Consider the following 103,350-nt stretch of genomic DNA (forward strand, 5'->3'; position numbering starts at 1 on the left):
CAAAACGGTAGCGGATATCCCCATTTCTGAGCTTTTTTGCCCGGCCATAGTCATCGACATAGCCGATCGCGCAGCGGCCGACCCGGACACCGCGGTCAGCCTCGAGGACATACTGTCATGGGAAAGGAAGTTCGGGGAGATACCCCGAAAGGGTTTTGTCCTGATGCACAGTGGATGGGGAAAGTGGGTGCAAACCCCCCTTTTTTATAACAAAAAAGAAGACGGCCTTCTCCATTTCCCGGGGTTTTCTGCCGAAGCGGTCCAGTTCTTGGTCAACTCGAGGAATGTGGCCGGAGTGGGGGTAGATACCCTTTCGATCGATTGCGGCAAAAGCCTCGATTATCCCGTGCACAAGATCCTTTTTGCGGCGGGCAAATGGGCATTAGAATGCCTGTGCAACCTGCATAGCCTTCCCCCTCAAGGAGCTTGGTTGCTCGTTGGGGCTATTCCCCTCAGGAAAGCCACGGGTTTCCCGGCCAGGGTCTTTGCCCTGGTTCCTTAAAAGGCGGTCTCTAAAAAAAATAGCCCTTTTGCGTGAGCCCTGCGCCAGTGTCTTTAGCCGTTTAGCTTACCGACGATCCATGCCAAAAGGGCTTTTTGGACGTGCAAGCGGTTCTCGGCTTGCGTATAGATCTCCTCTTTTCTTTCATTGAATATTTCCAGGGCGATCTCTTTATCCCGGTAAGCAGGCAGGCAATGAAAGACAAGGGCATCTTTTGAAGCGACACTGAGAGCGCGTCGATCGATCCGATATTGAGAAAACTCCATCTGCCTCTTGTCCGCCTCCTGTTCCTTGCCCATGGAAATCCAGACGTCGGTGTAAAGGAGGGCGGCATCCTGGGCGGCTTCCTCAACAGAACTGGTATTCTGGACAAAGTCGCTCTTTACGGCTGAAAAATACCCCCTGGGAGAGCCAATCCACAGATAAAAGCCAAATTTTTCAGCGGCCAAGGCCCAGGACTTCGCCACGTTACAACAGCCATCCCCTATAAAAGCGACTTTTTTTCCTTTAATAGACCCCCTCTTTTCTTCAAAGGAAAAAATATCCGAAAGGACCTGGCAAGGATGTTCCTCATCGGTAAGGGCATTAATGACAGGAATATTGCCGTAGGCAGCAAAAAGCTCTACTTCTTTCTGTTCATAGGTCCTTATAATCAAACCATGGACCATCCTTCCCAAGACCTGGGCGGTATCTTCAATCGGCTCCCCCCTAGCCAACTGCAGATCCTGGCTACTGAGGAAAAGCGCTTCTCCCCCAAGCTCCCGTATGGCCACTTCAAACGAAAGCCGGGTTCGAGTCGAGGGTTTTTTGAAAATTAAGGCCCAGGTTTGGTATTGAAGGGCGGTTGGGAATTCTTTTCCCCTGTTTTTCTTCCACTCCAAGGCTTTTTTAAAAATCATTCGCGCCTCTTCTTCCTCGATATCGTTCATAGACAGAAAGTGGCGTAAGGGCTTCATAACGGTCCTTTCCAAGCGCTTGTTGTTCACAGCCAACTCATCCTTATTTTTCTCCTACCACAACTCGGGAGGGATTTTACAATCAAGAAATCAAAAATTTCTCCAAAATAGCCCTGGCTTCTTCGGCCTGTTCAAAACTCACGTTCAGGGGAGGCAATAGCCTTATGGTGTTGGTATTGGCCGGAGCCACAAGAAGCCCTTTCTCCATCAAAACTTCAACCGCCTCATAAGAAGGCAGGGTAAGTTCCAGGCCTAGAATACCCCCTATGCCCCGTATCTCTTTGAGGAGACTCTGGGGCTTGTTTTCAAATTCCCTTAGAGAACGGACAAGATAGTTGCCTACCTCCAAGATGTGCTTGCCCCATTCCTTTTTTTCTATTTCTTCAAGAACGGACAAAGCCACATGGCAGGCCAGGGGAGAACCCCCGAAAGTCGAGCCGTGTGAGCCCTGATCGAGAACCTCGCTGTATCGTTCGGCGACCCAGCTGGCTCCGATAGGAAAGCCTCCTCCCAGTCCTTTAGCCAGCGATACGCCATCAGGCAAAAAGGATTGCCCTTGGCTATCCTCTTCAACCAAGCTCTGCCAAGCCAAAAACCGGCCCGTGCGCCACAGCCCCGATTGGATTTCATCGATGAAAAAAAGAATATCTTTATCCCTACAGATCCTCCTTATCTCCTTTAGATATCCCGGGGAGAAAACATGAATGCCGCTTTCCCCCTGGATCGGTTCGACGATCAGGGCGACCGTTTTATCTGAAAGAGAATCGATAAAATCTTTCGGTTCTCCTTTAGGTATGGTCCGAAAGCCCGGGCAGAGAGGGCCAAAGTCTTTTTTGACTTTAGGCTGGCCCGTAGCGGCCATACCCGCCAGGGTGCGACCATGAAAAGAATGCTCGAAGGAAAGAATTTCAAACCTGCCCGTTTTCTGACCATATCTCCGGGCAACTTTAAAAAGGCATTCGTTGGCTTCCGCCCCGCTGTTGGAAAAGAAAACCTTGCCCGGGCCTACATGCGAAACAATTTTCCGGGCAAGCTGCAAGGCTTGGGGATGATAAAACAAATTCGAGCAATGGATCATTTTTTCTGACTGCTGAGCCAAAGCCTCCCTCACCGAGGGATGGGCATGACCCAGAAGATTGACGGCGATCCCCCCGGTAAAATCTAAATAGCGTTTTCCCTTGATATCCCAGAGGTAAGCCCCCTCCCCCCGGTCCACAACCAACCTGATCTTGCGGTATGAAGGCACAATATAGGTTTTGTATCCCTCGACAATGAGTTGTTCGCTTTCGAGTTCTTCCATTCTTTCTAGCTCTATCAACAACGGTTGGCCCCTGGAGTTCTCCCCAAGAGGCTGAAAAGTTCACCCTAGGCACCATTTAATACGGGCAGGGCCGTTACATTCAAAGAACAATTTCCGTCCCTATCCCTTTATCGGTAAAGATTTCAAGAAGAAGGGCATGGGGCATGCGTCCATCAAGAAAATGGACCTTTTCGACCCCGGCTTCTAAAGCCTCAAGAGCCGAGTCAACCTTGGGAATCATTCCCCCATGAATGATCCCTTTTTCCTTTAAGAGGCTTATTTGCTGCCTGTTAATCACCGAAATCCGGGAAAGAGGATCTTTTTCATCCGCCAGTATGCCATTGGTATTCGTCAGGTAGATCAACTTCTTGGCCTTTATGAACTTTGCCATTTTGCTGGCGGCCACGTCAGCGTTGACATTATAAATATCTCCATTGGCGGCCCTTGCCAGGGGAGAGACCACGGCAATGAACTGGCCGTGAAGAAGTTTTAACAGCGGCTGCAGATCCGCCCCCACGATGGTTCCCACATAGCCGTAATCCATTGGAATGCCCTCTTCTGAAACAGCTTTCCATCTCTCCGCCCAAAAAATTTCCTGCCCGGGAATAAATACCGCCTTAGCCCCATATTCATTAATTTTTTGAGCGATACGCGGGCCCACTTCCTTGGAGAGCACTTCCTCGATCAAGGAGATGAGCTCTTTATCGGTAACCCTGATACCGTTGACAAACCGGGGACTGAGCCCCTTTTTTTTCATCGCCCTGTTAATGAACTCACCCCCTCCATGGATAATCAACGGATTGATTCCCACCGCTTCAAGCAAGACGATGTCACGCAGGGTCTTTTCGACCAAAAGGGGATCTTCCATCGCAGCACCCCCATACTTGATGACGAATATCCCCTCGCGGAATTTCTGGACGTAGGGAAGAGCCTCTAGAAAAATGCTTACTTTTTGTTCTGGGGTTAATTCTTCAGCAAAATTCCCTTCTTTCATTAATCTCTTTTATTCTCCTTTATTAATCCGTACGTAGCGTTCCGACAGATCGGTAGAAAGGAACCGGTACTGGCCCTCTCCCTTATGCAGATCGATAAGAATGGAAAACATGGGCATCTTGACGATCTTTTTCAGCCGATTGATCTTGACTTCCGTTTTCACCCCCGAAGAAACAACCTGGGTACCGCTATAAAAAAGATCGATCTTGCTTTGGTCCACATCCGCCCCGGAATAGCCGATGGCACACAAAATCCTTCCCCAGTTAGGATCCTCTCCATTCCAGGAACACTTGACCAGGAGGGAATTGCCCACGGCCCTCGCCACGACTTCAGCTTCCTTGTCCGAAACTGCACCCTGGACTAATATCTCGACTACTTTTGTCACCCCTTCACCGTCTTCCAATACCGCCCGAGCCAGTCGATCCATGACAAGGCGCAAGGCATTCTTAAATATTCCCTTATGGGGGTTTTCGCTCGAAATAATCGTGTTCTTGGCCATCCCGTTGGAAAACAAAAGAATGGTATCGTTTGTAGAGGTTTCCCCATCGACGGAGATCCTGTTGAATGTCTCCTGGACACAACACCGCAAGACCCAATTTAAGTATTCGGGGCTAAGGAGGGCATCGGTGGTAATGACTCCCAGGGTAGTGGCCAAATTGGGGGATATCATGCCCGCTCCCTTGGCCATCCCTCCTATAAAAATCTCCTTATCTTCTATTTTGACCTTTAAGGCCGCCTGCTTGGGGACCGTATCGGTAGTCATTATCGCTTCGGCAGCATCCCTGTATCCTTCAACATCGAGCGCTTTGCAGGCTTTCTCAATGCCTTTAACGATCTTTTTCATCGGCAAAAATACGCCGATTCTTCCTGTCGAACACACGTAGACTTCATCGGGAGAACAGCCCAACAAGGAAGCGGTCACCGCAGCCATCTGCTCGGCATCTTCTATACCCTTTTGCCCGGTACAGGCATTGGCGTTACCCGAATTAATCACCACGGCCCGAGCTTTCCCTTTTGCTGCCCGCTTCATCGATACGAGGACCGGGGCGGCCTTGACCCGGTTTTGGGTAAAGACAGCGGCGACATCGGCCAGTTGTTGGGAAACGACCAAGGCCAGGTCATTTTGTTTTCTCGGTTTTATACCGCAACTGACTCCCGCAGCAAGAAAACCGCGGGGAGCGGTTACTCCTCCCGATTTTATAAATTCTATGGATTCCTCTTTCATGGGATTAATCCCAAAGTTTGAGCCCATCCAAGTCTTATATTCATGACCTGGATGGCTTGGCCGGCGGCCCCTTTTCCTAGATTATCTATTGCGGCAAGAATAAGAAGCTTTTTCTTTTCCTCGAGCACATGGATAGAAAAATAGAGGTTGTTAGAATAAAGGACGTAGCGGAGCTCGGGCATGATTCCTCCCGGTAAAATTTTCACAAAAGGAGCTTCCTTGTAAAACTCCTGGGCTTGTTCTTCAGCTTCCGCCTGCGAGATAGGCTGGGAAAGGGAACCGATAACGGTCAAAAGAATGCCCCTGCGCAAGGGAGCAAGAATGGGCAGAAAGATCACTTTGACGGAGTCGGTTTTGACCAGCTTGGCTATCTGCTGTTCCATTTCGGGAATATGGCGGTGGGAGGGAAAGCTATAAGGCCTGAGGTTGTCGGCAAGTTCACTAAAAAGGAGCTTGGTATCGAGAGTCTTGCCGGCCCCGGTACTGCCGCTGAGGGCGACAATTTCAATCGAATGGGGATCGATCCATCCCTTTTTTAAGAAAGGCGCTAAAGAGAGCAGAACAGCGGTGGGATAACAGCCAGGCATGGCCAACAAGTTAGAATGGGCAATCTGATCGGGGTAAATTTCGGGAAGGGCATAGACGGCCTTCTTTAAAAGATCGGCATGGGGATGGGAAAGCTTGTAATAAAGCTCGTAATCCAAGGGGTTTTCGAGTCGAAAATCCGCACTCAAATCGATGACTACCTTGCCCCGATTATAGAAAAAATGCGCATAGTCCATTCCCGCCCCGTGAGGGAGAGCAAGGAAAACCAGCTCGAGTTGGTTTTCTTTTTTCTCTAGACTCTCTAGGTCGTCAAACTCAAGCTCCCCAAAGCGTCCTATCCCGGGGTAGACGGATTGCAACGTCCTATCCTTGTATTGCCTTGAAGTAATCCAGCGGAGATCGACACCGGGATGACGAACCAAGAGTCTAATCAATTCTTCCCCTGAATACCCTGAAGCCCCAACAATACCGACTCGGATAGAGGACATGCTAAAAAACCAAGAAATGAATTTTTATCCTCCTTCGAAAAATAGCCATCCCCTCCCCAAAACTGCATCCTCTTTAGGCTGGAACTACCGCTTGGAAAACTGGAACCTTTTCCTTGCACCCGGCTGGCCCGTTTTCTTGCGTTCCTTCATGCGGGGATCGCGCGTCAGGAGTCCTTCTTTTTTCAACAAGCTGCGGTAAGAGGGATCGTACTTGATCAAGGCCCGGGAGACGGCTAATTTCAAAGCCTGGGCTTGTCCCATGAGGCCTCCACCCCTGGCTTTGGCTATAATATCAAATTTCTTCGTCCCTTCAATCACTTCCAAGGGCTTAAAAACCTCGTAACGATGGACAAAAGTGGGAAAATAAAATTCCAAGTCTTTCCCGTTGATACTGACCTCACCCTTCCCCGGCTTAAGAATAACGGTCGCCGTAGCCGTCTTTCTCCTTCCGGTGGCTTGTATCGGCGAATTTTGAGGAATAACTGTCATTGTCATTTCAATCTAGAGTAACAGGAATGGGTTTTTGCGCAGCGTGGGGATGGTCGCTGCCTTCATAAACGTGAAGCTTGGTGTATATTTTCCGTCCAAGCCGGTTATGCGGGATCATTCCCCTCACCGCATGTTCGATGATGAAATTGGGTCGTTTTTGACGAATCTGCACTGGACTGAAAGTTTTTTGTCCCCCAATATACCCCGAATAGGCAGAATACAGCTTTTGGGTTTCTTTCTTGCCGCTAAAGATAGCTTTAGAGGCGTTGATAACGATCACATGATCTCCGGTATCCACATGCGGACTAAATACTTCCTTGTGCTTGCCCCGAAGCAGGCAAGCCACTTTTTCAGCGACCTTACCTACGATCTTATCCCTAGCGTCAATGATATACCACTTCCTTTGGACTTCTTGTGGTTTTTGAAAATAGGTTTTCACCGAGAAAAAAACAATTGGTCTTTTGAGTTTAGATGTCAAGGAATTAAAAAAAGTTTTTTTGAAAAACAGCTCGATCTTTTCAAGGAAAAGCCCTTAACCGAAGGTTGTCCGATTATAACCCCACAACTTGGCCGAAACGTCGGAAAAATTAATGAATACCCTCTCGGCCTTTATTCCACAATGCTTTTCCAGCAAAGAACAGATCTCTCTAGAGAACTCTCCGCAACGCTCTAAAGGGAGATTGATGGCCCTTAGTTCCACGAAAGCAGCCGGTTCTTCATTCCCCGCAAAAAGAATTCTTTTGACTCCCGCCCAGCTTACCATCGTGTAAGCTTGGGGTTTGTTCATTTTTTCCACGATAAAACGGCTGGCCGCCTCAACCAGTTCCTTCTGCTCGCGTTCCGTCAAACTTACATTCGTTTCAATGGATAAATAAGGCATAGTCTGATTTTATTGCGTTGAAAAATGAGCGCAACATTCATTTTAACTAAATTTATGCTCCAGCTCCCCTTCCGTAAGGGAGGACATACAGGGCCTAGACGCAGAGAGTCGGTTCTGCCTAGGATTATCGTCATGGAATATCAGCTAGACAAAGGTTGTCATTCCGTCTATATTGCAGGGAGGGTTTACCCATATTTGAGGGGGGGTCGGAGTGAACACCTGTGGAGAGGGTGCATGAGCAGGGCATCCTCCAAAGAGGATGTTGGCCACCCCTCGTAGAAGCAGGAAACCCTTGTGTGGTTCTTCCGGGTGGGACTGATCCCTGCCGGAAGCTCCGTCCATGGGGAGGGAGAGTTTTTCTTACTGATATATAGTGATATAGATAAGCGACAAAAAAAATAAGACCTTTATGACACTGTTCTCGATGTAACCGAACAGAGGAATACTAGCCGGTAGTTTTATGCCCATCACTTCCCATTCGATTCAACTTCCCACTGCAAAAGAAGGGACAGTAGGCCCAGAAATGTCTGGAGCTGATTGCGTGATTGCAGCCCTTGAAAAAGAAGGCGTTGGGATCCTATTCGCCTATCCAGGAGGGGCAAGCATGCCCATGCACCAATCCCTTACTCGGGCTAAAATCCTAAGAACGGTGTTGCCTCGCCACGAGCAAGGTGGAGTATTCATGGCTGAAGGTTATGCCAGGTCTACAGGGAAAGTCGGGGTATGCATGTCTACTTCCGGGCCCGGAGCCACCAACCTCATCACGGGGATCGCCGATGCTTACATGGATTCGGTTCCCCTTGTCGCGATCACCGGGCAGGTTAAAAAAGAGATGATCGGCAAAGGAGCCTTCCAGGAAACAGACGTTTTTGGGATTACGCTGCCCATTGTCAAACATAGTTACCTGGTCATCGATCCCCGGGAAATCCCGCAAATTATCAAAGAAGCCCTCTTGATCGCCCGATCGGGTCGGCCGGGACCCGTGGTCATTGATATTCCCAAGGATGTACAGCAAGCCGTCTTTAAACCTTTCTTTCCCCACTCCACGGGGCTGGAGTCGAAACTTGCACCCCCTCCAATAGACATTTCAGCCCTGGAAACCGTACTGGATTGGATCGAGAAAGCCAAAAGGCCTGTGATGTACGTGGGAGGAGGCATTATTTCCAGTGGAGCTTATCATGAACTTTTAGAGTTTGCCCAAAAGACGGCTATTCCCGTAGCCACAACGCTGATGGGGATCGGCTCTTTCCCCGAGAATCACCCCCTTTCCTTGAAATGGCTTGGCATGCACGGTTCGGTGTATTCCAATTTTGCCGTGGATCAATCCGACCTTCTTCTTGCTTTCGGGGTAAGGTTTGACGACCGGGTGACGGGTAACGTCCAAGCTTTCGCCCAAAAAGCCCGTATTGTCCATATCGACATCGATAATTCGGAGTTGAATAAAAACAAAAGAGTCGATCTGCCTATTCTCGGGGATATCAAGGAGGCCTTAAGGTTGTTGAACCGGCTCATCGAAGAAAGAAAGTTTCAGTCCCCCGGCTATTCCCTCTGGCAGGAGGAGATCCAAGCTTGGAAAATAAAATATCCTTTCCGTTACAAGAAATTCGAAGGGGTCATCATGCCCCAAATGGTTATCGAAGAACTCTACAAGTTAACCCGGGGTGAAGCCATCATTACGACAGGAGTAGGCCAACACCAGATGTGGACAGCCCAATTTTACAATTTTCACCGTCCCCGAACCTTCCTCACTTCGGGAGGACTCGGGGCAATGGGCTTTGGTTACCCGGCCGCCCTCGGGGCTAAAATTGCCCATCCTGAGGCAACGGTGATTGACGTGGACGGCGATGGAAGCTTTTTAATGAATATCCAGGAATTGGCTACAGCGGTAACAGAAAAAATACCGGTTAAGGCCGTGATATTAAACAACCAGCACCTGGGGATGGTTGTCCAATGGGAAGATCGATTTTATGATAGCAACAGGGCCCATACCTTTCTTGGACTACCCGATAATAAAAACATGGTTTATCCCGATTTTCCCCAAATCTGCAAAGGCTTCGGCGTAAAATCAGAAAGAATTTCCAAGCCCCACGAGCTGGTGCCCGCCTTGAAAAGAATGCTCGACAGCGAGGAGCCTTATGTCCTGGATGTCATCGTTCCCTACACCGAACATGTTTTACCCATGATTCCCGCCGGAATGACCGTCAAGGATATCATCATCGACAACGACTGAGTGCCTTTTGCCCATCTTCAACAATCGGCATGGCTTTTGCGGCCGAAGTCAAAAAAGAAACAGGATATGCCCTGTTCGCTTTTTTTTGAAAAAAAATTTGAATGTACGATAACCATTATTAATAATGGAAGCTCCTGAACATCAATAATTGTAAAAAGGAGTTTATCATGAGTCAAAATTATGAAGAAATTTTAAAAGCAAACGTTCAATATGCAGCCACTTTTGGTGAAAAGGCAAACCTGCCGATGCCCCCTGGAAGGCGGATGGCCATTCTTACCTGCATGGATGCCCGGCTGCACCCGGGCAAGTTTGCGGGACTAAAAGAAGGAGATGCCCATATCATCCGCAATGCGGGTGGAAGAGCCAGTGACGATGCGATCCGTTCTCTTATCATATCCTACAAGCTTCTTGGAACCAAGGAATGGTTCGTTATTCACCACACGGACTGCGGGATGGAAACCTTTAGCGACGCGGTCATGGAAGAATTGTTGGAAAAGAGCCTGGAGACGGCGGTATTGGAAGGAGGAAAATGGAAAGACGTGGGCAAAGGTCCGGGTTCCTCAGAAGGAAAGTATCTTAAGTGGCTGACGATTAAAGACCAGAAGGAAAGTCTCGTCGAGGATGTTTTACGGATTAGGCATCATCCTTTAGTTCCTCCGAGCATCCCCATCTATGGGTTCATTTACGATGTAAAAACCGGCAAGCTCATAGAAGTCTCTGAAGCTAGCCAAGTCGGGAAAGCCAAATAGGAGGCCCCTTTCGGCTCAAATCAATCCGCCGGAAGCTTGAACTTGGAGAAAAGTTGCATGGTTTTTAAAACACCCCGAACCTTGCTTATTTCATGGGTCCTGAGGAGGTCTGTTTTGCCGAGTATAGCCAGAACGGCAAAGAAAGGCTCGGCTATCCTGACTTCGTCCTGGAAGCATTCGAAGGCATGAGGTAAAGCATGGCAAATGGGCCAACCGAGCTTTCGAAGCCGAAAGGTATGGAGGAATATTTCCATCTGCCTCTGAATCCGGGTTGGGCCGTCAAGAAGATTGGGATAATAAAAGCCCAACCCGGGATCCAGCCATATCTTTTTAACCCCGCAGGCCAAGGCTTCTTCGATGCGCTTTTCAAAATAGGGAAAAAGAAGGGCCAGGGGATCCTCGGGTAAGGCAATGGGCTCGACGTCCCGAACGTTATCCCCACTGACAAAGTTGATGATGACCGCACCTTCATGATCGGCAACGACCCTAAAAAATTCCTTTCCCTGGTTGCCCTTGGTCAGGTTCAATACGGCCGCTCCCGCTTTAAAACATTCCTTGGCCACCTCAAGCCGATAAGTTTCCACCGATATAATCTTCCCCAAGCGGCTTAACTGCTTTACCAGGGGTAGAAGCAGTTGGAGTTGCTCTTTTTCATCGATCCTCCGCGCATAGGAAAGAGAAGATTCCGCACCGATATCCACCAGGTCGGCTCCAGAAGCATACAAAACCTGGGCCTTTCGGATTGCCGCCTCCAAATCCAAGGCCACGCTTTCCCTATACCAGGATTCGGCCGAGAGATTGATTACCCCCATCATATTGGGGCCATCGGTCGAAGGAAAGAGTTTAGTCCGAAGTTCAAAACGGCAAACTTCCCTCCCAAAATCATCGGCATACTTCAAATACAGATCCGAAAGATAAGAAAGGCTCAGCATAAAACAGTTCAAAAACAGCCCGCAACCTCCTACGAGCCGATCAGTCCTTTAGTAGTTGGAATGCGATCCAAGCTCCTCGTATCGTATCCAACCGCCATTTTTAACGTTCTTGCCAGGGCTTTAAAACTGCCTTCGATCAAATGGTGAACCTCTTTGCCCTCCACTATATGCATATGGAGACAAAGCTGTCCATGGACAACAAAAGCTCTCAAAAACTCCTCCAGCAGCTGTGCCGGAAAGCTGCCTGCGGAAAGCAAAAAAAGAGGCAGCTTTTCGGGAACCCGAAAGCAAAGAAACGGTCTTCCACTGATGTCAACAGCACAATGGACAAGCGTTTCATCCATGGGCAACAAATAAAAGCCATAGCGATTTATTCCCTTTTTGTCTCCCAGGGACCTGTTAAAAGCCTCCCCCAGGACAATGCCACAATCCTCCACGGTATGATGAAAATCCACGTGCAGGTCCCCTTCACACTTTAGAGTCAGATCAAAGGAGCCATGAAAGGAGAAAAGTTCAAGCATGTGATCCAAAAAACCGATCCCCGTTTTGATATCGCTCTTTCCTTGACCATCAAGAGTCATTTCAAGGGAGATTGCCGTCTCTTTTGTGTTCCTTTGCACCGAGGCTTTCCTTGGAGTGTTTATCTCCCTCATATTTCCTTCCTTGTGTTCAAATAGAGATCCTTTGTTTTAAAACTCGCCGGGAACATCCACAGCCCAAAGCTCCACAATCGGCGGCCATCTCTCAATGGAGCAAACCGATGGCCCTTTATCGTTCGTTACCATATTCAGTTAAAGGTAGTCAACAACGGCCGTTTTTTATAATCTTAAAAAAGATTATGTTTGTTTTTTCCTTAATTTTTAACCATAAAAACTTTTTTATTTCTTCACTTTTTAATTGGTTTTAATTGTTGGATATGAAAAGGAAAGGCCCAGAGATTTTTTTTTTCATCCTTTATTTCCTCTTTGCCCCTCTGCCTGTTTCTCCACCCCTTCACGGCCTGGTTCTTTGTTCCTCTTCCAAGGCTGGCCCTCCCCCTTATAGCTCGGCAAAAGGAAAAAACGAAACATTGAGCGCAAGAATCTACGTGATCACCTTAAATTCCGTGGGCATGGATACGGGAAGTCTTCCTGGAGGAGGGATATACTCGAGCTCTGCGGCCGTAAGCAAAATACTCGGTCAAGCCCTAGAACAGCCCTTAAAAATCGTCTATCTATCCGATCTCTACCAATGGCTGAAATCCAATGCCCTGCCCATAAAAAAACCCTCTGAACTGCTCCCCGGAGATATTGTCATTTCTCCATCCTCGCGAGACGTCCAAGGCCATGTGGGCATAGTAGGTGAAAAGATCTCTGAAAAACCGGATTTTAGCATCTACTCAAATTCACTTGACAGTTGCTTGTTCCTGAAAAATTGGACTCTTTCCAGGTGGAGGGAATACTTTGAAAAAGACCTTAAACTGGATGTTTTCTATTTCAGAGTCTTCAAACCCTTTTCTCAACAAACCCTTATGCAATATGAAAAAAAGCCTACCGCTTCTCTGCCTAGTGTGTCTTCTTTCTTCCGCTTACGGGATAGCTCCCCCCATTCTTCTTCCCAATCTAACACCGAGACTGGCCAAGTACCTTGAAAGCCTTCCCCAAAATGCCCAGAAAGAAATAACGGGTGTTTTTAAAGAAAACCTTTCTTACGATCTCATTGGAGAAAAGAAAGTCGAGGATGATCCTTCCAAGCGCATAGTGGAAATCGACGAAGTCACGGAAGCCGGCCACGGGGTTCTTGTTTTTGAAGTGACGGCAAATAACGGTCGGTTTTTATTCCTCAACGACCTTCCTTATAAAATTCCTCTGCCCAACCTTTCTCAATCGGAGAAGTTGGCCATCGCCCTCCTCTTTGCCGAACATGAAAAAGCTATATTTATAGACAGAAATTGGGGAAGAATGTGGTTTGATCCTCCCTCAGCAATGACCGACATCCAGAAAGAAGCCTACGTGAAGTTGGGGCTTGAACAGTAAATTTAATACTTGCTTATTCCTGCTCTTTTGTGAATATTGCAGACATAAAACGCAAATTGGTAAGTATCCACGAAGCTGCCGAGTTCCTTGGTGTCTGTGCCCAAACGCTGAGGCGTTGGGAACGGGAAGGCAAGCTCATTCCCGATGAGCGCACCCCTGGTGGGCGGCGACGCTATGACCTTGCCAGGTTGCGGCCTGGGCAATTCCATTCACCCGAATCGGAACGGCTGACCATCGCCTACGCTAGAGTGTCTAGTCATGACCAAAAGGATGATCTGGAAAGGCAGAAGCAGGTTCTGGAACTCTACTGCGCCCGGCAAGGATGGAAGTTCGAGGTCATCTCGGACCTGGGTTCGGGCATGAACTATTACAAGAAGGGACTGAAGAAGCTGCTCGATGCCGTCCTCGGCGGAAAAGTCGGCAGGTTGGTTATCACGCACAAGGACCGGCTGCTACGCTTCGGTGCGGAGCTTGTGTTTGCCATCTGCGAGGCCAAGGGCGTCGAGGTCGTGATCCTCAACCAAGGCGAAGACACGACCTTCGAGGAAGACTTGGCGAAAGACGTGTTGGAGATCATCACGGTCTTCAGCGCCCGGCTCTATGGCAGCCGCTCGCGCAAGAATCAGAAGCTGCTCGACGGTGTAAAGGCCGCCGTGGAGGCTGTGCAATGCTGATTTCCCACAAAATCGCCCTTGATCCGAATAACGTGCAGGCGACCTATTTCGCAAAAGCTGCGGGCACGGCACGCTTTGCTTACAACTGGGCTCTGGAGCGGTGGCAAAAGCAGTACGAGGCATGGAAGGCCAACAAGAGATTGCCCAAGCCATCGCAATATTCTTTGCGCCGCCAGCTCAACGCCATCAAGCGCGAGCAGTTCCCCTGGATGCTGGAAGTCACCAAGTGCGCGCCGCAGATGGCGATTATTCAGCTGGGGCAGGCGTTTGCGAACTTCTTCGCGGGTCGAGCGCGGTATCCACAATTTCGCAAGAAGGGCCGCGACGACCGTTTCACCCTTACCAACGACCAGTTCGATCTCGACGGCTCACGCATACGCATCCCGAATCTTGGCTGGGTGCGCATGCGCGAGCCGTTGCGCTTCACCGGCAAGATCATGTCGGCCACGGTCTCCCGGGTGGCCGACCGATGGTTCGTCAGCATTACAGTAGACGCTCCCGATCTGTGCCATCACAAGGCCGAGAACCAAGGCATTGTGGGTGTGGACTTGGGCGTGTCGGCGCTGGCGACGCTCTCGACTGGGGAAAAGGTGCCTGGCCCAAAGCCACACAAGGTGCGGCTAGGCCGCTTGCGCAGGCTCTCGCGGAGCCTCTCGCGCAAGGCTAAGGGATCGGCCAACCGGCGAAAGGCCAAGGTAAAGCTGGCTAGGCTGCACGCCCGAATCGCCAATAGCCGCATGGACGCCCTGCACAAGCTTATGACAAGGCTAACGCGTCGGTTTTCGCTCATCGGCGTCGAGGACCTGAACGTGCGTGGCATGATGGGCAACCGGCGTCTTGCCCGTTCCATCGCAGCCGGCGGTTTCTTCGAGTTCCGGCGGCAGCTGGAGTACAAGGCCGCGATGTGGGGAAGCGTGGTGGTGGTTGCGGACCGGTTCTACGCCAGTAGCAAGACGTGTTCGGCGTGCGGGTACGAGTTGGAAACCTTGCCGCTGTCGGTGCGGGAGTGGACTTGTCCGGCCTGCGGTGCGATCCACGACCGCGACTGGAACGCGGCAAAAAATCTTGAGCGCCTAGCGCTCGCTACGGCGAGTTCCGCCGGAAGTTACGCCTGTGGAGAGGAAGGCTCTGGCTTGGCGTTTTGCGCCAAGCGAAACCGCCTCGACGAAGCAGGAAGTCAGCCTTGTTCCTGTTTGAGCAGGAATGAGTAAGTCTGACGGAACGGTTGATTCACCAATAAAAATAGCCGAATATTTCAAGAAAAATGCGGTCTTTTTGCCTCTTATGCCCTTTAACAAAAATGATCCTCTTGTCCAGATCCTGAAGAAAAACTGGCTCAACGAAAAAAAAACGGCAAGGACCTATAGGGATCTAGCGGAAATCGAAAAAAATCCCCGCAAAAAAGAAATTCTCCTTAAACTTGCCCAAACCGAAGAGCAACATGCTCTCCGGTGGGAGAAAGAATTGGCGGCGCTTGGTCAAAGCTGTTCAGAAAAAATTCCCCGCTTCAAAAGAATCCTGGAAAAGTGGCTGAATCAAAACTTGGGATTCAAGAACGTGATTCAAAGAATGGAAAGGGCGGAAGAACAAGACAAGGCTAGGTATTTGCAACAAAAAGCCCAGTTTAAAGAGTCAGCCGAGATTGTCCAATTACTCGAAGAACTGGCCAAAGAAGAAAAAAGCCATGCTGGCATCCTCCACAACCTGCCTAGAGAAACTCCTTTTACAGAAAACATAACCGAAAACATCCTGGCCCGAGAAAAGTGGCATGGGCGAGGAGGAAACTGGATCACGGACTCCATTTATGGAATTAACGACGGGTTGGGAGCCGTTTTTGGGATCGTTTCGGGAGTTGCAGGCGCAACAGAAAACCAAACCCACTACATCCTTATTTCTGGATTGGCGGGCATGATCGCCTCCTCTTTATCGATGGGAGCCGGGGCTTACCTTGCTGCCAAGAGTCAAAAAGAAGTTTACGAAGCCGAGATCTCCAAGGAAAAAAGGGAGATAGAAGAAAACCCTCAAGAAGAAATCGAAGAAATGGCACTCTTTTACCAACTCCAGGGATTCAACGAAGAAGAAGCCAAGTGGATATCCGAAAAATTATATCAAAAACCAGAACATTTCCTTTCCGCGATGGTAAGTTCAGAACTCGGCCTTTCCCACGCCAGTTTTCCCAATCCTTGGAATGCCTGCTTGTCCGCCTCCCTTTCCACAGCCCTGGGCGCCTTTATCCCTTTAATCCCCTTTTTCTTCCTTTCCGGAATTTGGGCTATAAGCCTTTCTTTTTTCATCAGCCTTGTCGCCCATTTCCTTGTCGGTGCGGCAAAAACCCTGATCACTGCACGGAGCTGGCTATCCAGCGGGCTAGAAATGACCGTCGTCGGTATTATCGAGGCGGTGGTGACTTATACCCTTGGCCTGCTTTTCCGGCTTCCCGCTTAGCCAAGATGTACCGGCGGATCTTTTCCTTGTTGTAATAGGGGAAATTCCCGTAGTCGTAATCCCCAAACAAGACCATGAAGGAGTAATCCAACTGCGGGGGATAAGGAGGATGATGCTCTGTTAAATCATAATCATTACGCCATATTCCTGCTGCACCAAAAGGTAAGAGGCTTAATCGATCCATAAGATGTTCTTCATACTCAAGGTTATAGATATACCTATGCCAGCGGTAAAAGGCGTTTGCATCCCACCCGTAAAGCCTTGGAGCATCCGGCCGGTCGTTAAAAACATACTTTCGAAGCTCTTCAAGGAATGCTCCCAAACCTAAATCTTGGCTTTCCTTTAGGGATCCTTCGCTTGAAAACTGGAGATCCTTAAGATCTTCTAGATCCTTAATCCCCAAAAAATACAAAAACCCGTGGGTTTCAAATCCTTCATTGTAACCTTGAGGGAAGAAAAAGTCCGTTTTCCCTACCCCGTCTTCTTTCCAACCGCTAAAGGTGGTTTCTATGGCCGGACTGCCCTCCGGTCCCAGGTCCACTACCTTCAAGGGCCATCCCGTGGACTTATCCACGTAAAGGGTCTTTTCCAGTCTCGCCTGCTTTTCCTCAATCTCTACTTCGTTCATAGGTACAACTTTTCCAGGCCTGGGTGTGTACTTGACTGGTTTCATATATATTTCCTTAAAACTCACCAAGCGGCTTGCCCGGTAAAGCCGGACCGTTTTTTCTCCCCACCTCTCTTCCCCTAAAAACCTATACTCCCAAAGCCCGGGGGAAGAAAAAGGCAAGGGTTCAAAACCCTCGGCCGGAAATTCCATGAATGGAAAAGAAAAGATCACCCCCGGGGATGAATCGTGGTCTTCCTTGGAGTAATCGACAAAGTCTACTTCGCAAAGCCAGCTATTATAGGGATCAAAGGAATCCCTATCCTTAAGCTTTTGTTCATTCTCCTCTTTCTTGAGATCGACCGCCGTGTACTTGTCGTAACTGCGGCTCTTCTTCCCGTAGATGTAATACTCGATGACCCCGGCCTTGGGATAGGTAAACTTCATGTTCTTGCCCAGCCGGTCGATCCTCCTTTCAGCTTTGCCTTCTTCATCTTCTACCAAAGTCAGGTAGGTCATCCGCAAAGGATAGGGAAGGGAAAGGATTTGCTGATCGGTTTTCTTTACCGCTTCCATCCGCTCGGTCACCGTAAAGTTATAAGGCAAACTAAAAGGCAAGGTAGCAAACAAAAAGGAAAAGATCATCGGCCATACCCTCCTCGATCCCTTTGGCGGTAGCGGTCCAAGTCCAAGGAAAGATAGCGTTGCTTGTCTTGGTACAGGTTCAAGTTCAGGTAGCTTTCCTTGTTTTTGGCCTCCAGCCCTTCTTCCAGTAAAGAAGCCTGCTCCCTAATCTCCTTGGCTTTCTCTTCGTAAGTCTTGCCATTCCAGATCACCCTATATTCTTGGGGAGATCTGCCGGCCAGCTTAAATTTTATCCCGTAACCATCCAGTTCTTCAGCCAGGGTCGTTTCCCTGGGAAGGCCGCCTATATTTTTGCTGAAGTGCAAAGCCCCGTTGTATGAAAGGGTCAGGGAGCGGGGATTGTTTTTGGCGATCGTGTAGAGGTTCCAGCCCATTACCTTGTCTCTCTGGCTGATGAATGAAGGAGTATGGATATCTTCAAAATCACCAAAAAACTCTAAATCCATATTATCCCAATCCTTAAATGACCGATAATTTATACAATGGATACCTATAGGATGATGAATCTCTACCTCTTGCAGAGGGGTGTTTTTGCCAGGAATATGGCGATCCATGTCCGGAGGGGGGACATGATCAAAGAAGTCCAAAAATTGCTCTAATTTTTGGGAAATCTTTTTTTTCCCTTTCTCAAAAAGTTCCTTGTTTTCCTTTTCAAAATATTCCATTAAGTAACTTTTAAATTGGTCCCTAAGATCCTTTCTTTCTTTTCCAAGAGGATGGTTTTTCATCCGTTCCAAGTAGCGGTCCACTTCTGGCTGGAGCTCTTTCGGCAGGTTAATTTCTTTATACCATTGATCCTCATCTATCGCCTTGAAGTGGTCCGCCAAGGGTGCATCGATGCAAAAAACGCTTACCTTTTCTTTCCTTCCAGCATTCCACCGTCAGGCGGCTTTGAGAATTTCCTTGCATTCCTTGTTTAAGAAAATTCGGTAATCTGCCAGGCTTGCGATTTCTCTTTGGATTTTGCCGACTTCTTTCTCTATCCCATCTTGTTTTTCTTTGGGAAGTCGGGCGTCACTCTCGTAAAGGTTAAGTACCCGGTCCACGTAGGGCTGGAATTCGGGAGGAAGCTCGAGGGCTATTCCCCTCATTTTATTTGCGTAGAGCTGGGGAAGCTGCTTGAGAAGAAGTTCCTGGTAGTCGTGAGGCCCCTTTTCCTGGGGGTCACCGTAAGCATGCCTTTCCCCAACCAAGAGGACGGGGCCAAGCTTGGGTCTCTGCCAGGGGAAAAGGGGTTGCCCGTTTTCCCCGGTATCTCTCGAAGAGCGGTCCATAGGCGGCAAGGTCAAGGAAGATGGCCTTATTCTAGCCTCGAGATCCGGGCAAAGAATATGAAAACTTTGTTAATTTTTTGTGACGGCTTTGTGGCGACTGAGAAAGAAAGAAATAAGGCAAAGAAAAGAGCTTTTTAAGCCCAGTTTTTTTTTAAGGAGCTAAATTTCAGAAATGTTTAAAAGGGGACCTACGGTTTGATAAGAAAAAACCGGGCCATTCTTGCACAAGAATAGGGGCCCTAGTTGACAATGACCGCAAGAACCAAGGGCACAGCGCATGTTTCTTTCCAGGGATAAATAGATGTTTTCTTGGGCCAGTCCACGCTTCATCAAAGCATAAGCACAAAATCGCATCATGGGTTCTGGACCACACACAAAAGCCACTGCCTTTTGGGGATCAAAGGATAAAGAATCCATTAGACTTATAACGTTGCCGATTGTTCCATTCCAAGTTCTGCTCGTGGCCAACTCCACCGCTATTTTCGTCTCCACGGCCTGTCCCTTGGATAGGGCTTCGAGTTTTTCTTTATAAAGGATGTCTCGTGGAGATCGCACGCCATATAAAAGAAAGACATTCCGGTAGCAGGAGCGGTTCTGTAAAATAAAAGAAAGAGCAGACCAAAGGGGAGGAAGACCTATTCCCCCCGCGATAAGCAGGATGTCTTTTGACTGTGCTTCTTTGAGCGGCCAACCATTGCCAAATGGACCCCTTATACCTACAACATCTTTTTCCTTGCAATGCTCGAGCGCCCTGCTCACCGTCCCCACAGAACGAACGGTGATTAAATAGCCCCCCGGCTCCTCTCCCCTTTCGGCGATCGATATGGCCGCCTCCCCTACCCCAAAAACATACACCATCAAGAACTGCCCGGGCTTAAAAGAGTCGTCATGATTTTCCAACGGAGAAAGCCAAAGGCTGACTACACGGGGACATTCGAGATCTTTCTTTTTGACCAGGTAGGCGGATGGAACAAGACTTGGGGACGAAGAGTCGATAAGAAGCTCAGTTGTCGTTTGCATTCCAAGCTCCTCAAGGTTTCACCCTAAGGGCGGCTATTTCTTCGGTCACATCGATACCCACCGGGCACCAGGTTATGCAGCGGCCGCAACCCACGCATCCTGACGTTCCGAACTGATCGATCCAGCTCCCAAACTTATGGCTAAGCCATTGCCTATACCTGGACTTGATCGATGAACGCACGCTGCCCGAAGGCAAATGGCTAAACTCCATCGTATAGCAAAAATCCCACCTTCGCCATCTTTCTGCTCTTTTGCCTTCCATCGATATGGAATCTTCAACCGTCCAACAAAAACAGGTCGGACAAACCATCGTGCAGGTCGAACAGGCGATGCAACGACCGGCGACATCATCCCAGCGGGGATGTTCCCAGTTGTTATAAAAAAGCTCCTTGATCCCCTGCGTTTCTACATTTTTTTTGACCTGGTTTTGGGCATTTTCAATACTCTTTTGGGCCAACACCAGATCTTCTTCCTTTGCTTCCCTTAAGGGCAAAAGGTCGGCAATCTGCTCTCCCCGGCAACTGCCTATTTCAACAAGGAAAAAATGATGCTTCGTCTCGATGCATTCCGTTAAGGCCAAATCGAAGCCCTCTTGAGCTTTGGGACCGCAACCCATGGAAAGACAAAAACAACACCCGGAAGCTTGACCACACTGAACAACAATAAAGAGGGATTGCTCTCTTCTCTGGGCATAATCGGGGTCATAAGAACGGCCTTGGCAAAATACCTTGTCCTGAACGAAAACGGCATGAAGATCACACGATCTTACCCCTAAAAATGCATACTTTTGCCCGGGTTTTTCTTCCGGGATAAAAGAAAGTTTCCCTTCTTTTTTCTCAACGCTGAAAAGCCTCTGCCTAGGAGGGAAAAGGTATTTCTTCATGCTCTGGAAGCCCACGTTATATCCAAAAAGAGCTTCGTCTTGGCGCCGCCTAAGTTGAAATTTCCCGGGTTCTTGTACGTCTGTCCACCCGATGGGCAGATCGGTTTCTTTTTGGATCTCTCCAAGACTCAGTGCCGTCTCGGTTAAAACCGGCCCTATTAGGGTATAACCCTGGGCCTTGATACAATCGATGAGCCGACCAAAATCTTTCCTTTCCAGGACCTTCCTTTTTTCTAAGAACGGCTGGGGGTTCATTGGCGTTGCCTCCTCCTAGAACTCACATTTTTGGTTTTTTCTCCAAGCCCGAAAGAGAGGGGGTAGGATACACAGAAAGGGCATAAACATACTGGGCCCTCTCATAGCTTGAGGGATCCGGGCAATTTTTCTGGCTGAGCAGTCCCCTGATCTCGTTGATCGAACGGTAGCCTTTTTCTTCCAACCACTCGACAACCCCGTTTTTAACCGTTTTGAGATATTCCACTCCATGATAAAGAAGGGCGGAACAGAGTTGCACGGTCGTGGCTCCCGAAAGCAGGGCTTTTAGGACATCGGTCGAGCTCAATATTCCCCCTGTAGCCGATAAGTCGAGCTTGACCCTGTTATAGAGAATGCCTATCCAGGTAATTCGCAAAAGCAGTTCTCCTTCCGTACTCAAGGTAATTCTTGGTTCCACGGTCATATTTTCCAGATCGATATCGGGCTGAAAAAATCGATTGAAAAGCACAAGCCCCTGGACCGCTGTCTTTTCTACCCGGCTAGAAAAGGAAAAGAAGTTTGTAAAAAAGGGACTTAACTTAACGGCTATGGGCAGGCTGACCGATTGGCGACAAGCGCTAACAATCTCCAAGTATCTTTGTTCGAGTTCAGTTGAAGAAAGGCTTTCTTGGGTAGGGATAGAATAGAGGTTAAGCTCTAAGGCATCGGCCCCCGCCTCTTCGATGAGCTTGGCATACTTTACCCACTGACCTGGACTCTGGGCATTCAAACTCGCAATAATGGGAATGGAAACCGATTCTTTCAGCCTTCTTAAATGATCAAGATAATAATCTGGACCCATTTTCAACCCGGGGACCTCGGGCACATAGCTCAGGGCTTCCGCAAAAGACTCCGTTCCCATCGTCACCGATCTTTCCAGATGCAAGGCTTCCTTCTCGATGTCTTCTTCAAAGAGGGAATAAAGGACAACGGCCCCCGCTCCCATTTCTTCCAGGGCTTTTACCGTGTCGATCGATTTGCTTAGGGGAGAAGCCGAAGGAACCAGTGGAGAAGAGAGTTTCAACCCTAAATAAGTGGTTTCTAAGCTTGTGCTCATCTCTCTTTTAGCTTAATTGATTTTTTTATAATATTCGAGCCGATTTCGACAGTCGGCAAGAGCCAAAGCCAGGAGATCCTCGGCGCGTTCAGGATCGCTGAAAAAAAGCATCCTAAATCTATTCTCGCTTAGCTCTGCTTTTTCAAAGCCCTCAATCGGCCTTGTCCAATCAAGTTTGAGGTGTTTCCCATCCGCATAACCCTTGGGATTATACCGAAAGATCGGCCACCTTCCCGAAGCAACCAGCGATTTTTGGTGGTGCATAGACTTGGACATGTCAATGCCATGAGCAATACAATGGGAATAAGCAAGGATGAGAGAGGGCCCGTCGAAGGCTTCGGCTTCCAAGAAAGCATTGATGGTGTGTTCAGCATCCGCTCCAATCGAGACAGAAGCCACGTACACGTTGCCCAGGGAAATCGCCATCAGGGCAAGATCCATCTTCGGCGTTGTTTTCCCTGAAGCGGCAAATTTAGCCACCGCCCCCCGTGGCGTCGCTTTTGAAGCCTGTCCTCCCGTATTTGAATACACTTCGGTATCTAACACCAGGACACGAACATTAAAATTCAAAGCTAAAACGTGGATAAGCCCTCCCAGGCCGATGTCATAAGCCCAGCCATCTCCCCCCACGATCCAAACGGTTTTTTTCGAAAGGTAACCCGCAACCGCTTCCAGCTCACGGGCTTCGAAAAGGGCTAATCCTTTAAGCCTTTCTTTGAGGAGTTGAATCCTCTTCCTCTGCTCTAAAAATTCCCTTGGGCTTTTCTCTTCAGCTTCGATCAATTCCTCAAGCAAGCCCTCCTCAATCCATCCCTTTTTAGCCATATCCCCAAGCAACAACCGGGCACGATCCCTTAGCTGGTCGACCCCAAGGAAAAGCCCAAGACCAAACTCCGCATTGTCTTCAAATAGAGAATTGGCCCAAGCCGGTCCTCTACCCGAGCTGTCTTGAGCCCAGGGTGTAGTCGGCAAATTGCCTCCATAAATGGATGAACAGCCGGTAGCATTTGCAACGAGGAGTCTATCTCCAAAAAGCTGGCTTAATAACTTCAAATAAGGAGTTTCTCCGCAGCCGGCACAGGCCCCGGGAAACTCAAAAAGGGGACGCAGAAGGGAAACATCTCTTAAGGATTCAATGTCGATTTTCTCTTTTTCTACGTCGGGAAGTTGCAGGAAAAACGCAAAGTGCCCCTTCCTTAGCTCCTCGAAAAGGTCCCTGCGCATGGTCATGTTTATCGCTTTTTTGGCAGGCTGGTACTTGTCAAATGCCGGACAAACTTCAACGCAAAGGGCACAGCCCGTGCAATCCGCTTCAGAAACAGCGATGGAATAAAATAAACCTTCCCATTGAGGATACCTGGCTTGTGCTTTTAAAAAACCTTCCGGAGCTTTTTCCAAGCAACTTGGTTCATAGACCTTTGCTCGAATGACCCCATGCGGACAGGCCATGATACATTGACCGCATTGAATACAAAGAGAGGGCTCCCAAAGCGGGACTTCCAAGGATATGTTGCGCTTTTCCCACCGGGATGTCGCCGTGGGGAAAGCCCCATAGGGAGAAAAGGAGCTAACGGGCAGCTTGTCTCCCCGGAGAGCCATCATCTCTCCAATAACCGTTTTCACGTACTCGGGCGCCTCTTCAGGAATTAAAGAAGGCAAGGGAACCGTCCCTAAAAGGGCTTCTTGAGCAGGGAACGGGCAAAGAGCGGATTGAGCCTTTTCCAGGGCTTCATAATTCCTTCTAACGATCTCTTCTCCCCGGTAGCCGTAGCTGATCTGGATATGTTCTTTCATCAAGGCTAAGGCCTCTTCAAAGGGAATGAGGTTGGTCAGTTTAAAAAAGGCCAACTGCATGATGGTATTGATCCGGGTTCCTAACCCGCAACCTTTAGCGATTTTATAGGCATCGATGGTGTAAAAACGGATCTTTTTATCCTTTATTTTTCTTTGCACTTCTCGAGGAAGCTTATTCCAAGTTTCCAGGGCCTCATAAGGACTGTTCAGCAGCAGTATTCCTTCATTTTCTATCTCCTTGAGGAGATCGTACTTGAAAATGAATTCGAATTGATGACAACCTACGAAGTTCGCCCTTTGGACGAGATAGGGAGCGGTAATCGGTCTTGGGCTAAACCGTAAATGAGAAATGGTCATCGAGCCCGATTTTTTAGAGTCGTAGACAAAATAGCCTTGAGCATAGCCTTTCCCCTTTTCTCCCATGATCTTAACGGTATTTTTATTGGCACTCACCGTTCCATCGGAACCCAGCCCATAAAATAGCGCTTCATAACTCTCCTTTTTGCCTACCGTATAAGCCTCGTCAACCGGGATACTCCTGCCACTGACATCGTCCACTATCCCCACTGTAAAACCGCTCCAAGCATCGGCCTTGGATAAATGATCAAAAACCGCTTTGGCCATTGCCGGGTTGAACTCCTTGGAGGATAACCCGTATCGGCCGCCGATCAGCCGAGGCAAAACGGGGAAAGGAAAATGCCTTCCCGAAATGTTATTCAAAATGGCCGAGGAAACTTGAAGAAAAAGAGGCTCGCCGGCCGCCCCCGGTTCTTTACACCGGTCCAGCACAGCAATAGATCGGGTTGTTGGAGGAAAACAGCTTAAAAACCTTTCCTGATCAAAGGGACTAAACAACCTGACCTTGACGATTCCCGTCTTCCACCCCTTGTTATTGAGGTCATCTACAACCAAGGAAAGGGTTTCTGCAGCCGATCCCATGACGACAACAACCAAGGTGGCTTGGGGATCCCCATAATAATCGTAGATTTTATAATGGCGGCCGGTTCGGTTGCCCAGCTTGTCCATGACGTCCTGGACTATTCCCGGGCAATCCGTATAATAAGGATTAACTCTTTCCCTGGCTTGAAAATAAACATCCGGGTTTTGTGAACTCCCGTAGAGTAAAGGCTTATCCGGATTTAGAGCCCGCTGCCTAAATTTCAAGATCGCATTTCTCGGCAACAACTCTCTCATCAACTCTTCGCCAACCGGTTCAATGGTGTTGATTTCATGGCTCGTTCGAAATCCATCAAAAAAATGAATGAAAGGAATAGATGCTTCCAAGGCCGCAATATGGGCTACAACAGCCAGGTCAGCCGCTTCTTGGACGGACTGCGAGTTTAAAAGGGCAAATCCCGTTGACCTGGCAGCCATCACATCACTGTGATCTCCAAAAATGGACAAGGCATGGGTGGCAACCGTTCTAGAGGCAACATGAAAGACAGCGGGCAAAAGTTCGCCCGCTATCTTAAACATGTTGGGAAGCATCAGTAAAAGTCCCTGGGAAGCGGTAAAAGTGGTGGCCAAGCTCCCGGATAACAAGGCCCCATGGATCGTCCCTGCCACCCCTCCCTCACTCTGCATTTCAACAACCCGGGGAAGCAAACCCCAAAGGTTGGTCCTTTTTTCCATTCTCCATTTATCCGCCCATTCTCCCATAGGAGAGGCGGGAGTAATCGGATAGAGAGCGATGAGTTCACTGAAAAGATAAGCTACTCGAGCCACCGCTTCGTTGGCATCCACGGTTTTTAATGGAACAGAAGCCATGATGGTATTGTATCCCTTGGACTTAACCGCTTAAACTTTAAAAAATCCTCGGATTTTTCCCTAGAAAAGTTTTTTTCTGTTTTTATCGCCCTTTTTCTCCTATACTTTTTGGAGAATCATGAAGGATTCAAAGAAGTTCAAAATCTCTAGAAAAGCGCTTCAATCCCTCATCGACTTGCTCAAGGAGCAGGGCTATAAAACGATCGGACCAAAAGTTTCAAAAAACGCTATCCTTTACGATGAAATAGAAACTTTGGAAGACTTCCCTATAGGCATCGGGGATGAGCAGGAAGCGGGCCGTTACCGATTGAAAAAAAACCCTTATCCGACCCTTTTTGGTTTTGCCTCTTCTCCCCATAGCTGGAAAAGGTTCCTATTCTTAGCCCAAGAAAAAATTTTTACTTTTCGACTCCCTCCTGACAAAACGGGACGGCCATCCATCGATCCTCCCAAGGAAGAACCGACTCCCTTGGCTTTTATTGGAGTAAGATCTTGCGATCTCCATGCCCTGGCCATACAAGATCGCATTTTTCGGCAAGGACCATTCCCTCATTCCGGTTACAACTTAAGGGCCCAGGGACTTTTTATCCTTGCCGTCAATTGCACCCATCCTTCGGCTACCTGTTTTTGTTCTTCCATGGGCACCGGACCCAGGGCAAAAAACGGTTTTGACTTGCTGTTAACGGAAATCGCCGGGCCAGGCACCGATCCTTATTACGTGATCGAGCCGGGCAGCGAAAAGGGGAAAGAACTCTTGGCCAAGGTAGAAAAAGAGGACGCTTCCAAGGAAGATCTTAACAAAGAAGAAGAAAGCCTTCGGGAAGCGGAGCAGAACATTACCCGTCGGCTGGACACTCAAGGTATTAAGGAGCTGCTCTATAACAACCTCAATCATCCGCGGTGGGAACAAACCGCCCAACGCTGCCTTTCCTGTGCGAACTGCACCTTTGTTTGTCCCACCTGTTTTTGTTCCACCCTTATCGATGTTCCACAAGCCGCCAACGTCGTAGAAAGATGGATGGTATGGGATTCCTGTTTTACCCTAGAATTTACCCATACCCCCTCTGGAAGCGTAAGAAAAACGGTTCTTTCACGCTACAGGCAGTGGATGACTCACAAACTGGCTTCATGGATTGATCAATTCGGAACTTCGGGTTGCGTGGGCTGCGGTCGTTGTATCAGCTGGTGCCCCGTAGGCATCGATATTACGGAGGAAGCCGCCATCATTCGAAAGACAAGTCCCCTTGAAATTCCATCTTAAGAGTTACAAAGATGAACCTCCTGGAACTCCAACTGAGCGAGCATCCCTTCTTGAAAGGAATCAAAGAAGAATATATCAAAAAATTATCTACCATAGCCAGCCATGTTAGCTATAAAGCTCAAGGCTATCTCTTTTGGGAAGGACAAAAAGCGGATCAATTTTTTCTCATCCAAAAAGGTTTTATCGCCCTGGAATGCTATTTCCCTGACAGAGGGGTGCGTACCCTCCAGACGATAAGTGCAGGCCATGTCGTCGGTTGGTCATGGATATGTCCCCCTTTCCTTTGGCATTTTTCCGCCCGGGTCATCGAACCTGTAGATGCCTTGGTCTTTGATGCGCTCCAACTCAGGCAGATGATGGAAGAAGATCATTCCCTTGGCTACGAGCTGACCAAGAGGATCATTCCCTTGATCCTGGAAAGATTACAAGCTACCCGACTGCAGTTCTTGGACATTTATGGACAACCCCATGCCGATTGAACCTAACCCCCTGTTCCCCAGGATGTTTATCATCGAAGAAAAAAGGAAGGAATCTCCCACGGTGGTTAGCCTTTACTTGAGATCGGTAGACGATCAGCCTTTTGATTTTTCTCCCGGGCAATTTAACATGATTTCGGCCATTGGAGGGGGCGAAGCGGCCATTTCCATCGCGGGCGATCCAACCGATACCCATCTTCTTATCCACACCTTACGCATAGTGGGTAACGTCACCCGATCGTTAAACACGCTCCAAAAAAAAGATCCCGTATTTATCCGTGGTCCCTATGGCAAAGGTTGGCCTACAGAACAAGCCCAAGGGAAAACCCTTATTCTTGTCGCTGGCGGTATTGGATTGCCTCCCCTACTGCCCCTGATTTACAAGGCTAAACAGCAGAGAGGGTATTTTAAAAAATTGGTTCTCCTCTACGGAGCAAGAACAAAAGAGGAGCTCCTCTTTATGCCTTTTCTAGAGAAAATGGCCCAAGAGAAAGTCATCGACTTGCATCTGAGCTTGGATCGTCCTAGCCCCGGTTGGAACGGCCATGTCGGCACAGTCATTACGCTTGTTTCAACCGTCCAATTCGATCCTCAACAGACCGTTGTCTTTTGTTGCGGGCCGGAAATCATGATGCGGTTTGCAGCAAGGGAGTTTGAGCGCTGGAAAGTTCCCAAGAAAAACATTTTTTGTTCCTTAGAAAGGAACATGAAATGCGCCATCGGCATTTGCGGCCACTGCCAGCTCTCGGCTTATTTTTTATGCAAGGATGGGCCGGTTTTCCCGTATGAAAAAATACAAAAGCTTTTAACCATAGAAGAGCTCTAAAAGGTCATGACGAAAATAGCGGTATGGAAATTTACCTCCTGCGACGGCTGCCAACTTTCCTTGCTCGACCTGGAAGAAGAGCTGTTGGAAATCGCCCAACATTTCGAGATCTCTTACTTCCTAGAAGCGAGCAGTAAAGTCGCTTCTCCCCCTTACGACATTTCCCTGGTCGAAGGATCGATAACCACCGAAGAGGCAAAGCATAAAATTATGGATATCCGCTCCTCCTCGCGCTATCTTGTTACCATTGGAGCTTGCGCGACGGCGGGTGGCATTCAAGCTTTAAGAAATTTTGCCTCCCTGGAAAGTTTTAAGCAAAGCGTGTATCCCCGGCCCGAAGTCATAGACGTTCTTCCCTCCTCCCTTCCCATTTCCCACTTTGTAAAGGTCGATTATGAACTTCAGGGCTGTCCGATCAACAATCGACAGCTCCTCTCCCTTCTCTATGCTTTCAGCCGGCATCTCCGACCCGCCTTCTCCACGGGAAGCGTTTGCATGGAATGCAAAAGAAGGGCTATTCCCTGCGTGATGGTCGCTGGAGGAACCCTTTGCCTTGGCCCGGTTACCCATGCCGGCTGTGGTGCCCTCTGTCCCGGAGTTGGAAGGGGTTGTTACGGTTGTTACGGACCGAAAGAAACCCCCAACTGCCCTTCTCTTTCCCGGTGGGCAAAAGAACAACTTTCCGTCGATGCCCTGGCCTTGAAGCATGCTTATCAAAAGTTTTATTGTTCAACCGAGGAATTTAAACATTTCGAATGAACTTTGCCGATCGACCCCTAAGCTTGTCCATTTCAGCCCTATCCCGCGTTGAAGGCGAAGGGGGCATTTCAATCGAAGTCGAAAAGGGAAAAGTTAAAAGCTGCAAGCTTCACATTTTTGAAGCTCCTCGTTTTTTCGAATCCTTTTTAATCGGCAGGCATTTTTACGAACCGCCCGATATAACGGCAAGAATCTGCGGGATATGCCCCGTTGCCTACCAGGTGAGCTCGACGGCAGCGATCGAAAAGGGGTGTAATGTTTTGATCCCCGAAAACCTATGGCAATTGCGCCGACTGCTGTATTGCGGCGAATGGATAGAAAGCCATAGTCTGCATGTTTTCTTTCTCCATGCTCCCGGTTTTTTACGCTACCCGAGCCTGATGGAAATGGCCAAAGATTACCCGACAGAGGTGGGCTGGGGACTGCAGATGAAGAAGGCGGGTAATGCCCTCATTCGAACCCTTGGCGGCAGGGAGATCCATCCTGTTAATGTCCGGGTGGGGGGATTCTATAGCCTGCCGGAGAAAAAAGAACTGAAAAAGCTTTTGGATCCTCTAAAAAAAGGATTGGACAACACCCTTGCGGCACTCAAGTGGATGGGTTCAACCTTTTCTTTTCCCCCTTTCCAGGGAGCATACCGCTTTGTGGCCCTGAGAAATGACGCTTCCTATCCCATCGAAAGGGGCCAGCTTTATTGCGGCCAACAACCCGTTCCAATCGAGCAATTTGAAAACTTTTTCAAAGAAGAACAAACCGATTATTCCAATGCGCTCCGGTGGTTGGGGAACGATTCGGCTCCCTGCGTTGCCGGCCCTCTTGCACGCTTCAATCTCAATTACTATCTTTTACCCCCTTTTTTAAGGGATATCCTTAAGCAGACGACCTTGAACTATCCTTGCCTAAACCCCTTCCAATCCATTCTCGTCAGGTTGGTCGAGGTGGCCTATGCTTTTGATGAAGCCATCAGGCTTATTGAAACTTACGAGCCCGAAGGAGAACCTTGCTGCATCGATTTTAAGCCTTGTGCGAGCCTCGGCCAGGGTATTAGCGAAGCCCCGCGCGGGATCCTCTACCACCGTTACCATGTCGATGAGCAGGGCATTATCACGGGGGCAAAAATCGTTCCTCCCACCTGCTTCAACTTGGTTTCGGCAGAAGAAGACTTAAAAGCCTGGATCGAGTCGCACCCCCACGATTCGATCGAAAACCTGAGCGCGGACTGCGAACAGATCGTCAGGAACTATGACCCTTGTATTTCCTGCGCTACCCATTTAATCAAGTTAACCTTCCTCTAGAAAACCTCCCCAGGGTTGCCCAAAGAGATCTTGGGTCGAATCCATCAACAAAACCAAGAAATTTAATTTCCTTCGAGGGCTTTTTAGAATCCACGGACGCAGCCCAAGCAACGCAGAAGAAATTGTTCAACTCCTTAGGCTTTTCGGACCACAAAAAAGCCCCTTGGCCGTTACCCGGCTGACCCGGGATCTTTTTTTCCCCAATGGAACGGCCCCTTGAGAAGAACGGAACTCCATAGGGATCGATCCGAACCTTTAAGCTGGGGAGAAAAAAATGCGGCCTTCCAGCAAAGACTAATCCAGGGACAACTGAAGAGAGAGCCTCGAGATCTTTCTTTTTTTGGCCGGCTCTACAAGTGGTGTTTTAGGTTTCAGAAGAGAGCATTCAAACCCATGACCTGGACGTTTCGAGAAGATGGCTGAGATATACCCCGTAGGAGGAATTCCCCATCTTCTTGATTTGGGAGAGGAGCTCTTCTTTGCCTATCCATCCCTTGTGAAAGGCGATTTCTTCTAAACAGCCGATCTTGAGCCCCTGTCTCTGTTCTATGGTTTTGACAAAGAGAGAAGCATCGTAAAGCAGATCGTGAGTTCCCGTATCGAGCCAGGCGATGCCGCGGCCCAACAACTCCACCTCCAGGCTTCCTTCTTCCAAGTATTTCTTGTTGAGATCGGTGATCTCCAGCTCTCCTCGGGCCGAGGGCTTAAGTTGGTTGGCAAAAAAAGAGGCTCGGCCATCATAAAAATAGATTCCTGGGACGGCATAGGAAGATTTTGGTTTAAGGGGTTTTTCCTCGATCGACAGGACTTTCATGGACCTGTCAAACTCCACAACTCCATAAGCGGAAGGATTGGAAACATGATAGCCAAAAATGGTAGCCCCATGTTTTTTTTGGGCCGCCCTGCTTAAAGTAGCACTGAGGCTGTGTCCATAGAGCAAGTTATCTCCGAGTACAAGGCAAGAAGGCCTGCCGTTGACAAATTTTTCCCCGATTTTGTAGGCTTCAGCAAGCCCCCGAGGCTGGGGTTGCACCGCATAACTGATCGATAGGCCGAATTGCGATCCATCCCCCAACAGCCTTTCAAACAGAGCGATATCCTGCGGGGTGGAAATCAAAAGGATCTCCCTGATATTCGCCAACATCAAGATAGAAAGAGGATAGTAGATCATCGGCTTGTCATGGATAGGAAGCAGCTGTTTACTCAAAGCGAGAGTCACCGGATAAAGCCTGCTTCCCGTTCCTCCAGCAAGCACAATTCCACATCTTTCCATAGGGCTTTCCGACTTTAAGATCAAATGGATCTTGTCCTCCCCAACCCTTGCCTCTTCAAGGTATATCCCTTATTCATGACCGATTGCACCCAGTCTCGATTTTCTACGTACCAAAAAAGGGTTTTTTCTAGGCCCCTATCCAAGTCCACCTGTGCTTGCCAACCTATCTCTCTTTTCATTTTCGATACGTCCAAGGCATATCTTAAATCATGCCCGGGCCTATCCGCCACAAACCGGATCAATTCCGCATAACTTTTCCCTGAAGACCTAGGGAAAAAGGAATCGAGCAAAGCACAAATTTTTTTTACCAATTCTATGTTGGAAATGCCACCGCCTTTGCCAATATGGTAAACCTCCCCGGGCCGCCCCTTCAACAAAAGCTTCCATACCCCTTCGCAATGATCTTCAACATAGATCCAATCCCGCACATTCAGCCCTTGACCGTAGACAGGCAACTGTTTTTCTTCCAAGGCATTACAGATCATGTGGGGAATCATCTTTTCGGGGTGCTGCCTAGGACCATAATTGTTTGAACTATGGGTAATCAGAGCCGGAAGTCCATAAGTCTTATAATAGGCGGCTACGAAATGATCCGAAGCTGCTTTTGATGCTGAATAAGGACTGGAAGGCGCATACAGCCCTCCTTCTTTTGTGGGAGCTCCATCCATGGGGATTGATCCGTAGACTTCATCGGTAGAAATGTGTATAAATCGAAACCTCTCCTTTTTTTCTGGAGAAAGAGAAGAGAAATAAACAAAAGCGGATTCCAAAAGCTTGTAGGTCCCCACCACGTTCGATTGCACGAAGAGTCCCGGATCATCAATCGAGCGGTCAACATGGGATTCAGCCGCAAAATGGACGATCGCCTCGATCTTTTCTTCAAAGAGGATCTGCTCCATCCGTTTTTGATCGCTGATGTCGGCTTGAATAAATTCAAAATTCTTTTTTCCCATCAACCCGGCCATATTTTCTATCGACCCTGAATAGCCCAGCTTATCGATGACGACAATCTTTTCTATTTGGGATGAAGGTTCATTGGAAAAGCAGTAATGGCAAAAATTAGAACCGATAAAACCCGCTCCGCCCGTCACGAGTATCTTCATGGACAAATTGTTCTTTGCTTATTTTGTTTAAGGCCCCGGTTTAAAAAACACCCTTTTATAACCTCCTGGCATTATTTTGTAAAGTTTTCCCCGAGATTTTCACTCCGGCTCCAAGGCCCGGCGATCTTTTTTTCATTAACGAAAAGCAAGAAGGGGCATACCCGTTGCCCTTAATCATCCTCTTTTTTGCCTTGCAGGATTCTTGCGGTGTACTTGGCCAAAAGATCAAATTCGAGGTTGACCCTATCCCCTACCCTTTTGCTTTTTAAATTGGTATGGGCTAAAGTAAAAGGAGTAATCCACACGCAAAAACTTTCAGCCGTTATCTTGCCCACGGTTAAACTGATACCGTCAACCGCAATAGAGCCCTTCGGGACTAAAAAACCCCGGGCAAAAGCCGGGTAGCTGATCCAAAACTCCTTCTCTTGGCCCAAATCCTTTATGGATTCTATCGGCTGCTTGCAATCGACATGACCTGTTACAAAATGGCCACCCCACCTTGCCTCCATTCTTAGGGGAAGCTCAAGGTTCACCTCCTCTCCTTTCTTCAGTTCCCCTAGGGTCGTGGCCCGGAGCGTTTCTTCAAGGACAAAAAACTTTAGCTTCCCCTCGCCGATCTCACAAACGGTCAAACAACAGCCATTGACAGCCAGGCTCATTCCCCTGTGCAATTCCCGGCTAAGATCGCCTACAGCAATGGTCAGCATCTTGTCCGTGGCCTCGGGCAACGCCTCAACCACCCCCATCGATTCAATAATCCCTGTAAACATGGTCGACCTTAAGAATCGTTTCTCTTTTTTAGTTGTTGTTCTTGGAAACACTCAACGCAGGTTCCAGCCTCCACTGACGATAAGATGGCTGCCCGTAATATAGTCCTGTTTTTCATCCAGGAAAAACCTAACCCCATTCCATATGTCTTCGAAGGTGCCAAAGCGGCCGGCGGGAATTTTACTTACGGGGGGAAGTCCCTGGCTGTTTTCGAGGTATCCCGGAGAAACCACGTTTACGGTAATTCCAAATCGCGCATTTTCCCGGGCAAAAGACTTGGTTAAAAGATAGACCCCGATTTTACCCAAGTGATAACCCAAGGCCATTTCCCTGCTGCCGATACGGTCACAACTCGAATCGCCGATGTTCACAATCCTTCCCTTACCCGAAAGTCTTAAAAGAGGCAGGGAAGCAAGAGTGGTAAATAAGACGGCGCTGGCTGTAGAATTTATTCCCCTATACCAATCCTCCTCCTTGGTTTCTTCTAGAAGGACAGCTTCATAAACTCCGCAGTTATTGATGAGTGCATCGAGGCGTCCATAAACGGATCTAATTTTCTCCAGGACTCCCATGGCTTCTTTCTGCCGAGAAAGATCCCCCTGGACCCTTATGACTGTTCTTTTTTTATCCAACAGTTCCCGTTCTAGAACCTTCGCCTCTTGTTCGCTCTTAAAATAGTGGATAGCTACGGCCCAATTCTCATCGCTGAGTTTACGGCATAAAAAGGCTCCTAATCCCTTCGCTCCACCGGTAACCAAAACGACTTTCTGTTTTGCTTCCATTGTTTTTTCAAGTTTACTTCAAGGTTGCTCAAAAAAAATTTATCCATTGGCAATCCCTTTTAGTTTATTCATCTTATTCCCATGATGTCTACCCCTTATTTCCCCGTAAAAGTTTTTCTCTCCCACAGCCTATCGGTCTGGGAAGAAAGAAAGTACCAGTGTTTAGCCCGAGGAGAAATCGATCCTCTTTTTCATTATACTACCGCCGCGCAATCGTTTCTGTGGAAACAACTTTTTGAACGCTATTCTCCCTTTAAAAAAGAGCAGGGATTTGAGCTTTACAAAAGTTGTTTTAGAGAGATATCCCTTTGCGTTGCTTCATCTTACCCCTACGAGCTGATCAGCCTTGGGTGCGGCAGTGGAGAAAAAGATCATCTTTTTCTTAAGGAACTTTTGCCTTCGGTTTCAGATATCAACTGGACTTGCGTGGATACAAGCCTGCAGCTCCTGTTGGAAGCCTGCATCCACTGTCCTTTAAGCCCCGAGAAGATCTCCCCCATTTTATCTGACATCCTTTGGGAAGACACCTTAAAGAGCTTGCAAACCCCAGGCTCCAAAAGACGAATCTTTACCCTTTTTGGAGTGCTTCCCAACATCGATCCTTTCGATCTTTTTAAAAGTCTCGAATCGGTTCTTGCCCCGGGGGATTTCCTGGTTTTAAATGCCCACCTTGCCCCCGTTAAATCCGAGTCCGAAGAAGACTACCTAGAAGGTATTGAATCTGTTCTCTATCAATACGATAATGAAGAAACCCGGCTGTGGCTTACGGAGGTTCTCCGGGATTGGGGAATAGAAAACAAGACTGAACTCTTTCACATATCGATCGGGATGTATAACAAGTTTTTTCGGATCGAAGCAACGGTTTATTGGAAAGAAAAGGGGAGCATTCCTCTAGGCTATGGGAAAGTACTCAACGTTTCCAAGGGAAGCCCCCTGCGTTTATTTTTCAGTTACCGGTTTACCCCTGAAAGGCTAGAGGATTTTTTTTCTCGTTGGCCATTTCGGGTGGTGAACCGATGGATTTTCCCCAACCATGAAGAAGGCCTATGGTTTTTGCAGCGCCTATAGAATGCAAGGGAGGCTAACCTTGGCTTTCCAGCCGGATGTTTCCTTTTTCCAGAAAGATCCATATCCCTTCTTGAAAGGTTCTTGGATATTTTTCCAAATTGAGAGGACTTCTCATTGAAGCCTGCCCATGATCATAAATCCTAATAAGAGAAGAATGCAGCCGGTTGTTCTTTCTTCTCTCCAGCAAGTGTTCAACCAACAGATCGAAGGGGCAATTTTGGGCTAGGGATGAGAAAGGAAGGGGATAAGACAGGAAGAGGATTTTTCTCTTTTCTTTTTCGACAAGGCATCCGAATTCTCCCTCACGATTTGCCCTGAAAGTCAGCCTAAAGCCGTCATGGTCATCCCAGCACAGTTCTTTTTGGTCGCCAACTGTCAACTCTTTCAAATGCCAGCATCCATTTTGAAATGTCAAGGTTGGACAGTCGGGAGGAACCAACAGGGCTTTTTTTATCGCCCCCACCCGGTATTCTTCCTCTCTTCCCTGAACCGAGTTCAAAAGCCAATAATGATTTTTATTTTTTATCACGCAAAGATGACCCGAATCGACTTGGGCTACATATATCCATGGGCAAGCCGGATGACCCAGCATCTTCATCTCCGGTACGGCCAGGACAGCCGAGGGAATCTTGGCCCAAAAATCGACGACAAGCACCAAGGCCCACAGGAAATACCGATTAATACCGTTGAGAACGCATGCCAAGCCATCAGAAAAGAACCCTCCCAGGGCGGACAACGAACCGAGAAGAACGATCAATTCGGCCAGGGGCACAGCGATAAGATTATCGAAAATACCCACCCAGCTTAAAGTGTGAAAGCAAAAAACCTCCAAGGGCAATGCACCAAGCCATGCGGCGAGTGAAGCGGCTAAAAGAAGAGCCCCGATTTTGCCTACTTGATCGAGCATTCGTCTAGGGAATGGGGCCAGGGATCGGGGAATATAGGGATCGATTTTAAACGGGCTATAGAACAGCCCGAAGAGAGGCTTTGCCAATAGCAGTAGGGATAAGACAACCGCATAGGAAAGCTCCAAGCCGATATCCATGATCGCCAGGGGATCATAAAGCAAAAAAGCAAAAAGGCTGACCGCCCAACAGTGCAGGGCATCGACTTTCCTTTTTAAAGCCCATCCTAGAATGCAATATATGCAGGCAGCACAGGCGCGTACAACGCTTGGTCCATTGCCCGATACGAAGCTAAAAACGACGAGCAATGGAATAAAAACAAAAGAATATTTCCATTGGTTTTTCCCCACCGCTTTCAACAAGAAAATGCCCATGCCCAGGATGATCCCAACATTTTGACCGCTTACAGCAAAAAGGTGGTAAGCCCCTGCCCGTTTAAAGACTTCGGCCAGTTGGGAATCCATCCCTGAGACATCCCCATAGACCATCCCTTGGAGTAGCGACCGGAGCCCCTCCTCGGGAATACCCACCGAAAGATTTTTTTTTATCTTCCTTCTTAAAACTTCAATCCCAACGGCACAAAATTGATCCTTTTGGGGTATTGAAAAAAGAGGAAAATCCCCGGAGAGAAGTTCAAAAAGCCACCGCCTTTGCAACGATAGCTTATAATAATCTATTTCTCCCGGATTTCTTTTTCTTGGAGGTAAAAAGACTTTGCCTTCAATGGCTACCGCCTGTCCCAGGTAGGGTTCCCTGGGTAGATCGCCTACCCGGCAAAAGAGTTTGCCCTCCAGGGGAATCGATTTTTCTTCAACCCTGACAGCCTGGAGCTTGAGTTGGAAACAAAGACCATGATTTCTTTTTTGGGGAAAACTCTCCACGATACCTTCAAAAAAAGGCCTTTTAAGGCCCTTGAGCCTTTTATAAGCTTGGAGTCTTTCCTGTTCTATCCAAAACCATTGGACTTTTCCGTGGATGAACCCTAGACAAAAAAGGCTGATCAAAAACAGGGGATAATGCCACTTTGACTTCTCGAGCCTAAGCCAAATTCCCAGGGTTACAAAGAGTCCTCCCCATGCCGTTATTACCCCAAGCCATCCTTGAATCCCTCCATAACAGCCGGCGGCAAAAAACAGGGCCGGCAAAAATAAGGGGGCTTTTTCTCTCTCTCTTGGGAATGGGGCTGCTCTATCTTGGCAACAATCATCCACGGCTATCTTTAGATGTAAGTCGAAACTAGAAGATAGTGCGGCAATTATTTCTTCTGTTTTCTACTCCAAAGCCAAAACTGCGGCCTTTGCCCCCCTTGGATTTTTTTTAATTGGCACCGCTCGTTATACTCTTCGATAGTATGGCGGGCGGGCCAGGATGGACCGAGGATTTTTTTTAACTCGGCCAAAAATTCTTGTTCGGAACTTGAAAAGAGAATCAATTGTTCCAGAAGCGAGGAGTCGATACAAAGGAGTTCGAGAAGTGCTTTATCCCAATCATCTTGAAGATATTCCGTCGGAGGCAGTCTTTTTTGATGGAGGGCTTTTATCTTGTCATAGAGCCGGGGCAAATAGCAGATTCCTCCTAATTTTTCAAGGGGATCTCTAAGTTCTACGCTAGGGGAGTAGCTTACGGGGTATTTTTGCTCTTTCCAACCTTTCCACCCCTTTTCCATCCAGTAAACTTGGCTGTAGCCCATTTCCGAGAGGGTATAGGCAGCCAGCTGGGATCTTAAGCCATCTCCACAATAACAGATCACGGGAAAATCTTTATCGGCCAGGACCTTTTCTATCTCCCATTCGATATCGGCTCTTTCTATGGACAGTGCGCCTGGAATATGCCCCATAAACCAATCCTCTTTTTCCCTGACATCGATGACCAGGGCCCGGCGACTTTGCAACCCCTGGTAGGTGTCTTGGATGCTCATGCTTTTCACCTTTTTCTTTATTTTTTCCAAATAGGATTGAAGTTGGGGATGCCGATCGGGGATATTCATGGACTTTAGCTCATAGTAAGGAAATTGTTTTTATTTTCTCCATTAAGTTCAGGGATCTTCTTTTTAAAACGGCTAGGCATTAAAGAGAGTCCCTAAGCGTTCAAGATTACTTCAAAGCGCCGTTTTTTTTAGCCCATATCATGATAATAGCCACATCAGTAGGATTCACCCCGGGAATCCTTGATGCTTGGCCAAAAGTCAAGGGTTTCATTCGCGACAGTTTTTCTCTTGCCTCTTGTTTTAGGCCTGGAATTTTTTCATAGTCGATGTTTGCTGGAATGATCGATTCTTCGAGTTTTTGTCTTTTCAAGATCAATTCCCTTTCACGGGCAATATAACCCGCATACTTTATTTCACACTCGATATGCAAGGCCACGTCCTTGGGCACACCCTGAAATTCCAAGGGTAAATGACTCCAGGAATATTCAGGTCTTTTCAACATTTCCTCAAGCGAAAGTCCATTAAGCCGGTATTGGCGGATCTTCTGAAAGGTCTCCTCGATAAGCCTTTTCTTCTCTTGAACACGCATGAGCCTTGCCTTAGAGGCCAAGCCCAGGGAATAGCCGATTTCCGTAAGCCTCAAATCGGCATTATCTTGACGGAGCACAAGCCTATGTTCGGCCCGGGATGTAAATATTCTATAGGGTTCTCGAATCGGTTTTGTCGTGAGGTCATCGATCAGGACTCCAATGTAGGCCTGATCCCTACCGAGAATAAGAGGAGGGTTGTTTTGGATTTTTCTGGCCGCATTGATCCCCGCTATGAGACCCTGCGAAGCCGCTTCTTCATAACCGGTAGTTCCGTTGATCTGCCCGGCAAAAAACAACCCTTCAATAGTTTTTGTTTCCATCGTAGGATAGATTTGAGTTGCCGGACAGTAATCGTATTCGACGGCATACCCCGGTCTGATAATCTGGCAGTGTTCCAATCCTTCAATACTGTGAATAAATTGATCTTGGACTTCAAAAGGTAAACTGGTCGAACAACCATTAACGTAGTACTCTTCGGTATGCCGTCCTTCGGGTTCAAGAAAAATCTGATGGCGTTCTTTATCCGCGAAACGAACAATTTTATCCTCAATGGATGGGCAATACCTCGGTCCTACCCCCTGAATTTCTCCACAATAAAGAGGGGAAGTATGTAAATTTTCCCGGATTATGGCATGGGTCTTGGCATTCGTATAGGTAATGGCACAAGCCAATTGTTCCACGTGGAACATTCCCTCTTTCCACCGATTCAGGGTATACATCCCTTCTTTATCCGTATCCAGATCACTTAAAGCAAAAGAAAAGTGGGGAGGGGGAGTGTCGCCTGGCTGCATCATACATTTGGAAAAATCTATTGTTTTGCCGTTGACCCGGGGTGGAGTTCCCGTTTTCAATCGCCCCACCTCAAAACCATATTTCCTTAAAACATCGGAAAGGCTGCTTGAAGATTCTCCCATTCTTCCCCCCGTCTTCTTGTTCCTCCCGACATGGAGCAATCCCCTTAAAAAGGTTCCCGTGGTCACGATTACCGCCGAAGCATGGATAACGATCCCCAGTTCGGTGATAATTCCCTTGATCTTGTCTTCTTTAACGATAAGATCGGAGACGGAAGCCTGAAACAAATCCAGGTTAGAAGTCCTTTCGCATACCGCCTTAAGTCGAAACTGGTAGGCCTTTTTATCGCACTGGGCTCGGGGGGCCTGAACGCTGTAACCTTTCTTGAGATTCAGCATTCGAAATTGAATCCCCGTCAAATCCGTATTAATCCCCATCTCCCCCCCTAATGCGTCGATCTCCCTGACGAGATGTCCTTTGCCTATGCCTCCAATAGAAGGGTTACAGGACATCTGGCCGATGGTATCGAGGTTCATTGTCAATAGAAGAGTCTGACAGCCCATCCGGGCGCAAGCCAAAGCCGCTTCTACGCCCGCATGACCTCCACCAACAACAATGACATCGTACTTCTTAGGATATTCCATGGTTAAAAACAACCGCTGAAAAAATGTTCCACGTGGAACATTTTTTAAAGCTATTCCCTGGTTAAAACATATCCATTAACCTTTAATTCCCCTTATTCTTTATAACAAAAAGTTGGGCTGATCCTCTGCCTAGAAAACAAACATGAACTATATTCCCTACAGGGTCAAAAATCCATTTGTATCCTTATTTCATTTATAAACAATAACTTACTTTTCTTTCCCTGGGAAAATATTCTTGTCATAGGATTATGTTCACCTAGACTTATCTAGTTCAGCGTCTAATTAATATGGGCAAAAACATGAAAAGAAAAGGGGAGGATTTAAACAAGGATGCGATCCTTTCTCTTTTCAGTAATGAAGCTGAAAAGGCTATACTCGGACTGGCTCTTACAAACCCTGAACTCGTTTTCGATCGAATAAGGGAACGAATCGCCGCGGATGATTTTTATGTTCCTTCTCACCGCTTGCTTTTTGAGGTGTTATGCGATATGCATTCAAAAAGCATCCCTATTGATCTTACCACCGTTCACCAATACCTGATCGATCATCATCTTGAAGAAAAAATGGGAGGAGCCGTTCTTCTTGCCGACCTGGTTGCTTCGTTTGCCACCCACCTTAACCTTGAATCCTACATTAAGATCCTCAAAGATAAAAGCGTTTTACGCAAACTCCATCAAGTGGCGCTGAATATCGTGCAGAGTATTTATGAGAATTCTCACTCCGTCATCCAGGTCCTCGATCAGGCTGAAAAAGAAATTTTTGAAATCACCGATCTCACTATCACCCGATCAACAGTCAAAGCTTCCATAGAAATCGAAAAAGCGATCGAGCTGATCGATTGTTTCCATAAAAGAAAAGGCAGGTTATTTGGAATTCCCACCGGCTTTTACCACTTGGACCAGATCACCACCGGATGGCAGAATGGGGACATGATCGTTTTGGCGGCAAGGCCGGGAGTGGGGAAAACCGCCCTAGGACTGACATTCGCCTGCAGGGCATTGAAAGAAAGGTATGACCAGGAGAAAGATCTCTGGATCAAACCGGGATATGCCGTGGGATTTTTTAGCTTGGAAATGACCGCCGTACAGATCATGTTAAGGCTCTTAGCTTCCATAGGGAGTGAAAGCCTGCAGAAAATTCGTCGGGGTGAGCTTGAACCGGCAAGCTTGGAAAAACTCAAGATGCTTGCGGATGATGCCAAGGAATGGCCATTTTATATTGATGATTCGAGCGACTTAACGATTCACCAGCTGCGGGCAAAAGCCAGGAGAATGAAAAACCAGTTCGGGGTCGATTTGATCATTATCGATTATCTGCAACTTTTACATTCCGATTCCGAGCAAGCAAGAGAAAACAGACAGGTAGAAATTTCCGAAATTTCACGGGGGATCAAGGCATTGGCCAAAGAATTAAACATCCCAATAATCGTTTTAGCCCAATTAAATAGAAGAATGGAGGAGGGGAAAAGCGAGCCGGCCTTGCACCACTTGAGGGAATCGGGCGCCATAGAACAGGATGCCGATGTCGTCCTTCTTCTCCACAGGTTGGAAAATGATCCAGAGACAGATCACTCAAAGATTCCTTACATCATCCATGTCGCTAAACAAAGAAATGGTCCTACCGACAAAATCGAGATTTTCTTCAATGCTCCCTATACCCGTTTCGAAGATCCCTTAAAACACGAAACAGACTATTCCTCCTTCTAAGCAATGGTGGTATAGCTCAAAGAAGTAAAACTGGCTTTGAACAGTTGATTTTTGAGTTGATCTTTTTTTATCTTATCTCCTATTGGCCTCCCTAAACGGCCCTACGGCAAGTTCCTTCCGGAAGGCAGGCCTGCGGGAGAGGAAGGCTCCGGCCAGGGGTGCACGCGCCGGCTGCACCCGCCTCAATGAAGCAGGAACTGGGCTTTGTTCCTGTTTGAGCAGCAATGAGCCAGTCTGACGTAGCGACGCAACAAGGATGAAGCCTTTTTGACAGCCGTTTTTCTTAGCCCTTGAGGGGGAACCGCTCATGGCCTCTGATTGGAGGGAATTCTTAGAGCCGGCCAACTCCTTGCTTTGCACCCAGCACTTTTCCTTGAGCAACGAGGCGGCTGTATAATGGTGATGAGGGAAAGGGCGATGAGCACAGAACGGTTGGCAACCCCAACAGCCCAACCCGTGGCAAGCCCCTAGCAAGCCATTGTAGAGCTTCATCCTCAATAGTTCTCAGCCGTAGCCCAAAAAGACACACCGGGCCGATACGAATGGGCTCGGCAAGACCCTTCGGGGCGGGAAGAAAACGGAACACATACCAGCATATGCTGTTGATAAAAGAAAAAGAATCGATAGACCTTGGGGAAGGATAACCTTCCTTTCGTTTGGACCTTGCCGATTAAAGGGAAATTCCAGGGAGCTTTGAGTATCATCCCCCTACCTCGCAAAACGAATTAGGGGAGCATTTGAAGGGCTTTCACAGCCTCAAGTTTAGGGATCTTGTATCGCGTTCAGGGTTAAAGAAAATTCTACCCGAAAGAGGAGAGAAGGCTCTATCCTACTGAAACGATTGTTCGCGGTTAGAAAAAAGATTCCAGGGGGCTCGTCGCCACGGCAAACTTGGACACTTCATCCGTACCCGATTCGTAAGCCATGCGGCCCGCTTCCACGGCCATCTTAAAGGCTCTAGCCATCCGGCAGGGATCGCTTGCAATAGCGATGGCCGTATTGATAAGCACCCCATCAGCGCCCATCTCCATGGCCAAGGCGGCGTGGGAAGGTTTACCAATACCTGCGTCCACAATTACGGGCACGGTGGCCTGTTCAATGATAATCTCGATCTGGGCCTTGGTTTCCAAGCCTCTCATGGAGCCGATGGGCGAACCCAGGGGCATTACCGCTGCAGCACCTTCCTCTTCAAGCCGTTTGGCGAGCACCGGATCGGCATTGATATAGGGCAGGACGATAAAATCTTCTTTTACCAGCATCTGAGTGGCTTTAAGGGTCTCAATGGGGTCGGGAAGCAAATACCGAGGGTCAGGATGGATTTCTAGCTTGATCCACTTGGGCAATCCCCCATGAGCAGCTATTTTTGCGATCCGCACCGCCTCTTCGGCATTCATGGCCCCACTCGTATTGATAACCAAAAGGTATTTTTCGGTATCAATATAAGAAAGAATATCTTCTTGCCTTTTATTTTCCCCAATCTCCACCCTTCTCAAGGAGACGGTGACGATTTGACTTCCACTGGCCTCAAGAGCCTGAGCCATTTGCAGGTAAGAACCAAATTTGCCCGTCCCCACAAGCAGCCGAGACCGAAAGCTCTTGCCCGCTATGACAAAGCTCTTCGTTTTAATCGGGTTTTCTTCCATAGCTTAATATGACCTAAAAAGACCGGCCAAGAAAATGCAAAGCGGCCGGGATTTTTTCCTACTCCACAAATTCCACCGTTATTCCCTTATCCACCATTCCCAGGGCTTTTGCTTGAGCAATAAACTCCTCAATAGCTTGCTTGCCTTCCACTCCATAATCCAATGTCCTTGCATTGACATACATCCCCACGAATTCATCAATCAAGGGCCATTCGACTCCTCGACTGTATTTTCGTGCATAAGCCAGGGCTTCTACCCGGTTTTCCAAGGCCCACTCAATGCTTCGCTTCACAAGAGATTGAAGCTCTCTACACTTATCCCTGCCAAGGGACCGTCGCAAGGCATTTCCTCCCAAAGGCAAGGGGAGGCCCGTTTTTTCTCTCCACCACCTGCCTAAGTCTTCGCACAAAACAAGTCCGTGTTTTACGTAGGAAATTTGTCCTTCATGAATAATCAACCCAATATCGGCATATCCTTTTTCCACGGCCAAAAAAACCTGGTCAAAGGGACAAACAAAAAGGTCCAGCTCTTCGGCCCTTTTTCCAAAGTATAAGCATAAGCCAAGCAATGCGCTTGTATGGAGACCCGGGACGGCTATTTTCTTTTGAACCATCTCTTTTTTTTCAAATTTTTGCTTGGCCACCAGCCTTGGTCCATAACCTTCACCCATGCTTGCCCCACAATTCATAAGCAGGTAGCGGTCAGCCACCCTGCAATAGGCATGGATGGACAAAGCGGTTAAATCGAGTTTTTCCTGCAATGCAAGATTGTTCAATGTTTCAATATCGGTGATGGTTTCCTTAAAAACGTAGTTGGCAAGGGGTATTTTTTTTTGGGAAAGGGCATAAAACATAAAGGCATCATCGGCATCGGGAGAATGACCCAGCGTTATCACATCACAGTTCATAGTCGATTTTAGCACTATTCAAACTTGCTTCAACAGATAAAAAGGAGATAAAATGAGACATGGATTTAAAAACGGCCGTATTTTGTAGTGAAAAATTCGCCCAGCATCGTCCCCCCTCGGGTCATCCCGAATCCCCGGCGCGCATCACCCAACTGCTTCCCAAATTAAGAGAAGATTTTCTCCATTCAGTTCTCTGGATAGAACCTACGGCTGCTCCTGAACAGTGGATTCAAAGGGTTCACACCCCCCAGTACATAGAAAGGGTAAGAAAAACCCAGAAGGGTCCCATGGTCTTGCTCGATGGGGGAGATACCTTTGCTTACGGTCCTTCTTACGAAGTTGCCCTCCTTGCCGTGGGAGCAGCATTAAATGCGGTAGATAAAGTGATGTCCAAGGAAATAAAAAATGCTTTCTGTTTTGTCCGTCCTCCTGGACATCATGCTTTGGCTAACGCGGCAATGGGTTTTTGCCTGTTTAACACGGTGGCCATAGCCGCTAGGTACGCCTTGGAAAAACATGGATTGAAAAAGGTTTTTATCCTTGATTGGGATGTCCATCACGGCAATGGAACCCAGGATATTTTTTATGAAGACCCTCAAGTGTTTTATGCCAGTCTCCATCAATTTCCCCATTATCCCGGCACGGGGAAATCAACCGAAATAGGCAAAAACGAAGGCTTGGGGTACACCCTGAATTTGTGCATGCCCAGGGGAGCATCGGATAGCCACTACGAAAAGGCTTTTGATGAAAAGATTATTCCGGCAATAGAGAGTTTTAAACCTGATATGATCTTGATTTCCGCAGGTTTTGATGCCCACAAGGACGATCCTTTGGGAGAAATTTATCTTACTGAACAGGGTTTTGAAAAGATGACCCGGCTGATCAAGGAGGCGGCGGAACGCCATTGTCAAGGCAGAATGATTTCTGTTTTGGAAGGGGGTTATAACATAGAAAGTCTTTATAAGTCCATTAAAAGCCATCTCCAAGCTCTTCTAGCGGACTAGCTGTTTGAAAGGCTAAATTTTTTAATGAAGCGTTGGAGACAAAAGCGGTAGGGGGAAGACCTTGGCGATCGATTAGGTCCTGCAATTAAGACTTTATGATTTTTCTAGCCCATTTTAGCCTTGATCGAACCCAATCATGACCCATGGTTAGGGATTATCGGGAAACGGTGCGTTGTCTTCATTTTTAATGGTTGAAGAATCCCTTTTAGGATTTTCATCCTTCAGGCTTTCCAGGTAAAGAGCAATGGCCAAGGCATCCTTGTGACTCATCCGGTAAGGAGGCATGGGCAACTTGGAATATCCTCCACCGGGGAGCATCCCCGTCTCCAGGTATTGAACCATGTCGGCCTCTTTCCAACCTTCGGGTAATCCAACAAGGGGACCAGCATAACTTGCCCAGTTGTTGACAGAAAGTTTACTTACCCAGGGTAAAGAGGCTCCTTGAAGCCATTTATCCATGATCAACCCATTTTCATCCCTTGGAGTATGACATTCCGCACAGAGAGCCACGGCTTCGACCAGGTATTTGCCATGTTGAATCATTTCTCCCATCTTGGAATTAGCGTGCCGCCTGGGAGAAGGGGGAGCGGGGGGCAAAGCTTCCTCTTTGGCCAGGGGAAGAATGTCGAGCCCTTCTTCAACGCCCCACGATGAACCGAGCAGAAAAAAACAAAATAATAGAACCGTGTAAAAAAAGTCTTTCACCCGTCGTAGATCAACTCCTTTTTTTGCTTTTCTTGGGTGAAAAAAACAAGTTTTTTTCTTTAAAGATACAAGGAGAACGAAAGAAGACTTTAACGATAAGAAAGACGAAGCCCGATATTATCCGGTTTTAAAACGAGCAGTTCTCCTGAAAGGGATCTCCTTGAAGATTCACTTTTTAAAGCTTGGACAACCGCCGTTGGATCTTCATAGGCGATGGCCATCAGGGTAGAACCTGACCCGCTTAAATAAAACCCCAGGGCTCCAGCCTCCAAGGCAGCCCTCTTTAGCTCTGCCCAATAGGGAATGGAAGCCAGCCTATAGGGTTCATGAAAATAATCTACAAATAATCCAGCAAGATCCTTGTACCTTTTTTCGAAAAAGCATACCGCTATCATCGAGGCTCTTTGGAGATTTTGGACCGCTTCCTTTAACTTGATTTCAGGAGGTAAAATTTTCCGGGACAGCTCGGTAGATATTTCTACTTGGGGTACAAAAGCGACGAAAAAAAGCTTGGAGTCTATCCTGGTTCGCAAAACTTTTTTAGGTCCACAAAGAATAAAACCCCCGAGAAATGCGGGTGTGACGTTATCGGGATGGCCCTCAAGCTCAATAGCACACTCAAGCATCTCTTCTTTGCTGAGCGGAAAGCCAGCCAAGGCATTCAAACCGGCAAGAAATCCCAACCGAACCGTGGCACTGCTTCCTAGCCCACGGGCTTGAGGAATCTGGGAATGCAGGGACCATTTAAAAAAGGGAAGGGAAGCCCCCGTTTTTTTTTCAAACCCCTTAAGGGTTTCGACAACCATGGCGGGAGAATCAGACCAGGGAGGAGCTTGTTGTTGGGTTCTCTCAAGAACGATCACGTTGTAGAGGCTAAGGGCAGCCCCAAAAGTATCGAAGCCCGGACCAAAGTTCGTCGTGGTTGCGGGAATCTTAACCCAGCACCGGCTTATTTTTTTTTGAGGCGATATCGACATGAGCTGTTATCGAAGGCTTTGAGCCCGAGGGCAGGAGGATTGATAGGACCTCACGGGCCACAACTTCAAGTAGAGGTATCCAAAAATGGCTCCTGCTAAATGGGCGGTATGCGAAGAGCCCGTAGGTATATCAAAAACAACACAAAGGGCTTCAAAAATAACGAACACAAGGACAAGAACTTGAATGATGAGAAAAAAATTAGGATTAAAGATAAACCGGTTTGAATCAATGTCCTGATTAAAAATGATGCTTCTTATCCAAATCTCTTGAAGGCAAAAGGCAAAGGCAAGAAGAAAAGAAAACACAACCCCACTGGCTCCAATCAACCCATGCTCGTGCATAGGGCCTCCAAAAAAATACCATCCTAGTCCTCCGGAAATGGCTCCCCCCAAAAAAAGCAAGGCAAGTCTCAAATGTCCGAGAACTTTTTCCAACTGGTTCCCAAGAAAATAAATGACAATGGCATTGGTAAGCAGATGAGGAGGTTCCACCTCGTCGTGAAGAAAGGCATAAGTGAGGAACTCCCATAGTCGCCCATGGAGAACGCCATCCGTGGTGAGGGCAAAAAATGACCTAAACCACGTTGATCCAAAAACAAATAAAAAAGTAATCTGGATAAAATAAAAAATAAAAAGCAAAGTCGTCAGAGCTTGAGTTACCCAAGGCAATGTTTTTAAAAAATAGAGAGAAGAACTGTCCTTAACCAAAATCATCTTATCTTTTTTCATTTTCCTTTTGAAAACCTACTTTGGATCCTCCGTGAACCTTCTAAAATAAAGAGTTATTTTTTAAGTTGGCCCTTTTTAGGGTAAAAATCAACCCAATTCCTTCCCTGTTTCTGGGATAAAAGGCCTCTCAAACAATATCCATGGAAACATCGATAGCCCGAGCACTATGGGTGAGAAGTCCAAGAGAAATAAAATCGACTCCCAGCCGACTTACCGCTGTTAGTTTTTCTTTATCCACTCTTCCCGACACCTCGACCAAGGTCTTATTCCCTATAATCTCCAGTGCTCTTGCAATCTCCTCTACATCCATATTATCAAGCATGATGATGTCGGGAGACAGCTCGCAAAAAAGGCTGACTTCTTCGAGAGAGGAAGCTTCAATTTCTACCTTAATAAAAGGTTTTTGACATCTAACGCCGCCAAGCTGGCTTTTTATCCACTCAAGCCAACCTGCCCCATGTTTCTTCTTGAGAAGGGCTATGTGGTTATCCTTGATGAGAATATGATCTCCAAGGGAGAACCGGTGGTTTGCCCCTCCTCCGCAAATGACCGCGTATTTCTGGAGCATTCTCAATCCAGGCAGGGTTTTACGGGTATCGAGAATTCTCGTTTTTGTTCCCTTGACGGCTTGAACAAACTGGCTCGTCAAGGTAGACACACCGCAAAGATGGGATAAGAAATTGAGCGCCACCCTCTCCCCCAGGAGTAAGCTTTGGGCCTTTCCGGAGATTTCCATCACGGGAGTATTTTTTCCCACTTCCCGGCCATCCTCCGAAAAAAAGAGGCATTCTACAGAGGGATCAATAAAAGAGAATACCATTTTGACCAAGGGAAGCCCACAGAGGATTGCCTGTTCGCGGACAATAACTTGAGCTTTTGCTTCTGTATCTTGGGAAATCAATAAAGAAGAAGTCAGGTCGGCTAGTGCTATATCCTCTTCTAAACTTTGCTGAATAATTTTCTTAAGAATAAATTCAGGAATAGAATACAGGGGGGAGTTTTTTTTTATTTCCATTGAAACTTCTATCTTATAAAGTTTATTGCATTACCGAACTCATCAATGCACAATACTAGGAATCCCTTCGCTTTTTCTATTTATTAATGGTGGCAATGTTGAAAAAAGCTAGCTTTAAAAAAAGATAAGAATAGCGTGGAGGGAATGAAAAAAAGAATAAAATTTTTTCCTTTTTTGGATAAAATGTATTCAAAATCCCAATAGTATGCTCTTTGGAAAAATAAAATCGATTCCGCTTCCTCAAATCGCCAAAATGATAGAAGAAAAAAGCGGAGTGGTTGAAATAAAAACGCCAAAAAATGAACTTTACAAGCTTCATTTTTCAAATCGGCAGTTCTTGGGAGCTGAAACAGAAAACGGCTGGGTAGAAGATATTTTTACATTGAGAGCCCTCCTCTTAGAGCTTACGGATAAGCAGGAAAGTTCCTTTTTTTTTAAGGAAACAGCCGTCGACAGTCAAAATCGAGCCTTGATGCTGCCCATAGAGCAATTTATCATCGCCTCTCTTCATTCTCTTAGGACCAAGTACCAAAAAACCATTGCCGATTTTTACCCCGATCCTGATACCGTTTTTCTTTCCACCGGCGCCGATCCCAGTTTCCTGGGAAGCGATCTTTTCGCCTTTTGGATAGAAGCTCAACCTTTTTTTTCTCGAGGAACAACCGCAAAAGAACTATTAAAGTACCTCTTTTTTCCTTTAGAAGACATCCTGTTTTATATCTATACACTCCATTTACTCGAAATGATCAGGTTATCGGATAAAAAAAGAGTATTTCAACTCCCCCTGGTAGAACATCCCCTTCTCAATAGTATAGAGAGTAAAACCCCCAACGATAACCTGAGTCCTGCCAACCTCGTAGAAGAAAAGCCTTCTTCATCCCTTGCGGAAAGAACAGAGATCCAGGCGATCCAAGTTTATCAATCTGACCAACAGCAGAAAAAAGGCTTGCTTAAGCGATTGATTTATAGTTTTAAGAACTTCTTTAGGAAAATGTATGAATGAGAACATCATTAAAATTTTTGTGACGGGACCTTCCGGAGCGGGGAAAACGACTTTTATTCGTTCGATAAGCCAATCTGAAGTAATAACCACCGATGTGCCTTGTACGGATTTAAAGGGGAAAAAAGAAACCACGGTAGCCATGGACTACGGCTCTCTCAGCCTGGAGCGGTATTCGATCCATCTTTTTGGTTCGCCCGGGCAAGACCGTTTCGACTTTACCTGGGATATACTCAGGGAAGGGGCGATAGGCATCGTTATGCTCGTAGGAGGGCATGATCCCAGCCAGCTGCCTTCCTTAAAAAAAATCCATGATAAATTTGTGACCGAGTCCTCTATACCCTACATTTTAGGGGTTACTCACCAGGACTTGACAGAAGTATGGACACCGGAAGAAATAGCCCGCTATCTCGATATTGATCCCTTTCTTTGCGTGGGAATCAATGCCTTGGATGAAAACAGTGCAACAGATGTCCTTGTACGCCTTTTCGAACTCATCGAAAAGGGAATGAAAGAATAAAGGGGTTTTCACCTTAAAGGCCGTCACCAACCCAATGAAAAAGATTTGATTCCCGTTTTATCGAGCAAAAAAGGGCAGAAGGGATAAAAAAAGATTTTTTAATTTTTCTTGATCTATGCTTCGAAGAAAATTATGAACTTTAATTCTAAATAGATCTAAATAGAAAACAAGGAGTTAACGAAGATGTCTATTTCCGAGGAATTAAACATGGTTCTGGGAAGTTTAAGAAGTGCTGTTCCCGAGATTAATGCAGCCTTAATAGCAACAACAGATGGACTGCCTGTTGCCCATTCCCTGAGTTCAGGAGATCCTAATCGTCTCTCGGCCATGGCTGCAACAGCTTTGGGACTAGGCAAAAGAATATGTGAAACGTACGGAGGAGGAGAGTTCAGAGAAAATACCGTGTCGGGTTCTGAAGGCCAGATGTTTATCTATTCTGCTGGCGGCAAAGCGGTGCTTGGAGTCATAACAAAAACAGGGGGAAACGTGGGGCTCATCCATCTTGAAGCCAGAGAGGCGGCAAATAAAATTGCGGTGATTCTCAGCAGGGGGATGTAAAGAACATAAAGGTTGTTCATACTTTTTACTTGACTTTTGTATCGTCATCTATAAAAAAAGGGCACCGATGATTTTGGGCTTTATTGCTTCTATTTCCGAGGGGAAAGCCGAGCCGCTCGTTCAGCCGGCGGCGGAGACCCTTTTTTGGATCGGGTTCCTTCCCGTAACCAGTTCCATGATCCAGACTTGGATTGTCATGGGGATACTCTTTTTAATTATACGGCTCGGCACCCTTAGGCTATCCCTTATTCCCGGAGGGCTTCAGAATGCTATTGAAGCAGCCGTGGAGGGCTTAGAAAAACTGACCCGAGGCCTTCTTGAACCCAAGGTAGCCGATTGGGCATTTCCCCTGGTTGCCACCTATTTCATCTTTATCGTTTTTTCCAACATCACGGATCTTCTTCCCGGGGTAGGGAGCATTGGTTACGGAGAAAAAGACCCGAGCCGAGCCCTTCCTTTTGCCATAAAACATACTTCGGTTCCTCTTTTTAGACCTCCCACTTCGGACGCCAATATGACTACGGCCATGGCTTTAATTTTCTTCGTGATGAGTACCTTTTGGGCATTTCGATACCATCATGGGATCAAGGGGGTCTTAAGTCATATTTTTGGTGTTAAAGGGGGATTCAGAGGATGGATAGTTGTCCCTCTTACCGTTCTATTTGCTGCCGTAGGCTTAATGGAAATTATTTCCATATTGATACGCCCTGTCGCCCTGGCGATGCGGTTATATGGCAATATCTATGGGGGGGAAACCGTCTTACACATGATGACGGGGATTTTATGGGGATTGCCGGCAGTACCTTTCTATTTCTTTGAATTTATGGTAGCTATAATCCAGGCATTAATCTTTACGCTACTTTCCATTGTCTTTACCGGGACCCTTTGTTCCCATTTCGGTGAAGAAGTTTCAAAAGAAAGTTAACCAATTTGAAAAAAGATATATAATTTAGGCTTTATAGAGAACATTTTCCTGGAGTTTAAAAAAGATAGGCGAGGGAAAGATCGCAATTAGAACTTATGCATAGAAATGAATCACTTTCTATTTTAGCCGGTATTTTTTCATGAAAGGATGAAAAAATACTCCTTTTATAATTTTCTACTCTTATAATTTAAACACATGATAAACGGTTATCATGTGTAAGGAAAAAATAAACAAAACATAATATCATCTAAATACTAAATAAAAACAGGGAGATTAAAAATGTTGTTCTTAGCTCAAATGGTTTCGGGAAATGTAGCCATTGGTTTGGCTGCTTTAGGTGGTGCCGTTGGTGTAGGGCTTGCAGCTCTTGGAGCTGCAGGAGCAATTGGAAGAAATCCGGGGGCCTTTGGACTTGTATTTACAACAGCATTGCTGGGCATGGCCTTGTCCGAGGGACTAGCCATATTGGTCTTTTTCGTAGTCGGAAAATAACCCAAGGATTTTATGGAAGAGACCTTGCATCAACTGGGGATAGAATGGAACAAGCTCATAGCCCAAATCATCAATTTTGTCATCGTGCTTTGGGTGCTCAACCGTTTTGCTTTCAAGCCGGTTCTCAAAATTTTGGAAGAGAGGAGAAAAAAAATTGCTGAAAGTCTCCAAAATGCGGAAAAGATAAAACAAGAACTGGCTGAAGCCGAAGAAGCCAGAAAAGAAATACTGCGTAAGGCAAACGAGCAAGCCTCATTCATCGTTGCTGAAGCGCAAAAAGTGGCTTCATACCAGGGTGAAAAGAAAATTCAAGAAGCTGTTGAAGAAGCAAAGAGGGTTCTAAAAAAGGCCGAAGAGAGCGCTAAGCTCGAAAGAGAAAAAGCCAAGGAAGAAATGCGCAGGGAAATTTTGAACCTTGTCATCGAAATCACCTCGAAAGTCGTAGGTAAAACGTTGACCTTGGATGACCAGGAAAGGTTGAAAAACGAAGTCCTAAGCAAGCTGCCCCAAAAAGAGGGCCATGAAGCCTATTCCAGAAATTAACTCTATTTTGCTCTGGCCATAAAAACGAGATGAAAATTAGTCGAGAAGCGAAGCGCCAAGCTAAGGTTCTTTTTAAGTACTGTTTAAAAGACGGTTCAGTGGATACAGAAAAACTTAAGGAACTCATAAGCAGGTTATTGGCGGAAAAGCCGAGGCGTTACCTGGAAGTTCTGGAAAGACTTAAACAGCTTGTAGCCCACGAAGTAGCCAAAAAGACATACGTGGTCCAGAGTTCTACGGAGCTTCCCGACCAGGGCAAGTTGGTTTTTGATCAGCTTGAAAAAATCTTCGGTCCAGCCTTAGATAAGAAATACCAGATCTGCCCGGAACTTATTGGGGGCATAAGAATCCAGGTGGGTAGCGATGTCTGGGATGGTTCAATCGCCTACAGGCTCAAAAATATAGAGGCGATTTTAAATAAATAATTTCTTATTGTGGAAGACGGCCGCAAGACTATTGTTTTTGAAGAGGAGAATTAAATATGGACATTAGTTTGCTTCAAGAAATTGAAGAAAAATTATCCGAACTTAAACTCGAAATCGGCAAATCCAATGTAGGAGTCGTCCGGGAAATAGGCGATGGGGTAGTCAAGATCGAAGGTTTAAGCGACGTGGGGATGAACGAAGTGATTGAATTTCCCCAGCGGTTGGATGAATTTGGACAGCCTATACGGGCCCTATGCTTGAATCTCGAAGAAACCGAAGTAGGGGGCGTTGTCCTGGGAAACTATTTAGCCATTCGGGAAGGCGACGAGGTCAGGACAACAGGCAAGCTCCTTCGCGTTCCCGTGGGCAAAGAACTTCTGGGCAGAGTGATCAATCCCTTGGGACAGGCCCTGGATGGAAAAGGTCCCCTATTAACCCAAAAAACCTACCCGGTGGAAAAAATTGCCCCGGGAATCGTCAAACGCAGAAGTGTCAATCAACCCGTGCAAACAGGGATAGTGGCCATAGATGCCATGATTCCTATCGGCAGAGGGCAAAGAGAACTGATTATTGGAGACAGGTCCACGGGAAAAACGACAATCGCCATCGATACGATTATTAACCAGGCCCAGCTCAACAGGGCCCATGAAAAGGATAAAGCTTATAGACCTCTCTACTCGATTTACGTGGCCGTAGGACAGAAAAACGCCAACATTTCTCGAGTCATTGATACCCTTGAAAAATACGGAGCCTTGGCTTACACGGTCGTCGTTGTCGCTGCGGCTTCCGATCCCGTCACCTTGCAGTACTTAGCCCCCTTTGCAGGCACGGCCATAGGAGAGTGGTTCATGGACAACGGCATGGACGCCTTAATCGTTTACGATGATTTATCCAAGCATGCAGCTGCTTACAGGCAAATTTCCCTCGTGTTAAAAAGACCTTCGGGAAGAGAGGCTTACCCTGGAGACATTTTCTATCTCCATTCAAGACTCCTTGAAAGATCGGCTAGACTAAATGAAAAAAGCGGGGGAGGAAGCTTGACGGCTCTGCCGATTATAGAGACCCAGGCCGGAGACGTTTCTGCCTATATCCCCACCAACGTCATCTCTATCACCGATGGACAGATCTATCTAGAAACCGATCTTTTTTACCAAGGGATAAGACCGGCTATTAATGTCGGCTTATCGGTCTCCCGGGTTGGCTCCTCGGCACAGATCAAAGCGGTTAAACAGGTCGCCGGCAAAACCAAGCTGGAACTAGCCCAGTTCAGGGAACTTGCTGCATTTGCCCAGTTTGCCACAGATCTCGATCCTGCTACAAAAGCCAAGCTTGATCGCGGAAGTCGTATCGTTGAAATCTTTAAACAACCCCAGTATTCCCCGGTCCCCGTAGAAATTCAAGTAGCCGTGCTCTGGGCAGTACAAAATGGTTATTTTGATAAAATACCCTTGGAAAAGGTAAAAACCGTTCAAGCGAAACTCGTCGATCACCTGGAAAGCAGAGAGCCGCAAGTTCTTGAATCTATTCGGTCTAAGAAGGCTTTGGATGAGGATTTAATTAAATCCCTGCGTCAAGCTCTAGATAACTTTTTCCAAGGTCTCGTGGAATAAGGAGTTTTGCATCATGGCTACTACCAGGGAAATCCGCAGGCGCATAAGATCCATTAAAAACACCGCCCAAATTACCAAGGCGATGCAAATGGTAGCCGCATCCAAAATGCGCAAAGCCCAACAACGGGCCATAGAAGGCAGGCCTTATCATAGCCTTTTTCAAGAAATAGTCCATAGTCTTATCCCGCAAGCCGGTCAACTCATTCATCCCTTGCTTGAAGCAAGGGCGATCCAAAAAGAAATTGTCTTTGTCATAGGGACGGATAAAGGCTTATGTGGTCCATTGAATACGAATCTTCTCCGTGAAATCTACAAGCATCATAGCCCAAACCATCTTTATGTGAGTATGGGTAAAAAGGTAAGGAATTATCTCTCCGGCTTAAAAGGGAGCAGGGGGGAAAATTTACTTTTGGCCGACTTTGAACTCAAGGATAACCTTACTTTTCGTGAGGCAAAAAGGATCGGCCATTTTCTTATAGAAAAATACCTCCATAAAGAAATCGACGCGATCTCCATCGCCTATTCCCATTTCGTCAATCCTCTCATCCAGAAACCGATTTATCGACGCATTGCCCCTATCAGTAAAGTGGAGCTCGTCAAAAAAGAAAAAGCCGAATCCCCTCCCGCAGAAAGTGTTTTACCCTTTAATTTTGAGCCTTCTGCAGAAGAACTCTTGGAGAGCCTTTTGCCTTTTTACATCCATTGGGAAATTTATCAAGCCATTCTTGATAACCTGGCTTCAGAACATAGTGCAAGAATGGTCGCCATGAAAAGTGCCACAGAAAACGCCAAAAGCTTGCTTCAAGATTTATCCTTGGAATACAATAAAGCCAGGCAAGAATCGATAACCAAAGAAATATTGGAAATATCCACCGCCCAATATGCGATGGGATAAAACGTAACCCTAGAAGACTGATCGAATATGAAAAAAGGAAAGGTTGTACAAATCATCGGACCGGTCGTAGATGTTGAGTTTGCAGATACAGAAGTTCCTCCTATCTATAATGCCTTAAAAATAAAATATGAAAAGGAAGGAGAGCCTACCACCCTGTTTTTGGAAGTCCAGCAACATCTTGGAGAGGGTTGGGTAAGAGCAATTGCGATGTCAACCACCGATGGCCTAAAAAGGGGTATGGAAGTTGAAGATACTGGAGATTTTATCTCTGTACCCGTGGGACCATCTGTCTTAGGAAGAATTTTCAATGTCCTCGGAGAACCGATTGATGAAAAAGGGGATGTTCGTGCGGAAAAAAGGCTACCCATTCATAGACCGGCTCCAAGTTTACTGGATCAAGATATCAAGGCAACCATCCTGGAGACGGGCATAAAGGTTATCGATCTTATCTGCCCCTTTCTTAGAGGAGGAAAGGTGGGCGCTTTTGGAGGTGCTGGCGTAGGCAAGACCGTGGTTATAATGGAATTGATTAATAACATTGCTAAAGCCCATGGAGGATTCTCGGTTTTTTCTGGAGTCGGAGAACGGACAAGGGAAGGCAATGATCTTTATAACGAAATGGCGGAGGCCAAGGTTATTGATCTAGACGATCTTTCAAAGTCCAAGGTGGCCTTGGTTTACGGCCAGATGAATGAACCCCCAGGGGCGAGGTTGCGAGTGGGTTTATCCGGATTGACCATGGCTGAATATTTTAGGGATGAGATGAAACAAGATGTTCTTCTCTTCATCGATAATATCTTTCGATTTTCCCAAGCAGGATCTGAAGTTTCCGCCCTGTTGGGCAGAACCCCCAGTGCGGTGGGCTACCAACCGACATTAGCTTCCGAAATGGGTGCTCTCCAAGAAAGGATCACATCTACCCGGAACGGGTCCATTACCTCTTTCCAAGCTGTATACGTTCCCGCGGATGATTTAACCGATCCAGCCCCCGCCAATACCTTTGCCCATCTGGATTCTACAATAGTCCTTGAAAGATCGATAGCTGAACAGGGTATTTACCCCGCCGTGGATCCCTTGGCTTCCACCTCGAAAGCCCTGAGTCCGGAGATAGTAGGACAGGAACATTACGAAGTGGCAAGAGGCGTTCAACGAGTTCTTCAAAGATACAAAGATTTGCAGGATATTATCGCCATTTTGGGGATGGATGAGCTTTCTCCCGAAGACAAGCTTACCGTGTACAGGGCGAGAAAAATCCAGCGTTTTTTAAGCCAACCCTTTCACGTGGCGGAAGTCTTTACGGGGATCAAAGGGCAGTATGTGCCTATTAAAGAAACGATTCGAGGTTTTAAAGAAATCCTCGAAGGGAAGCATGACGACGTCCCCGAAGGGAACTTTTACATGAAAGGAACTATCGATCAGATTCGGTCTTAAGCGGCTATGAGTATGACTTTGCAATTGGTCACTCCCGATGGAGTAACTTTTTCTGAAGAGGTTGAACAGGTCACTTTGCCCGGTGTCGATGGAGAAATGGGGGTGTATCCCAACCACGAACCACTGATCACTCAAATCGTTCCCGGTGAATTGTCCTACACAAAAAACGGGGGCAAGAAATATTACCTGGCCATTGGAGAAGGATTCGTAAAGATAACGGCAAAAAACGTCTCTGTCCTTGTCGATATGGCTTTAAAAGAAGAAGAAATAGAAGAGAAAAAAGTAGAGGAAGCTATTGCCCGTGCACAGGCAGCCATTAAACAGAAGCTTCTTGGAGAAGAGGAACTGGCTGCTACTCAAGCCATGCTCCTTAAGTCCATGGCACAATTAAAAGTCAAAAGAAGAAGATCGGGAACAGGAGCTCCTCCGGTAAGTCCACCTTGAGATGCTTTCGAAATAAAACGGGGATTAAATCGGCAAAAGGCTTATTCCCTGTCTTTGCCTTTGCTAGTGCGTTTATATTTTATTCATGAATTTTCCACTCCATGTTGATATTGTCGGTCGTTATTTAGCCATCCAATGGAATGACCAGTCGGAATCTTTAATAGCGCTTGAAAAATTAAGGAAAAATTGTCCTTGTGCCCTTTGTCAAGGAGAAAGCACAATCCTGAGCAGGGCAAAATCTCCCTCCTTGTCATACGGTCCCAAGAGCATGGAGCTCAAAGAAACCCGGATCATCGGCAACTACGGTCTGCAATGTTTTTGGGCTGACGGGCATCAAACGGGCATTTATCCTTTTTCATTACTTTACGAACTGGGAAAAGAAAGCAGTTAAAGCCGAAAAGGCAACGGGCTGATGCAATGAGGACAAAAAAACTTCCTCTCAATCCCTTTAAAGAGGCCTTGGAATCCCTTCCCGATGCCGTTCTTTGCGGAATATCGGGAGGAGTGGATTCTATTGTTCTCCTCCACAGCTTGGTAGAAACGGGGAAACGGCCTATCGTGCTCCATTTTCAACATGGTTGGAGACAGGACGAAGAATCGGATGCGAAGCTCGTTGAAGAAACGGCAAAAGAACTAGGGGTGGAGTTCTTGAAAGGAAAATCTCCAAGGGCTCTCCCTAAAAACGAAGCCATGGCAAGAATGCAACGTTACAGGTTTTTCCAATCGGCTGCAGAAAATAAGAACTGCTTTAATCTTGTTTTGGCCCATCATGCCGATGACCAAGTAGAAACCTTCTTAATGCAACTGATCCGGGGAACAGGAAGCAGGGGTTGGGGAATGGACAGGATAACGACTCTTGGCAAACTCGTCGTTTATAGACCGCTTCTCGATTTCTGGAAATCCGATATTATCCGTTTTGCCCAACAAAGAAATTTCCGCTGGAGAGAAGACGAAACCAACGAAAACACCCATTTGCTGAGAAACAGGATTAGAAAAGAACTTATCCCCTTTTTAGAAAGTCGATTTTCTCGATCGATCAAAAGATCTTTATGGAAGTGTTGCGAGGTGTTAAGGGAAGAAAAGAAATGGCTGGCGACCCTTGTTCAAGAATTTTCTTGCTCTCCTTCATTGCGATTAGCGGATCTAGAAAATACACCCATCGGTAAGCAACGGCTCATTATCAGTCTTTGGCTTAAAAAAAGAGGGGTTGCCGATATCAGCTTCGAGGATATTGAATCGATCCGATCCCTGCTTGAAAAACCGGGGAAAAAAAAATGCAATTTAAGTAAAAAATCTGCAGTAATATTAAGAAATGGAGAAGTTCTTTTAACGGTACAATGAAAGCTCAACCGGGTGTTTTATGGCCGATCAGGATTAATCGATACCTTGCTTCTTGCGGTCTTGGTTCAAGGAGAAGCTGCGAAGATCTTGTTCGCGAAGGACGGATAAAGGTCAACGGCCAAATCGTAAGAACCTTGGGCCAAAAAATATCTGCTGAAGATAAAGTCGAAATAGACGGCTTTTTGCTGTTACGTCCCCAACAAAAGCAATACTTTTTGTTTTACAAGCCTAGGGGTATAGTATGCTCTAGAAAAGACCCTTTTGGAGGAAAAACGATCTACGATCTGCTGCCCTCTTCTCTTCACCATCTCTTTTCTGTCGGAAGGCTTGATAAAGACAGCGAAGGACTGCTCCTTTTGACCAATGATGGGCTTTTAGCCAACGCCGTTCTTCACCCCAGGTATCATTTTGCAAAAACCTATATCGTAACCCTTTGCCCATCCTTCGAGGAAAAGCATCAAAAAGATCTCCTCAAAGGAATGTACATCGAAGGGAAAAGAGCAAAAGCCGATAAGGTGATCATCGAAAATAAGAACACGTTAAAAATCGTTTTAAGCCAAGGAATGAAAAGGCAAATCCGAACGATGTTATCCCTTCTCGGCTACAAAGTGAACAGGCTGAGGCGGGTAGCTTTAGGTCCTCTTACCCTTAAAAGAATGAAGCCTGGAGAGCTGAGATCCTTAACGGAAAGAGAAATAAAATCTTTATACGGGGCTTTCGAACTTTTGACCCAGAAAGGGCCTGGTCAAAAAAACAATCCAATATGAACGCCAATAAAGCTCTTTGGGGAGGACGTTTCCATGAAAAACCTTCCTCCCTTTTCTTGCAATTCAGTCAGTCTGTAAGCTTTGATTGGAGGCTTTACAAGCAAGACATCAAGGGAAGCATCGCCCATGCACGAATGCTTGAAAAGATAGGCATTATCGACCCAAAAGAAAGCGAAGAAATTCAAAGAGGATTAACCGAGATTTTAGAAGAGATAGAAGAAGGACAATTTAAGTGGTCAACGCAGCTCGAAGACATCCATATGAATATCGAAAGTGCGCTCATTAACAAAACAAAAGCGGGCTTAAAACTCCATACGGGCCGGAGCCGAAATGACCAAATTGCTACAACAATGCGTTTATGGGTAAAAGAGGAAGTTCAAAAAATTCTCTCCCTTCTTAGCCGACTCCAGGCCGTATTAGTCCTGTGGGCTGAAGAAAATATAGAGGTCGTTATTCCCGGATACACCCACCTTCAAAAAGCCCAGGTTGTTTCACTAGCGCACCAAATCCTGGCCTACGTAGAAATGCTTGAAAGGGATAAAGAAAAATTCAAAGAATGTTATAACAACACCGATGTTTTAGTATTAGGCAGTGGAGCTTTAGCCGGAAGCAGTATAGAGTTGGACAGGGAGTATGTAGCCAACTTGTTAGGTTTTAGCCGGATATCCCAAAATTCAATGGACGGGGTGAGCGATCGGGATTTTGTGCTCGATTTCCTTTACGGAGCATCGACACTAGGTATTCACCTTTCGAGGTTTGCAGAAGACATGGTTCTGTGGTCTTCCAGCGAATGGGGGTTCTTGGAGCTGCCCGATGCGTTTTCTTCGGGTTCAAGCTTAATGCCTAACAAGAAAAATCCGGATTGTTTTGAACTCTTGCGCGGAAAATCAGCACGTTTAATTTCCAATTTAAACAGGCTATCCATTCTTTTAAAATCACTGCCCTTGACCTACAACCGGGACATGCAAGAAGATAAAGAACCATTGTTTGATTCAGCCGACACCGTGGAAAGCTGTCTTGAAATGCTTATAGCTATGATTCCCAAGCTGAAAATCAAAAAATCTCTTTGCCTGAAGCAATCAGAAGATCCCCTTCTTTTTGCCACGGACATCGCCGATTGGCTTGTTCAAAAACGGATCCCCTTTCGGGAAGCTCACCATAAAGTTGGGGAACTCATAGGATATTGTCAAAAAAACTCCCTTTCCCTGGCCGCCGTTCCCAGCGCTGTTCTGGATGCTATTCACCCCGAGCTTTCCAAGCAATGGAAAGTATTTTTTGATCCCCACAAATCTCTAGAGAGAAAAAAAACCATGGGATCTCCCAACCCGGATCTCGTCAGGAAAAGAATCCTCTTCTGGAAAGAAAGCCTAAAAGTAGCCTCGGCTCCTGAAGAAGCTTAAACTTGAATGGGAGAGGGAGGAGGATTGAGCTCTTCTTTTTTTCTCAACCTGTGCTTGACCAAGCAATAAAAGACAAAACCCAGTTCTGCCAATACATAAAGGATAACATAGCCCAATCCCCCGCTACCAAATCCATAGCTATGCAAGCCTTTGCCTAAAACAAAATTTACTCCATACCAAGCCATCAGTACGCTAATAAAACAGCATATAGAACCCACGGCAAGTCCAAACTCTCCCCACCAATGCGCAATGCGGCCATGAAGAACGGCTAAATAACACAAAAGGGTAATCAATGCCCAAGTTTCCTTAGGATCCCAATCCCAAAACCTTCCCCAGGAATAATTTGCCCAAACCCCTCCCAGGATCGTTCCCGAAGCGAGCAAAAATACCCCAATTTGCAGGGACCGGTAAATATACTTTGCCAAAACTCCTTTTTGAAATCCTTCAAGTCCAGGTCTTCTAACCGAATGCCACAAATAGATATGGCTCAATCCCAGGGCAAGGGCAAAAGCCGCATAGCTCAAGGTTATAGTCAATACATGGATGGTAAGCCAAAAATTGTTGCGGAGAACGGGGACAAGAGGTTGAATGGTGGGATCGAATATCAAAGGCTGAGATTCAACAAGAAGCATGCATACCGCTGCAAAAGGGGTGGCCGCCTTCAAGAAAAAACGAGAATGATAAATCGCCTCAAAAATAAGAGCAAATAAGAGAACCCCAAAGGAAACCCAAACAACCGACTCGTACATGTTACTTACAGGAGGTCGGCCGGCAATAAAGATCCTGCAAATAAATCCATAAACATGAAAAAGAAAGCCAAAAACGGTGAACCCCCATCCGATCCTGTACCCTAATTCTTTTTGCCATCCACTCGTTAAAAGGAAAACCACCGAAGCAATAATATAGCAGAGAAGGGACCATTTCCACGGATGCAAAAGGGTATAAGTATGCTCAAAAAGGAGAGCATCGGCTGAAGGATATATTCTTGGGGCATAATCCCTGACCTGTTTTGAAAAAAGAGAGGCTTCCTGCTGGGCTTGCTTGAGATCGCCTTGAAGGTAAAACCTTTTCATCGAATCAAAAAGGGTGATTAAAGCTTCAGAAAGACCTTGAGGATAATAAAGAGAGGCCTTTTCGACCGTGACCCATTTTTTAGTCGGATCTGAAGCATCGGGAATAACGGTAAAAATCTCTCCCGAATACAACTCTTCAAAGAGCTTCATTCGACTGGAAACAGCCATCGCTTCTTTTTCTTCCGGTTTCAAATCGGAGCCTTCGGCAGCATTCCTGTGCAGATGCCTCAAGGCAAAGTCCCTAAAAAGGCTGTTTTCTTTGAGTTGCTCAAAAGAATAAAGTTTTTTGTGGGGATCCAATCCAATAGCCTTTCTGAGCAAAGGGTTATCTACAAGGATCACCGGTTGCCTTTCCCATCCTTCGGGATGAAACCAAACTGACAAAACAAAATCCGTGCTCCCTATTTTTTCTCCTTCCACGGTCATGATCGCCTCTTTGCCGCTCAGGCTCAATAAAACTTCCCGGGCAAAAACCGTTAAGGGTTTCTTTCTGCCCGCATGTTGAATAGCAATTTGAGAAAATTGGTTCAGTTCTTTTGCTACCAAGGATGAGGGAATAACGCAGAGAATAATGAGAACAATCCTCAATACCATTTTGTACATCATGATAGTAAAAAGATAGTAATTGAGATTGATTAGTAAATAAACAAATTAAATCTATCCATGACAAAAAATGCAAGATTTCTCTTTGTTCTCTTTTTTAAACCACAATTTCTATTTGACATTTAGAAGACCTAAGAAAAATTGAAAAGCAATGACCGGTTGCTTTTAATACACGATTAGCTCGCCGCCAAAAAATGCCAAACCCTCAAAATGACCTTAATTCCATACCCGAAGCCTTGGAAAGCTTCAGGCAAGGCAGGCTTGTCATAGTCGTCGATGACGAAGATAGGGAAAATGAAGGCGATTTTATTGGAGCAGCCGAGCTTTGCAATGCCGAGATGGTCAATTTCATGACGAAGGTCGGCCGGGGACTCATCTGTGTGGCCCTAACTCAAGAACAAGCCGATAGGCTAGATCTTCCCTTGATGGTTCAACCCAAGGATAATACCGCCCTTTACGGCACTCCTTTTACGGTTTCCGTGGATTACATTGAAGGCACAACAACAGGGGTTTCCGCCGAAGATAGGGCGAAAACGATTCGAGCCTTATCCCATCCCCGGTCCCGTTCCACCGATTTTAGGAGACCCGGCCATATTTTTCCCCTGCGTTCATCTCCAGGAGGGGTTTTAATGCGTGCAGGACATACGGAGGCGGCAGTCGATTTGGCCCGGTTAAGCGGGTTAAATCCTGCCGGAGTTCTTGTTGAAATCATGAAAGATGACGGGACAATGGCAAGATTAGAAGATTTGAAAAAGATCGCCAAGACCTATAACCTGCCTCTCATTACGATTAAAGACCTCATTTCTTATCGGACCCAAAACGAATCGCTCGTTGAAAAACTGATTTCGGTAAACCTTCCCACCAAATTCGGCAATTTTCAGCTTTTGGCTTTTAAAAACATTCTGACTAACGAAGAGCACTTGGCCCTTGTCAAGGGAAAATGGGATCCGGATGAAGCGGTGTTGGTGAGGGTACATTCCCAATGTTTAACCGGAGAAATCTTTCATTCCTTGCGGTGCGATTGTCGCCAGCAATTAGAAATGGCAATGGAAGCCATCGAAAAAGAAGGTAAAGGAGCCATCGTTTATCTCAAACAAGAGGGCAGAGGAATCGGCCTTTTAAACAAGCTCAAGGCCTATAGGTTGCAAGATTCTGGGCTGGATACCGTAGAAGCTAATTTAGCCCTGGCTTTTGCGGCGGACAACAGGGATTATGGCATAGGATGCCAGATTTTACGCTCCTTAGGAATCCGCAGGCTGCGGCTGCTTACGAACAACCCTATAAAACGTATTGGACTAGAAGGCTATGGGCTGGAAATCGTCGAAAGAATTCCCTTACACGTCAAGGCTAACGAGTACAACAGAAATTATCTTCGGACAAAGGTTGACAAACTGGGTCATTTAATACCTAAAGAATTAATAGATTCTGCCGAAGAGAAATAAGGCTCGAGGGAAGATGGCGGGGAAAAAAATTTTTCAACAGCCGGCTGGATGTTTTCTTCAATATCGACTTTGCCTCTCGCCATTTCTTTTGCTCTTGAGCTTCCTCGGTATTCTTTTTGATGCAGCCGCTTACGGAAGTTCTTCTCAAGGTAAACTCGAGGAATGGATAGTCGTTAGTGGAGGTCCTGCCTTGCGTTTCTTTGAACATGGCAAAGCCGATTCTCATGATAAGTACTGGGGAAATTTTATCCGGGCCTCGGTAGCACGGATCGAACAACTGCAACTATCCAAGCCTCAAAATGTAGAAATAAGCTGGCTTGTTTTTCGTCCGGGATATCAAAGAAGAAGCAAGGAAGAAAAACTCGATATCCTTTCCCAGATTATCAGTCAAGCCGATGCCCTGGGGGTTCAGCTATACTGGTTTGATACAAAGGAAGAACTGGTTAATTACTTAAATTTCGGCAAAGATCGCAAATACGAGCCTATCGGCAACTTCGACTATTTTGGCCATTCGAACAAAGCCTGCTTTATGTTTGATTACAGCTCGCAATTTGACAATCTATCCCAGGAATTCCTCCACGAAAAAGAATTATCTTTAATTGACAAAAAAATATTTACCAAAAAGGCAACAATTAAAAGTTGGGGATGTCACTCCGGAGAATTTTTTTCCCAGAAATGGAAAAAAAGATTTGGCATACCCATGATCGGCGCCGTGGGTAAAACCGATTATACGAGTGCAAGCCTTCCCTACTTATCTAAAAACGGCAAATGGACGCAATAAGATCAATAGGTTTGCAACCGCTTCTTTTGTTTTTGTTTATAGCTGTCGGCCCCCTCTATGGTCAAGGGACTTCCTCCCCGGAAATTCCACCTTTTCCCATTCCCTCTCCGCCCGACTACCAAGAACAAAGACCCCGCTTTCCAATCCAGGATACGAGTAACGCTCCAGACAAACCTTTTTTACCCCCTGCTCAATACGCCAAGGAGCCTTTAAATCCTCCTCCCGGGATATCCGTAGAAGAATACATTGGACATAGAGCCGTGGATAAAAACGGAAGTGGATGGGGATGGGTAAAAAAACCCAATGAAGATTGGAAAGACGCTCATTGGGTAGCTTTAAAAGAAACTCCAGGGGGGGTCGTCGCTCCCTGGAGAAAGCTCAAAAAAAAGACCGCCGACGATAACTTTGAGTACCGGATGAAAGGATACATAACCGATTATAAAGTTTATGACCCCCACACTAACGAGTTGCTTGAAGTTTTTGTTCCCGAAATGATAGAGCCCATCGGACCGGCAAAACCTCTAGCGATGAAACCCGGGCCCCCTTCCCGCTTTTCTCACATACCGGAAGAATGGAATGTGCGAAGAACCCCTAGGTAGAAGTAGTTCATTGGATTCTGATCTTGGACTATTCCAACTGGTAAATTTGGATGTATCCTCCCCATGTAGACTGGTAAAGAAGTTTTACTCCGGCAAGAGGGTGCGTGAGGGAGGAGGTGAGGGGCAGGAGCCTGCCTAGCAGGGTTTCTTTAGCTTTTTTATCCGCTCTCCAGGCCAAAATACCCTGTGTTGGCAGTTGTTGAAGCAAAAAACCGGCGGCTTCTTTTTCGTTTACCCATTTCATAACCATGGGGATAGATCCATGAATATCCGATCCAGCCAGGGGAAAGATCTTCATCTCGAATCCCAGTTCATAAGGAGCTTTCCCCAAGGCCAAGGCAAGATTGGAAATATCATCGGTAGTTACACAGAGTAATAAAGGGCGATCCGCCGGTAAAGCTTTCCTTAAAATCGCCAATCCTTCCGAGGCGGGAGAACGAAAAGCTTGGGCCAAAACACCCAATCTGCCTGTTTCTAGTGGAGAACCGAATACTTCTTCAAGAAGACCATGGGCTTCCTTGGGAATAACCGCAGGATCGTAACTTTCAATCCACACCTCTTTGCCCGTTAAAAGTTTCAATCGCTGAGAAACATCCCACCAAGCAATAAAAAGAGAGCCGGCTGGAGCTCGAGTTCTGACAACTTGGGCCACATCCTCCCACAGCCTATACAATACGTCATCTATTTCCGAGCCTATAGGCTTAGGAGGGAATATCCTGGCCACCGATTCCAGCTTTTTTTGGTCAAGATAACGAGCAATCCAGAAATCCCCTTTTTTAGCAAACACGTAATGGCGATATTGCTGAACGGGGAAAAATGTCTGGAGGGATAAAAATCGACCTTCTTTAGTTTCAACCGTATAGCGTGGAGGAATATTTTTCTTTGGGGGAAAGAAGTTCTGAAGGAGCAATAAAATTCCACCAATAAACAAGGCCAAGCCAAGGAAAATTTTTGGCGTAAACCGACGAGCCTTATGTTTATTTTCTTCGATATTCAATCCACTACTCTCTGAGAGAGAACGGCTAACCCCTGACTCTCTATTTTTTTCTTTTTCCTATAATCCTCGAAATAAAACCTGAACTGAGCATAACGGCCCCAACACTTGAACTTACGACACCAATGAGCCACTTCATTTTGCTGAAAGTCTTGGGAGAAGAATCATTCTCCTCGGAATAATGAGAGGACCCGCTTCTGAGCCGGGTATTTTCATCCATTATTTCTGTATAGCGTTCAAGCAATACGCCCCATCCTGCCGAATAAGTAAATCCACCGGGATTGGCATGCATGACTCCCTTGTAATGCTGGATCATATCATGCTCCCACATGTTCGCATATACCCTTTCAACATGGCTGGGGTTATTTCCTTTAGCCCAGAAAAGCTGGAAAAAAGCTCCCGGGGCGTCTTTTTCGGGGGGAGGAGGAGCAGGCCTATTCGTTTTTTGTCCCACAAGCAAACCATCCTTGTAAAGGTCTTCGATGACTTTTTTAGCTTCCTGCTGGACTTGCAGGCCTTCAAAAATGGCTTGATCTGCCGTATCGAGCCAATCTCCGGCAAAACGAGGGGAATGGCAGGCTGAGCAGGTGGCTATCCAATCTTCTTTTCTCTTTTGATACCAGGGATGTTTTTCTTTGATCCCCTGGGCAATTTCAGGCGTAGGATTAAATGCCCACCGGACTTTTCTTACCAGATTATGGCTATACTCTCCATGGTACTCGAAATGGCAACTGGCACAGGTTGGAGCCGTATATCCTCCCTTGGCGATCGCATCCTTTAAAGGCACATCAAAATTCCAATTTTTGCCTTGGGTCTGAAACACCGTTCCATGTTTAGAAAGCATGTAATTTTCAAACTCGTTATGATCTACTCCATTATGACAAGTGGCGCAGGAAAGGGGATTGCGGGCTTCGGCAACTGAAAAAGCATGTCTTGTATGGCAGCCGTCACAACGGTTCTGCTGGTAATGGCACATGTCACAACCCTGGGCCACGGCACGCTGGGGCATGGCAGCCCAGGCAGCGAGGTTTACGTTGGCTTCCCAATCCACGGCGTGGGAGGGATGCCCCTGGGGCCATTCATTATTTGGCCATTTTTGCTCCCGTTCGGATTCCGATTCGGCAAATTGCCGTACATGGCAGCTTCCACAGGTCACCCTATCGGGCATATGCAGATCGACATCGTGACGTATTTTTTGCGCTCCAATTGCCCCATGACAATCGATACAGGAGACTTCCTGAAGCAGTTCAGTTTTCTTAAGAATCCCTGCAGAGTGCAGTTGTTGCTCAATTTCGGCAAGCTCTTTCTTTTTATACGCTTTGGGATCTTTCTCGGAAAGTTTCCTTAAAGAGTCTATGCGTCCATGACTACTATTTTCCCAAGCATGGACTACACCGGGAGTCACCGTCTTATGACAGCTAATGCAATCGGCCCGACCGAATTCTCCTTTTATAGCCTGGGGAGGGTGATAAAAAGTTTTTGGATTCCAATATCTTTCCATGGGAATGGGTTCCCAGTATTGAGCATACTTGCCCTTAGCGGGATGGGACTGATCATAGCCTTTTATTAAGGCCTTAAGGTCCATCCCTTCTTTTGCGGAACTTTTAACGGCAAGTTCTTGAGGCCTTGATGCCCAAACGTCATGGGCCGTCATGGGCTTTAGCCTCTTTTTTCTAACATCTTCTGGACTAATGTAAGCTCTATTTGAAGGAAACTTATCTTTATCGCCCCAACGGTTCACCACATAATTAAGAACATCAGCAATCTGCCGATCATCGAAAACTTTTCCCCACCCGGGCATCATACCATTGTATCTTTGATTACCCACCTGGATAGGCCCTTCAACACCGAAAAGAACGACCTCAATAAGATAGTCCTTAGCCTTTTTTGAACTCAAAATTTCGCCAATATGGCCGGCAAGAGGAGGAAAAGAACCGGCCAGGCCTTCACCAGACTGTTGGTGACAACCTGCACAACTCCGACTAAATACTTCCATGCCGGCAGCCCACTGCTGTTCTTCATCCCCTTTTGATAATGGAACAGTTCCCGTTAAAGCCAATCCTGCAGAGCCCTCTTTCAACCATTCCCCTAATAGGGCTTTCTCTTTGTTGTCTGTGTTTTGAGCCTGGTTAGTCTCTCCTCCAAAAAAATAAAACAAGATAAAGCCGGTAAAAATTAAACAATGAAGGCGTTGCGGAGTCATGCTTCCAGCAGAAGGTTGGTAAGACTCTTTATACAAAAATGAAAAATATGCAATTGGTATTTATTATCCACTGCTTCTTCTTAAAAAAGGTCTTCATTTTTGGTTTGCCATCCTTCTTCTCCCTCGATGAGCTCTCCTTTAAAAGCCCTAGATTGCCACTTTTGTCCATACTCCTTTTCAACTTGAGAAATCTCTTTGCCGCTTTTTTTGGCTTCCATGGCATAGAGAAGAAGCCTGTCTCGATTTTCTTCATCGACTACCTTGTGAATGTAATCCTTGTATTCTTCCTCTTCGGGGTTTTTCAATACGTGCAGGTAGCCATCTTTGCCTTCTCCAATCATCCTGCTGTTTTTAAGGGATTGAACTTGGCCCATTCTCATCCTCCTTCTTTCTTGGATAGAACCATAGGAATAATAATAGGGTTGTTGCACCGGCGGGCTCTTCAGGTCTACAGAAATGTTGACATCGTAGAGAAGGGGTTTTTTGGGGGACATATGCACAGAGCTGCAACCTAAAATTGAAAAGAGCTGAACCAAGGCCAATCCTCTGAAAAGGATTTTTGTTTTAATATCATTCCCGCCCATGATTACCCTTTATCAGGAAGCCTTGCAGAGAGGCAAGGGGATAATCTTCCCGCTTTTTTATAAAGGGGTTTGAACAGTTGATTAATTATTTAATCTTTTTCAATCTTTCTTGTACATTTTACCTCATATTGGCCGTCTTGAACAGCCCTACGGTGATTTCCACCGGCAGGCAGGCCTGTGGAGAGGAAGGCTCTGGCCTGACGCGCATGTGCCGGCCCCGTCCGCCTCGACGAGTAAGCCTGTCAGCTTTGCCCCTGTTTGGGCAGTAGTGAGTAAGTCTAAAGGAACGGAAAAACGGCCTCCTACGGTCCTTGCTTACGGCAGTAAAGGCAAAGAGGAAAGCATCCAAAAGCTTGGCCCTTTCCAAGAATATCCAAGGAATAGGCAAGGAGTAAATAAATGAAATAAAAAGAAATTCCTATTCCCCGGGGCTCAATCGGGGAACCTAAAAGAGACAGGAGCAAAATGAAAAAATTTCTCTTGGATTTCGTTCAAGGCAACCCGTACTTCTTTAAAGGCGGTCGAAAGAAAGGAAAAAATGCCTTGCAAACTGTTCTTTTTAGCTTCGGGATAAATGGCCGCTCGAGCATAGCTCCTTCTCCCGATATCTTCGTAAAAATCGATTCCCGGCGAACCGTTCCAACAACGTTCCACGTTTTCCTTGAAAATTCCACATACAAATAAAGAATAATCGGCAATAAAATGGTATAGGCGGAAAGCCTGCGAGGAAGAAGCTGTAGACTTCTCCAGCTGGACAACTAGGTCAAATATTCTCAGAAAATGCCTTCGGCTTTCGAATCGTCCAAAAGGATAGAAAGATTCCATCTTCAAAAATCGGAAAAGTAGCCTTGCTATGTATAGGCATAATTCCTGGCTACTCAATCCCCTCTTGCCTAAAACAAGTCTACCTAAAAATTGAAAGTACAACTGCGGGGAGAGGGAAACGAGATCGGGTTCATCAAGAACAAATCTTTTTAGGGGCTCCAAATCGAAAATCTGTTCAATGTTCTCGGGTTCATCTTTTAGAAGACGGTATAAAGCTATCTTTTCTTTTTGGGTTTTGCCCAACTTTTGTGCTAGAATTACCAAGTCTTTTTCGGTTATGCCTGGAACACCTTTTATCATGTCGATAACTTATTAAGCATATTTAATACCGGCTTCAAGGATATTTACGACCATGGAAGAAGAATATTTTGATATTGTTGATGACAACGACAGGGTTATAGGAAAAGACACCCGAAAAAATGTCCATTTTAAAAATCTCAAACACCGGGCTGTCCATATCCTCTTGCAAAATCAGAAGGAGGAGATCTTTCTCCAAAAAAGGTCCCCCCTGAAAGACATTAATCCCAACTGTTGGGATTCTTCTTGCAGTGGACACGTTCTTTCTGAAGAAGACTACGACAGGGCTGCTCACAGAGAGCTCGTTGAAGAGTTAGGGCTGGAGCACCTAGAGAGACCGTTAATCAAGCTCTTTAAATTACCTGCCGATACAAAAACAGGAAACGAATTTATATGGGTTTACCTGGGTTTTTCAAATGGACCCTTCAATCTTAATCCCTTGGAAATAGCTGAAGGCCGTTTTTATCCTCCCTCTTGGATCAACTGGAAATTAGCCGCCGAGCCACAATCCTTTTCCAATGCCTTTATCGTCATATGGAATTTTTTCAGAAGTAAAAAATTCGCCGGTTATTGACTTATGAATGGTTTAAATGATACACCATCAAATACATGAAAAAAGAGCCGATAAGAACCATGATATGCCAGAGGTTATGAAAATTAAAATGGACATAATTCGGCCATTTCAACATGTAGCCTAATGCTCCGGCAGTATAAACGATTCCTCCTCCCAGAGCGTAATCCAACGCTATCTTGGAAAGATGTATTTTGGGCAAGAAAAAAACCCCTACCCAGCCCATGCTAATATAAAGGCCGGTATATATAACCCGTGGGGGATAAGAAAAAAATATCTTGAGAAAGATACCTGCCGCTGCTAGCATCCAGATAAAAATCAACAGCCTATTTCTCCATTCTTTGTCCCCCGCTTCAACGATGACCGGGGTATAGGTAGCGGCAATCAAAATAAAAATTGAACAATGATCTAGTCTCCTTAAAAAAGACAAGGTTTTAGAGGAGCAGTTCAAAGAATGGTATAAGCTGCTGGCTATGAACATGAATAGAAGACCAAAGCCATAAACCATGATATCGAGGGGAATCTCTTGGCCCATTCCCTTTTTTAAAATCAGAAAGATAATCCCTATTACCGATAGAATAGATCCCAAAACATGGGTATAAACATTAAAAGGTTCCCTCATTATTGAGCTCAGGCGATTTGCCGGGTACTTTCTCTAAGCTTTCTCCTTTCTTCGCCCGGTTTTCTATTCCCCCTTTTCCCTTTATATCCAAAACCGTCAAAATAAGAAATGAGAATTTTAATCATCACCTCTCCTTGGGCCTGCCTGGTTCCGAAGGCTTTTGTCATTTAAGCAAAGAGGGTCCTGCGTGAGTAAAAGAATATCCTAAGTAATCTTGCAAAGGAGCCGCATAACCGGTGAGTTCAACGTAACCTTCACCATGAATGGGGTTGTTTTCTTTCTTACCCTTTACGCTCACCGCTCCTTCCCAATAAGCGAGAAAGCCAAGTTGGTTTAATACGAGCTCTTGATCGGCCATCTTAGGGGTTATTTCTATTTCCATTTCTGGATCGCCCAGTTGGACTTTCCAACCGGCAGGATACAGGGCTGCTGTATGGGGACTTTTCCAAAAAGATGTTGGAGTGATTTTAAAATCCCTGAGAGTGAGATGGCGAATCGCTTTTTTCCCTATCCATGTTCCTCCGGAGTTTAGATCAAAGCCTCCTTCCCTTGTTCGAAGGCAATAAAGCATGAGTTCTTCATCCGTATCGAGTTGGATGGCAAACCAATCCCATCCCACTTCATTTTTCCCCAAGGAATGGGTTGTAAACTCATGATCAAACCAACTCGTCCCCAGGACCTTCCAGGTTTTATTGGAAACCCGGATTAAACCTTGGGTTTTAAGCCGGCTAAAAGAATAATAATAAGAAGCGCATCCCTCTTGATCGGCTTTTCTACTCAAACCGTTTTCACCGTGTAACACAGGAGGTTTTTGGGCCTCCAACTCCAAGTCTATGGCCACAGCTTCCTCTTGGGCAGAAATATGAAATTTCTCCCTGGAGCCGCTCTCCGTGGATTTTTTAGATTTAAGCTCCCAACCCCGGATCCATCCCCCCATATCCCCAACGGTTGCTCCTGCAAGCCCAAGAGCTCCACGGTCGGCTTTCTCATAGGCATAAAACTTTTTTCTTTGAATATCGCTCAAGGCGAAATGGGCAAAATAAACATCCCTCAAAGCCCACCGTGATATTTTTAGAGGGGGAGAACCGAAAACACCCTGTCTAAATAATGTCCATTGAAAACCAAAGGGCTCTTCTTTGGGGCCATAAAGATTCCCGGTAAAATACCACCATTCTGTTTGAAATTCAGGATGAGATCCATGATCCCTAGGAAATAACCACGACCAAGGTCGGTCCACAATAGCCCAGTCTTGATCAGCATGGAGGAAGAAAAGCCCTCCACCATTCCAAAAGAGGAGTAAAAAAAAGAAAAAAGGCATCGAAAAAGAATGAGAACGGCGGTTTTTAAGCATCTTCAGCATTTTATTCAATTCTCAGGCTTTCAGATATGTTTTCCTTGCAGAGCTGGTGTGCGGGGATCAAAGAGGCACAGAGGGCAACCACGATGACCGTCAAAGGAAGCCAAAGGAGGGTTATCCAAGGGGTTGACCAGTCGATTGTCCAACCAAAAAAAGATCTGTTGATGACATAAGTGAGTACGACAGCTAGAATTAAACCCGCCATCAATCCCAGCAAAGAAGAAATCATGCCCACAAGACCGGATTCGCCCAATACAAGGGCATAAATGACCCTCCTTGATGCTCCCAGTGAACGTAACACGGCCATTTCATAATTTCTTTCAGAAGAAAGAATCAACAAGTTAAAAAATATTCCTGCGGCGGAAATCAATAGGCTGGTAATCTTCAACAGGTGGGTAATAGAAAAAGTTTGATCAAAAATCCGGAAAATCTCGTTCCTTAACTCTTCGTTAGAATAGACAATGTAGTCTCCCATAGAGCATAGCTTCTGATCCAATTCTTTTTTAACAACTGCCGACTTGCCCGGATCTTTTAAATAAAGGGCAAGACTGTGGCTGCCTTTTTGATTCCAAAACTTATTCAAAGTTTGCCTATCTACTAACACCAGTCCGAATTCCGTTGTAAAATCCTTAAAAACTCCCAGTATTTCAAAATCAACCATTCCTCTATCCGTTTTAAGCGAGAGCCTATCTTTTTCCTTGAGGTTAAATTTTCTCGAAAGGCTTTCATTGATAAAAATGCGGTTTGAGCCGGCAGCCTCTCTAAAGAGCTTTTCTGGGTTCCCTGTTCGAAACTCTAAATTATTTCTGCCTGCGGCGACAGCAAATGAAATTGAAGATATTTTTATAGGAGAATTCCTAAATTCCGATCTAAACTCATAATACCGATCGATCGCCTCAATTCGGTTATCCGCTGCAATTACTTCCTCGACGGAAGGGGATAAAACTTGATGGATTCCGCTTGCAAGATTCGCCGCGGTGGTTACAAAAAGGTCAGCCCTAACGCTTTGTTTCAACCACCCATTGACCGTATGACGGAAACTTGTGATCATCACCGAAACACTGATGACCATGGCAAGGGCTGTAAGTAGTGCCGATATAGTCAAGGCATTACGGTGCATAGACCGATTAAAATGGGAAAGGATTAACTTGAAGATCACGTTTCTAGGCCTGGCCATCTGAACGATGATTTTACAAACAAGGGGAGAGACAAAGCTAAAGGCAAGGAGGATAAACAGGGCCGCTCCGAAACTTAAAACCGATAAGCCTCTCCCAAAACTTAAATAGGAGAAGAGTAGGGCCAGAAGAACGAATAGAATGACACAAATCAACCAAAAGAGCCCAAACCGATGCACTTTTTCTTCAAGGGTAGCATGACTGAAAGCTTGCACGGGAGCGATTCTCGATGCTTCAATAGAGGGGAAAACAGAAGCAATACCCACGGCAACAATGCCCATCCCGAAGGCCAAAGCGAAATGATAAGGGGAAATAAAAATCCTCTCGATACTCGACAAGAGGTAAAGGGAGGTCAAACTCGATGAAACCCATCCAATGAGTTTACAAGCTAGCAGATAACCTGCGGGCATTCCCAAGGAGATGCCCAGTATTCCAATGATCAAGGATTCTCCAAGACAAGCAGCAATAATCCATTTGGGTCCTAAACCAAGACAACGCAGTAAAGCTATTTCCGATCTGCGTCTTACCACTCCCACAAGGACCGTGTTATAGATAATAAACATGCCCACAAAGAGCGATATTAAAGAAAGAGCGGTCAAGTTAAGCTGGAAGGATCCGAGCATTTTTTCTACCTTCATGTTCCTTTTTTCTGGGGTTTGGACAAGTACTGAAGGAGGCAACTTTTCTTGAAGCGATCGGATTGTTTCCATCCGGTCTTTTCCCCTGCTGACAAGACAGCTAATTCTCGACAATTGGCCGGCCATGTGAAAAACTTCTTGGGCATTACCGATATCCATGACCGCCAAGTGTTCATCAGAACCGATAGCTCCCGACTCCAGCTCCAAAAAAGAATGTACCCTTAATTCCACCCATCCTTCAGGAGTACGCAGTTTTAAAAAGTCTCCGGTTTTTATCCCAAGTCGCTCGGCCAATTTCTTGTTGATCCCCACGGCAAAAGGATCTTTCAAAAAATCGAGCACGTCTTCTTTTTTGTTGACAGTTGAAGAAAGCTCAAAGCTCCTTATCGGGCGATTGGTAAGAAAATCCACACCGACAACATCAAGGTATTCACCCGGATGATTTTCTAACATGCAGACTTGCTCTAGCACGGGCGTGGCCACCTGGATATAAGGTTCTTTAACGATCCTGGACAATATCTCCTCGTCAAAAGAGCCGTTCTCAGCGGTAATCTCCAAATTGGCTTTTCCCCCGACGAGATCTATAGAGGCCCGGAAGGATTCCAAAGCGGAATGATTGATCAACTGGATGGCGATAAAGTTGGCTATTCCCAAGGCGATGCAAAAAATATTCAAAAAGAAAAGGAATGGATGCCCGGAAAAATAACGAAGGCTATGATGGAAAAAAATTTTCAAAAGGCTAAAGCCCTTTATCTTATTCATAACTTCGGCATGCGGATCGTCTCTTAAGGGCTAAGAGAAAAGCCGCCCATCTTTCATATTTAATATCCTGTCTGCTGACTTCGCTACTTCAAGACTGTGGGTGACCATGAGAAGGGTCAAATGATATTCCAAAACCAGCTTGTTGATCAAAGAGAGGATTCTTTCGGTGGTTTCTGAATCCAAGTTGCCGGTAGGTTCGTCAGCTAATATGATCTTGGGCTTCATAATCAAGGCCCGGGCAAGGGCAACCCTTTGCATTTCTCCTCCGGAAAGCTGATGGGGATAATGAGAAAGCCTATGAGAAAGTCCTACCTCTGCGAGTAATTCTTTTGCTGCTTTAGAGGCTGCAAGATCGACAACTCCTTGTAAAAGCGCGGGAAGCATCACGTTTTCTATGACAGAAAGGGTAGGCAGAAGATTAAAAAATTGGAATACAATGCCGATGATTTGGCCTCTTAAACGGGCCAATTTTTCCTCCTTTAAAGCATGGAAAGGATGACCGTCTACATAAATTTCTCCTTGGCTAGGACTATCTATTCCTGCTATAAGATGGAGCAGGGTGCTTTTACCACACCCACTTGGCCCCACAAGGGCAACCGACTGCCCCGGGTATATATCTAAATTAGCTTCTCTCAAAGCGACAGTTTGAACCTCTCCGTTATTATAATACTTGGAAACATTACGAACAGTAATGATCGGGTTGTTCATGGATGGGGTCTGTGGGGTCCGTTATGCAAATATTTTTTTTCAATCCTTTCCAAGATGGCTTCCACCTTTTCCAGGTGAGGAGGCGTCAAGTTTATAACATGGAACTTCCAATACCGGGCAGATAGCCCACATAAAATAATACCCAGGGAAAGAAGAAAGAGGGAAGCTAAAGGAAAAGCAAGGTTAAAAAAGACAAAGCCGCTCACCGCTAAGCCTAAAACGATTGCCAATACCATGAAAAAAAGCCAGCAAGCTTTCATTAGATTGCAACGAACAAATAATCGTGGAGCTAAAATAGCGAGCAAAAAAAGAAGGGCAAACGATGCTCCCTTAGGTATCCTTCTTAAGAAATCTCCTTGCACGATCTGTCTTGTTGCTTCTATCTTGATCTCTACCGGACTCATCTTGCCTATATCTGTCTGTACCCAGTTCACCACCGCCGGATCGGTAAGCCCTAGCCAGACCTGTTTGCCGTGGATTAAATGGAGATCGAAAGCGGGTTTTATTCCCCGTGCCATCTGATCGGCATAAAGCAAAAAATCATCATACTTGATGTGGGTTATTCCAGATTGAGAATGCTTGAACCTAAGCTGCATCCTTCCCTCCGCATCTAGGGGTATTCTTCTCAAAATTTGACCGCTGGAATTGCGTAAAAGGAAGGCTTTATTTAACCGGGCTTCTGAATTTTTTATCGAAGCATCCATCCGGGAAGCCGAAGCAACCAAGGAGAGAGAAGGAACAAGGTTTTCATTAAGTTGAAAAAAAAGAGGAATAGATCTCAACTTCAGGCTTGTTCCCACCCCAAGATTATTGATCCCTACCGGATTACCTTCCGTAAGATCACCAGAAGGCCAAAAAACCGATCCATACTTGGGCAAAGAGCGAGGATCACCTCGAACAAGAAATTTTTCAAAAAAAATCTGCTGGGGAACTAAAGTCTCCGTCTTGAGTGCCGCCCCTGCAAAGCATACCCGGTTAAGCCTGTTTATAAGAGAACGGAACGTCTCATCGAAACTATCTAACCTTGGTCCCCTATCGGTAAAAAGTATGTCCATAACCACGCTTTGAGGGGTAAGAGGAATCAAACTCCTGAGAAAAAGAGAATATTCCAGTCTCGGCCACGGCCAAGGCCTGTCCACGGGAATCCTGTCAATTTCAATCAATATAAATTGACTGGCTTTGGGTGGTGTGGGCAACAACTCCTCAAGGCGGATGATTTTTTCTTCTACAGCATTCAACAAACCCACCCAAAAGAAAATACCAACGGCCGATCCCCATAAAAACCCAAGGATAGAGGCAAGGAGAAGCCTTTTTTCTATTTCTATTGGACCCTTATTTAAAACAGCCATTTAACCAGCAACCGATTTGAGAAAATATATACTTTGCATCAGCTAGAAAACTCATTGAACTTTTTTCAAAAAGAAAAAACCTTCTTTTTAATTTGGATAGCCCAAGGATAAATGTCCAGAAATATCGGTATCAGCCCTTAATTTTCCTTCAAGGTCCTCGCTTCTTAAGCTTCTTATCTCCTTTCTTTTTGGCCATAATCCATTTTGCTTCTTGTTTCCATCTTTTCATCTTTTTATTCAGCAAGAAAAGTTCCTTTTTCTTTTCTCTAATTTTTTCATTCATCCAGCCCTTTATTTTTTTGGTATATTGTTCATCAACCTGCAACTGGGAAAATCCCCAAGCCGGATGACCTAAACAACTTTCCAATTCCCTGGTTTTCTTGTGCAAGGTCTTATCCAAAATAGCTATTCTTTTTTGGATCAGGGCGATAGGAAGGCTGTCCAGTTGCTTTTCTTCAAGATAATAGAGCGACTCGAGCAGTTCTAAATCTTTAGCTTTATAAGCCATTTGGGCAGCATACCACCTTTCCATTTTTTCCGGTGAGATTTCATGATTGGCATCGGGATGGAGAAGCCGGGCAATGGCTCTAAAGGCCGTTTTGAGCTTGGTTTCATGGGAGGCTTTTCTATCCCTTTCCTTATGGGCGCTTAGTCCTTGATCAGCCGGGGAAAGATCCTCAACAGGAGCTTCCCTTTTCTCTTCCCTCCCATTGGCCCCCTTTTTCTTTTTTCTTTTCTGGAGCAGGAAGTGACAAGAAAGGGCTATCCCCCGGTTATGAAAAAGGCTGTCGATTTCTATTTCAAAAATCAGTTGTTTTATGTCGGCTATTGCCGATTCAATTTTTTTCAGCTCCGCCGTTTCCTTGGGGAAGGTGGACTCAACCCATTTCGTGTAGGTGGGTTTTTCGTAAACCATAAAATGGTGGAGCTTGCTTTGCACCTCCTCTAACCGGTCCTGGAGATTCAAATAATGGGTTTCCCAACTTCGCCGGATCGTTTTATTATCGACACAAACCAGAGGGAATGATGATCCAGTCTTTGAAGAATAAAAGGAAGGGGAGGACTTGTGGAATGAGCGAACTGTCAGCTTTTCCCTTTTCATCAAAGGAGATTTTTAAAGCAACCTCCGAGTCAAAGAGGTTAGGATTTTTTTCTTAAAAAATCAACCAATTATCAATGAGCACAATGGCCTCCTTGCTCCTTGAGAAAAGTTTACCTTTAGCTTTCTTCTTTCTAAAAAAAAGGTATTTTTTATCCAGGTTATCCTCTTTTCCTGGATCGCCTTCATGAGTACACTTTTTTTCCAATCCTCCGGTTTAGTTTTTTCTTTTGAAAAGGCTACCCTAGCCACCAAGCTTATTCTCTTTTTTCTTCTCGGAGTTTCTTCAATCAGTTGGACCGTTCTATTAATCAAACTCAAACAGATCCAATCAGCGAAAAAACAGAGTAGGAAGTTCTTACGCAAGCTTAAGGCTTCAACGAAATGGATGGGCGTATATTTCAGTAGAGAAAATTTTCCAGGCTCACCCCATCATGCGGTTTATATTGCCGGCTGCAAGGAACTGGTGAACATGTCTGCGGGAAGTTTCCCTCCGGCCGAAGGGTTTTCCGAAAAAAGCCTTCTCAAAATTAAAATTTCAGAAAAATCATTGAAATTAATCCAATCGGCAATCGAAAGAGAAATTGGCAATCAACTCCTTCTTCTTGAAGAGCAGATGATTTTGCTTGCTACCGCGGCAAGCGGAGCTCCTTTCATAGGATTGTTAGGGACTGTTTGGGGAGTAATGGATGCCTTTGGAGAGCTCGCTCTTTCCGGGAAGGCAACCCTGGCGACAATGGCTCCAGGAGTTTCTGGCTCCCTTCTTTCGACGGTCATGGGTCTTGTCGTTGCTATTCCCGCTCTTTTTGGGTATAACTTTATTGTAGCCAGCCTTAAGGCATTAACTATAGACTTGGAAAATTTCGGGACCGAAGTCCTGAGTGAAATAGAAAAGAGATTTGTAGTGGAGGAACCCCTTTAATACTTATAAGGTAATCAAAACAATCAAAACAATGAAAAAATTTTCGGATCGGTGGCGTTATTCCAGTTTTTCGGAATTAAACGTAACCCCTATGCTCGATTTTGCCTTCAGTTTGTTGATCATCTTTCTTATAACTACTCCTCTTTTTGAGCAGAACTTGGATATTGCTCTTCCCACGCTTGACTCCCAACAACAAAATGCCTCCCCGCATCCTTTAGTGATTCAAATCAACAAAATGGGCAAAATTTTCTTTAATGACAGGCCCATAGATAAAAAAGAACTCGAAGTCATTCTATTAGAAAGAATAAATAAGGATCCCCATTTAACCGTGTCCCTTAAAATGGATAAAGACACAAGGTATGAAGAATTTTTGCCGTTTATGGAATTTCTTGAGAAGTTGGGAATAAAAAGAATAGGACTTGTCCATATCCCCAATGAAAAATAGCAGCATCGAAGCCGTTGTAACGACCGTTTACCCCCTTGAGATAAACTTTCTTCCTTTTTTTATTCCCCCTGTCTGCTTAAGGGCTGTAAGCTTCTTTTGTTTTCTTTCATTCATAAAGTTTTTCTATGTCTTTGACCTCTCCTGCTCCAAAAAATAAAGAATTGAAGGGTAGAAATCTCTTCTGGACGGTATTCTTGCTCGTTTTAGCCGTTCATTTCAGCCTCATCTTAGCCTTTTTTGTTATCCATTCCTTGAAAAAAACAAACCAACCCAAGATCTCCTATTTTAATATCGAGTCTTCTTCTCTTACCCATTCCACTCACGGCCCCTCCAAGGATTTTCCTCTAACAGAAAAACCAAAAGGATCAAAGAATGAAGAACATCCTAAGCATTCTTCCCCATCCCGACCCAAGGATATCCATTCTCCTCCTCTTGCTGAAACTGCTGAAAAAAGTATTTCTAATAAACCAGTAACAAAAAAAACCGCTCTCCAAAAAGAATCAAGGAAAGACCCCTCAAAGCTGCAAAAGCAACATACCGTCATCCCCAACCTGAGGGAAGTGAGTCGAACTATCCCAGAAAATCCCCAGGCTCCTTCTGTTGAAGGAAAGGAAGCTCGAGAAGCTCAAAACCAGGGCCTCTCCCCTTCCTATTACTATGCACTTATACGTGAAAAACTCTATTCCCTTTGGGACCAGCCGGTTGACTTACTCGGTCTAGGGCTCTTGGCCGTTGTGGAAATAACTGTTGACGACGATGGCGGCATTGCTCAATACAAACTTCTTCAAAGCTCGGGCAACGAAAAATTTGATCAAAGCACGTTACTTGCCGTAGAAAGACTTGGAAACATTGGAGAAAGGCGGCCGTCTGATGTTCCCAAGGTCATTACGGTCAAATTTCAGATGGAAAAATGACCTGTTGGCATTCTATAACTTATGCTTTTGAAATCAAAATGACAATGGGTGCAAAAAAATGATCTCTCTTTTGCCCTGCCTTTGTTTTCTTATCTTTCTTTCGAGCGGCTTGCTTTATGCTCAAGTCGAAGTAACCGGCGGAAAAGTGAGAGTTTTTTTAGAACAATTCCAGGGAAAAGACGCTGAAAACTGTCGTAAAATCGTTTCTAGAGACTTACTTCAAACTCTCCTGGTCGAGGTCAGTCCCGAGGAAAACCAACGCTACGAAATAACCGCTCGGCTTTCCGATAAAGCCCTGGAAGGAATACTCGTAGATAAAGTCAAAAAACGGGAACTTCTTCATAAGAGTTTTGTCGGCGCAGAGATGCGCCAGTCCGCCCATCTTTTTTCTGATGCTCTGCTCGAGGCCCTAACCGGGATTAAAGGTTTTTCTAGTTGCAAAATCGCCTTTATATCTTCAGAAACAGGTTTTAAGGAACTCTACATGATGGACATGGATGGGGAAGGACTTCAGCGGTTAACGGCCGATAAAACCATTAGCGCCCATCCCAGGTGGAGCCATGATCATTCCATGATCGCCTATACCTCTTATAAAAGCGGATACCCGGATGTTTACATCATCAAACTGGCTAAACATTCAAGAATCCGATTCTCCTTTTTCCCCGGGGTTAATTCCGGGGCTTCCTTTTCACCCGATGATCAAAATATAGCACTTACCTTAAGCAAAGATGGAAATCCTGAAATTTACATCATGGGGATAGACGGGGGTCCTCCTCGGCAACTGACTCGAAATAGGGCCACCAACACTTCTCCCTGCTGGTCTCCAGATGGCAAACAGATCGTATACACCTCGGATGAAAGAGGGAGTATTCAGCTCTACATTATTTCCGCCGAAGGGGGACAACCCAAAAGGTTAATTACGGGCAATACTTATAGTTCAGAGCCGGACTGGTCGGCTGACGGGCAAAAAATTGCATTCAGCGCAAGGATAGGGGGCCAATTCCAAATTGGGATCTTCAATTTAAACACCAACCAAGCCTCTATTTTGACGACGCAAGGCGGAGAAGATCCTTCATGGACTCCAAATTCCCGCCATTTAGTCTATGCCTCGCAAGGCTCCCTTTATTTAATGGATACGGTAAGCAGGCAATCGATCAAGCTTAACTGCGAACTTAAGCATTGCAGCGAGCCTTCCGTTTCTCCTTAATCAAAAAACTTTCTTTTCCCTTTACATTTTGATCCGCTCAGAAATAAAAATCTTAAGGCTTCCTCCTCACGCCAGATGAATTGAACAGATCATTATGAAAAAAAACCTCTACTTAACAGTGATAAGCGCACCTCAACCCTTCCTTGTTTTTCTCTTTGTTTTGATCATAGCTGCTGCCGGTTGTGCCAAGCATCCCAAAGGCAAAGAAAGACCAACCCCAGAAGAAGAAACCCTGGAGAGCTCCCCCTTGCCAAGCCGAGGAGAATTTAACCCTGATTTTGACGTTGATTATTCTCCCCTCAAAGACCAGGTAATCTATTTCGCCTTTGATAGCGCAGCTATTCCCGGCAGCGAAAGAGGAAAAATTGAAAAAATAGCCGATTGGATGAACCAACATCCCCAGCTATCCATTCTCCTTGCCGGCCACTGCGATGAAAGGGGAACCGAAGAATATAACCGTGGCCTTGGAGAAAGGAGGGCGATAGCTGTAAGAGAATACCTAATCGGATTAGGCATTTCAGCCGAAAAAATCCACACGATTTCTTATGGGAAAGATCGACCCATAGCCATAGGACATACCGAGGCCGATTATGCAAAAAACAGGAGAGTGGAAGCTGGAGTCATCCGCAAGTAAGCAATCGGGAATTGCTGGGAAATTCTTTTTTACTTCTCTGCATTCCTGAATTCTATTTTGATTAATGCAAGAATTTTTCGATTGGTATCCTACCGACACAGAACAACCGACAAGCCCCACAGCACCCCTCTCGACAAAAATGCGGCCGAGAACCCTTGAAGAACTTGTCGGTCAAGAAGACATTCTTTTGCCCGGCAAACCCCTGCGAAGGCTTATCGATGCCGATCGAATACAGTCGCTCATTTTATACGGCCCTCCAGGGACGGGAAAAACGACGTTAGCCGAAATTATAGCTAAAAAAACCAAGAGCTTCTTTGCAAGGTTAAATGCCGTTGAGGCTGGAGTATCAGATATAAGGAAGGTTATCGGCCAAGCGGCCCTCCGTTGGAAAAAAGAAAAAAAACATACTCTTTTATTTATCGATGAAATCCATCGTTTCAACAAATCCCAACAGGACGTCCTCCTCCCCGACCTAGAAACTGGAATCATTAAACTTATAGGGGCAACAACTCACAACCCCTGTTTTTACTTGACCGCCCCGCTTCTCTCCCGTTCCCATCTTTTTGAATTCAAGCCTCTTTCAAAACAATCTTTGGAAACCCTACTGCTCCGTGCTCTTACTGACAAGGAAAGAGGACTGGGAAACTATGAAGTGAGTATTGAAAAAGAGGCAAAAGAATTTTTGCTTAATCTCTGTGAAGGAGATGCCAGGCGGCTGTTGAATTACCTGGAGATCGCCGTCCTTTCTTCTCTCCAAGAAAACCAACCTGCTCCAGTTATTCTCAATATCGAAACAATCCAAAACCTGGTCCAGAAAAAAATCCCCCGCTACGACCACGGTGAAGATGAACACTATGACACGATTTCGGCTTTTATTAAATCCATACGCGGCAGCGATCCCGATTCGGCCCTCTATTGGCTGGCTAAAATGATTTCAGCCGGTGAAGACCCCCGGTTTATTGCCCGCAGGCTGGTGATTCTTGCCACCGAGGACATCGGCTTGGCCAATCCTCAAGGATTACCTATCGCCACGGCCGCTTTCGAGGCGATCGAAAAAATTGGCATGCCTGAAGGCAGGATCCCCCTGGCTTTCGCTACCCTCTATCTTGCCCTATCTCCCAAAAGCAATTCCGCCTACAAAGCGATAGACAAAGCTATAGAATGGATAGAGAAGGAAGCGACGGTTGAAGTTCCACAAATGCTCAAAGACAGTCATTATTCGGGAGCTAAAAAACTAGGCAAAGGTGTAGGCTATCTCTACAGTCATAACTTCAGGGATGCTGTAAGCCCCCAAAGGTATGGGATCGAGCCGGGAACATTTTACGTCCCTACGGATAGGGGCAAGGAAAAGGAGTTTAAAGAAAGATTAGAATACATTGAAAAATTAAGAACAGAAGAAAAAAATAACTTCAAGGATTCATCCTCATGACACATTCCTTTTTATCCATCAAGCCCCCTTGTTTTTTTAGCATCTTCTACAAACCATGATCTTTAGAAACCCGGAGTATCTTTTAGGTCTTTTTTGCATCCCCCTATTCCTGTTTTTCTTTTATCGAAAGAATGCCCAAACAAAGGCTACTTTCATCCACCTTTTCAAAGTGTTGTTTTCCTCGAAAGGGATCGAGATCATCAAGCAAGAAAAAGATTCCAACCCTTTCCCCTGGTTATTTCTTGCCTCTACAACCCTTTTTTTTGTCGCTCTTTCGAGGCCGCAATGGGGCAAAGCGGAGGTTGAACTGCTCGAGTCAAACGCCGACTACCTTATTGCTCTTGATGTTTCCAAGAGCATGCTGGCGGAGGACACCGTCCCTTCTCGATTAGAAAGGGCCAAGCTATTGGCTACCAATTTCATCTCCAAGCTCCACGGCGAGAGGGTAGGGCTGGTTGCTTTTACCAAGAATGCCTTTATCGAGGCTCCCTTGTCCACGGATTATGAGCTCTTAGAAGAAATCCTTTCCGAACTTTCACCCGATGATTTTCCCAATGGAGGAACCAATTTCGCAGCCATGCTGGATGAAGCCTTACAATTTTTTTCTTCGAGTGGAAGATCCAAAAAAATGCTCATTCTTTTGAGCGATGGAGAAGACCATGGCGGAGGATGGCAACAAAGACTTGTCGATTTTAAAAAAGAGTCTATCCCGGTATTATCCATTGGCATCGGATCATCCAATGGGGCAGTTATAAGAAATTCAAACGGTTCCCTTTACAAAGATTACAACGGAGAGCCGATTGTCAGTATTTTTAATCCCGCTGCACTCGAGCTTATCGCCCACTCCACGGGTGGACTCTACATCCAGGCCGACAAATACTTTGATATTACAACCGTGGTGGAGAGTTTGGCCAAAAACCCCGGGTATGCAAAGAGAAAAGAAAAATTGAAAACTCTTGCCGAAAAATACGTTTACTTTCTTTTGCCTGCTTTATTGCTGGCTTTAGCCAGTTTTTTGTTTGAATTTCCTGGATATGAAAATCTCGAGATTAAAATGGGGTCAAAAGATAAGTCCTAGCGGCCTTCTCCTTGTTTTTGCTTTCTTTCTATTTCTTGCCCCGGCTCCCGGGAAAGGAGAAGAAATAGAGAACTTCGTCTCCAAGATCGATACTCTCAGCAGAAAGCCCCTTTTAACGAAAGAGGATTGTCTAATCATCGCTCAATCGACTATCGATTTAGGGAAAAAGACCAAGATTCCCCCTGGAGCGATTGAAGACGGGATAAAAGCTGTAGAACTGGGCAAAAGCCTTGATCCTCAGTTCGTTCCATGGGAAAAATATCTCCAAGAACTGTTAAAACTCCTTAAAGAGAGTTCTTCTTCTCCATCTTCAAACTCCTCGAAGCTCAACAAAAAAGAAGCTGAGGAGAGCGAAGGGGCCAAGGAAATGCATTCCTTCGACTCCAGTTTTCGAAAGGGAGCGTTAAATCCGCTAGAACATGCTCCCGATCGTAATAATACGGCACAGAATAAAAAAAATTCCTCTTTAAGCTCCTACTCCAAGGAAAAGAAAGAAGGGACGGCTTCCCATGCGGCTAAAGCCTCTTCTTTTTCTTCTCCGGAAAGCCTTTCTGAAACCGATCAGAATTCAAACAAGGAAGAGGCCGAGAGTGCTATAAAATTAAGACAGATCAAGCAGCTGGACAGCCCCTCAACATTCTTTAAAAGGATGCGTCAAATAGAAAGTGAGACCAATGAAGCTTTTTTGGAAGATCCAGATTGGTAACAACCGGCTGGATTTTCTTTCCCTTTTTTTTGTCCTTTTTTTCTTTTTTGCATGCGCCCCAAAGACATTAGCCTTTTCTGTTCATTGGTTACCTCCAAATGAAAAAATAGAAGCGGGCAAAACAAGCCACCTGCGTTTATTGTTTGAAGATTGCTCGCCCCAGGAAGAAGTCAAGCCCCCCAAGGTTGATTTTTTGGAACTAGGAGATCCCGTGGTAAGTCAAGAGAGTCGTTCCCAATTAATCTATGAGTTTCCCATCATTGCCCAAAAGCCTGGAAATTACGTCATTCCCCCTTTTTTAATAGCTACCGACCACGGTCTTATTGAAGCTCCTCCCATGGTCTTTAAAGTAAACGAAGAGCCTTTAGTCCCATTCCCAACGGAGGCTGTCGATGCGCGAGTCATTCTTCCTCAAGGTCCACTGTGGATAGGTGAGCCCTTTGCCATTGAATACAGGATTGTCGCCCATTCAGGCACTTTTTTAGATATCACAAGCCAGCCCGAGTGGAACCCGCAAGACTTCCTGGCAAACAGGTGGGGCAAGCCCCAGAGGATCATCTTAAATTCAAACGGCACTTATGCCAGCGGGCTGCGTTACACCACGACTCTTCTCCCACTCAAGTCGGGAAAGATCGTCTTGCCTTCCATTACGCAGCAACTGACTTTAGAAATAGAAAGGTTAGGGCATGGCCTTTTTTCCCAACCCCTCGTTAAGTCTATACGGTCTTCCACCGAGCCCAAGACAATTGATATTTCTCCGTTACCCGTTCCTGCTCCTAGAGATTTTTCGGAAGCCATCGGCAATTTCAAACTTTCCTGCAAGCTTAATCCCATCGAGGTCATGCAAGGGGAGCCGATCTCTTTAACGATTAAAATAGAAGGCATGGGAAATTGGGCCGTTCCCTGGAAACTCAAGGATTTTCCAGAATGTAAAGGATTAAGAATAATTAACTCAAAGCCTTTTCGCCAAATTGACCCCGAATCCCTGTTTAACGGGGTTTTAAAAATGGAATTGGTTCTTATCCCCGATATATATGGGGAGGTAGACATTCCTCCTTATTCTTTTACCTATTTTGACATTACCCAGGGTGAATACCAAACTTTAAAATCTGATCCTATTCACATTTCCATAAAAAAATCTCCCTTTGCAAAGGAACATGGAGAGAATAAACAAAATGAAACGGCGGACCATTCCCCTTATACTTATACAAATCCAGGATATCCCCAAGAGATGATGCCCATAGGACCGCTTCAAGGAACTAAAGCCGGATTGGCTCCCTTTTCCCCGTTTGCCCTGGGAAAGGAAGCTCTCCTTTTGACCAGCCTATTTCTTGTCCTATGGAGTTATCTTTCCTGGGAGCGAGCAACCGGCAATCCTTTAATAAACAAGAGGAAAAAAGCACGCCTTTCTTTAAAGGCTACAGCCGATTCCCTAGCCAAGGTAAAGACCAACCTCGAACTCTATAAATTCATGCTTCAATGGCAGCAAGCATTCAAAGAATTCTGGGAAATTCCACATGCCTTACCCGATGAGGATGTTGTCGAAAAACAATTGACTAAGCTCCTTCCTAGAAACCTGGCCATGGTAAAAAAGTGGACGACTCTTTGGCGCGAATCACAGCTTTGCCTGTATAGTCCTTCTTATTTGCCCTCCTCAAAATGGATCAACGATGCCCAGGAGCTGGCCAGAAAATTACCTAGGGTTAAAACCCCTATAAAAGAAATTTTCAGCCCTTCTAACCTTTTCCCTTTTTTATGTTTTGGTCTGCTGGCTGCCTTCTTTGTAATCCCCCTGGATATGAATCAATCTTTTTGTCCTGCAGATAAAAAAAATCCTAAGAATTTTTACGGCTTTTCCCCTTGCCTGCCGCTGAATCTGAATACGGCTCCAAGTCCTTTTCCTTTCCATTTTGCCCGATCCGGACTCTTCTTTTTTCCCCCTCTCCATTTTGGATCCTTGTCCAGCTTTAGCTCCAGCGATGAGGCTCATCTTTTTTATCAAAACGGAGATTTTTCCAAAGCAGCAGAAGCTTGGAAAAAAAAAGCTCTTCACCAACCTCTCGATTGGAAAACGAGAAACAATCTTGGACTTGTTTTTGCACAACAAGAACAATGGGCTAAAGCCATGGGAGAATGGACGGCGGCTTTCCTTCTTGCCCCCCGCGACCCCGTAGTATCATGGAACTTTAACTTGGGGTTAAGCAAAAATCCCCAAGCCGACATGCAGCTCCTCTCGCTAAGTAAAAAAGACTATTTGAATAAAATAAAGGTGTTTTTCTCACCCGGTGAATGGGAAAGGATGGCTTCTTTCAGCCTTCTGTTTGTCTTCTTTTCCCTAGGGTTGATGCTTCTGAGCGCTTATCACAAAATCCGTATTCCTTCTTTTATACTTATGGGGCTACTCTTGATTTCATCCCTGAGTTGCCTTTCTTTCTTGGGATTTTTTTCCTATGGCATTTTCACCGATTCCCGTTCGGGCATTATTGTTCAAGACAGTTTCCTAAGATCGGTTCCTACGGAAATACAACAGCAGAATCTTCCTGTTAAAGCGGGCTCGGTGGTTAAAATTAAAAAAACTTATCTTGGATGGTACATGATCGAATTTGTTAATGGCCAGCAGGGTTGGCTCAAGGCTCAAAATATTATCCTTTTTTATATCCCTCCTTACGAAATGGCCCATCCAAAAGAAAAGTCCTTTTATCTTTCCTCTTTGAATCCTTGATTAACCTACCGTCCTTCTTCTTTTATCCTGGGAAAGAAAAAACTGTCCTAAAAAAAATATTCCCTTCTCTCCACCGATCCGGCGTTCATGCACGGAAGCAGGCAAGTCCCTTCGGGATATGAGCTTGTTCTTTTTGATGCTCAAGCATGATGGAGCTAGACCCCGCACCTAAAGTATAATTGTGATCATGGAAAGGGCGTTGAGCACAGAACGGCAGGCTCCCGCAACTGCCCTACCCGTGAAAAACCCCTAGCAAGCACTCAAAGCGTTGCATCCGGAATGGTTTCAACTGTGGCCGGGAAAGTCACTCCTGACGGATACGAATGGGTCCGGCTAGACCCGACGGGGGGCAGGAAAAAACGGTGGGCATACTTGCCCGCGTTTTTGACAGCAGTACAAGCTCCAGGTCATTGAAAAGTTGCCCGAGGGGAGGATATGTCGATTAATTTTTTTTATATTTTTCGATTCGTTCAACCATGTTCCAAGCTACCTTAGTAGAGTCAAATAGCATTTCTGCCAGTTGACGGGCCTTGAAGGAATGGAAAGAATAATCTTGTTCAATTTTTTCTATAGCCTTAACCGCCTCATCGAGAGAATCAAAAGAAAACAGGCCTTCTCCTGGATAGATGATTTTCGACCATCCCGTATCCTGGATAACTGCAGGCTTGCCCATTGCCAGATAACATACGGTGCGGTCACTGAACCAACCGCTGTTGCTTCGCCGGTAACCGCTTTTGACGACAGAAAATTCACCCCTGGACTGCCCGATGAAATTTCTATATTGGTCAAAGTTGGCTGAAATGGGAAAACTACTCACCATCTGCCAATTTTTGGCAAGAAAACGGCGACGAATTTCATGATCATCCTGCAGATCGGAGGCAATTTGAAAACGGCCATCGCCTTTATACAACAGGGGAAGATCTATCACCTTTTCCCACTCCTCGGCCTTATTTCCGTAGGTATTCCCATTCCAGCTCACTTCTGGATAACCGCACCAATGCGTAATCGTGGACCAATTTAGGCCTCCTTCCCTTTTGGGCCACCACTCCAAACTTACGGGAGGAAAGGTTGGATGCCATTTTAAGCCGGTAGAAGGAACTTTTTTATCGTCCTCTTCCAAAGTCAGTCCAATCGAAAAATAGAGATCGTGGCCTTCTAAATTCATGTCGCAACCGTATCCCTTGGCCCATACCTGTGTAAAACCAGGGTCCAAGTCGAGATAAACCTTTTTTTTAAAGGTAGAAAGAACTGACCTGCTACGGACCAATCCAGAAATGTTCAAAAGAAAAAGACTTTCTTTTGCAAAAAGCAGAAATTTTTCCAAGTCCTTTGCCTTGCCATCGATCAATATCGTCGAATGGTCTTCAAAACCAAAAAGGGAGAGAATATTTTGCCAATGCTCTAAGCAAAGCTGCAGTTTTTGCCGCTTATCACCCTGGCCATCCTGGGGCAAGCTCTCCACGGACAATTCTTCTAAAAGGGCTACATCCCATCCCAAATTACGAAATCCACACGCCCAATGGAGAAAGGCTAGATTAATCCCAATAGAAGAAAAAGAATATCCACCAATACGACACCCAATGACAACTTTTTTGGCCATCAATGACTAGGAATGCATCTTCCGTTTAAATTTATCTCCCCTGTGTTTACAGGGGACTAAAGCAACAATCCCGTATTCCGCCCCCAGAGGGCATATAACCACCCTTTGCATTGAGTTAAGACATTCCTCGAAAATGAGCAGCGAAAAAGAACAGGCTTAAAAAGGATTGGTTTTGGCTGTATCCCTTTCTTCAAGTTTTCGGTAGCCCAAGACCAAGCCCTATTCAACATCCAGTTCTAGTTCTTCTCCTTTCTTTATGCAAGAATAGGCATTTACACCTTTCGTTGCCGGGCCGCAGAGAACTTCTCCCGTTTTAAGGCTGAACCGAGCCCCGTGCCACGGACACTCCACCTCGCCATTTTCTATAAATCCTTCGCTCAAAGGCCCTCCCTCGTGGGGACAAGTATCATCAAGGGCAAAATATTCCCCCTTGTAACAAAAAACGGCAATTTTTTTTCCCTCTGCATCAAAACATTTTCCCGCTCCTTCCGGTATTTCCGAAGCTTTAAAAGGACATTTTACTTTGGCCATAGCGCTTTTTTTAGATTTTTATAATTTTTTTGTCAACTCGATAGTCGTTGAAAAAGCCGAGTAATTTTGATTGCATACCCTGCTTTGTTCCATAAAATGAGAAAGAAAGTCCCTTGTTTTACCCATGCGTCCAAAATTTCTTTTTGCTATAGCCTTGCTCGCGGCATGCGTGAGTGGTTGCACTTTAAATAACCAGAGGACAAGCCCATCTTCTTCTGCTTTACCTTCCAACCTTATCCGGGTAAGCATCCATGATCAAAAGATGGAATTAATTCAAGATTTCGGCAAATCAACGGAATCCCGCCGTTTTTACCCCGTATCCACCTCAAAATACGGAATAGGGGATGAATGGAATAGTTACAAAACTCCCATTGGCCGTTTCGTGATCGCCAAAAAAATCGGTGATGGAATACCCCTAGGAGGGAAATTTTACCATAGGAAATTTACGGGAGATGTGATCAAATTGGCTGCCTACGATCCATCAAAATCGGATTTCAATCACGATAGCATATTAACCCGGATTCTATGGCTTAAGGGACTAGATTTGCAGAACAAAAATTCCTTTAATCGGGGAATTTTCATCCATGGAACAAATCAAGAAGGGCTCGTCGGACAACCTGTAAGCTATGGGTGTATACGGATGAAAAATAGAGATGTTCTTGAACTCTACGACCTGGTATCGGAATATACTCCTGTCTATATCCAAAAAGAACCCCTTAAAAAACCCATACCCAAAGAAGTATTAGCAAGTTTTCACTTGCATTCTCCCTTTTATTCATCCTCACCTCGTTTTTCTTCTTACAGCTTGAGCTCTGATCAGTCTTCTCTAAGAGCCCTGCCTGTATCCACTCCCGCTTTTCCTCCTTCTTTTAGGGAAAGCTCTAGCGAGAGCAATCCAGGGGATTCAAAAACCCAACTGCATCCTTACGCTTCTTCCCGTCCTCCGGGAAATTCTTTAAAAGAAGGGCCAGCGGCTAAGACCCCAAGTCATTCCCATCTGCTCGTTGCTCAAGGCTCTATTCGTTCTTCTTCCAAGACTCAGCACTCCTTGACAAAATCTCCTTCTCACAAAAAGGGAAAGATCTCAACCCATAAAACGATTCAGCATTCCCCTTCAGCCAAAAAAATTATCTTGAGTTCGTCCCAACCCAAAAAGAAAAAGGACCTTGAATAGCTTATTGTCCAAGGCCAAGTCCAGAACATTAGAACTATCAAAAGAATTTATAAATTTTTTATATTGTTAAAAATAATCAATCGGGGCGACAGGATTTGAACCTGCGACTCCCTGCTCCCAAAGCAGGTGCTCTAGCCAGGCTGAGCTACGCCCCGGCAGCGAACACAAAAAGGAAATAACAAAGAAGAGGTTCCTTAGCAATGAGCTTGAAATTTCCTTCGATTCCTTTTTCGCAAGGATGGATATAAGCATAAACAGGAGTCAAAAGGAGTGCAAAAATTTTTTTAATGAGCTAATCATGCCCTCTATCCCATCGTCAACTAAAAACCATTTGTGCTTATAAAAGGAGCTCCATTTGAATTTTTCAAAAAGAAAAATTGAAGAACCATAATTTTTTGCAATGTTATTTTCTATACATAATTGTAGAATTTCTCTCAATGATAATTAAGAAAATTCCCGATTATAGAGAGGAAAATGTTGGCATAGTTCTGGCTACAATATAAAAAAAAGATATGAGCTTAAAGATAGAAAATCTACACGGCGGAATTGGAGGAAAAGAGATTGTTCAGGGCGTATCGCTAGAAATAGCCCCTGGAGAGGTTCATGCCATTATGGGTCCCAATGGATCCGGGAAAAGTACCCTTTCAAAGTTGCTTACCGGACACCCTGATTATGAAATCTATTCAGGATCGATAGAGATGGATGGAGAGTCGTTGCTCGAGATGGAACCCGATGAAAGGGCAAGAAAGGGGCTTTTCATGGCTTTTCAATACCCCTGTGAAATTCCAGGAGTAACTGTGGCAAATTTCCTGAGAGCCGCTTTACAAGCTCGCCTTCCAGAAGGCAAAACGATCAACGTGACTGACTTTTATAAGGAGCTGTACGCAGCAATGGAAAAGCTTTCCATGGACAGAAAGTTCAGTTCTCGCTACGTCAACGAAGGTTTTTCCGGAGGTGAGAAAAAAAGGAATGAAATCCTTCAAATGGCCGTTTTAAAACCCAAGTACGCTATTCTTGACGAAACGGATAGCGGTTTAGACATCGATGCTCTAAAAATTGTCGCCAACGGAGTCAACGCCTTGAAGGGTCCCCAGTTAGGCATACTGCTCATTACTCATTATCAAAGGCTTCTTAATTACATCATTCCGGATTATGTTCACGTGATGGTTAAGGGAAAGATTGTGGCAAGCGGAACTAAAGAACTTGCCTTGCGTTTGGAGGAAAAAGGGTATAGCCAATTTGAAGAAGAACTTGCCGCCCAAACGCATTAAAGAGGATTTCTAGAGTCAATTCAACTTAACTTTTAACCCATTGAAAGGGGAAAAAATATGCAGAGTGTAAAAGAAACCAATAAAGAGGACATTGTAAAGATTAATTCTCTTGTTGAGGATTTTTTCTATGATGTGAACTACACCTATGATGCGGGTGTAGGACTCAATGAAAAAACGATCGATTATATCTGCGATATTAAAAATGACCCGGATTGGATCCGCGCATTTCGAAAAAGATCGCTGCAAATTTTTTTACAAAAACCCTTACCCGTTCACTGGGCAAGCAAGGAGCTGGAAAAAATCGATTTTAACAAAATCCGCTACTACTTAGCTTACGACAAAAAAGCCCAAAGAAGTTGGGATGAAGTCCCCGAGGAAGTCAAGAAAACCTTTGAAAGATTGGGAATTCCCGAACAGGAAAGAAAATTTCTGGCAGGGGTAGAAGCCCAATTCGATAGCGAGTCGGCTTATTCAAATATAAAAGAATCCTTAAGTAAACAAGGAGTGATCTTCGTTGGAAGTACTGAAGGTCTCCATCAATATCCCGATATTTTCAGGAAGTGGTTTGCCAAAGTCATACCCCCGGCCGATAATAAATTTGCCGCCTTGAATAGCGCGGTCTTTAGCGGGGGAAGCTTTATTTATGTTCCCCCTGGAGTTAAAGTTCAACAACCTCTTCAAGCCTACTTCAGGATAAATGCTGAAAGTTTCGGTCAATTTGAAAGGACGCTTATTATCGCCGATGAAGGTTCCGAGGTAACCTACATGGAAGGTTGCACCGCTCCCCGTTTTGAGACGTCCACTTTACACAGTGCCGTAGTTGAGCTTGTCGCCATGCCCGGGGCCAAAATTCAATACATTACCGTCCAAAATTGGAGTTCAAATGTTTTTAACCTGGTGACAAAAAGGGCTATTGCCATGGAAGAAGCGGAAGTGCGGTGGCTTGATTGCAACATAGGCTCAAAGCTGACTATGAAATATCCCGGGGTTATCCTCCAGGGAAGGAAATCTCGAGGAGAGGTTCTCAGTATCGCTCTTGCTAATACAGGACAACACCAGGATACAGGGGCAAAGATGTATCATGCTGCAGACGAAACGACAAGCAATATCATCTCTAAAAGCATTAGTATCGGTTCGGGAAGAGCGAGTTATCGCGGACTTGTCAGTATTCCCAACCATTTGAAAAACTGTAAAAACAATACCGAATGTGACGCCCTGCTTATCAATACCACCTCCAGAACGGACACTTACCCGGCTATTACCGTAATGGGCAACCGAAACGCCACCCAACATGAAGCAAGCGTGAGCAAAATCAGCGCTGAGCAACTATTTTATATGCAACAAAGAGGATTACCCGAAGACGAAGCCATGAGTCTTTCTGTGAATGGTTTTATCAATGACTTAGTCAGAGAATTTCCCATGGAATATAGCGTGGAATTAAAAAGGCTTATTGATCTAGAAATGGAAGGGTCCGTGGGATAAAAGTCTTGAAACTTTCGATTCCCTATAAACAGAAGAGGAGTTTCCCATGCCACTCATACAAAACAACTCTGTAGCAAAAACGACCGCAAATGGTCCTTACCCTGCTTGGTTTGAAAACAGCCGTAAGCAGTCCCAGTTGGAATATGAAAGACTTCCTCATCCCCAAAGAAAAAACGAAAAGTGGCGATTCTCAAGCATAGAGAAAATAAAATGGGAAGGATATTCTTCATCGGTGCCTGTTTCTCCCTTTGACGTTGAAAAAATAAGCTCTTCGTTTCCTTTTGAAAATTCCTTAGGTGCCCTCGTATACGGCAACGATGAACTGCTCTTTTATACTCCTATTCCTGAAAAACTTCAAAAAATGGGGATCATTTTCAGCCCTCTCAATGAAGCCCTAGCTCTTTATCCAGGGCTTTTAAAAGACTACCTATTTAGAGAGACACTCCGTATGGGGGCCGAAAAACTTGAAGCTCTTCATAGGTCAAAAACCCAATCGGGAGTATTTTTATATGTTCCTCGAAATGTAGAAATACAGGAATTTTTTGAAGTATGGTTCTGGATTACCGAACCCTTTGCTGCGGTCCATCCCCACATTTTGCTTGTTCTCGAAGAAGGAAGCAAAGCTAAAATTCAATTAAATTTTAGGTCCCTCAATGCAGGAGGCGGTTTTAGTTGTTCAGCCATTGAAAGTTTCTTGGAAAGATCGTCCTTGCTCGAAATTATCTCCGTTCAGCATTGGGCTGAGGAAGTCAACTCTTTTATGTTCAGTTTGACCGACGTAGGTCAAGACGCCCAGAGTTCTTCACTTTTTATCAATGTTGGAGGATCCTACAATCGGTTCGAAGGGAAAACACGTCTTAGTGGAGCGGGAGGAAGCGCCGAAATACTCTCGGCAACTCTGGCTAAAAACACCCAGGAATTTGATCAAAGAACTCTCCAAGTCCACACAGCTCCCTATACAACGAGTGATCTTCTTTTTAAAAATGTTTTATTCGATTCTGCAAAAACGATTTTTTCGGGCATGATCGATGTTTCTCCTGAAGCTCAAAAAACGGATGCTTACCAAAGTAATAAAAATTTAATCTTAGGAGAAAATGCCCAAGCCAATTCTTTACCTGGACTTGAGATTATGGCCGATGACGTCCGTTGCACCCATGGTGCAACCACGGGGGGAATAGCCAAAGAAGAGCTTTTTTATAGCCAACAACGGGGAATTCCCAAACCGGTTTTTGAAAAACTCTACACGATCGGTTTTCTTGCTGAATGCATACAACGGGCAAAAAGTCCTCAACTAGCCGATCATCTTCTTGACTTTCTTCGTCTTTCACTGCAAGTATAGTCAAAAAGAATGACTGTTATTTAAAAAATGAATACCCAAGGTCCTCAATCTACCCTAACAAGAGAAGTTCAGGCTGTTCTCATCCCCAGTGGAGACAAGATCCAATTGGAAAAAGATAAACCTTTCCAAATCACTCAATCGATGGGAGGCTCCTATACTCTTATCTATGACAACAGGATACTGGTCAGGGTTGATGCCAAAGATAGCGATGCCCTAGGGATCAACCAAGAACCTTCTCCTCTAAAAGAGATCTTAAGCGAAAACGAAGAACTCACCGAAGAAATCATCTATAATCGGCTCAAGGAAGTTTACGATCCAGAAATACCCGTTAACATTGTTGATCTTGGGTTGATTTATGATTGTCAAATCAACAAAAAAGAAGACGGAACTTATTCTGTTGCCGTAAAAATGACCCTGACCGCTCCGGGTTGCGGGATGGGGACGATTTTAGCGCAAGATGCCCAGTCAAGAATTCTTGAAATTCCCTCTGTGTCCGAAGCCCAGGTAGATCTAGTTTGGGACCCTCCCTGGAATCCAAGCATGATTAGCGAAGAAGGAAAAATGATCCTAGGCTTGGTATAAAAAGTCAGCCCTTTTCCCCTTTATTTCTCGACAACTATTCCTTCTTTTGAAGTAGCCCAAGATATTATTCCCTGGGTTATGATTTCGGCATATTCAACAAAGATACTTTTGAAGGACTTCCCATTAATGTTTTTGTTTCCATCGTAATCCCCGGCGATAATCCGATCATAGGCATCGACCGCATTCATGTAGGGTCCTTCGATAAAAACAACGGGGCAATGATAGATTCGATTAGCCAAGAGGTTCCTGGCAAAAACGTAAGGACTTTTACCCACTTTATAGGCTGCCGACCAATTGTTATAACTTTCCGGGGGATAGTTCCAAACCAACTCCATTTCTTTTGCCACGGCTTCTGAAACCTCCGCTTCTGGAACCGAGGTTCGGGATAAAAGCTTGTAAAGCAGATCCCATTTTTGATCGTCAAAAACAAGTTCTTCTTCAGAGTAATTCCCATTGACAAACACCACGAGCTTGCTTTTCTGGACAAGTTCCTCTCGGGTTGGATGATCAGACCACTTATCGGCATTAAAATGCACGCAGATAGTTAAGTCTGGATTGAACCGGTTGACAATCTCTGCCCTTGCCCTGATTTCCGCGTTCCTATAAAAAAGCCTTTCGGCCGTTAGGGATATTTTTTTTTCTATTTCATCAGAAAAGCGGTAGGGGAGATTTTCTTGGCTTTCAAATGGAAAAAGAAGGGATAGAGCATCAGCCCTTAGATCGGCCGGTCGAAGATCGGTCACAGGCTCGTAATTTTTTTTTGTCCATACTACCCTTGCCCCTGCTTCTTCAAGAAAATGAGCTGCTCTTCGACATACATTCATGTTGAGTTCGGCTTCTATAACAGGAGGATCAGAACCGATCTGAAAAAATCTTTCTTCCATCTTTGCCCATTTTCCCCCTATGTGACCGGGATCCAGGCATATGACTAATCCTTTAAGCGGTTTGGGATCTGAAGAACCATTCCCTTTTGTTTTTATACAGGATACCCAGTTGGCTTTTAGGGGTAGCTGTGATTCCTGGTCGGGAGCAAGGCGTAACCGGTAGAGCAGCTCGTTGTGTTCGACATCGGAATAAATAGTCAATTCATTGCCATTGATGATCGTATAGCGCCAGAAAGCCCCTGTAGGCGAATACAGGGTGTTAATCAATTGGACAAACTCCTCTCTAGTTATGGTTTCTTGAAACTGGTCGAGCCGTGTCCAATCTGGGGGAGGAGCCAAAGGAGAGAGTTTTTCCACCGCAAAAAGCCCAACAGGAAATATTTTCAGGAAAAAAAAAAACGATCGAAAGAAAAAGCCCTCTTTGCATAATGACTCTAATGATGCAGGGGATCAATTAATGTAAAACTTTAGAAAAATTTAGTTTCATTTTATAGACTTTTCCTGTTATCGCCCCGATAATGACATAACCAATAGAACGTTCAAAGCCGTTTTTATCCGCAAAAAAATCCAGAATCCAACAGGCTTCTTCATATCCTTTTAAAGAGGCGAGGCGAAATACCACCGTACTCAATTTCACCGTCCTGAACGATTCATTGGACTTGGTGGCGATTTCCAGTGCCCTGTTAGAATCTATTTTCAGCCTAGAAGGATTAATGGTGTTTTCCTTCTTATAAGGCAACAGGTGCAAGTTGCCAAGAGAAAAAAGCCCATCTTTTATTTGGGTTACCTGCCCTCCTGCCACGGTAATCTGTTCGGAACGAGACCAAGAATGGGGATTCCAATAAATAAATTGCCAGCTTACCGGGGTTAAAGTGGTGGGACTTCGCTCTCCAATTATTCCATAGAGGTGTTGCTTGGACTCTGCTGAAACCTGCTTTTCAGCGACTTTAAGGGCTTCAAAGGCGGTCGGCGTCTTTGCCATTAAAACAAAAGGGTAAAGCCCTAAGAAAAGAACGAAAAAAAACCGGCTCATATCTCTTCCCCCAACAAAAAAGAAAATTTCAATTCTTTAACAATAAAAGAAAAAACCTGGTAAAAAAGGATAAACAAAAAATCTTAGGAGAGAAAAGCTTCTTTTTAATTCATTCTTTGATTTTTATTCATTCTTTAATTTTTTGATTTAGACTATTTTTATCTTTTCTTTGTCTTTTAACCTCATTTTGTATGGCAACCATTCTTGTCTCTGGAGGAACAGGCTTTATCGGTAAATACATAGTGCAGCAGCTTTGTCAACTTGGATACAGGGTCAGGGTACCGAGCAGAAATCCCCAAAAAAAGCGATCTTTTTGCGATCTTTCCTGTGAATTCCTCGCGGGAGATCTCTCGGAGCTTTCTTTTGCAAGAAAATGTTGTTCTGGAATAGATGCCGTAATCCATCTCGTTGGAATCCTCGTAGAGCAAGGTCGAGAAACTTATAAAAAGGTCCACGTTCAAATAACCAAAAACATGATTCAAGCTTCCAAGGAAAACGGAGTAAGGCGTTTCCTTCATATGAGCTCACTGGGCACACGTCCTCAAGCAAAAAGCCGCTACCATCAAACCAAATGGACAGCCGAAGAGTTGGTAAGAAACAGTGAACTGGATTGGACCATTTTCCAGCCTTCCGTGGTTTTTGGAATCGGAGACGATTTTACTAAAAGGCTATGCAAAATGCTTTTTTTTCAAAATAATCCTTTACTTATTTTTCCTTTGATAGAAGGCGGAAAAAGCAAGCTCCAACCCATATTCGTTGAAAATGTTGCGGAAGCTTTCGTCCGGGCCCTACCCAATCCGAGCACTTTTCATAAAATCTATCCTCTTACGGGCCCTGAAATATTTTCCTTAAAAGAGATTATGATGCTTATTTTGGAACAAGCCCACTTGGCTTATAAAATAGAAGACATTCCTTTTTATACCTTGATGAGGATGGGGCTCATTCTGCTCAGTATTTTTATTTATCCCCTGGCGGCTCTTAAGGCTATAAGTCAAAATTGGAAAGGAGAGCTCTGGGCAATTTATTTATTCTCCTGGTTACTCTTTCTCCAGCTATTGCAAAAGAATATGAAAAAGAGACTCCTTTTTAGCTTGCCCTCAAATATCGCTTTTCCTCTTGTCAGGGTAGCCGAAAAACTGATTAAAAATCCACCTCTAACTCAAGATATGCTTCTTATGATGCTAGAAGATAATATTGCCGACAGCGCAGAAGCCGTTTCAACGTTAAACCTTAAGCTCGTTTCATTCAAAAGGGTTCTGCCCGATATCCTTGATTCTCTTCTTTTATAAGAGAACCATCTCTTTTTTGGGATAATACTTGAGTTGTTCCAAAACGACCTTTTTAATTCTTTGAGCCGACTCTCCGATTTCTTCTTCATGGGTATATTTCCCAATAGAAAGCCGAAGCGATGAACTTGCTCTTTGGGGATCGTATCCCATAGCCATAAGAACATGGGATGGTTGAATCGTTCCCGACATGCAAGCCGAACCGCTGGAAGCGGCAATCCCTGCAAGGTCAAGACCTATAAGAAGATCATGACCCCTAAGGGATGTAAAAGTAACAAGAAGGGTATTGGGAACGCGTCGAAGAGGATCCCCCACGCGCTCGATTCCAGGAAGATCAGCTAGACTATCCCAGAGCTTTTCGATCAGTTGAAACTGTCTTCTTCCCTGGAAGTCCATCTCAGACAATGAAATTTCAAGGGCTTTGGCAAGACCGACAATCCCAAGAATATTTTCTGTTCCTCCCCTTTTTCCCTTTTCCTGGCTCCCTCCAAAAATCATTTTTTCAAAAGGAGTCCCCTCTTTTACATAGAGTATTCCCACTCCTTTGGGTCCATAAAATTTATGAGCCGAAAGACTGGCCATAGACAACTCTTTGACATTCAAGGGGACTTTACCCACACTCTGGATCACATCCGAATGAAAAAAAATTCCCTTCTGTTTACAGAGTTCAGCTATCTGCTCTATAGGCTGACAGACCCCTGTTTCATTGTTTGCAGATTGAACGGAAACTAAAAGAGTACGGTCGGAAAGAAAAGAAGCTACTTTTTCGCAATCGACAATGCCCTCCTTTGTAGGGGAAACAAAAGTAAGCTCGTATCCTCTTGTTTTTAGAGCGGCAGCCGTCTCCAAGACGGCATGATGTTCTATTGCCGAAACGATGAAGTGGTTCCTTTTCTTATCGTTGTTTCCGTAGGCTATACCCATCAAGGCAAGAGAATCACTTTCCGAGCCACCGGAAGTAAAAATGATCTCTTTGCTTTTTACCCCCAAGAGCTTGGCTACCTTTTCTCTAGCCTGTTCTATGGCAAACCGCAACTTCCTGCCTTCTTCATGGATGCTCGAGGGGTTTCCCCAGGCTTCCATCCAAGAAATCATTTCCTCGGAAACCCTAGGATCTAAAGGAGTTGAAGCATTGTAATCCAGGTAAATTCTCTTCATCGCTTATCGGTTTACAGTTACTGTTCATTTTTTGTTCTCACCCGAATTTCTTGATCAACAAGGGTAACAATGGAGTTAGGAGGGACAGGATGGGTAAGCCATACATTGCCCCCGATTATGCTTCCCGATCCAATAACCGTTTCCCCTCCCAGAATTGTTGCTCCTGGATAGATCGTTACGTAATCTTCGATCGTGGGATGCCTTTTTTGGCCCCTTAGTTTTCTACCCCCACTCGTCGATCGAGCACCCAATGTCACACCATGATAAATTTTAACATGATGGCCTATTTTACAGGTTTCCCCAATGACAATTCCCGTGCCGTGGTCAATGAAAAAATCTGAGCCGATTTCCGCTCCCGGATGTATGTCTATTCCCGTCCTTGCATGAGCCCATTCGGTCATCATTCTTGGGATCAAGGCTACATTCTCCAGATAAAGAAGGTGAGCCAGCCTATAGACCGCTATGGCTTCAATCCCAGGATAAGCAAGAAGAACCTCTTCGATACTTGCCGAGGCGGGGTCTCCCTCAAAGGTAGCTTTGAGATCGGTGGTCAAAATTTTCCTTATATCGGGCAGCTTTGACAAAAATTTTTGACCAATGGATGCCGCATCTTTTCCTTCAATGGGTGCGAAGAGCAGGCTTTTTTCTAATTCCTGAATTAAAGAATGATAGATCCTTTTTAAAACTTCCAGGCAAAAGGAAGCCATTTTTTCCTGGGAAAGAGAAAGAGAAAAATAATACCCGGGAAAGATGAGACTTAAAAGATCTTCTGTTAATTTTGCCACAGCGCTTTTAGAGGGAAGATTTATCCCATCAGAACAATTAATGGCTCCATCAAGATAGTAAGAATTCAAAAGCTTGTTTAAAATAGAATCAAAAAAAAGTTTTTCCATTTTTAACCCTTACTCTATTTTTCCCTTACTCTAGTACAAACAAAATGAAAACCCAGTTATTTCCGATAATCAAGTGGTTATCCTTCTCCTTCCACTATAGCATTTTTTTTTCCTTGGTATAAATTCAAAAAGGAACCGGGGTCATGAGCGAAAAAACATATTTTAGATTAAAAGATTTCAAAGAGTTTTATCCTACTGGACCCTGCTATGCCGTCTTGGGAAAACCCATCGCCCATTCTCTTTCTCCTGTTTTTCAAAAAGCCGCTTTTAGACAGCTGGCCCTTGATGCTGATTATATACGCATAGAGGTAGCCGAAGAGGAATTGGAGCAAGCGGTTAACCTCCTGGTCGAAAAAGGCTTTCTAGGCTGGAATTGTACATCTCCACTCAAAAAAAAAATGGCCTCTTTATGCAACACCCTCGATAACTCTGCAGCTTTGCTGGGATCGGTCAATACGGTGGTAAGAAAAGAACAAAGGCTTTTAGGCTACAATACGGATGGCCGTGGATGGGCGATAGACGTAAAAAAAAACTTTGCCGTTGATTTTCAAAACCTTTCTATTGCCATCCTGGGAACGGGAGGGGCAGGCGAAGCCATTGCCAAGCAATCCGCAATAGAAGGTTCAAAAAAACTCATTTTACTCAATAGAACCTACGAAAAAGCCTTGCTGTTGGCACGAAGCATAGAAAAAAATTTTGAGGTTGAAGTCCAGGTTCTTCCCTTGACAGAATCCAGTCTCAAGCAACTCATGTTAAAAAGCGATCTCTTTGTTCAATCTCTTCCCTTGCTTCCCTTTTTATCTCTAAACTTTCAATGGGAAAAGATCCTCGATCCCAAGGTCATTCTCTACGATGTTTTATATTTTCCTATCCCTACGCCCATGGAATCCGTGGCTAAAAAAATCGGCTCCAAGGTTGTTAACGGGCTAGGAATGCTTGTAGAACAGGGTGCCCTTTCGTTTTCGATATGGACAGGCCTGGATGCTCCGATAGAAACGATGAGAAGATCGGTCCATCTCTCCTAAAGGGCTTATCTTGGAATTCCAAGGGAACAAATGAAAGCAAGGGCTTGAATATCCTTAGTAGGACTGAAATTAGAAATACTTATCCCTGATGAGTAATAAAAAAATTAAATGTCAATGTTTT

Annotated in this window: 101 protein-coding genes, 1 tRNA gene and 1 pseudogene (1 of these 103 cut by a window edge); 52 read left to right on the plus strand and 51 right to left on the minus strand. The window is 45.5% G+C overall.

Annotated elements, in window-relative coordinates:
- Nucleotides 1-502, plus strand: the 3' portion of a protein-coding gene (locus tag MINF_RS10325) for a cyclase family protein (protein ID WP_079200455.1). It extends 215 nt beyond the left edge of the window; 502 of the gene's 717 nt are visible here — the last part of the coding sequence; the start codon falls outside the window, past its left edge; its stop codon occupies nucleotides 500-502.
- A gap of 53 nt (nucleotides 503-555) precedes the next feature.
- Here the strand turns inward: MINF_RS10325 and argF are convergent, their stop codons facing one another.
- From argF to MINF_RS10365, 8 genes are all read right to left on the minus strand, one after another.
- Nucleotides 556-1,494, minus strand: a complete 939-nt coding sequence (gene argF, locus MINF_RS10330; protein ID WP_012464693.1) for an ornithine carbamoyltransferase — start codon at nucleotides 1,492-1,494, stop codon at nucleotides 556-558.
- A 46-nt stretch (nucleotides 1,495-1,540) separates the two neighbouring features.
- Nucleotides 1,541-2,758, minus strand: a complete 1,218-nt coding sequence (locus tag MINF_RS10335) for an aspartate aminotransferase family protein (RefSeq protein ID WP_048810380.1) — start codon at nucleotides 2,756-2,758, stop codon at nucleotides 1,541-1,543.
- A gap of 100 nt (nucleotides 2,759-2,858) precedes the next feature.
- Nucleotides 2,859-3,752: an acetylglutamate kinase gene (gene argB, locus MINF_RS10340; protein WP_012464695.1), complete on the minus strand. Its 894-nt coding sequence runs from the start codon at nucleotides 3,750-3,752 to the stop codon at nucleotides 2,859-2,861.
- Between the two features lie 9 nt (nucleotides 3,753-3,761).
- Complete coding sequence (gene argJ / locus MINF_RS10345; protein WP_148205254.1) at nucleotides 3,762-4,976, minus strand: bifunctional glutamate N-acetyltransferase/amino-acid acetyltransferase ArgJ; 1,215 nt, start codon at nucleotides 4,974-4,976, stop codon at nucleotides 3,762-3,764.
- Nucleotides 4,973-6,010: an N-acetyl-gamma-glutamyl-phosphate reductase gene (gene argC / locus MINF_RS10350; RefSeq protein WP_012464697.1), complete on the minus strand. Its 1,038-nt coding sequence runs from the start codon at nucleotides 6,008-6,010 to the stop codon at nucleotides 4,973-4,975. Before argC ends, argJ begins: the two co-directional genes overlap by 4 nt.
- 84 nt (nucleotides 6,011-6,094) lie before the next feature.
- On the minus strand, nucleotides 6,095-6,505 hold the full coding sequence (rpsI, locus tag MINF_RS10355; protein WP_012464698.1) for a 30S ribosomal protein S9: 411 nt from the start codon (nucleotides 6,503-6,505) through the stop codon (nucleotides 6,095-6,097).
- Between the two features lies 1 nt (nucleotide 6,506).
- A complete protein-coding gene (rplM, locus tag MINF_RS10360) occupies nucleotides 6,507-6,938 on the minus strand; it encodes a 50S ribosomal protein L13 (RefSeq protein WP_012464699.1) in 432 nt (143 codons plus the stop codon).
- A 93-nt stretch (nucleotides 6,939-7,031) separates the two neighbouring features.
- Nucleotides 7,032-7,379, minus strand: a complete 348-nt coding sequence (locus MINF_RS10365; protein WP_012464700.1) for a phenylpyruvate tautomerase MIF-related protein — start codon at nucleotides 7,377-7,379, stop codon at nucleotides 7,032-7,034.
- A gap of 460 nt (nucleotides 7,380-7,839) precedes the next feature.
- On the opposite strand from MINF_RS10365, the gene ilvB reads away from it, so the two are divergent.
- Both ilvB and MINF_RS10380 read left to right on the plus strand, forming a co-directional pair.
- Nucleotides 7,840-9,609, plus strand: a complete 1,770-nt coding sequence (gene ilvB / locus MINF_RS10375; RefSeq protein ID WP_012464701.1) for a biosynthetic-type acetolactate synthase large subunit — start codon at nucleotides 7,840-7,842, stop codon at nucleotides 9,607-9,609.
- A gap of 167 nt (nucleotides 9,610-9,776) precedes the next feature.
- On the plus strand, nucleotides 9,777-10,358 hold the full coding sequence (locus tag MINF_RS10380) for a beta-class carbonic anhydrase (protein WP_012464703.1): 582 nt from the start codon (nucleotides 9,777-9,779) through the stop codon (nucleotides 10,356-10,358).
- A gap of 20 nt (nucleotides 10,359-10,378) precedes the next feature.
- Here MINF_RS10380 and MINF_RS10385 read toward each other — a convergent pair whose 3' ends face one another.
- Both MINF_RS10385 and hisB read right to left on the minus strand, forming a co-directional pair.
- Nucleotides 10,379-11,290 carry a dihydropteroate synthase gene (locus tag MINF_RS10385; protein WP_048810563.1) on the minus strand — a complete coding sequence of 304 codons (912 nt, stop codon included), beginning with the start codon at nucleotides 11,288-11,290 and terminating at the stop codon, nucleotides 10,379-10,381.
- A 29-nt stretch (nucleotides 11,291-11,319) separates the two neighbouring features.
- Nucleotides 11,320-11,943: an imidazoleglycerol-phosphate dehydratase HisB gene (gene hisB / locus MINF_RS10390; protein ID WP_048810382.1), complete on the minus strand. Its 624-nt coding sequence runs from the start codon at nucleotides 11,941-11,943 to the stop codon at nucleotides 11,320-11,322.
- Between the two features lie 263 nt (nucleotides 11,944-12,206).
- Between hisB and MINF_RS11555 the strand changes: the two genes are divergently transcribed.
- From MINF_RS11555 to MINF_RS10415, 5 genes and pseudogenes are all read left to right on the plus strand, one after another.
- Complete coding sequence (locus MINF_RS11555) at nucleotides 12,207-12,920, plus strand: hypothetical protein (protein WP_187146944.1); 714 nt, start codon at nucleotides 12,207-12,209, stop codon at nucleotides 12,918-12,920.
- Complete coding sequence (locus MINF_RS10400; RefSeq protein WP_048810383.1) at nucleotides 12,838-13,305, plus strand: hypothetical protein; 468 nt, start codon at nucleotides 12,838-12,840, stop codon at nucleotides 13,303-13,305. Before MINF_RS11555 ends, MINF_RS10400 begins: the two co-directional genes overlap by 83 nt.
- A 44-nt stretch (nucleotides 13,306-13,349) precedes the next feature.
- A complete protein-coding gene (locus tag MINF_RS10405) occupies nucleotides 13,350-13,979 on the plus strand; it encodes an IS607 family transposase (RefSeq protein WP_148205372.1) in 630 nt (209 codons plus the stop codon).
- Nucleotides 13,973-15,176, plus strand: a pseudogene (locus tag MINF_RS10410) (RNA-guided endonuclease InsQ/TnpB family protein). Before MINF_RS10405 ends, MINF_RS10410 begins: the two are co-directional and overlap by 7 nt.
- Before the next feature lie 6 nt (nucleotides 15,177-15,182).
- Nucleotides 15,183-16,424 carry a VIT1/CCC1 transporter family protein gene (locus tag MINF_RS10415; protein ID WP_012464712.1) on the plus strand — a complete coding sequence of 414 codons (1,242 nt, stop codon included), beginning with the start codon at nucleotides 15,183-15,185 and terminating at the stop codon, nucleotides 16,422-16,424.
- Here the strand turns inward: MINF_RS10415 and MINF_RS10420 are convergent.
- From MINF_RS10420 to nifJ, 7 genes are all read right to left on the minus strand, one after another.
- Nucleotides 16,369-17,676 (minus strand): hypothetical protein, encoded by a 1,308-nt coding sequence (locus tag MINF_RS10420; RefSeq protein WP_012464713.1) that lies wholly within the window; start codon nucleotides 17,674-17,676, stop codon nucleotides 16,369-16,371. The genes MINF_RS10415 and MINF_RS10420 overlap by 56 nt on opposite strands.
- Nucleotides 17,673-18,503 carry a hypothetical protein gene (locus MINF_RS10425; RefSeq protein WP_012464714.1) on the minus strand — a complete coding sequence of 277 codons (831 nt, stop codon included), beginning with the start codon at nucleotides 18,501-18,503 and terminating at the stop codon, nucleotides 17,673-17,675. Before MINF_RS10425 ends, MINF_RS10420 begins: the two co-directional genes overlap by 4 nt.
- A gap of 54 nt (nucleotides 18,504-18,557) precedes the next feature.
- Nucleotides 18,558-18,965: a hypothetical protein gene (locus MINF_RS10430; protein ID WP_187146945.1), complete on the minus strand. Its 408-nt coding sequence runs from the start codon at nucleotides 18,963-18,965 to the stop codon at nucleotides 18,558-18,560.
- 144 nt (nucleotides 18,966-19,109) lie between these two features.
- Nucleotides 19,110-19,970, minus strand: a complete 861-nt coding sequence (locus MINF_RS10435) for an FAD/NAD(P)-binding protein (RefSeq protein ID WP_012464717.1) — start codon at nucleotides 19,968-19,970, stop codon at nucleotides 19,110-19,112.
- Nucleotides 19,971-19,980: 10 nt separating this feature from the next.
- A complete protein-coding gene (locus MINF_RS10440) occupies nucleotides 19,981-21,108 on the minus strand; it encodes a sulfite reductase subunit A (RefSeq protein ID WP_012464718.1) in 1,128 nt (375 codons plus the stop codon).
- Between the two features lie 22 nt (nucleotides 21,109-21,130).
- A complete protein-coding gene (locus MINF_RS10445; RefSeq protein ID WP_012464719.1) occupies nucleotides 21,131-22,165 on the minus strand; it encodes a dihydroorotate dehydrogenase-like protein in 1,035 nt (344 codons plus the stop codon).
- Between the two features lie 12 nt (nucleotides 22,166-22,177).
- Nucleotides 22,178-25,726 (minus strand): pyruvate:ferredoxin (flavodoxin) oxidoreductase, encoded by a 3,549-nt coding sequence (gene nifJ, locus MINF_RS10450; RefSeq protein WP_012464720.1) that lies wholly within the window; start codon nucleotides 25,724-25,726, stop codon nucleotides 22,178-22,180.
- 118 nt (nucleotides 25,727-25,844) lie between these two features.
- Between nifJ and MINF_RS10455 the strand changes: the two genes are divergently transcribed.
- From MINF_RS10455 to MINF_RS10475, 5 genes are read left to right on the plus strand one after another with little or no spacing between them, the layout of a single operon-like run.
- Entirely contained in the window at nucleotides 25,845-26,987 is a 1,143-nt protein-coding gene (locus tag MINF_RS10455; RefSeq protein ID WP_012464721.1) for a sulfite reductase subunit A, read from the plus strand.
- Nucleotides 26,988-26,998: 11 nt separating this feature from the next.
- Nucleotides 26,999-27,466, plus strand: coding sequence for a Crp/Fnr family transcriptional regulator (locus MINF_RS10460; RefSeq protein ID WP_012464722.1), 468 nt, complete (start codon nucleotides 26,999-27,001; stop codon nucleotides 27,464-27,466).
- Nucleotides 27,456-28,289: an FAD/NAD(P)-binding protein gene (locus tag MINF_RS10465; protein ID WP_238523493.1), complete on the plus strand. Its 834-nt coding sequence runs from the start codon at nucleotides 27,456-27,458 to the stop codon at nucleotides 28,287-28,289. The genes MINF_RS10460 and MINF_RS10465 overlap by 11 nt, the downstream gene beginning before the upstream one ends.
- Before the next feature lie 6 nt (nucleotides 28,290-28,295).
- Nucleotides 28,296-29,048, plus strand: a complete 753-nt coding sequence (locus MINF_RS10470) for an NADH-quinone oxidoreductase subunit B family protein (protein WP_012464724.1) — start codon at nucleotides 28,296-28,298, stop codon at nucleotides 29,046-29,048.
- Complete coding sequence (locus tag MINF_RS10475; RefSeq protein WP_012464725.1) at nucleotides 29,045-30,343, plus strand: Ni/Fe hydrogenase subunit alpha; 1,299 nt, start codon at nucleotides 29,045-29,047, stop codon at nucleotides 30,341-30,343. Before MINF_RS10470 ends, MINF_RS10475 begins: the two co-directional genes overlap by 4 nt.
- Nucleotides 30,344-30,728: 385 nt before the next feature.
- Here the strand turns inward: MINF_RS10475 and rfbA are convergent, their stop codons facing one another.
- From rfbA to MINF_RS10495, 4 genes are all read right to left on the minus strand, one after another.
- Entirely contained in the window at nucleotides 30,729-31,616 is an 888-nt protein-coding gene (rfbA, locus tag MINF_RS10480) for a glucose-1-phosphate thymidylyltransferase RfbA (RefSeq protein ID WP_048810385.1), read from the minus strand.
- A 20-nt stretch (nucleotides 31,617-31,636) separates the two neighbouring features.
- Nucleotides 31,637-32,719: a dTDP-glucose 4,6-dehydratase gene (gene rfbB / locus MINF_RS10485; RefSeq protein ID WP_048810386.1), complete on the minus strand. Its 1,083-nt coding sequence runs from the start codon at nucleotides 32,717-32,719 to the stop codon at nucleotides 31,637-31,639.
- A gap of 170 nt (nucleotides 32,720-32,889) precedes the next feature.
- Nucleotides 32,890-33,489, minus strand: coding sequence for a riboflavin synthase (locus tag MINF_RS10490; protein ID WP_048810387.1), 600 nt, complete (start codon nucleotides 33,487-33,489; stop codon nucleotides 32,890-32,892).
- Between the two features lie 51 nt (nucleotides 33,490-33,540).
- Nucleotides 33,541-34,269, minus strand: coding sequence for an SDR family NAD(P)-dependent oxidoreductase (locus MINF_RS10495; RefSeq protein ID WP_012464732.1), 729 nt, complete (start codon nucleotides 34,267-34,269; stop codon nucleotides 33,541-33,543).
- 81 nt (nucleotides 34,270-34,350) lie between these two features.
- Between MINF_RS10495 and MINF_RS10500 the strand changes: the two genes are divergently transcribed.
- Nucleotides 34,351-35,337, plus strand: a complete 987-nt coding sequence (locus MINF_RS10500; RefSeq protein WP_012464733.1) for an L-histidine N(alpha)-methyltransferase — start codon at nucleotides 34,351-34,353, stop codon at nucleotides 35,335-35,337.
- A 13-nt stretch (nucleotides 35,338-35,350) separates the two neighbouring features.
- On the opposite strand, the gene MINF_RS10505 is transcribed toward MINF_RS10500, so the two are convergent.
- The 3 genes from MINF_RS10505 to mnmG all read right to left on the minus strand — a co-directional run bounded on the left by MINF_RS10505 (nucleotide 35,351) and on the right by mnmG (nucleotide 40,195).
- Nucleotides 35,351-37,387 (minus strand): ComEC/Rec2 family competence protein, encoded by a 2,037-nt coding sequence (locus tag MINF_RS10505; protein ID WP_148205255.1) that lies wholly within the window; start codon nucleotides 37,385-37,387, stop codon nucleotides 35,351-35,353.
- 110 nt (nucleotides 37,388-37,497) lie between these two features.
- A complete protein-coding gene (locus MINF_RS10510; protein WP_012464735.1) occupies nucleotides 37,498-38,229 on the minus strand; it encodes a rhodanese-like domain-containing protein in 732 nt (243 codons plus the stop codon).
- A gap of 106 nt (nucleotides 38,230-38,335) precedes the next feature.
- A complete protein-coding gene (gene mnmG, locus MINF_RS10515) occupies nucleotides 38,336-40,195 on the minus strand; it encodes a tRNA uridine-5-carboxymethylaminomethyl(34) synthesis enzyme MnmG (protein WP_048810564.1) in 1,860 nt (619 codons plus the stop codon).
- Nucleotides 40,196-40,494: 299 nt separating this feature from the next.
- Between mnmG and dnaB the strand changes: the two genes are divergently transcribed.
- Nucleotides 40,495-41,901 carry a replicative DNA helicase gene (dnaB, locus tag MINF_RS10520; protein ID WP_238523494.1) on the plus strand — a complete coding sequence of 469 codons (1,407 nt, stop codon included), beginning with the start codon at nucleotides 40,495-40,497 and terminating at the stop codon, nucleotides 41,899-41,901.
- 72 nt (nucleotides 41,902-41,973) lie between these two features.
- Here the strand turns inward: dnaB and MINF_RS10525 are convergent, their stop codons facing one another.
- The 3 genes from MINF_RS10525 to MINF_RS10540 all read right to left on the minus strand — a co-directional run bounded on the left by MINF_RS10525 (nucleotide 41,974) and on the right by MINF_RS10540 (nucleotide 44,451).
- A complete protein-coding gene (locus tag MINF_RS10525) occupies nucleotides 41,974-42,393 on the minus strand; it encodes a hypothetical protein (protein WP_048810388.1) in 420 nt (139 codons plus the stop codon).
- 359 nt (nucleotides 42,394-42,752) lie between these two features.
- Nucleotides 42,753-43,544 (minus strand): thiazole synthase, encoded by a 792-nt coding sequence (locus MINF_RS10535; RefSeq protein ID WP_012464738.1) that lies wholly within the window; start codon nucleotides 43,542-43,544, stop codon nucleotides 42,753-42,755.
- Nucleotides 43,545-43,602: 58 nt separating this feature from the next.
- Nucleotides 43,603-44,451 (minus strand): MqnA/MqnD/SBP family protein, encoded by an 849-nt coding sequence (locus MINF_RS10540; protein WP_048810390.1) that lies wholly within the window; start codon nucleotides 44,449-44,451, stop codon nucleotides 43,603-43,605.
- A 59-nt stretch (nucleotides 44,452-44,510) separates the two neighbouring features.
- Between MINF_RS10540 and MINF_RS10545 the strand changes: the two genes are divergently transcribed.
- Complete coding sequence (locus MINF_RS10545; RefSeq protein WP_012464740.1) at nucleotides 44,511-45,455, plus strand: histone deacetylase family protein; 945 nt, start codon at nucleotides 44,511-44,513, stop codon at nucleotides 45,453-45,455.
- Between the two features lie 147 nt (nucleotides 45,456-45,602).
- On the opposite strand, the gene MINF_RS10550 is transcribed toward MINF_RS10545, so the two are convergent.
- The 4 genes from MINF_RS10550 to nadC form a co-directional block, all read right to left on the minus strand.
- Nucleotides 45,603-46,160: a cytochrome C gene (locus MINF_RS10550; protein ID WP_079200456.1), complete on the minus strand. Its 558-nt coding sequence runs from the start codon at nucleotides 46,158-46,160 to the stop codon at nucleotides 45,603-45,605.
- Nucleotides 46,161-46,249: 89 nt separating this feature from the next.
- Entirely contained in the window at nucleotides 46,250-47,137 is an 888-nt protein-coding gene (thrB, locus tag MINF_RS10555; protein ID WP_012464744.1) for a homoserine kinase, read from the minus strand.
- Between the two features lie 6 nt (nucleotides 47,138-47,143).
- Nucleotides 47,144-47,866, minus strand: a complete 723-nt coding sequence (locus MINF_RS10560) for a rhomboid family intramembrane serine protease (protein WP_012464745.1) — start codon at nucleotides 47,864-47,866, stop codon at nucleotides 47,144-47,146.
- A gap of 127 nt (nucleotides 47,867-47,993) precedes the next feature.
- Nucleotides 47,994-48,881 (minus strand): carboxylating nicotinate-nucleotide diphosphorylase, encoded by an 888-nt coding sequence (gene nadC / locus MINF_RS10565; protein WP_012464746.1) that lies wholly within the window; start codon nucleotides 48,879-48,881, stop codon nucleotides 47,994-47,996.
- 205 nt (nucleotides 48,882-49,086) lie between these two features.
- On the opposite strand from nadC, the gene MINF_RS10570 reads away from it, so the two are divergent.
- From MINF_RS10570 to argH, 15 genes are all read left to right on the plus strand, one after another.
- Complete coding sequence (locus tag MINF_RS10570; RefSeq protein WP_148205256.1) at nucleotides 49,087-49,884, plus strand: DUF4388 domain-containing protein; 798 nt, start codon at nucleotides 49,087-49,089, stop codon at nucleotides 49,882-49,884.
- On the plus strand, nucleotides 49,877-50,401 hold the full coding sequence (locus MINF_RS10575) for a GTP-binding protein (RefSeq protein WP_012464749.1): 525 nt from the start codon (nucleotides 49,877-49,879) through the stop codon (nucleotides 50,399-50,401). Before MINF_RS10570 ends, MINF_RS10575 begins: the two co-directional genes overlap by 8 nt.
- 183 nt (nucleotides 50,402-50,584) lie before the next feature.
- The gene (locus tag MINF_RS10580) at nucleotides 50,585-50,959 is read left to right on the plus strand and encodes a roadblock/LC7 domain-containing protein (RefSeq protein WP_012464750.1); all 375 of its coding nucleotides are present in this window, start codon (nucleotides 50,585-50,587) and stop codon (nucleotides 50,957-50,959) included.
- Nucleotides 50,960-51,026: 67 nt separating this feature from the next.
- A complete protein-coding gene (gene atpB / locus MINF_RS10585) occupies nucleotides 51,027-51,884 on the plus strand; it encodes a F0F1 ATP synthase subunit A (protein ID WP_012464751.1) in 858 nt (285 codons plus the stop codon).
- Nucleotides 51,885-52,163: 279 nt separating this feature from the next.
- Nucleotides 52,164-52,376, plus strand: a complete 213-nt coding sequence (locus MINF_RS10590) for an ATPase (RefSeq protein WP_012464752.1) — start codon at nucleotides 52,164-52,166, stop codon at nucleotides 52,374-52,376.
- A 12-nt stretch (nucleotides 52,377-52,388) separates the two neighbouring features.
- Entirely contained in the window at nucleotides 52,389-52,919 is a 531-nt protein-coding gene (atpF, locus tag MINF_RS10595) for a F0F1 ATP synthase subunit B (RefSeq protein WP_048810391.1), read from the plus strand.
- Nucleotides 52,920-52,948: 29 nt separating this feature from the next.
- Nucleotides 52,949-53,344, plus strand: a complete 396-nt coding sequence (locus MINF_RS10600) for a F0F1 ATP synthase subunit delta (RefSeq protein ID WP_012464754.1) — start codon at nucleotides 52,949-52,951, stop codon at nucleotides 53,342-53,344.
- A 56-nt stretch (nucleotides 53,345-53,400) separates the two neighbouring features.
- Nucleotides 53,401-54,954, plus strand: a complete 1,554-nt coding sequence (gene atpA, locus MINF_RS10605; protein ID WP_012464755.1) for a F0F1 ATP synthase subunit alpha — start codon at nucleotides 53,401-53,403, stop codon at nucleotides 54,952-54,954.
- A 13-nt stretch (nucleotides 54,955-54,967) separates the two neighbouring features.
- A complete protein-coding gene (gene atpG, locus MINF_RS10610) occupies nucleotides 54,968-55,849 on the plus strand; it encodes an ATP synthase F1 subunit gamma (protein ID WP_012464756.1) in 882 nt (293 codons plus the stop codon).
- A 27-nt stretch (nucleotides 55,850-55,876) separates the two neighbouring features.
- Nucleotides 55,877-57,280, plus strand: coding sequence for a F0F1 ATP synthase subunit beta (gene atpD / locus MINF_RS10615; protein WP_012464757.1), 1,404 nt, complete (start codon nucleotides 55,877-55,879; stop codon nucleotides 57,278-57,280).
- 6 nt (nucleotides 57,281-57,286) lie between these two features.
- Nucleotides 57,287-57,724, plus strand: a complete 438-nt coding sequence (atpC, locus tag MINF_RS10620; RefSeq protein WP_012464758.1) for an ATP synthase F1 subunit epsilon — start codon at nucleotides 57,287-57,289, stop codon at nucleotides 57,722-57,724.
- An 85-nt stretch (nucleotides 57,725-57,809) separates the two neighbouring features.
- The gene (locus tag MINF_RS10625; protein WP_012464759.1) at nucleotides 57,810-58,115 is read left to right on the plus strand and encodes a DUF971 domain-containing protein; all 306 of its coding nucleotides are present in this window, start codon (nucleotides 57,810-57,812) and stop codon (nucleotides 58,113-58,115) included.
- A 26-nt stretch (nucleotides 58,116-58,141) separates the two neighbouring features.
- Nucleotides 58,142-59,065 carry a tRNA lysidine(34) synthetase TilS gene (gene tilS, locus MINF_RS10630; protein WP_012464760.1) on the plus strand — a complete coding sequence of 308 codons (924 nt, stop codon included), beginning with the start codon at nucleotides 58,142-58,144 and terminating at the stop codon, nucleotides 59,063-59,065.
- Nucleotides 59,062-59,832 carry a pseudouridine synthase gene (locus MINF_RS10635; RefSeq protein WP_012464761.1) on the plus strand — a complete coding sequence of 257 codons (771 nt, stop codon included), beginning with the start codon at nucleotides 59,062-59,064 and terminating at the stop codon, nucleotides 59,830-59,832. The genes tilS and MINF_RS10635 overlap by 4 nt, the downstream gene beginning before the upstream one ends.
- The gene (gene argH, locus MINF_RS10640; protein WP_012464762.1) at nucleotides 59,829-61,232 is read left to right on the plus strand and encodes an argininosuccinate lyase; all 1,404 of its coding nucleotides are present in this window, start codon (nucleotides 59,829-59,831) and stop codon (nucleotides 61,230-61,232) included. Before MINF_RS10635 ends, argH begins: the two co-directional genes overlap by 4 nt.
- Here the strand turns inward: argH and MINF_RS10645 are convergent.
- Entirely contained in the window at nucleotides 61,229-62,911 is a 1,683-nt protein-coding gene (locus tag MINF_RS10645) for a cytochrome c biogenesis protein (protein ID WP_012464763.1), read from the minus strand. The two genes, argH and MINF_RS10645, sit on opposite strands and share 4 nt — an antisense overlap.
- A gap of 191 nt (nucleotides 62,912-63,102) precedes the next feature.
- Between MINF_RS10645 and MINF_RS10650 the strand changes: the two genes are divergently transcribed.
- From MINF_RS10650 to MINF_RS10660, 3 genes are all read left to right on the plus strand, one after another.
- A complete protein-coding gene (locus MINF_RS10650) occupies nucleotides 63,103-64,350 on the plus strand; it encodes a bifunctional 3,4-dihydroxy-2-butanone-4-phosphate synthase/GTP cyclohydrolase II (protein ID WP_012464764.1) in 1,248 nt (415 codons plus the stop codon).
- A gap of 88 nt (nucleotides 64,351-64,438) precedes the next feature.
- The gene (locus tag MINF_RS10655) at nucleotides 64,439-65,131 is read left to right on the plus strand and encodes a hypothetical protein (protein WP_187146946.1); all 693 of its coding nucleotides are present in this window, start codon (nucleotides 64,439-64,441) and stop codon (nucleotides 65,129-65,131) included.
- Nucleotides 65,119-65,730, plus strand: coding sequence for a hypothetical protein (locus MINF_RS10660; RefSeq protein ID WP_012464766.1), 612 nt, complete (start codon nucleotides 65,119-65,121; stop codon nucleotides 65,728-65,730). The genes MINF_RS10655 and MINF_RS10660 overlap by 13 nt, the downstream gene beginning before the upstream one ends.
- A 28-nt stretch (nucleotides 65,731-65,758) precedes the next feature.
- Here MINF_RS10660 and haoB read toward each other — a convergent pair whose 3' ends face one another.
- The 5 genes from haoB to MINF_RS10685 form a co-directional block, all read right to left on the minus strand.
- Nucleotides 65,759-66,727 carry a hydroxylamine oxidation protein HaoB gene (gene haoB / locus MINF_RS10665; protein ID WP_012464767.1) on the minus strand — a complete coding sequence of 323 codons (969 nt, stop codon included), beginning with the start codon at nucleotides 66,725-66,727 and terminating at the stop codon, nucleotides 65,759-65,761.
- Nucleotides 66,728-66,767: 40 nt separating this feature from the next.
- The gene (locus tag MINF_RS10670; protein ID WP_148205258.1) at nucleotides 66,768-68,927 is read right to left on the minus strand and encodes a multiheme c-type cytochrome; all 2,160 of its coding nucleotides are present in this window, start codon (nucleotides 68,925-68,927) and stop codon (nucleotides 66,768-66,770) included.
- Between the two features lie 80 nt (nucleotides 68,928-69,007).
- A complete protein-coding gene (locus MINF_RS10675; RefSeq protein WP_012464769.1) occupies nucleotides 69,008-69,511 on the minus strand; it encodes a YdbL family protein in 504 nt (167 codons plus the stop codon).
- Between the two features lie 118 nt (nucleotides 69,512-69,629).
- Nucleotides 69,630-69,899: a hypothetical protein gene (locus tag MINF_RS11260; RefSeq protein ID WP_148205259.1), complete on the minus strand. Its 270-nt coding sequence runs from the start codon at nucleotides 69,897-69,899 to the stop codon at nucleotides 69,630-69,632.
- A gap of 44 nt (nucleotides 69,900-69,943) precedes the next feature.
- Nucleotides 69,944-70,636, minus strand: a complete 693-nt coding sequence (locus MINF_RS10685) for a hypothetical protein (RefSeq protein ID WP_012464771.1) — start codon at nucleotides 70,634-70,636, stop codon at nucleotides 69,944-69,946.
- Between the two features lie 52 nt (nucleotides 70,637-70,688).
- Here MINF_RS10685 and MINF_RS10690 point away from each other — a divergent pair, with 52 nt between their 5' ends.
- On the plus strand, nucleotides 70,689-71,207 hold the full coding sequence (locus tag MINF_RS10690) for an NUDIX hydrolase (RefSeq protein ID WP_012464772.1): 519 nt from the start codon (nucleotides 70,689-70,691) through the stop codon (nucleotides 71,205-71,207).
- A 1-nt stretch (nucleotide 71,208) separates the two neighbouring features.
- Here the strand turns inward: MINF_RS10690 and trhA are convergent, their stop codons facing one another.
- From trhA to MINF_RS10720, 7 genes are all read right to left on the minus strand, one after another.
- A complete protein-coding gene (gene trhA, locus MINF_RS10695) occupies nucleotides 71,209-71,826 on the minus strand; it encodes a PAQR family membrane homeostasis protein TrhA (protein WP_012464773.1) in 618 nt (205 codons plus the stop codon).
- A gap of 8 nt (nucleotides 71,827-71,834) precedes the next feature.
- Complete coding sequence (locus MINF_RS11560; protein ID WP_187146947.1) at nucleotides 71,835-71,993, minus strand: hypothetical protein; 159 nt, start codon at nucleotides 71,991-71,993, stop codon at nucleotides 71,835-71,837.
- A complete protein-coding gene (locus MINF_RS10700; RefSeq protein WP_238523495.1) occupies nucleotides 71,990-73,186 on the minus strand; it encodes a lipocalin-like domain-containing protein in 1,197 nt (398 codons plus the stop codon). The genes MINF_RS11560 and MINF_RS10700 overlap by 4 nt, the downstream gene beginning before the upstream one ends.
- Nucleotide 73,187: 1 nt before the next feature.
- Nucleotides 73,188-75,758 carry an FtsX-like permease family protein gene (locus MINF_RS10705; RefSeq protein ID WP_079200457.1) on the minus strand — a complete coding sequence of 857 codons (2,571 nt, stop codon included), beginning with the start codon at nucleotides 75,756-75,758 and terminating at the stop codon, nucleotides 73,188-73,190.
- Nucleotides 75,759-75,788: 30 nt separating this feature from the next.
- Complete coding sequence (locus MINF_RS10710; RefSeq protein WP_012464777.1) at nucleotides 75,789-76,466, minus strand: ABC transporter ATP-binding protein; 678 nt, start codon at nucleotides 76,464-76,466, stop codon at nucleotides 75,789-75,791.
- A complete protein-coding gene (locus MINF_RS10715) occupies nucleotides 76,463-77,815 on the minus strand; it encodes a CHASE2 domain-containing protein (RefSeq protein WP_012464778.1) in 1,353 nt (450 codons plus the stop codon). Before MINF_RS10715 ends, MINF_RS10710 begins: the two co-directional genes overlap by 4 nt.
- 148 nt (nucleotides 77,816-77,963) lie before the next feature.
- Nucleotides 77,964-78,917 (minus strand): hypothetical protein, encoded by a 954-nt coding sequence (locus tag MINF_RS10720; RefSeq protein WP_048810393.1) that lies wholly within the window; start codon nucleotides 78,915-78,917, stop codon nucleotides 77,964-77,966.
- A gap of 184 nt (nucleotides 78,918-79,101) precedes the next feature.
- Between MINF_RS10720 and MINF_RS10725 the strand changes: the two genes are divergently transcribed.
- The 10 genes from MINF_RS10725 to MINF_RS11890 all read left to right on the plus strand — a co-directional run bounded on the left by MINF_RS10725 (nucleotide 79,102) and on the right by MINF_RS11890 (nucleotide 89,417).
- On the plus strand, nucleotides 79,102-79,836 hold the full coding sequence (locus MINF_RS10725) for a MotA/TolQ/ExbB proton channel family protein (protein ID WP_048810394.1): 735 nt from the start codon (nucleotides 79,102-79,104) through the stop codon (nucleotides 79,834-79,836).
- Between the two features lie 31 nt (nucleotides 79,837-79,867).
- On the plus strand, nucleotides 79,868-80,281 hold the full coding sequence (locus tag MINF_RS10730; protein ID WP_012464782.1) for an ExbD/TolR family protein: 414 nt from the start codon (nucleotides 79,868-79,870) through the stop codon (nucleotides 80,279-80,281).
- A 125-nt stretch (nucleotides 80,282-80,406) separates the two neighbouring features.
- Nucleotides 80,407-81,195, plus strand: coding sequence for an energy transducer TonB (locus tag MINF_RS10735; RefSeq protein ID WP_012464784.1), 789 nt, complete (start codon nucleotides 80,407-80,409; stop codon nucleotides 81,193-81,195).
- 58 nt (nucleotides 81,196-81,253) lie between these two features.
- Nucleotides 81,254-82,402, plus strand: coding sequence for a PD40 domain-containing protein (locus tag MINF_RS10740; RefSeq protein ID WP_048810395.1), 1,149 nt, complete (start codon nucleotides 81,254-81,256; stop codon nucleotides 82,400-82,402).
- A 94-nt stretch (nucleotides 82,403-82,496) separates the two neighbouring features.
- A complete protein-coding gene (locus MINF_RS10745) occupies nucleotides 82,497-83,036 on the plus strand; it encodes an OmpA family protein (protein WP_012464787.1) in 540 nt (179 codons plus the stop codon).
- 64 nt (nucleotides 83,037-83,100) lie between these two features.
- Nucleotides 83,101-84,465 carry a replication-associated recombination protein A gene (locus tag MINF_RS10750; RefSeq protein WP_012464788.1) on the plus strand — a complete coding sequence of 455 codons (1,365 nt, stop codon included), beginning with the start codon at nucleotides 83,101-83,103 and terminating at the stop codon, nucleotides 84,463-84,465.
- Nucleotides 84,466-84,520: 55 nt separating this feature from the next.
- Complete coding sequence (locus tag MINF_RS10755) at nucleotides 84,521-85,543, plus strand: vWA domain-containing protein (protein WP_012464789.1); 1,023 nt, start codon at nucleotides 84,521-84,523, stop codon at nucleotides 85,541-85,543.
- Nucleotides 85,500-86,249 (plus strand): hypothetical protein, encoded by a 750-nt coding sequence (locus MINF_RS10760; RefSeq protein ID WP_048810396.1) that lies wholly within the window; start codon nucleotides 85,500-85,502, stop codon nucleotides 86,247-86,249. The genes MINF_RS10755 and MINF_RS10760 overlap by 44 nt, the downstream gene beginning before the upstream one ends.
- Nucleotides 86,218-88,971 (plus strand): BatD family protein, encoded by a 2,754-nt coding sequence (locus MINF_RS10765; protein ID WP_148205261.1) that lies wholly within the window; start codon nucleotides 86,218-86,220, stop codon nucleotides 88,969-88,971. The genes MINF_RS10760 and MINF_RS10765 overlap by 32 nt, the downstream gene beginning before the upstream one ends.
- A gap of 323 nt (nucleotides 88,972-89,294) precedes the next feature.
- The gene (locus MINF_RS11890) at nucleotides 89,295-89,417 is read left to right on the plus strand and encodes a hypothetical protein (protein WP_012464793.1); all 123 of its coding nucleotides are present in this window, start codon (nucleotides 89,295-89,297) and stop codon (nucleotides 89,415-89,417) included.
- Here MINF_RS11890 and MINF_RS10770 read toward each other — a convergent pair.
- Both MINF_RS10770 and MINF_RS10775 read right to left on the minus strand, forming a co-directional pair.
- Nucleotides 89,414-90,571 carry a hypothetical protein gene (locus tag MINF_RS10770; protein WP_048810397.1) on the minus strand — a complete coding sequence of 386 codons (1,158 nt, stop codon included), beginning with the start codon at nucleotides 90,569-90,571 and terminating at the stop codon, nucleotides 89,414-89,416. The genes MINF_RS11890 and MINF_RS10770 overlap by 4 nt on opposite strands.
- 219 nt (nucleotides 90,572-90,790) lie before the next feature.
- On the minus strand, nucleotides 90,791-91,102 hold the full coding sequence (locus tag MINF_RS10775; RefSeq protein ID WP_012464796.1) for a Rieske (2Fe-2S) protein: 312 nt from the start codon (nucleotides 91,100-91,102) through the stop codon (nucleotides 90,791-90,793).
- Nucleotides 91,103-91,226: 124 nt separating this feature from the next.
- Here MINF_RS10775 and MINF_RS10780 point away from each other — a divergent pair, with 124 nt between their 5' ends.
- Nucleotides 91,227-92,276 (plus strand): L,D-transpeptidase, encoded by a 1,050-nt coding sequence (locus tag MINF_RS10780; protein WP_048810398.1) that lies wholly within the window; start codon nucleotides 91,227-91,229, stop codon nucleotides 92,274-92,276.
- Between the two features lie 80 nt (nucleotides 92,277-92,356).
- Here the strand turns inward: MINF_RS10780 and MINF_RS10785 are convergent.
- Nucleotides 92,357-92,431, minus strand: a tRNA-Pro gene (locus MINF_RS10785).
- A gap of 357 nt (nucleotides 92,432-92,788) precedes the next feature.
- On the opposite strand from MINF_RS10785, the gene sufC reads away from it, so the two are divergent.
- Genes sufC through sufT form a run of 4 tightly spaced genes read left to right on the plus strand, consistent with a single transcriptional unit; the run spans nucleotide 92,789 to nucleotide 96,950 of the window.
- Nucleotides 92,789-93,547: a Fe-S cluster assembly ATPase SufC gene (gene sufC, locus MINF_RS10790; RefSeq protein WP_012464801.1), complete on the plus strand. Its 759-nt coding sequence runs from the start codon at nucleotides 92,789-92,791 to the stop codon at nucleotides 93,545-93,547.
- A gap of 57 nt (nucleotides 93,548-93,604) precedes the next feature.
- Nucleotides 93,605-95,029, plus strand: coding sequence for a Fe-S cluster assembly protein SufB (gene sufB / locus MINF_RS10795; protein ID WP_012464802.1), 1,425 nt, complete (start codon nucleotides 93,605-93,607; stop codon nucleotides 95,027-95,029).
- Nucleotides 95,030-95,075: 46 nt separating this feature from the next.
- Nucleotides 95,076-96,368 (plus strand): SufB/SufD family protein, encoded by a 1,293-nt coding sequence (locus MINF_RS10800; protein ID WP_012464803.1) that lies wholly within the window; start codon nucleotides 95,076-95,078, stop codon nucleotides 96,366-96,368.
- 27 nt (nucleotides 96,369-96,395) lie between these two features.
- Nucleotides 96,396-96,950, plus strand: coding sequence for a putative Fe-S cluster assembly protein SufT (gene sufT, locus MINF_RS10805; protein ID WP_012464804.1), 555 nt, complete (start codon nucleotides 96,396-96,398; stop codon nucleotides 96,948-96,950).
- A 20-nt stretch (nucleotides 96,951-96,970) separates the two neighbouring features.
- Here sufT and MINF_RS10810 read toward each other — a convergent pair whose 3' ends face one another.
- Together MINF_RS10810 and MINF_RS10815 are read right to left on the minus strand one after the other, a co-directional pair.
- A complete protein-coding gene (locus MINF_RS10810) occupies nucleotides 96,971-98,191 on the minus strand; it encodes an N-acetylmuramoyl-L-alanine amidase (RefSeq protein ID WP_012464805.1) in 1,221 nt (406 codons plus the stop codon).
- A 97-nt stretch (nucleotides 98,192-98,288) separates the two neighbouring features.
- Complete coding sequence (locus tag MINF_RS10815) at nucleotides 98,289-98,867, minus strand: hypothetical protein (RefSeq protein WP_148205263.1); 579 nt, start codon at nucleotides 98,865-98,867, stop codon at nucleotides 98,289-98,291.
- A gap of 191 nt (nucleotides 98,868-99,058) precedes the next feature.
- On the opposite strand from MINF_RS10815, the gene MINF_RS10820 reads away from it, so the two are divergent.
- Nucleotides 99,059-100,156 (plus strand): complex I NDUFA9 subunit family protein, encoded by a 1,098-nt coding sequence (locus tag MINF_RS10820; RefSeq protein WP_048810399.1) that lies wholly within the window; start codon nucleotides 99,059-99,061, stop codon nucleotides 100,154-100,156.
- On the opposite strand, the gene MINF_RS10825 is transcribed toward MINF_RS10820, so the two are convergent.
- Together MINF_RS10825 and epsC are read right to left on the minus strand one after the other, a co-directional pair.
- On the minus strand, nucleotides 100,151-101,311 hold the full coding sequence (locus MINF_RS10825; protein WP_012464810.1) for a cysteine desulfurase family protein: 1,161 nt from the start codon (nucleotides 101,309-101,311) through the stop codon (nucleotides 100,151-100,153). The two genes, MINF_RS10820 and MINF_RS10825, sit on opposite strands and share 6 nt — an antisense overlap.
- Nucleotides 101,312-101,328: 17 nt before the next feature.
- The gene (gene epsC, locus MINF_RS10830; protein ID WP_012464811.1) at nucleotides 101,329-102,204 is read right to left on the minus strand and encodes a serine O-acetyltransferase EpsC; all 876 of its coding nucleotides are present in this window, start codon (nucleotides 102,202-102,204) and stop codon (nucleotides 101,329-101,331) included.
- 143 nt (nucleotides 102,205-102,347) lie between these two features.
- Here epsC and aroE point away from each other — a divergent pair, with 143 nt between their 5' ends.
- The gene (aroE, locus tag MINF_RS10835) at nucleotides 102,348-103,229 is read left to right on the plus strand and encodes a shikimate dehydrogenase (protein ID WP_012464812.1); all 882 of its coding nucleotides are present in this window, start codon (nucleotides 102,348-102,350) and stop codon (nucleotides 103,227-103,229) included.
- The last annotated feature ends 121 nt before the right edge of the window (nucleotides 103,230-103,350 follow it).

It is taken from the genome of Methylacidiphilum infernorum V4 (genome assembly GCF_000019665.1).
Taxonomy (GTDB): domain Bacteria; phylum Verrucomicrobiota; class Verrucomicrobiia; order Methylacidiphilales; family Methylacidiphilaceae; genus Methylacidiphilum; species Methylacidiphilum infernorum.

Bases quoted from the DNA above. Each gene is read 5' to 3' on its own strand.
- MINF_RS10335 (WP_048810380.1), bottom strand. From the start codon at position 2,758: ATGGAAGAACTCGAAAGCGAACAACTCATTGTCGAGGGATACAAAACC.
- argB (WP_012464695.1), bottom strand. From the start codon at position 3,752: ATGAAAGAAGGGAATTTTGCTGAAGAATTAACCCCAGAACAAAAAGTA.
- argJ (WP_148205254.1), bottom strand. From the start codon at position 4,976: ATGAAAGAGGAATCCATAGAATTTATAAAATCGGGAGGAGTAACCGCT.
- argC (WP_012464697.1), bottom strand. From the start codon at position 6,010: ATGTCCTCTATCCGAGTCGGTATTGTTGGGGCTTCAGGGTATTCAGGG.
- rpsI (WP_012464698.1), bottom strand. From the start codon at position 6,505: ATGACAATGACAGTTATTCCTCAAAATTCGCCGATACAAGCCACCGGA.
- MINF_RS10365 (WP_012464700.1), bottom strand. From the start codon at position 7,379: ATGCCTTATTTATCCATTGAAACGAATGTAAGTTTGACGGAACGCGAG.
- ilvB (WP_012464701.1), top strand. From the start codon at position 7,840: ATGCCCATCACTTCCCATTCGATTCAACTTCCCACTGCAAAAGAAGGG.
- MINF_RS10380 (WP_012464703.1), top strand. From the start codon at position 9,777: ATGAGTCAAAATTATGAAGAAATTTTAAAAGCAAACGTTCAATATGCA.
- MINF_RS10385 (WP_048810563.1), bottom strand. From the start codon at position 11,290: ATGCTGAGCCTTTCTTATCTTTCGGATCTGTATTTGAAGTATGCCGAT.
- hisB (WP_048810382.1), bottom strand. From the start codon at position 11,943: ATGAGGGAGATAAACACTCCAAGGAAAGCCTCGGTGCAAAGGAACACA.
- MINF_RS11555 (WP_187146944.1), top strand. From the start codon at position 12,207: ATGAAAAGGAAAGGCCCAGAGATTTTTTTTTTCATCCTTTATTTCCTC.
- MINF_RS10415 (WP_012464712.1), top strand. From the start codon at position 15,183: ATGAGTAAGTCTGACGGAACGGTTGATTCACCAATAAAAATAGCCGAA.
- MINF_RS10420 (WP_012464713.1), bottom strand. From the start codon at position 17,676: ATGATCTTTTCCTTTTTGTTTGCTACCTTGCCTTTTAGTTTGCCTTAT.
- MINF_RS10435 (WP_012464717.1), bottom strand. From the start codon at position 19,970: ATGCAAACGACAACTGAGCTTCTTATCGACTCTTCGTCCCCAAGTCTT.
- MINF_RS10440 (WP_012464718.1), bottom strand. From the start codon at position 21,108: ATGAACCCCCAGCCGTTCTTAGAAAAAAGGAAGGTCCTGGAAAGGAAA.
- MINF_RS10445 (WP_012464719.1), bottom strand. From the start codon at position 22,165: ATGAGCACAAGCTTAGAAACCACTTATTTAGGGTTGAAACTCTCTTCT.
- nifJ (WP_012464720.1), bottom strand. From the start codon at position 25,726: ATGGCTTCTGTTCCATTAAAAACCGTGGATGCCAACGAAGCGGTGGCT.
- MINF_RS10455 (WP_012464721.1), top strand. From the start codon at position 25,845: ATGAAGGATTCAAAGAAGTTCAAAATCTCTAGAAAAGCGCTTCAATCC.
- MINF_RS10460 (WP_012464722.1), top strand. From the start codon at position 26,999: ATGAACCTCCTGGAACTCCAACTGAGCGAGCATCCCTTCTTGAAAGGA.
- MINF_RS10465 (WP_238523493.1), top strand. From the start codon at position 27,456: ATGCCGATTGAACCTAACCCCCTGTTCCCCAGGATGTTTATCATCGAA.
- MINF_RS10470 (WP_012464724.1), top strand. From the start codon at position 28,296: ATGACGAAAATAGCGGTATGGAAATTTACCTCCTGCGACGGCTGCCAA.
- MINF_RS10475 (WP_012464725.1), top strand. From the start codon at position 29,045: ATGAACTTTGCCGATCGACCCCTAAGCTTGTCCATTTCAGCCCTATCC.
- rfbA (WP_048810385.1), bottom strand. From the start codon at position 31,616: ATGGAAAGATGTGGAATTGTGCTTGCTGGAGGAACGGGAAGCAGGCTT.
- rfbB (WP_048810386.1), bottom strand. From the start codon at position 32,719: ATGAAGATACTCGTGACGGGCGGAGCGGGTTTTATCGGTTCTAATTTT.
- MINF_RS10490 (WP_048810387.1), bottom strand. From the start codon at position 33,489: ATGTTTACAGGGATTATTGAATCGATGGGGGTGGTTGAGGCGTTGCCC.
- MINF_RS10495 (WP_012464732.1), bottom strand. From the start codon at position 34,269: ATGGAAGCAAAACAGAAAGTCGTTTTGGTTACCGGTGGAGCGAAGGGA.
- MINF_RS10500 (WP_012464733.1), top strand. From the start codon at position 34,351: ATGATGTCTACCCCTTATTTCCCCGTAAAAGTTTTTCTCTCCCACAGC.
- MINF_RS10510 (WP_012464735.1), bottom strand. From the start codon at position 38,229: ATGAATATCCCCGATCGGCATCCCCAACTTCAATCCTATTTGGAAAAA.
- mnmG (WP_048810564.1), bottom strand. From the start codon at position 40,195: ATGGAATATCCTAAGAAGTACGATGTCATTGTTGTTGGTGGAGGTCAT.
- dnaB (WP_238523494.1), top strand. From the start codon at position 40,495: ATGAAAAGAAAAGGGGAGGATTTAAACAAGGATGCGATCCTTTCTCTT.
- MINF_RS10525 (WP_048810388.1), bottom strand. From the start codon at position 42,393: ATGAAGCTCTACAATGGCTTGCTAGGGGCTTGCCACGGGTTGGGCTGT.
- MINF_RS10535 (WP_012464738.1), bottom strand. From the start codon at position 43,544: ATGGAAGAAAACCCGATTAAAACGAAGAGCTTTGTCATAGCGGGCAAG.
- MINF_RS10540 (WP_048810390.1), bottom strand. From the start codon at position 44,451: ATGAACTGTGATGTGATAACGCTGGGTCATTCTCCCGATGCCGATGAT.
- MINF_RS10545 (WP_012464740.1), top strand. From the start codon at position 44,511: ATGGATTTAAAAACGGCCGTATTTTGTAGTGAAAAATTCGCCCAGCAT.
- thrB (WP_012464744.1), bottom strand. From the start codon at position 47,137: ATGTCGATATCGCCTCAAAAAAAAATAAGCCGGTGCTGGGTTAAGATT.
- MINF_RS10560 (WP_012464745.1), bottom strand. From the start codon at position 47,866: ATGAAAAAAGATAAGATGATTTTGGTTAAGGACAGTTCTTCTCTCTAT.
- nadC (WP_012464746.1), bottom strand. From the start codon at position 48,881: ATGGAAATAAAAAAAAACTCCCCCCTGTATTCTATTCCTGAATTTATT.
- MINF_RS10570 (WP_148205256.1), top strand. From the start codon at position 49,087: ATGCTCTTTGGAAAAATAAAATCGATTCCGCTTCCTCAAATCGCCAAA.
- MINF_RS10575 (WP_012464749.1), top strand. From the start codon at position 49,877: ATGAATGAGAACATCATTAAAATTTTTGTGACGGGACCTTCCGGAGCG.
- MINF_RS10580 (WP_012464750.1), top strand. From the start codon at position 50,585: ATGTCTATTTCCGAGGAATTAAACATGGTTCTGGGAAGTTTAAGAAGT.
- atpB (WP_012464751.1), top strand. From the start codon at position 51,027: ATGATTTTGGGCTTTATTGCTTCTATTTCCGAGGGGAAAGCCGAGCCG.
- MINF_RS10590 (WP_012464752.1), top strand. From the start codon at position 52,164: ATGTTGTTCTTAGCTCAAATGGTTTCGGGAAATGTAGCCATTGGTTTG.
- atpF (WP_048810391.1), top strand. From the start codon at position 52,389: ATGGAAGAGACCTTGCATCAACTGGGGATAGAATGGAACAAGCTCATA.
- MINF_RS10600 (WP_012464754.1), top strand. From the start codon at position 52,949: ATGAAAATTAGTCGAGAAGCGAAGCGCCAAGCTAAGGTTCTTTTTAAG.
- atpA (WP_012464755.1), top strand. From the start codon at position 53,401: ATGGACATTAGTTTGCTTCAAGAAATTGAAGAAAAATTATCCGAACTT.
- atpG (WP_012464756.1), top strand. From the start codon at position 54,968: ATGGCTACTACCAGGGAAATCCGCAGGCGCATAAGATCCATTAAAAAC.
- atpD (WP_012464757.1), top strand. From the start codon at position 55,877: ATGAAAAAAGGAAAGGTTGTACAAATCATCGGACCGGTCGTAGATGTT.
- atpC (WP_012464758.1), top strand. From the start codon at position 57,287: ATGAGTATGACTTTGCAATTGGTCACTCCCGATGGAGTAACTTTTTCT.
- MINF_RS10625 (WP_012464759.1), top strand. From the start codon at position 57,810: ATGAATTTTCCACTCCATGTTGATATTGTCGGTCGTTATTTAGCCATC.
- tilS (WP_012464760.1), top strand. From the start codon at position 58,142: ATGAGGACAAAAAAACTTCCTCTCAATCCCTTTAAAGAGGCCTTGGAA.
- MINF_RS10635 (WP_012464761.1), top strand. From the start codon at position 59,062: ATGAAAGCTCAACCGGGTGTTTTATGGCCGATCAGGATTAATCGATAC.
- argH (WP_012464762.1), top strand. From the start codon at position 59,829: ATGAACGCCAATAAAGCTCTTTGGGGAGGACGTTTCCATGAAAAACCT.
- MINF_RS10645 (WP_012464763.1), bottom strand. From the start codon at position 62,911: ATGATGTACAAAATGGTATTGAGGATTGTTCTCATTATTCTCTGCGTT.
- MINF_RS10650 (WP_012464764.1), top strand. From the start codon at position 63,103: ATGCCAAACCCTCAAAATGACCTTAATTCCATACCCGAAGCCTTGGAA.
- MINF_RS10660 (WP_012464766.1), top strand. From the start codon at position 65,119: ATGGACGCAATAAGATCAATAGGTTTGCAACCGCTTCTTTTGTTTTTG.
- MINF_RS10670 (WP_148205258.1), bottom strand. From the start codon at position 68,927: ATGACTCCGCAACGCCTTCATTGTTTAATTTTTACCGGCTTTATCTTG.
- MINF_RS10675 (WP_012464769.1), bottom strand. From the start codon at position 69,511: ATGGGCGGGAATGATATTAAAACAAAAATCCTTTTCAGAGGATTGGCC.
- MINF_RS10685 (WP_012464771.1), bottom strand. From the start codon at position 70,636: ATGATAAAAGGTGTTCCAGGCATAACCGAAAAAGACTTGGTAATTCTA.
- MINF_RS10690 (WP_012464772.1), top strand. From the start codon at position 70,689: ATGGAAGAAGAATATTTTGATATTGTTGATGACAACGACAGGGTTATA.
- trhA (WP_012464773.1), bottom strand. From the start codon at position 71,826: ATGAGGGAACCTTTTAATGTTTATACCCATGTTTTGGGATCTATTCTA.
- MINF_RS11560 (WP_187146947.1), bottom strand. From the start codon at position 71,993: ATGACAAAAGCCTTCGGAACCAGGCAGGCCCAAGGAGAGGTGATGATT.
- MINF_RS10700 (WP_238523495.1), bottom strand. From the start codon at position 73,186: ATGCTGAAGATGCTTAAAAACCGCCGTTCTCATTCTTTTTCGATGCCT.
- MINF_RS10705 (WP_079200457.1), bottom strand. From the start codon at position 75,758: ATGAATAAGATAAAGGGCTTTAGCCTTTTGAAAATTTTTTTCCATCAT.
- MINF_RS10710 (WP_012464777.1), bottom strand. From the start codon at position 76,466: ATGAACAACCCGATCATTACTGTTCGTAATGTTTCCAAGTATTATAAT.
- MINF_RS10715 (WP_012464778.1), bottom strand. From the start codon at position 77,815: ATGGCTGTTTTAAATAAGGGTCCAATAGAAATAGAAAAAAGGCTTCTC.
- MINF_RS10720 (WP_048810393.1), bottom strand. From the start codon at position 78,917: ATGAAAAGGGAAAAGCTGACAGTTCGCTCATTCCACAAGTCCTCCCCT.
- MINF_RS10725 (WP_048810394.1), top strand. From the start codon at position 79,102: ATGAGTACACTTTTTTTCCAATCCTCCGGTTTAGTTTTTTCTTTTGAA.
- MINF_RS10730 (WP_012464782.1), top strand. From the start codon at position 79,868: ATGAAAAAATTTTCGGATCGGTGGCGTTATTCCAGTTTTTCGGAATTA.
- MINF_RS10735 (WP_012464784.1), top strand. From the start codon at position 80,407: ATGTCTTTGACCTCTCCTGCTCCAAAAAATAAAGAATTGAAGGGTAGA.
- MINF_RS10740 (WP_048810395.1), top strand. From the start codon at position 81,254: ATGATCTCTCTTTTGCCCTGCCTTTGTTTTCTTATCTTTCTTTCGAGC.
- MINF_RS10745 (WP_012464787.1), top strand. From the start codon at position 82,497: ATGAAAAAAAACCTCTACTTAACAGTGATAAGCGCACCTCAACCCTTC.
- MINF_RS10750 (WP_012464788.1), top strand. From the start codon at position 83,101: ATGCAAGAATTTTTCGATTGGTATCCTACCGACACAGAACAACCGACA.
- MINF_RS10755 (WP_012464789.1), top strand. From the start codon at position 84,521: ATGATCTTTAGAAACCCGGAGTATCTTTTAGGTCTTTTTTGCATCCCC.
- MINF_RS10760 (WP_048810396.1), top strand. From the start codon at position 85,500: ATGAAAATCTCGAGATTAAAATGGGGTCAAAAGATAAGTCCTAGCGGC.
- MINF_RS10765 (WP_148205261.1), top strand. From the start codon at position 86,218: ATGAAGCTTTTTTGGAAGATCCAGATTGGTAACAACCGGCTGGATTTT.
- MINF_RS11890 (WP_012464793.1), top strand. From the start codon at position 89,295: ATGGGTCCGGCTAGACCCGACGGGGGGCAGGAAAAAACGGTGGGCATA.
- MINF_RS10770 (WP_048810397.1), bottom strand. From the start codon at position 90,571: ATGGCCAAAAAAGTTGTCATTGGGTGTCGTATTGGTGGATATTCTTTT.
- MINF_RS10775 (WP_012464796.1), bottom strand. From the start codon at position 91,102: ATGGCCAAAGTAAAATGTCCTTTTAAAGCTTCGGAAATACCGGAAGGA.
- MINF_RS10780 (WP_048810398.1), top strand. From the start codon at position 91,227: ATGCGTCCAAAATTTCTTTTTGCTATAGCCTTGCTCGCGGCATGCGTG.
- sufC (WP_012464801.1), top strand. From the start codon at position 92,789: ATGAGCTTAAAGATAGAAAATCTACACGGCGGAATTGGAGGAAAAGAG.
- sufB (WP_012464802.1), top strand. From the start codon at position 93,605: ATGCAGAGTGTAAAAGAAACCAATAAAGAGGACATTGTAAAGATTAAT.
- MINF_RS10800 (WP_012464803.1), top strand. From the start codon at position 95,076: ATGCCACTCATACAAAACAACTCTGTAGCAAAAACGACCGCAAATGGT.
- sufT (WP_012464804.1), top strand. From the start codon at position 96,396: ATGAATACCCAAGGTCCTCAATCTACCCTAACAAGAGAAGTTCAGGCT.
- MINF_RS10815 (WP_148205263.1), bottom strand. From the start codon at position 98,867: ATGAGCCGGTTTTTTTTCGTTCTTTTCTTAGGGCTTTACCCTTTTGTT.
- MINF_RS10820 (WP_048810399.1), top strand. From the start codon at position 99,059: ATGGCAACCATTCTTGTCTCTGGAGGAACAGGCTTTATCGGTAAATAC.
- MINF_RS10825 (WP_012464810.1), bottom strand. From the start codon at position 101,311: ATGAAGAGAATTTACCTGGATTACAATGCTTCAACTCCTTTAGATCCT.
- epsC (WP_012464811.1), bottom strand. From the start codon at position 102,204: ATGGAAAAACTTTTTTTTGATTCTATTTTAAACAAGCTTTTGAATTCT.
- aroE (WP_012464812.1), top strand. From the start codon at position 102,348: ATGAGCGAAAAAACATATTTTAGATTAAAAGATTTCAAAGAGTTTTAT.